Source organism: Streptomyces sp. ISL-11 (genome assembly GCF_018614525.1).
Taxonomy (GTDB): domain Bacteria; phylum Actinomycetota; class Actinomycetes; order Streptomycetales; family Streptomycetaceae; genus Streptomyces.
Map to the genome: position 1 here is coordinate 1 of NZ_JAGGOL010000016.1, position 115343 is coordinate 115343.

Consider the following 115343-nt stretch of genomic DNA (forward strand, 5'->3'; position numbering starts at 1 on the left):
CGCCTCCGTCCACAGGTCCTGCTCGGCGCGATCCGCCTGGATCTGGCGGTACACGAGGAGCCCGCCGATGGCGGCCAGTGCGACCAGGAGGAGCTTCTTCACCGCGCGACCTCGTCTTTCCTTGACGTAAGGGGACCTCTGGTGGCCGATGATACACACCGGCCGATACCGATCGGTGACCTGGCGGGCGCCCACTTCCCGCGCCTCCGCCCGCCCAACTCCCCGAAGAACTCCCCGAGGAGGAAAAACAGATCGGCCCGGATGGAGAATTCTCCATCCGGGCCGATCCGGCGGTGGGGCTAACAGGACTTGAACCTGTGGCCTCTTCCTTATCAGGGAAGCGCTCTAACCGTCTGAGCTATAGCCCCGCGCGACACCGAAAGATTAGCGCACTTGGGGCCCAGTCCCAAAATCGTCCGGGCCCCGGTGCCCGAGGACCGTTATTCGTCCTCGGCGAGCGTCAGCTCGACGCCGCCCACGAAGCCGGCGGAGAGGTTGTAGACGAAGGCCCCCAGCGTCGCCAGCGCGGTCGCCAGCACCACGTCGATCACCGCGATGATCGACGTGATCAGCAGGACGTTCGGCAGCGACAGGAACGACTCCAGGTCGAAGCCGCCGCCCTCGCTGGAACCCGTGGCGTCGCTGACCGTGCCGCCGACGGCCGAGAAGACGCCCATGGCGTCCATGACCGTCCACAGCACCGCGGCCGCCACGATCGTGCACACGCCGAGCGCGATGGACAGCAGGAAGCTGACCTTCATCACCGACCACGGATCGGCCTTGGCCACCCGCAGCCGCGCCTTGCGGGTCCGCGGTGCCGGGCGGGCCGCGGCGGGGGCCGACGGCGGCACCTGGCGCTCCTCGGACCGCCGGGCGGCCGGCAGGCCCGCCGTGGTGCCCTGAGGGGCCCCAGTGACCTCTGTGGCCGCCTTGGCGGGCTTGGTGACCATGCCGACCCGGGGATCCGCCGTCTTCGCGCTCCCGGCCTTACCGGCCTTCTCCGCCTTGGCGGCCTTCTCCGGCTTCTCGGCCTGCTCGCTCTTCCCGGCGGTCTCGGTCTTCTCTCCGGAAGCCTTCGGCGCCGCCTCGGCGGCCTTCGGGCTCTTGGATTCTGTGGAACCGGAACCCGAAGCGGAACCCTCCGCCGGCGGCACGTACGCCTGCGGCGGGTGGTAGGGCTTCGGGTCTCGGGTGTCCGTCACGGTCCCCCCCTGGGAGTCTGCGCCGTCGGCGGCAGAGCCACGGGTACCGGCCTTATCGGTGGCAGGGCCCGCGGTGCTGCGCCGCTTGGCACCCGCACCGCTTGCCGCGGCGCCCGTGGCTCGACTCACGACTTACTCCTCGGTGTCCTCGGCCGGGGGCGCTGCGCCCTCGGCCGCCTGAGACTCGTCTCCCGCTGCTGCGTCGGCCAACTCCTCGACCTCCTCAGCCTCGCGACCGGCCTCGGCATTCCTCGCGATGCCCACGACGGCATCGCGCTTGCCCAAGTTGATCAGCTGGACGCCCATGGTGTCACGGCCCGTCTCCCTGACCTCGTTGACCCGGGTACGGATCACTCCGCCGCCCAGCGTGATGGCGAGGATCTCATCCGTCTCCTCGACCACCAGCGCGCCGACCAGCGAGCCACGATCCTCCACGATCTTCGCCGCCTTGATACCGAGGCCGCCGCGACCCTGGACGCGGTACTCGGTGACGTTGGTGCGCTTGGCGTACCCGCCGTCGGTGGCGGTGAAGACGAACGTACCCTCCCGGACCACGTTCATCGAGAGCAGTTCGTCGCCCTCGCGGAAGCTCATGCCCTTGACGCCGGAGGTGGCGCGGCCCATGGGGCGCAGTGCCTCGTCCGTCGCGGTGAAGCGGATCGACTGCGCCTTCTTGCTGACCAGCAGCAGGTCATCCTCGGCGGAGACCAGCTCGGCGCCGATCAGCTCGTCCTCGGCGCCGCTCTCCGTCTCCCGGAGGTTGATCGCGATGACACCGCCGGAGCGCGGCGAGTCGTAATCCTTCAGCGAGGTCTTCTTCACCAGGCCCGACTTGGTGGCGAGCACCAGGTACGGCGCCGCTTCGTAGTCGCGGACGGCGAGGATCTGGGCGATCTTCTCGTCCGGCTGGAAGGCCAGCAGGTTGGCCACGTGCTGGCCGCGGGCGTCCCGGCCGGCGTCCGGCAGCTCGTACGCCTTGGCCCGGTAGACCCGGCCCTTGTTGGTGAAGAAGAGCAGCCAGTGGTGGGTGGTGGAGACGAAGAAGTGGTCGACGATGTCGTCCTGCTTGAGCTTCGTGCCCCGGACGCCCTTGCCGCCGCGCTTCTGCGAGCGGTAGTCCTCGGTCTTGGTGCGCTTGACGTAGCCACCGTTGGTGATGGTGACGACGATGTCCTCCTCGGCGATCAGGTCCTCGATGGACATGTCACCGTCGAAGGGGATCAGCTTGGAACGCCGGTCGTCGCCGAACTTCTCGACGATCGCGGTCAGTTCCTCGCTGATGATCATCCGCTGCCGCTCGGGCGAGGCGAGGATCGCGTTGTACTGGTTGATCTTCGCCTGGAGCTCGTCGTGCTCGGCGGTGATCTTCTGGTGCTCCAGGGCCGCCAGCCGGCGGAGCTGCATCTCCAGGATCGCGTTGGCCTGGATCTCGTCGATCTCCAGGAGGCCCATCAGGCCCTCGCGCGCGATCTCGACCGTGTCGCTGCGCCGGATCAGCGCGATGACCTCGTCGATGGCGTTGAGCGCCTTGAGCAGGCCGCGCAGAATGTGCGCGCGCTCCTCGGCCTTGCGCAGCCGGAAGCGGGTGCGCCGGACGATGACCTCGATCTGGTGGGTGACCCAGTTGCGGATGAAGGCGTCGATCGACAGGGTGCGCGGCACCCCGTCGACGAGCGCCAGCATGTTCGCGCCGAAGTTCGTCTGGAGGTCGGTGTGCTTGTAGAGGTTGTTGAGCACGACCTTGGCGACCGCGTCGCGCTTGAGCACGACGACCAGGCGCTGGCCCGTACGGGAGGAGGTCTCGTCGCGGACGTCGGCGATGCCGCCGACCTTGCCGTCCTTCACCAGGTCGGCGATCTTCTGCGCGAGGTTGTCCGGGTTGACCTGGTAGGGCAGCTCGGTGACCACCAGGCACTGGCGGCCCTGGATCTCCTCGACCTCGACCACGGCACGCATGGTGATCGAGCCACGGCCGGTGCGGTACGCCTCCTCGATGCCCTTGCGGCCCACCACGAGCGCGCCGGTCGGGAAGTCGGGGCCCTTGATCCGCTCGATGAGCGCCTCGAGCAGCTCCTCCGAGGTCGCCTCGGGGTTCGCCAGGAACCACTGGGCTCCCTCGGCAACCTCGCGCAGGTTGTGCGGCGGGATGTTGGTGGCCATGCCGACCGCGATGCCCGCCGAGCCGTTGATCAGCAGGTTCGGGAAGCGGGCCGGCAGGACCGTCGGCTCCTGGTTGCGGCCGTCGTAGTTGTCCTGGAAGTCGACGGTCTCCTCGTCGATGTCCCGGAGCATCTCCATCGACAGCGGCATCATCTTGCACTCGGTGTACCGCATGGCGGCGGCCGGGTCGTTGCCCGGGGAACCGAAGTTGCCGTTGGAGTCGACGAGCGGCATGCGCATCGACCAGTGCTGCGCGAGGCGCACCAGCGCGTCGTAGATCGAGGAGTCGCCGTGCGGGTGGTACGTACCCATGACGTCACCGACGACGCGGGCGCACTTGTAGAAGCCCTTCTCGGGCCGGTAGCCACCGTCGTACATCGCGTAGAGCACGCGGCGGTGCACGGGCTTGAGCCCGTCCCGCACGTCGGGCAGCGCGCGAGAGACGATGACGCTCATCGCGTAGTCGAGGTACGAGCGCTGCATCTCCGTCTCGAGCCCCACGGGCTCGACGCGCATGCCGACGCCCTCCAGGGGCGCGGGAGCGCCCTCGGGCGTCACCTCGGGGATCGGGGCGGTGGGAGTCTCGGGAGTCTCGTCGGCCATTGCTGTTCAAAGTCCTTTCGCGCTGCGGCTGTTTCTCGTGGGCCGACAGGCTCAGATGTCGAGGAAGCGGACGTCCTTGGCGTTGCGCTGGATGAAGGAGCGCCGTGCCTCGACGTCCTCGCCCATGAGCACCGAGAACAGGTCGTCCGCCTGCGCGGCGTCGTCCAGGGTGACCTGGCCGAGCACACGGTGGTCGACGTCCATGGTGGTGATGCGCAGCTCCTCGGCGTTCATCTCGCCGAGACCCTTGAAGCGCTGGACCGAGTCGTCCCTGGTCCGCTTGCCGTTCTCCCGGCCGAGGGTGATCAGCGCGTCGCGCTCGCGGTCGGAGTAGGCGTACTCGAAGTCGTCCCGGCCCCACTTGATCTTGTACAGCGGGGGGCGGGAGAGGTAGACGTGCCCGGCCTCGACCAGCGGCCGCATAAAGCGGAAGAGGAAGGTGAGCAGCAGGGTGTTGATGTGCTGGCCGTCAACGTCGGCGTCCGCCATCAGGATGATCTTGTGATAGCGGAGCTTCGCGATGTCGAAGTCCTCGTGCACACCGGTGCCGAAGGCGGAGATCAGCGCCTGGACCTCGGTGTTCTGCAGAATCTTGTCGATCCGCGCCTTCTCGACGTTGAGGATCTTGCCTCGGATCGGGAGGATCGCCTGGTACTGCGGGTTGCGGCCGGACTTGGCCGAGCCGCCGGCGGAGTCACCCTCGACGATGAAGATCTCGCACTTCGTCGGGTCGTTGGACTGGCAGTCGCTGAGCTTGCCCGGCAGCGACGCCGACTCCAGCAGGCCCTTGCGGCGGGTCAGGTCGCGGGCCTTGCGGGCCGCCACGCGGGCCGTCGCCGCCTGGATGGACTTGCGGATGATGTCCGCGGCCTCGTTGGGGTTGCGGTCCAGCCAGTCCGTGAGGTGCTCGTGGACCACCTTCTGGACGAAGGTCTTGGCCTCGGTGTTGCCGAGCTTGGTCTTCGTCTGGCCCTCGAACTGCGGCTCGCCGAGCTTGATCGAGATGATCGCGGTCAGACCCTCGCGGATGTCCTCACCCGCGAGGTTGTCGTCCTTCTCGCGGAGCAGCTTCTTGTCGCGGGCGTAACGGTTGATCAGACCGGTCAGCGCGGCGCGGAAGCCCTCTTCGTGCGTACCGCCCTCGTGGGTGTGGATGGTGTTCGCGAAGCTGTACACACCCTCGCTGTACTGGCTGTTCCACTGCATCGCGATCTCGACCGAGAGCATGCGCTCCTTGTCCTCGGCCTCGACGTCGATGACGGTCGGGTGGATCAGCTCGCCCTTGCGGGAGTTGAGGTACTTCACGAAGTCGACGATGCCGCCCTCGTAGTGGTACTCCACCGCCAGCGGCTTGCCCTCCTCGTCGACGTGGTCGGCGCGGAGGTCCGTCAGCGAGATGCGCAGGCCCTTGTTGAGGAAGGCCATCTCCTGGAAGCGCCGCGAGAGCGTCTCGAAGGAGTACTCGGTGGTCTCGAAGATGTCGCCGTCGGCCCAGAACGTGACGGAGGTGCCCGACTCGTCGGTCGCCTCGTTCTTCTGGAGCGGGGCGGTCGGGACACCGAGCTTGTAGTCCTGCGTCCAGCGGTAGCCGTCGGTCTTGACCTCGACGGCGACGCGCGTCGACAGGGCGTTGACGACGGAGACGCCGACGCCGTGCAGACCACCGGAGACCGCGTAGCCGCCGCCGCCGAACTTGCCGCCCGCGTGCAGCACGGTCAGCACGACCTCGACGGCCGGCTTCCCCTCGGAGGGGACGATGCCCACCGGGATGCCGCGGCCGTTGTCGATGACGCGGACGCCGCCGTCGGGGAGGATCGTCACGTCGATGGTGTCGGCGTGGCCGGCCATGGCCTCGTCGACGGAGTTGTCGACGACCTCTTGCACGAGGTGGTGCAGACCACGCTCACCGGTCGAGCCGATGTACATACCGGGCCGCTTGCGGACCGCGTCCAGCCCCTCCAGGACGGTGATCGCGTTGGCGTCGTACGACGTCTCACCTGCGGAGGAGCCGGTGGCGGTCACCTCCTTCTCGGAGGGGTCGTTCTTCTCGTTGGGGTTGCCGGAATCGGCCACGAAGCGCCCTTTCTGGCACAGCACAGGCCCTCCCCTGCCTACGGCGGGGAGACCCCACCCGGGGCAGGCAGGAGCGGCTGCGTCGTTCTGCGTTGGTCGGCGTGTCCCGCAAGCCGGCGGGATTGTCACCAGTCTACCGGTAGCACTGACATGAATGGGGGTTTGCCGGTGCCTGAGTCCCCACGTGCCGCCCTGAACCGGCATCAGCCGACTCCCTATATGTGGACCCGGGCTCCAGGAGGCTCACAGCGGCACTCAGCGCTTCTGGCTGTCAACGGCCCGCTACCGCGAGCGGACTACCGCGCCGGTGACGTCACCGTCCCGCGCACGCCCCGGGCGCGCCGCCCCGGCGCGCGTGCTTCCCCGAGGGGCGCCGGCGCCCCTCGGCCGGTCCGCCGGGTGGGGTGATCCGCTCACCGGTCCCTCACGGATTCTTCGCGTCCGTTACGAGACCTTCGCGACCTTTGCAGGGGTACGGTGCGGCCCGCTCGGGGCGCCGCGTCACCCGTACGTGTCGCCGGGGCCCGTGCTGCCGGGGGCGCGCAGCGGCCCGTACCGCCGGGCGGGCCCGCCGGGGCCCAGCACCTTGATCAGCTTGACCGTGCCCTGGCCGAGGTCGGCGTTCAGCCGGGCCACCAGCTGGGGTGCCAGCAGCCGCAGCTGCGTCGCCCAGGCCGTCGAGTCGCACTGCACGGTCAGCACGCGCGCGTCCTCGTCGTACTTCTGCGGCTCGCAGTGCAGGGCGACCTCCGGACCCACCATCTGCGGCCAGCGGCCCATCACGCCGCCCACCGCCGCGGGCGTCTCCCAGCCGCGCTCGGTGATCAGCCGGTTGATCGCGGCGCCCAGCGGCAGGGGGTCGCGCCCGTCCGCCCGCGCGCCGGAGCGCAGGCCGCCGCGGCGCGCCTGCTTCTTCTGCTGCGCGGCGTTGCCCCGCGCCCGCGCCTGCTCCTTCGCGGCGCGCAGCGCCACCCTCGCCAGGTCCACTCCGGAGGGCTCCGGCGCCGCGGGCTTCTCGGGTACGTCGCTCATACGCGTTCCACCACGCCTTCCGAGACCGCGTACCGCGTTCCGGCCAGCACGCCCGGCACATCGTCGTCGACCGCGGCCGTCACCAGCACCTGCTCGCCCGGCGCGACCAGCTCCGCCAGCCGCTCCCGGCGCCGGGTGTCCAGCTCGGCGAAGACGTCGTCGAGCACGAGGACCGGCTCATTGCCCTCCGAGCGCAGCAGGTCGTAGGAGGCCAGGCGCAGCGCCAGGGCATACGACCAGGACTCGCCGTGACTCGCGTAGCCCTTGGCGGGCAGCCGGCCGAGCTTCAGCAGCAGCTCGTCGCGGTGCGGGCCGACCAGGGTCACACCGCGCTCGATCTCCTGCTTGCGCGCCTCCGCGAGCGCCGTGAGCAGCGCCTCGTACAGCTCTTCCCTGGTGTGGGCGCCCTCGATGGCGTCCGGGCCGCGGTAGTCGAACGCGATCGGGCCGCCGCCGGGTGCCAGCTGCTCGTACGCCTTGTCGGCCAGCGGCAGCAGGACGGCTATCAGGTCGAGGCGCTGTGCCAGCAGCTCCGCGCCGGCGCGGGCCAGGTGCTGGTCCCAGATGTCGAGGGTGGACAGATCCAGGCCGCGGCCGCCGTGGCGGCGGGCCATGGCCGCGCTCTTGAGGAGGGTGTTGCGCTGCTTGAGCACCCGGTCGTAGTCGGAGCGCACGCCCGCCATGCGCGGCGAGCGCGCGGTGATCAGCTCGTCCAGGAAGCGGCGGCGCTCGCCGGGGTCACCCTTGACCAGGGCGAGGTCCTCGGGCGCGAACAGGACCGTACGGACGATGCCGAGCACGTCACGCGGTCTGACCTGCGAGGAACGGTTGATGCGGGCGCGATTGGCCTTGCCGGGGTTGAGCTCCAGCTCTATCAGCTGCCGGCGCTCGCCCTGGACGACGGACGCCCGGATGATCGCCCGGTCCGCGCCCATGCGCACCAGCGGGGCGTCGGAGGAGACCCGGTGGCTGCCGAGCGTCGCCAGATAGCCGACCGCCTCGACGAGGTTGGTCTTGCCCTGGCCGTTGGGTCCGACGAAGGCCGTGACGCCCGGGTCGAGCGGAACCTCGACCCGGGCGTACGAGCGGAAGTCGGCCAGCGACAGATGCGATACGTGCATGGGGGCGCGCCGACCTCTCCCGGCTGATGACTACGGGTGGTTACTTCTTGTTCTCGACCGCGTGGCCGCCGAACTGGTTGCGCAGCGCGGCGATCATCTTCATCTGCGGCGAGTCCTCCTGGCGGGAGGCGAAGCGGGCGAAGAGCGACGCGGTGATCGCGGGCAGCGGCACGGCGTTGTCGATCGCGGCCTCGACGGTCCAGCGGCCCTCGCCGGAGTCGGCCGCGTAGCCGCGCAGCTTGTCGAGGTGCTCGTCGTCGTCCAGGGCGTTGACGGCCAGGTCCAGCAGCCAGGAACGGATGACCGTGCCCTCCTGCCAGCTGCGGAAGACCTCGCGCACGTCGGTGACGGAGTCGACCTTCTCCAGGAGCTCCCAGCCCTCGGCGTACGCCTGCATCATGGCGTACTCGATGCCGTTGTGGACCATCTTGGCGAAGTGGCCCGCGCCGACCTTGCCCGCGTGGACGGAGCCGAAGTCGCCCTCGGGCTTGAGCGCGTCGAAGACCGGCTGGACCTTCGCGACGTTCTCGGCCGCGCCGCCGTACATCAGGGCGTAGCCGTTCTCCAGGCCCCAGACGCCGCCGGAGACACCGCAGTCGACGAAGCCGATGCCCTTGGCCGCCAGCTCCTCGGCGTGCTTCTCGTCGTCCGTCCAGCGGGAGTTTCCGCCGTCGACGACGACATCGCCGGGGGAGAGCAGCTCGCCGAGCTCGTCGATCGTGGACTGGGTGGCGGCGCCGGCCGGGACCATGACCCAGACGACGCGCGGACCCTCAAGGGAATCCACAAGCTCCTGGAGGCTGTGGACATCCGCGAGGTCCGCATTGCGGTCGTATCCGATGACGGTGTGGCCTGCGCGGCGGATGCGCTCGCGCATGTTGCCGCCCATCTTGCCGAGACCGACGAGACCGAGCTCCATGGGTGATCCTCTATGCCTTGATTGCGTTCATGCCTGGGTCCGAGCCTACGCCCGGAGGGCCGCGCACAGCTGTGGGCTCAGCCGCTCACAGGTGAAGGGGCCGGCTGTGGACAGCCGGCCCATTTCACGGTGGTCCCGTCGGCGTCAGCCGGAAAGCCGCACCGGCATGCTGCGGCTTTGCGAGGGGCGACCCTCGCGCTCCCGGCCGGTGAGCCGCCCAGGGGACAGCTTCACCGGAACGTCAGCCGGAAAGCCGCACCGGCATGCTGCGGCTTTGCGAGGGGCGACCCTCGCGCTCCCGGCCGGTGAGCCGCCCAGGGGACAGCTTCACCGGAACGTCAGCCGGAAAGCCGCACCGGCATGATCAGGTACTTGTACGCGTCGTCCGCCTCCGCGTCCACGGCCGGCTTGCCGCTGAGCAGCGCCGGCTTGGTGGACGTGGTGAAGGACAGCTGCGCGACCGGCGAGTCGATCGCGGAGAGGCCCTCCAGCAGGAAGCCCGGGTTGAACGCGATGGAGATGTCGTCGCCGTCCAGCTGGGCGTCGACCCTTTCCACAGCCTGTGCGTCGTCGCTGGAGCCGGCCTCCAGGATCAGCACGCCCTGCTCGAAGCTGAGCCGCACCGGGGTGTTCCGCTCGGCGACGAGCGCGACGCGCTTGACGGCCTCGACGAACGGGGCGGTCTCGATCACGGCGATGGAGTTGAACTCGGTCGGGAAGAGCGTGCGGTACTTCGGCAGGTCGCCTTCGAGCAGCCGCGTGGTCGTCCGGCGGCCGGCGCCCTCGAAGCCGATGAGGCCCTCGCCCGCTCCGGAGCCGGAGAGCGCGATCGAGACCGTGTCGCCGCCGCTGAGGGACTTGGCGGTGTCCAGCAGGGTCTTGGCGGGCACCAGGGCGACCGCGGAGATGTCCGGGGTCTCGGGCTTCCACATGAACTCGCGGACCGCGAAGCGGTAGCGGTCGGTGGAGGCCAGGGTGACGGTGTCGCCCTCGATCTCGATGCGGACACCCGTGAGCACCGGCAGCGTGTCGTCGCGGCCGGCGGCGATGGCGACCTGGGCGGCGGCAGCGGCGAAGACCTCACCGGGGACGGTGCCCGTGGCGGTCGGCATCTGCGGCAGCGCCGGGTACTCCTCCACAGGAAGGGTGTGGAGTGTGAATCGCGAGGAGCCGCAGACGACGGTGACCCGCACTCCGTCCGTGGAGATCTCCACAGGTCGGTTGGGAAGCGCGCGGCAGATGTCGGCGAGGAGCCGGCCGGAGACGAGGACGGTGCCGTCCTCCTCGACGTCCGCCTCGACCGAGACCCGGGCCGAGACCTCGTAGTCGAAGCCGGAGAGGCTCAGGGAGCCGTCCTCCGCCTTCAGCAGCAGGCCCGCGAGGACGGGCACCGGCGGACGGGCCGGGAGGCTGCGGGCCGCCCAGGCCACTGCCTCCGCGAGTACATCGCGCTCCACCCGGATCTTCACCGGAACCGCCTCCTGCTTGTTGCTGGCTCGCCCTGCTGGCTACGTCGTCGGCTGAGTTGCCGGAGACCAGTCTGACGCACGCCGCTGACAGTCGGTGCGTCTCGGGGTCAAGTCGGGTCGGAGGGCGTGGCGCGGTCCGCGGCCGAGTTGTGCACAGGCCCCACTTCGAAGCGAGTTTCCCGCTACATCTCTGTGGTCGTAGTAGTAGGGCCTGTGGAAACGGTGGAAAACCGTCTTTGCCCAGGTCAGCCCGGTTTTTTTGTCCACCGGGCCTGTGGGCGGCGGCGGTGGAAAAGCGGGGGGTTCTGTGGACCGAGGAAAGTTCTGCACACCCGGTGCACAGGCAGGGCGCACTTCTCCCCAGCGCTGTCCCCAGTTTTACCCAGGTTCCCCACAGCCCAACCCGGCAACCTTGTGTGACGCCTTTCACTCGGGGCGGTGAGAGGGGGCGTTTCGTTACCGAACAGTGGACAGGGATGTGGAAACACTGTGCACAACATCCACTTCCCTGTGGGCGGTCGGTGGACAACATCGACTCGTCCTTGTGGGTGATCCCTTCGTCCACAGGCTGTGGACTTCCGTCGACCACAAATCCACACCCCGTTGACCTCCCTTGATGGCGTATCAACAGCCTCGGCTGTGGACAGGATCTGGACAACTTCGCGGTCCCCAGGGTGTGGACAGCCGGGCGGCCGGAAATCTGTGGAGAACCGGTGGCGGGGCGCCCGTATTCGAACAGAGCAGCTCTTCGACCGGCGGTCGGCCGGCGTCGGGGGATGCCTTCGACGGGCCTCGGGAGCCCTCAAGAGCCTCCCCCGACCGTCTCGGGAGCCGTCCGGGAGCCGGTCTGGTTCCTCCACGACGACGTCCACGGAACGACGTCCACGGAACCTCTCCGGACGGCGAAGGGCGCCTCGGGAAGCTCCCGAAGCGCCCTGGCGGTGCTTCCGCGGCCGGTCTCAGCCGTTCTTGATGCGGTTGGTCAGCTCGGTCACCTGGTTGTAGATGGAGCGCCGCTCGGCCATCAGCGCGCGGATCTTGCGGTCCGCGTGCATCACCGTCGTGTGGTCCCGGCCGCCGAACTGCGCGCCGATCTTCGGCAGCGACAGGTCCGTCAGCTCGCGGCAGAGGTACATCGCGATCTGCCGCGCCGTCACCAGCACGCGGCTGCGCGAGGCACCGCACAGGTCCTCGACCGTGTGGCCGAAGTAGTCGGCGGTCGCGGCCATGATGGCCGGCGCGGTGATCTCCGGCGAGGCGTCCTCGCCACCGGGGATCAGGTCCTTGAGGACGATCTCGGTGAGCCCGAGGTCGACCGGCTGCCGGTTGAGGCTCGCGAAGGCCGTGACCCGGATCAGCGCGCCCTCCAGCTCACGGATGTTGCGCGAGATCCGCGAGGCGATGAACTCCAGGACCTCCGGCGGCGCGTTGAGCTGCTCCTGGACCGCCTTCTTGCGCAGGATCGCGATGCGCGTCTCCAGCTCCGGCGGCTGGACGTCCGTGATCAGGCCCCACTCGAAGCGGTTGCGCAGCCGGTCCTCCAGGGTCACCAGCTGCTTGGGCGGCCGGTCCGAGGACAGCACGATCTGCTTGTTGGCGTTGTGGAGCGTGTTGAAGGTGTGGAAGAACTCCTCCTGCGTCGACTCCTTGCTCGCCAGGAACTGGATGTCGTCGACCAACAGGATGTCCATGTCGCGGTAGCGCTTGCGGAACGCGTCCGCCTTGCCGTCGCGGATGGAGTTGATGAACTCGTTGGTGAACTCCTCGGAGCTCACGTAGCGCACGCGCGTGCCCGGGTAGAGGCTGCGCGCGTAGTGCCCGATGGCGTGCAGCAGGTGGGTCTTGCCCAGCCCCGACTCGCCGTAGATGAAGAGGGGGTTGTACGCCTTGGCCGGCGCCTCGGCCACGGCCACCGCGGCCGCGTGCGCGAAGCGGTTGGACGCGCCGATGACGAAGGTGTCGAAGAGGTACTTGGGGTTCAGACGGGCCGTCGGCTCGCCGGGGCCCGTCGCCGGCGCGGGCTGCGCGGCCAGCGGCCCGGGGGCGCCGCTGGACTTGGGCAGGCCGCCCTGTCCGCCGCGGGAATGGCTGTCGGGCAGCTCACGGCGCTGCTGCTGCTCGTAGGGCAGGCGCTCGGGCGGCTGGGAGCGGTAGTCCGGCTGCGTCGGCTCGTACGGCTGCTGCTCGTAGGAAGAGGAGCCGTGCTGCTGGCCGTGCTGCGTGGCGTACGGGTCGCGCTCGGCGTCCTGGAAGCCGCCGAGGCGCGGCTGCTGCCAGCCGTAGTCGCCCCGGTCGCCCCGATCGCCCCGATCGGGCGCGGGCGGGCCGGAGTGGCGCGGCCAGGCGCCCGGCTCGGGGCGGGGCTGCTGGTAGTCCGGGTAGGCGGGCCGTACGGACGGCAGGTCGTCGGCCGGGGCCTGGCGGCCGTAGTTCTCCCGGCCGTCGTAGCCGCCGTGGCCGTCGTAGCTCTCGTAGGTGTCGCGTGCGTCACGCTGGTCGTACGTGTCGCGGCCCTGGCCTCCCGCGTGGGGGCCGGGCGCGTCCTCGTAGCGGGACTGCCGGTCGGCTTGGGGCCGCTCGGCGGGCGGCTCGCCGGCGGAGTCGTCGACGGTGATCGCGATCCGGATCGGGCGGCCGCACTCCCGGCTGAGCGTCTCGCTGACGATGGGGGCCAGCCGGCCCTCCAGGACGCCCTTGGCGAATTCATTGGGCACGGCGAGCAGCGCGGTGTCGGCCACCAGCGCGAGCGGCTGGCACCGCTTGATCCAGTGCTCGTCCTTGCTCTCGACGCCCGGGCCGCCCTGTCCTCGGCCCTCGCCCAGGAGCTGCTCGAGCACGCGCGGCCACACTGCGGCAAGATCGGCAGGCAGGTCAGCCACAGGGCACGCTCTCTCAGTCACTGGGGGGAGCCCCGTGAGTCCCACGAATGTGTGGTTCTCGGGACGGGCGGGAAGGATTCGGAGTTCAGCCACGGTAGTCAGGCCGAGGTGCGTGGTTCAAGTCGTTGTCCACAGGGTGTGTACAAATGTGCCATGAGGCGGGGGGTGTCGGCCCACCGGCCCGCAGGACGCTACGGTGTACCCCTGGTGCACTGCCGGTTTGACCGAATGGCGTAGCCGCGCGTACCGTGACCAGGTCGAGTTGTCGATGGCTGCTGCCGCCTGCCTCCGATGGGCAACGGCCCCGTCCCCTTCAAGGGACGAGGTCATGAAGCGGTGCACTCGGGCGTATTGCGAGCTTCTCGTGGGCGCACGGTGACAGCCAGGCGATGTCCCGCCATCACACGATTCATTTCTGGAGCCCCCGAGTGAGCAAGCGCACCTTCCAGCCGAACAACCGCCGTCGCGCGAAGACCCACGGCTTCCGCCTGCGCATGCGCACCCGTGCCGGCCGCGCGATCCTCGCGTCCCGCCGTGGCAAGGGTCGCGCAAGCCTGTCGGCCTGACCAGCCCTGACGTCAAGGCCCTGACGTGCTGCCTTCCAAGTCTCGACTGAGGCGGCGCGAGGACTTTGCGACTGCGGTTCGCCGAGGACGCCGGGCCGGCCGCCCGCTCCTCGTCGTCCACCTACGCACCGGTACAACGGACCCGCACACGCCGGGGGAGACTGCTCCCCCGGCGCGTGCGGGTTTCGTCGTGAGCAAGGCCGTCGGCGTCGCCGTGGTCCGCAATCTGGTGAAGCGACGACTGCGCCACCTCATGCGTGACCGGCTGGATCAGCTGCCCGCCGGTAGCCTGGTGGTGGTACGGGCCCTGCCCGGCGCCGGCGAGGCGGACCACGATCAGCTGGCCCGTGATCTCGACACCGCACTGCAGCGGCTGCTGGGAGGGGCGCCGCGCTGTTCCGGTCCCCCGGGGGACGCCCCCCGGAACCCCGGCCGAGGCCCGGGAGGGAGCGCACAGTGAAGTACCCGCTGCTGTGGTTGATCAAGCTCTACCAGTGGACCATCAGCCCGCTCCTGGGCCCGGTCTGCAAGTACTACCCGTCGTGCTCGCACTACGGCTATACGGCCATTGATGTGCACGGCGCGGTCAAAGGAACAGCGCTGACGGCCTGGCGCATCCTGCGCTGCAACCCGTGGTCGCTCGGTGGCGTCGACCACGTCCCTCCCCGGAAGCGTCCGGTCTGGCACCAGCGGCTGAGGAGCCGACTGGGTGGGCATCCCGCCGTAGGGTCCCCCGCACAGCCCGAGACTCAGCCCAACGCCCAAGGAGCCTGATTCGTGGACACGATCCTCGGTCCTCTCTATTACGCAGTTTCCTGGATCATCGTCCAGTTCCACTCGCTGTACAGCCTTGTCTTCGACGAGAACAGCGGCTGGGCGTGGGGTCTGTCCATCGTCTCGCTGGTGGTCCTGATCCGTATCTGCCTGATCCCGCTCTTCGTGAAGCAGATCAAGGCGACACGGAACATGCAGGCGCTCCAGCCGAAGATGAAGGCGATCCAGGAGCGCTACAAGAGCGACAAGCAGCGCCAGTCCGAAGAGATGATGAAGCTCTACAAGGAGACGGGCACCAACCCGCTCTCGAGCTGTCTCCCGATCCTGGCCCAGTCGCCCTTCTTCATCTCGCTGTACCAGGTCCTGAACCACATCGCGCAGGGCAAGACGGTCGGCGTCATCAACAAGGACCTGCTGGACAGCGCCCGGCAGGCGCACGTCTTCGGTGCGCCGCTGTCGGTGAAGTTCATGGACTCCGCGGCCAAGGTCGAGAAGCTGGGCGCCACGCTGACCGATGTCCGCGTCGTCACGGTCATCATGATCGTCCTGATGTCGCTGTCGCAGTTCTACACGCAGCGCCAGCTGATGACGAAGAACGTCGACCTCACGGTGAAGACGCCGTTCATGCAGCAGCAGAAGATGCTGATGTATGTCTTCCCGATCATGTTCGCCGTCTTCGGCATCAACTTCCCCGTCGGTGTCCTCGTCTACTGGCTGACCACCAACGTGTGGACCCTGGGTCAGCAGATGTTCGTCATCCGCCGCAACCCGACCCCCGGCAGCATCGCCTTCACCCAGCGCCAGGAGCGGCTGCGGGCCAAGGGCAAGCTCAAGGAGGACCCGGCGGAGGTCGAGGCGAAGAAGGCGGTCGAGGCCGCTCGCGCCCGGCGCCAGCAGCCCAAGCGCCAGCCCAAGGCCAAGCGCCAGCTCGCGGGCACGGCTCAGCAGCCGGACGCCGGTGGTGAGAAGACCTCGCTGGAGAAGCAGCAGCCCGAGGACACCGAGCCCAAGCCCAAGCAGGCCGGTGGCGGCTCTTCCCGCAACGCCAAGTCCGGGCAGCGCAAGGGCGGCCCCCAGCGGCCCAAGCACCCGACCAAGAAGTAATGAAGGAGTCCACCGTGACGGACACGCAGCGTCAGACCGGTGCCGCCGCCGAGGGCACCGACACCCTGTCCCGCCTGGAGCAGGAAGGCGAGATCGCGGCCGACTACCTCGAGGGTCTGCTGGACATCGCCGACCTCGACGGTGACATCGACATGGATGTCGAGGCCGACCGCGCCGCGGTGTCGATCATCAGCGACTCGACCAGCCGTGACCTGCAGAAGCTCGTCGGCCGTGACGGTGAGGTGCTGGAGGCGCTCCAGGAGCTCACCCGGCTCGCCGTGAACCGCGAGACCGGTGACCGCAGCCGCCTGATGCTGGACATCGCGGGCTTCCGTGCCCGTAGGCGCGAGGAGCTGGCGCAGGTCGGTGCCAAGGCCGCCGAGGAGGCCAAGAGCACCGGCGAGGCGGTCAGGCTGGACCCGATGACCCCCTTCGAGCGCAAGGTCGTCCACGACGCGGTGGCCGCCGCCGGTCTGCGCAGCGAGTCCGAGGGCGAGGAGCCGCAGCGCCGCGTGGTCGTACTTCCGGCCTGATCGCTGCCTTCCCGATCCCACTTCTAGGTGTGTCCGGCCCCGTCTGCTCGCAGGCGGGGCCGATCCTTGTCAGCCTGATATTCAGACTCTGACCTTCAGAGAGAACGTCGTACGGAAGGACGGTTCCCCGTGGATGAGGCAGCGGAGCTCCCCCCGGCGCCACCGGAGGCGCAGGCGGTATTCGGCGACCGCTTGCCAGAGGCCGTCCGGTACGCGGAACTGCTCGCGGACGCGGGCGTACGCCGCGGCCTGATCGGTCCCCGTGAGGTGCCGCGGCTGTGGGAGCGGCACCTGCTGAACTGCGCGGTGCTCTCCGAGGCCGTGCCGGACGGCGTCTCGGTGTGCGATGTGGGCTCCGGGGCCGGGCTGCCCGGTATCCCGCTGGCCCTGGTGCGGCCCGACCTCCAGATCACGCTGCTGGAGCCGCTGCTCCGCCGCACGACCTTCCTGCAGGAGGTCGTCGAGCTGCTGGGCCTGGACCATGTCACCGTGGTCCGCGGCCGCGCCGAGGAGATGCTCGGCAAGGTGGAGCCGGTGCACGTGGTGACGGCACGGGCGGTCGCCCCGCTGGACCGCCTGGCCGGCTGGGGAGTGCCGCTGCTGCGCCCGTACGGGGAGATGCTGGCGCTCAAGGGCGACACGGCCGAAGAGGAGCTCAAGAGCGCTCGCGCGGCGCTGAGCAAGCTCGGCGTCGTACGGACGTCGGTGCTCCACGTCGGCGAGGGCATCGTCGACCCGATGTCCACCGTGGTGCGTGTCGAGGTCGGGGAGAGCCCCGGCGGTGTGCGCTTCGCGGCCAAGCGGGCGAAGGCCGCCGGCCGGTCGCGCCGTCGGCGCTGATCACTTCCTGAGTCTCACCCCTGGGGAAGGGGCGGCTGCTCTTCAGGTCTTCGGGTCGTCGAAGAGCCAGTCGCCCACAACCGGACAATGCTCCATACAAGCTGTCAAACCTATGCATAACGGAGTGTCGTGGCCGAGTAGCGGAGCGTCCGGTGCATCGTGTTTCACGTGAAACGTCGCTCCTTGCTCAAGGGAATCATCGGCCGCGGTCGCCTGGATGCCGGTCCCCGCGACCGTCGCATGGCCCGGGACCCGCGTTCATCCACAGGCGAGGTGGATTCATCCACAGGAGAACATGCCTCGCTGGTTCACGACCCCGAAAGCATGGCAGGCTCTGTCCACTGCGAGCCTGATGTCGAGGAGAGTGAATCCTTGCGGTCCGACGCCAATATCGCGGGGCCGATGGCCGACCCGGTCCCCGGTCCCCGTCCCGCCGACCCCGAGCTGGGTGCCGAACACGGTTCCCTGGCTGCCGGGGACCTCGTTTCACGTGAAACGCCGTCCACTCCGATGCCCAGGCCCGACCAGACCCGCGTGATGGTGGTCGCCAACCAGAAGGGTGGTGTGGGCAAGACCACGACCACCGTGAATCTGGCGGCGTCGCTGGCCCTGCACGGCAACCGCGTGCTGGTCATCGACCTGGATCCGCAGGGCAACGCCTCCACGGCTCTGGGCATTGATCACCACGCCGATGTGCCATCGATCTATGACGTCCTCGTGGACAGCAGGCAGCTCTCCGACGTCGTTCAGCCAGTACGGGACGTGGAGGGGCTCTTCTGCGCCCCGGCCACCATCGATCTGGCAGGTGCCGAGATCGAGCTTGTCTCGCTCGTGGCCCGCGAGAGCCGGCTGGACCGTGCGATCAAGGCGTACGAGCAGCCCCTGGACTACATCCTCATCGACTGCCCGCCCTCGCTCGGCCTGCTGACCGTCAACGCCCTGGTCGCCGGCGCCGAGGTGCTGATCCCCATCCAGTGCGAGTACTACGCGCTGGAGGGGCTGGGTCAGCTGCTGCGCAATGTGGAGCTGGTGCGGGGCCACCTGAACCCCACGCTCCATGTGTCGACGATTCTGCTGACGATGTACGACGGGCGGACCCGGCTGGCCTCGCAGGTGGCCGACGAGGTCCGGACCCACTTCGGCCATGAGGTGCTGAGGACCAGCATCCCCCGGTCGGTGCGTATCTCGGAGGCGCCCAGCTACGGGCAGACCGTTCTTACCTACGACCCAGGCTCCAGCGGCGCACTGTCCTACCTGGAGGCCGCCCGGGAGATCGCGCTGCGGGGGATCGGCGTGCATTACGACGGCAGTAACGCCCACACGTTGGGCCATCAACAACAGCAAGACCAGCACAGCATGTCGGAGGGGCTGCAGTGAGCGAGCGACGTAGAGGACTGGGCCGTGGGCTCGGTGCGCTGATTCCGGCGGCACCCAAGACATCGGACAACGCGGGACCCGCCATGGGCCCTGGTGCGACGTCTCCCACGGCGGTCCCGGTGCTCACCGTGGAGCGTGGCGTGGCCGCGGCCAAGGTCGCCACTCTCACCGTGAACGAGGTCCCCGTTTCACGTGAAACAGAGACCGTGCCGTCCGCGGCACCGGAGCCGGACGACCTGGACGCGGTGGCGGGAGCGCACTTCGCCGAGCTGCCGCTGGACTCCATCACCCCCAACCCTCGCCAGCCTCGCGAGGTGTTCGACGAGGACGCGCTCGCCGAACTGGTGACCTCGATCCGTGAGGTCGGCCTGCTGCAACCGGTCGTCGTTCGGCAGCTGGCCCCGGAGCGCTACGAGCTCATCATGGGCGAGCGGCGCTGGCGCGCCTGCCGTGAGGCCGGCCTGGAGAAGATTCCGTCCATCATCAGGGCGACCGACGACGAGAAGTTGCTCCTCGACGCGCTGCTGGAGAACCTGCACCGGGCCGAGCTGAACCCCCTTGAGGAAGCCGCTGCCTACGACCAGCTGCTCAAGGACTTCAACTGCACGCACGAAGAGCTGGCGGACCGCATCGGCCGGTCGCGGCCGCAGATCTCCAACACGCTCCGGCTGCTGAAGCTTTCACCTGAAGTGCAGCGGCGGGTGGCGTCGGGTGTGCTGTCCGCCGGGCACGCCCGGGCGCTGCTCTCGGTCGACGACTCCGAGGAGCAGGATGCGCTTGCCAAGCGCATCGTGGCCGAGGGGCTGTCGGTGCGGACGGTGGAAGAGATCGTCAAGGTGATGGGCCGGGGACAGCGCGGCTCGGCGAAGACCAAGGGGCCGCGTGCCGGGGCGCGGGTCTCGCCTGCGCTCAACCACCTCGCCACGCGCCTGTCGGACCGCTTCGAGACCCGGGTGAAGGTGGACCTGGGCCAGAAGAAGGGCAAGATCGTCGTCGAGTTCGCCTCGATGGAGGATCTGGAGAGGATCCTCGGCACGCTGGCCCCGGGCGAGGGGCGCGTGCTGGAGCAGAAGCTCGCGAGTGACGGCGAGGCCGACGCGGAGTAGAGCCTGGCCTGCACCGACCGCTGAGGGCGGGTTGTGTTTCACGTGGAACACAACCCGCCCTTTGCCTTACTCCGCTTTCCGCTCAATGGGCGCCCGGATACGATGCGTTGAGGTATGGCGCATCCACGTTGGACTCAGTTCGCGGAGGGGGCGGGGCCATGCGAGCGGTGAGCCGGACCGGATTGGTGGCGACAGGCTTTGGCCTGGGAGCGGTCGGCGGATTCGTCGGCAGTCTCCTCAGGGAGCGGAGCGCGCTGAGCGCCGCCCGGGGTGAGACACGCGACGGAAGTGAGGAATGGGCTCGATGGGGCGTCGGCTTGTACCGCTCACGCTGGACAACCTCCCGGATCTTCCCCAGCGCTGCCGTTCCTGCGTCTTCTGGGAGCTCGACCCCGTCAGCGGAGAGGCCGCGCTGAAGGCAGGTCGTCCGGAGCTGGAGAAGGAGGCCTGGATCTCGGCCGTTCTCCTGGAATGGGGATCGTGTGGCCGGGTCGTCTATGTGGACGAGATCCCGGTGGGCTTCGTGCTGTACGCCCCGCCGGCCTATGTGCCGCGTTCGGCCGCGTTCTCCACGAGCCCTGTGGCGGCGGACGCCGTGCAGCTGATGACGGCCTGGCTGGCCCCCGGTTACCAGGGACAGGGACTGGGGCGGACGATGGTGCAGACCGTCGCCAAGGACGTCCTTCGCCGCGGGTTCAAGGCGATCGAGGCATTCGGTGACGCACGCTGGAAGGAGCCCGCGTGTGTCCTGCCGGCCGATTATCTCCTGGCGGTGGGCTTCAAGACCGTGCGGCCGCACCCTCGCTTTCCGCGGCTGCGGCTGGAGCTTCGGACGGCGCTGTCCTGGAAAGAGGACGTCGAGCTTGCCCTGGACCGCCTGCTGGGCGCCGTGCAGAAGGAGCCGGTTCTCAGACCGCTGTAGCCGGCGGGGACGCACCGCCCTGGAACGAGAACAGGCCCACCCGGTCCGGGTGGGCCTGTTTCACGTGAAACAGCGATGGGCTGTCTCCGTCTGTGCGTCTCGCTCTACTTCGCGCTCAGGAAGGGATCCAGGTCGCGCTCGAGGGCGGCCTTGGGCTTCGCACCGACGATCGTCTGGACGACCTCACCGCCCTGGTAGACGTTCAGGGTCGGGATCGACATGACGCCGTACTTCGCGGCAGTAGCCGGGTTCTGGTCGATGTTCAGCTTGACGATCTCGATCTTGTCGCCGTGCTCGGCGGCGATCGCCTCCAGGGAGGGTGCGATCTGGCGGCACGGACCGCACCACTCGGCCCAGAAGTCCACCAGGACGGGCTTGTCGCTCTTCAGGACGTCCTCGTCGAAGGAAGCGTCGGTCACGGTCTTGAGAGCCACGGAGGTCTCCTTAAGTCTTCTCTGCGTGGGGGTGGGGGGTGGGGTGGATCAGGGGGTCTGCTCGGGCTCGCGCACGTGCTCGCTGTGGGAGAGGGAAGCGAGGAAGCGCTCGGCGTCGAGGGCGGCGGAGCAGCCCGTACCGGCGGCGGTGATTGCCTGGCGGTAGGTGTGGTCCACCACATCACCGGCGGCGAACACGCCGGTCAGGTTGGTGCGCGTCGAGGGGGCGTCGACCTTGAGGTAGCCCTCGTCGTCGAGGTTCAGCTGGCCCTTGAACAGCTCGGTGCGCGGGTCATGGCCGATCGCGATGAACAGGCCGGTCACCGGGAGCTCGGAGGTCTCGTCGGTCTTGAGGTTGCGCAGCGTCAGCCCGGACAGCTTGTTCTCGCCGTGGATCTCGGCGATCTCGCTGTCCCAGACGAAGGAGATCTTCGGGTCGGCGAAGGCACGCTCCTGCATCGCCTTGCTGGCGCGCAGGGTGTCGCGACGGTGGACGACGGTGACGGACTTGGCGAAGCGGGAGAGGAAGGTGGCTTCCTCCATCGCCGTGTCGCCGCCGCCGATGACGGCGATGTCCTGGTCCTTGAAGAAGAACCCGTCACAGGTGGCGCACCAGGAGACACCGCGGCCGGAGAGCTCGTCCTCGCGGGGCAGGCCCAGCTTGCGGTGCTGGGAACCGGTGGTGACGATCACGGCCTTGGCACGGTGAACGGTGCCGGCGGAGTCCGTGACGGTCTTGATCTCCTCGCTGAGGTCCACCGCGATGACATCGTCGGGGATCAGCTCGGCGCCGAAGCGCTCGGCCTGCGCCCGCATGTTGTCCATCAGGTCCGGACCCATGATCCCTTCGCGGAAACCGGGGAAGTTCTCCACGTCGGTGGTGTTCATCAACGCGCCACCGGCGGTCACGGCACCCTCGAAGACCAGCGGCTTCAGCGAAGCGCGGGCGGTGTAGAGAGCGGCCGTGTAGCCAGCGGGCCCGGAACCGATGATGATCACGTTGCGGACGTCGCTCACGGGAGTCTTCCTTGTCTGCCGACTGCTGTCTCGGGACCTTGCGGGGTGTTCATCCCACCCAACGGATCCTACGGGGCGCGCATTCCCGAAGGGCGACAGCTCGGGCCGACAGACTCAGGACCGTGGCAGCGTCTGCTTGACCAGGACCTTCCCCGGAGACGAGGGAGAAGCGGTGACACAGCTCGACGCGACGACGTAGGCGTCGACCAATGTGGTGTCACCGTGATGAGGGAGTACGACTAGGTAGACGTCCTGGCCCTGGTAGGTGTCCGGCTCCGCCACCAGGGTGGACGACACGTCCGACAGGCCGATGCCTTCCTGCACGCACGACGGGGCCGTCGCGACGCCGGAGCCGCTCAGTGTCTTGTTCGTGTGAGGCGAGGAGTTCTCCGAGGGCTTGCCCTGCTTCCCCGTGTACGTGAGCGAGTTCCCCAGCAGGCTGTGCACCCGTGTATCCAGCGAGCCGGATCCCAGCATGACCGAGGCCGACTGGTTGTCCCGGCTCTTGTCGGGCCCTGCCTGGTTCACGTCTCCGGTCTGAAGGAGGAAGCTGCCCATCCCGATCACTGCGGCAGCGCAGGCCGCGCCCAGGAGCGCCCTGGGCCAGCGGCGGACGCGAGCTGTCCTGCTCTTGCTCCTGCCCGGGCCGGGTGTCTGCCGGCCGGGCCCACCGGAGCCCCGCGAGTGTCCGGCGGGGCGATCGGCTGTTTCACGTGAAACGGGCACGGCGGTGATCGATACCGTTTCACGTGGAACCTGTTCGGCCGCCGGGTCCACCGTCGGCTCCACGGTTTCACGTGAAACGGGAACGGAGTCGTCGGCGTCAGGCGCGGGGGTGGTCGAGTCGAGGAGCGCCTCGGCGGCGAGTGCGGCTTCGATGCGGCCGGCGACGTCCGCCGGCATCCGGGGCGGGCCGGGAAGCGTGCCCAGGAGTCCTCGGATCTCGTCCAGCGAGCTCCGCACGTCCTCGCACAGCTCACAGGCGGACAGGTGCTGCCGTACATCCGCGGTGCGTGACGGGGAGAGCACGCCTTCGGTGAGCGCGGAGATCTCCGCGACCTCCGGGTGCTCATCCGTGCCGGTCGTAGAAGTCACGCTCGCCCACCTCCACCCTTCACTGGATCTGCGTCGCTCTGTCCTGCCGGTGGTGGGACGGACGCCCCTTGCGACCGGTTCCTTCCCCCACCGAGCCCCGGGCTACCCCCGCCATCTGGGCGCAGATGGGTGAGCATGGGAAGGAGCCGTGCCCGTCCTCGCGCACATCTGCTTTTCACCGTGCCGACGGGGATGCCCAGAACCTTGGCCGCTTCGGCGACGGGGTAGCCCTGCATGTCGACGAGGACGAGGGCGGCGCGCTGGTCCACCGGCAGGGTGGCCAGTGCCTGAAGCAGCTCCCGGTGGAGATCTCCGCGCTCGGCGGGTGCGGCGGCGGATTCGTGGGGTTCGAGGAGCTGTTCCAGCCGCTCGGTCTCGGCGAGCGGCGCGGTGCGCCGGGAGGCGGCTTTGCGCGCGCGGTCCAGGCAGGCGTTGACGGTGATGCGGTGCAGCCAGGTGGTGACGGCGGACTGTCCTCGGAAGGTGTGGGCGGCGCGGTAGGCGGAGACCAGTGCGTCCTGCACGGCGTCCGCGGCCTCTTCCCGGTCGCCGAGCGTACGGAGTGCCACCGCCCAGAGCCGGTCGCGGTGGCGCCGCACTATCTCGCCGAAGGCGTCGGGATCGCCGTCGACATGCCTCGCGAGGAGGTCGGCGTCGCTCACGTCGCCACGGGTGACGTCGTCCAACGTTCGGGTCCCCTCCCCCTTGAGCAACCCTGACGACTAGCTGGTCACCTTGATCTCGATGACCCTGCCACGGTACTCACCCTCCACCTGCGGCAACTTCGTCAGCCACACGAGAACGTACCGCGCCTTCACGTCCTTCTTGGGCCGGAGAGAGACATCTTCGCCGGCCCCTGAGGCGACCGACTTGAAATCGTCCAAGGACGTGGGCATTTCCGAGGAGTCGGTCGAGGCAGCCCTCAACTGCACAGAGGTCTTGCCGCGGAAGGTCACCTGCACTTGGCCGAAGTGCTGCTTCTTGCCGAGGTCCAGGATGAGACCGACGCCGCCCTTCAGGCTCCCGAAGTTGGCATTGGTGTAGGAGTCGGTCTGCCAGTGCGTACTGGAGTCGTTGTCGATGGCCTTGCCGACCAGTGCGGGCTTCTCCTGGCCGTCGCCGTTCGGATCGAAGTCCTTGATGCCCTGGACCGCGATCGGCACATTCTTCTTCGAAGAGCCGTCGTTCGTCGATTCGGAGCGCGGAGGGTGGTCAGGCTCCCCGTCCTTCAGCAGTGTGTCCGCCAGCTGCCAGCTGCCCAGCCCCAGGGCGGCGATCAGCAGCGCCGACACGCTCCACTTCAGTGCCCTGCCCGTGCGGCTCTGGAGCGGCGGAGGCGGTGGCACCGGCGCCGGCTGGACCGGCACTCCGTTGCGCGACGGCGGCTGCCCGTACACGCCCTGCTGGTAGGTCGTGCGCTGGTAGCCGCCGGGCGGAGTGGCGAAGGACGACTCCGGTGGCCGGATCCTCGGCATCGCGGCGACAGCCTTCGCCAGCTCCTCCGGAGTGGCGCACGGCTGTTCCTGCCGGGAGGCGGTCGCCCCGTCGTTGACGAGCGCGCGCATCGCCAGTTCCGACAGGCCCCGGTGGACCCCGGCCCGTACCTGGTCGGGGGCGATCAGGCCCACTCCCTTGGGCAGGCCGGGGAGCCCGTAGGCGTTGTTCTCGTACGGCCAGCGCTGCGTCAGCGCGGCGTACAGGAGGGCGCCGATGGCCTCGGTGTCGGTGCGCTGGGGGTGCTCGGAGGTCATGCCGCGCAGCGCGGCCATGACGGCGAGTCCGCGGATGCGGTACTGGCCGGACGAGGTGCGCAGCACCGAGCCGGGGGTGAGGCGGAGGTGCGCGAGGCCCTCGCGGTGGGCGGCTGCCATGGCCTGGGACACCTGGCTGACGAGCTGAAAGGCGTCGTGCGGCTCCATGGGGCCGGCGGAGAGGACGGAGCTCAGTTCGGTGGCGTCGGGCAGCCATTCGTGGACGACATAGACGAGCTCGTTCTCCTCGACGGCGTCGAGGACCTGGACGAAGCGGGGGTCGCCGAGCAGGGCGGCCGAGCGGGCCGCGGCGAGCACCGGGCGGGCGCGCGGGTGGTCCGCGGGCAGCAGGTGGACGCCCACGGCGCGGCGGAGCTTCTCGTCGACCGCGCGCCAGCTGCTGAATCCCTCCAGACGGGTGACGCACTCCTCCAGGCGGTACCGCCTGGCGAGCTTGTGGCCGCTGTGGAGTTCGGGAGTTTGTGCGTCGCGCGCGGTGCTCTCGCTCTCCGCGCGCTCGGTGTCCTTGTGCGTGCCGGCCTTGATCGCGGCCTCCGCCCCGTCGGCCGTGGCCTTGCCCGCCTTGGCGGTCAGCGGCTTTCCGCCGCTGTTGCCTGCCACGTCGACGGCAGCTGTGCTCCGTTCCGCCACCGTCGTTCCTGCCTCCCCATCCGTTGCACGCTGTCCACAGCCAAGACAATTGTGCCCACAGTCAGTCGCTATGCACGACACACGGCAGCGGGCGATGGTTGTGCTCCCATCAGCGTCCGAGCCGTCCGCGGACCATACCGACCATGGCGGTCAGCTCCTCGACGCGCATCCGCTTCGCGGCGATGTAGAAGACGGCGATCAGGATCAGACCACCACTGATCAAAGCGGCGAGTGATCCGACCACACCATGGCCAAGAACCTGACCGATCCCGTACGAGACGGCTCCGCCGATCAGTGCGGCGGGGATGCACGCGCCGGCGAGGCGGGCGTAGGTACGGATGACGTGCGAGCCGTCCAGGTCGCCGCCCAGGCGGGTACGCAGGCGGCGCCACGCGACGCCGACGCCGACGGCGTAGGCCAGCCCGTAGGAGGCGGCCATGCCGGCCACGGCGTATCGCGCGGGCAGGACGACGAAGCTGAGGGCGGAGCCGGCGGCGTTCACACCGGCGACGATCACCGTGTTGTAGAAGGGGGTGCGGGTGTCCTCGTACGCGTAGAAGCCGCGCAGGATGACGTACTGCGCCGAGTACGGGATCAGGCCGAGGCCGAAGGCCATCAGGATGACGCCGATGTTCACGGCGCTGCTGTCGCCGGCGCTGGAGAACATCAGCGTGGCCATCGGAATGCCGAGCGCGAGGAAGGCGAAGGCGCAGGGCACGATCGCGACGGCCGAGGTGCGCAGTCCGTGGGAGAGGTCGTCGCGCACGGCCGAGACGTCTCCGTCGTGGGCGGCACGGGAGATCCGGGGGAGGACCGCGGTCATCACCGAGACGGTGATGATGGCCTGCGGCATCTGCCAGAGCTGGAGCGCGAAGTTGTAGGCGGTGATGCCGGTGCCGGAGTGGTGCGCCTTCTCGGCGATCGCGCCCGCCCGGGTGGCGAGCTGGGTGACGACGACCATGCCGAGCTGGTTGGCGAGGACGAAGAACAGGGTCCACTTGGCCAGACCCGCCGCCTTGCCGAGCCCGTGGCCACGCCAGTCGAACCGCAGGCGGAGCCGGAAGCCGGTCTCGCGGAGGTACGGGAGCATCGCGAGCGCCTGGACCGTGAGGCCGAGCAGGGTGCCGATGCCGAGCAGCCGGATGCCCTCGGGGGTGATGGTCGCGGGGGTGATGCCGCTGGCGGTGAAGCCGCCGAAGACCCAGATGAAGGCGCCGAAGGTGGCGATGATGATGATGTTGTTGAGGACCGGGGTCCACATCATCGCGCCGAACTTCCCGCGCGCGTTGAGGATCTGTCCGAGCACGACGTGCACGCCCATGAAGAACATGGTGGGCAGGCAGTAGCGGGCGAACGCCACGGCGACGTCCATCTGGGCCGGGTCCGAGGCGTTGTCCGGCATCATCATCCGGACCAGGAGCGGGGCTCCCAGGACACAGGCGGTCGTGACGCCGGCCATCAGGACGACGACCAGGGTGAGGAGCCGGTTGGCGTACGCCTCACCGCCGTCCTCGTCGTTCTTCATCGCGCGGACGAGCTGCGGGATGAAGACGGCGTTGAGCGCGCCGCCGCCGACCAGGATGTAGATCATCGTCGGCAGGGTGTTGGCGACCTGGTAGCCGTCGTTGAGCGTGCCGACGCCGATCGCCGCCGCCATGATCAGGTTGCGGCCGAAGCCCAGGATGCGGGAGACGAAGCTGCCCGCGGCCATGACCGCGCTCGACTTGAGTAGGCTCGCCGCCTTGCCGCCCTTCGCCGCCGCGGGGGCCTCAGGGACGACGGCGGGTTCCGGTTCGGGTCCGGGCTCGGCCGAGGAGCCCTGCGGGGGCTGGGCGGCGTACTGGCCCGGGGAGGGGATCGGCTGGCCGGCCGGGCGCTGCGGCTCGTACGGCTGCTGCTGGTCCCGGTAGAGGTGCGCGAAGGCGTCCCGCTCGGGCCGCTCCTGCGACGCCTGACCGACCGGACCGCCCACTCCGGCGAACTGCGTCGTCGGCTCGTCACCGAAGGGGTGTGCGGGCACCTCGGGCTGCTGGTTCGGCGCCCACAGCCGGGGATCGGGCCCCTGCTGGGGCCCGGACGGCTGCTGGTGCAGCGGATAAGTGTTCTGGTACGTGCCGGCCGGCGGCGGGGGATGGGCGGCGCGGTCGTACAGCGCGTCGCTCACCGGGTCCTGCGCGGCCGGGTCGTGCCCGGGGTACGGCTCGGAGGCGTACGCGTCCCGGAGGTAGGGGTCCTGGGCGTACGGGCCCGGCCGGGACTCCTGGCCGGGCGGGGGCGGCGGGTAGTGACCTCGCTGCTCACCGCCCGTGCCCTGCCCGCGGTCACCCTCGTACGGCGCGTTCATCGCTACCCCACCTCATCGTCCGCGGCCGGCCGGCCCCACTACGCGTCAACGTTCCACTTTCTCACCTGAGCCGGACGGGCCGGCGCTTTCCGATCCGGTGTCCGGGGCGGGGTCACTCGGCCGCTCGGGCCTGTCGTCATCGGGGCCGCTGTCGCCCGAGTCTCCCCCGTTCTCGTCCGGCTGCCCGCCATCCGACGTCCCACGGGCGGCGGAGCGCTTGCGCTGGATGTAGATGCGGAGCCCGGCGAGGATCAGAAGGAGTACGCCACCGGCGATGACCAGCAGCACCATAGGGGTGATCGACGTGACATGCACAGTGAAGGTCATCGGCTCGCCGTACGGCTGGCCGTCGTCCGTGTAGAGCTGGGCCGTCACCTGGACGGGACCGTTGGCGTTGGCCCGCGTCTCGAACTTCACCGACTGACTGTGCCCGCCGTCGACCTTCACGGGCTGGGAGGCGTCGACCTTGAGGCGGTTCGGCTGGCTGGACTCCAGGACCAGCCGGAGGCCGTCGATCTCCTGCAGCAGGCTGTTCTGCACCGTCACGGGGATCGTCGCGCTGCGTCCGGAGAGCGTGGCGTCGGACTTCTTGATCAGCTGCACCTGGCGGGTGAGCTTGAACAGGTACGACTGCACGGCCTCGCGGAATTCCGCGGCACCGCGGCGGTCGCCGCGCCAGGACGTGGACATCTCCCGCATGATCGCGCTGCCGAACGGGGTGACCACCCGGTCCTGGGAGGTCAGGATGACCTTGAAGCCGTCCAGCGTGCCCTGCGTCTTCTGGATCTCCTCGAACGCCTCGGTGGTCAGTTCCCGCTCACGCAGCGAGGAGGGATACGAGCCGCTGCCCGGCACCTGCTGGTTGGCGTTCGCGTCCGGCTTGGCCTTGGCGGCGTCGCCCAGGTCGAGGGGCTGGGTCCAGCGGCCGTCCGACAGCCCGTTGATCGCCGCCGCCATGGCCTGCGCCTGGCTGGTGGTGGGCATCCGCTGGGGCGCCACGACGATGCTGCGCTCGTCGTCCGGGGCCTGCCGGTTCACCAGGAGGCTCTGGGCGAGGAAGCGCTGCACGGCGAGCGAGGAGTCGCCCGCGCGGATCAGGTCGCCCTGGAAGGTGGTGGACATCCGGGCGTCCGCGACGACCGCGGTGTTGCCGCCGCCGATCTGACGCGCCGCGGTGGGGGTGTACGAGGCGCGCGGCTCGCGGAGGCTGTCGCTGCGGGCGATGACGTTGTGGGCGCCCGCGGACGTGGCGACGTCGATGATCGAGGAGTCGACCGCCCCGTCGACCGGCCAGGCGAAGTCCGTGCGCGGCTTCACACCGAGGATGGTGTCGACGGTGGTCGAGGCGAGCTCCGTCGCGGACTGGACGTGGCTCAGGGCACCGGAGACGTCCTTGCCGCGGTGGGCGAGCGAGGCGAGGTCGGGATCGCCGAAGGGCAGGGCCACCACCTGGTGGCCGCCGACGGCGTTCTGGAGCTGGCTGAGCCACTGCTTCGCGACCGCCTGGCCCTTGCCCGGGACGCTCTTCCCGTCGGGCCCGTCGATCCGGTAGCTCTTCGTCATGGCCTCGACCGTGGCGAGCAGGTCGGGATCGATCACCCAGGTGATCTTCAGGTTCTTGCCCAGGACCACGAGCTGGTTCAGCCGTCCGCCGGGCGCCAGCTCGGCGGCCAGGTCGTCATTGGGGAAGATCGGCGTCTGCTGCTGGTCGGACTCGGTGCGGGCGGTCAGGTGGGTGGCGGAGATCAGCGGCCACAGGAACGTCAGCTGCGTCTTCTTGCCCTCCACAGCGGACGGCTGCCAGGGCAGCAGCGTGCGCTGTATGCCCAGCACCTGCTCGTACGGCTGATCGGCGGACTGCCCGGAGAGGGAGACGCCGAGCTGGTAGACACCGTCGTGGCCGAGGTCGAGGTCCTTCGCCGGAAGGGAGAGGCTGAAGTCCCGGCTGACGCCCGGAGGCAGCTTGTCGATCTTCTGGGTGTGCTTGCCGACCTCGGATCCGTCGGTGCCCGGCGAGAAGCCGGTCCGCTGGCCGATGTCGTCGATGTCGCTGCGGCCGCTGACCTGCGGGCCCACCCGCAGCCCCACGTGGGCGCCGGTGACCGTCGAGCCGCCGTTGTTGGTCACGGTTCCCGAGACGGTGATCGTGTCGTTCTGCGTCGGCGCGACGGGCGTCAGCGAGTCGATCGAGACGTCGACCGTGCGGGAGCCGCGGGACTCGGCGTGCGCGGCGGGCGCCGCCGGCAGCTGCGTCAGGCCCGCCAGTAGCAGCACCCCGAGGAGCAGCACCACGGTGTGCCGGGCCCACCGGCAGGCAGGAGCGGAGGTCGTCCCCTGGAACTCTGCCGCCTCGGCCACGCGCTCGCCCGTCCCTCGTCGTCGTCAGTGGTCGTCGGATGTGCGTCCACGAATGGTAACGAGGCCCGCTGCGGCGAAGTGCCGCGGACCGTTCCGCAAGATCACCGCAGTGGCTCGTTGTCCGGGCTGCGCCCGCTTTGTGTGGGCTGTCGCTATGCACCCATAACGAGGAGGCCGCCGGGCGTGCGGCCACGTACCCTCTTCTGTTGTGCCGAATGCCAACAATGACAGCCTCACCCAGTCGTCGACGAACGAGCTCAGCACCGTGCAGCGCCGTGCTGTGAGCGAGCTTTTGAGGGTCTCCCCCGTCGCCGACGATCTTGCCCGCCGCTTTCAGGAGGCCGGGTTCACGCTTGCCCTGGTCGGCGGGTCGGTGCGGGATGCGCTGCTCGGCCGGCTCGGTAACGATCTGGACTTCACGACGGACGCCCGCCCCGAGGACGTACTGAAGATCGTGCGGCCGTGGGCCGACGCCGTCTGGGAGGTCGGCATCGCCTTCGGGACCGTGGGCTGCCGCAAGTCCGACTTCGACATCGAGGTCACCACGTATCGGTCGGAAGCGTACGACCGGACCTCGCGCAAGCCGGAGGTCTCCTACGGCGAGTCCATCGAGGACGACCTGGTCCGCCGGGACTTCACCGTCAACGCGATGGCCGTCGCGCTGCCGGAGAAGGAGTTCATCGACCCGCACAACGGCCTGGAGGACCTGGCCGCACGGGTCCTGCGCACCCCCGGCACCCCGGAGGAATCCTTCTCCGACGACCCGCTGCGCATGATGCGGGCCGCGCGCTTCGCCGCGCAGCTGGACTTCGAGGTCGCTCCCGAGGTCGTCACCGCGATGACGGAGATGTCCGGCCGGCTGGAGATCGTCTCGGCCGAGCGGGTGCGGGACGAGCTCAACAAGCTGATCCTCTCCGACCACCCCCGCGAGGGCCTGAGGCTCCTGGTCGACACCGGGCTCGCCGATCTCGTCCTGCCCGAGCTCCCGGCCCTGCGCCTGGAGCGCGACGAGCACCACCGGCACAAGGACGTCTACGAGCACACGCTCATCGTCCTGGAGCAGGCCATCGACCTCGAAGAGAACGGCCCCGACCTGGTGCTGCGCCTGGCGGCGCTGCTGCACGACATCGGCAAGCCGAAGACCCGCCGCTTCGAGAAGGACGGCCGGGTCTCCTTCCACCACCACGAGGTGGTGGGCGCCAAGATGACCAAGGCGCGGATGGCCAAGCTCAAGTACTCCAACGAGCTGGTGAAGGACGTCTCGAAGCTGGTCGAGCTCCACCTGCGCTTCCACGGGTACGGCACGGGCGAGTGGACCGACTCGGCCGTACGCCGGTACGTACGTGACGCCGGCCCGCTGCTGGAGCGGCTGCACAAGCTGACGCGGTCCGACTGCACAACGCGGAACAAGCGCAAGGCGAACGCGCTCTCCCGGGCTTACGACGGCCTGGAGGAGCGCATCGCCCGGCTCCAGGAGCAGGAGGAGCTGGACTCGATCCGGCCCGACCTGGACGGCAACGAGATCATGGAGATCCTCGGCGTCGGCCCCGGCCCGCAGATCGGCAAGGCGTACAAGCACATGCTGGAGCTGCGGCTGGAGAACGGTCCGATGGAGCGCGACGCCGCCATCGCCGCGCTCAAGGAGTGGTGGGCGACGCAGGGCTGATGCGCCGTGCCGGTGCTTCCCGTGGTTTCACGTGAAACATCAGCGCATGGGTAGCCGAGGGGCGGTGTTTCACGTGAAACACCGCCCCTCGGCATCTCTGGGGGCACGTCGCCCGGCCGCTCACCGGCGGCGGAACCCGGCGAGGGCGGCAGCGGTCGCCGCGTAGATCATGGCGACGGTCACCACCAGGAGGGCCGACCGGCCGTCGGGCGGCACCATCACGGCGGCCACGGCGGCCGCGCCCACGAAGGCCGCATTGAACAGGACGTCGTAGAGGGAGAAGATCCGGCCGCGGAAGGCGTCATCGACCGCCGACTGGACGACCGTGTCCGTGGTGATCTTGGCGCCCTGGGTGACGAGGCCCAGAACGAAGGCGGCGATCAGCATGGGCACGCGGGCGAAGGGCAGGCCGAGCGCGGGTTCCAGTACCGCCGCCAGTGCGGCACAGACCATCATCCAGCCCCGCCGCCCCAGCCGGGCGACCGCCCACGGCGAGACCACCGCCGCCGCGAAGAAGCCGGCCCCCGAGACAGCGACGGCGAGCCCGAGCAGAGCGAGCCCGTCGGACTCCGTGGTGGTCCAGGCGTACCGGCAGAGCATCAGCAGGGTGATGGTCAGCGCGCCGTAGCAGAAGCGCATCAGGGTCATGGCGGCCAGGGCGCGGGCGGCGACGCGGCGCTGGGCGAGATGGCGCAGCCCGGCGACCAAGCCGCTCACGGTGGCGGCGAGCGTGGCGGGCAGGGGCGCCCTGGCGACGGAGACGTCGGGGCCCAGGAGGCCGGCGGGCATCGTCAGTGAGGAGATGGCGGCGCAGAGGTAGAGGACCGCTCCCAGCAGGACGACCAGGGCGTCGGCGCCGCCACCTGTGGGAATGACGACGCGGACGGCAAAGGCGAGACCGCCGCCCGCCGTGGCCGCGAGGGTGCCCGCTGTCGGGGAGAGGGAATTCGCCATGACCAGACGCTCACGGGAATCGACCACCCTGGGCAGAGAGGCGGAGAGGCCGGCGAGCACGAAGCGGTTGATCGCGGTGACGGACAGGGCGGAGACGTAGAAGAGCCAGTCCGGGACGCGGGCGAGGATGAGCAGAGCGGTGACGGTGGCCAGTGCCGTACGCAGCAGATTGCCGTGGAGCAGCACCTGGCGGCGGCGCCAGCGGTCCAGGAACACGCCGGCGAACGGGCCCAGCAGCGAGTACGGCAGCAGCAGGACGGCCATGGCGGAGGCGATGGCCGCGGGGGAAGCCTGTTTCTCGGGGGAGAAGACCACATACGCGGCGAGCGCGACCTGGTAGACGCCGTCGGCCGCCTGGGAGAGCAGACGGACGGCGAGCAGGCGGCGGAAATCGCGCAGCCGGAGCAGGATGCGGAGATCGCGCACGACGGGCATGCGGATCAGCCTCACACAACGCGAGGGCCCCCGGGCGGACAACCCGGGGGCCCAAGGTCAAGCCGTTGTCAGCGCGCTCAGCGCTCGACCTCGCCCTTGATGAACTTCTCGACGTTCTCACGGGCCTCGTCGTCGAAGTACTGCACCGGCGGCGACTTCATGAAGTACGAGGAAGCGGAGAGGATCGGGCCACCGATGCCGCGGTCCTTCGCGATCTTCGCGGCGCGCACGGCGTCGATGATGACACCGGCGGAGTTCGGGGAGTCCCACACCTCGAGCTTGTACTCCAGGTTCAGCGGGACGTCACCGAAGGCGCGGCCCTCGAGGCGCACGTAGGCCCACTTGCGGTCGTCCAGCCAGGCCACGTAGTCCGACGGGCCGATGTGGACGTTGTCCTCGCCCAGCTCGCGGTCGCGGATCTGGGAGGTGACGGCCTGCGTCTTGGAGATCTTCTTGGACTCCAGGCGCTCACGCTCGAGCATGTTCTTGAAGTCCATGTTGCCGCCGACGTTCAGCTGCATCGTGCGGTCCAGGATGACGCCGCGGTCCTCGAACAGCTTGGCCATCACGCGGTGCGTGATCGTGGCGCCGACCTGCGACTTGATGTCGTCGCCGACGATCGGCACGCCCGCCTCGGTGAACTTGTCCGCCCACTCCTTGGTACCGGCGATGAAGACCGGCAGAGCGTTGACGAACGCGACCTTGGCGTCGATGGCGCACTGCGCGTAGAACTTCGCGGCGGCCTCGGAGCCCACGGGCAGGTAGCAGACCAGGACGTCGACCTGCTTGTCCTTGAGGGTCTGGACGATGTCGACCGGAGCCTCGGCGGACTCCTCGATGGTCTGGCGGTAGTACTTGCCCAGGCCGTCGAGGGTGTGGCCGCGCTGGACGGTGACGCCCGACGACGGCACGTCGCAGATCTTGATGGTGTTGTTCTCGCTGGCGCCGATGGCGTCGGCCAGGTCGAGACCGACCTTCTTGGCGTCGACGTCGAAGGCGGCAACGAACTCCACATCACGCACGTGGTAGTCGCCGAACTGCACGTGCATCAGACCCGGCACGCGGCCGTTCGGGTCGGCGTCCTTGTAGAACTCGACGCCCTGCACCAGCGAGGCGGCGCAGTTGCCCACGCCGACGATGGCTACGCGAACCGAACCCATTCCGGTTGCTCCCTGTTTGTACTCGAAGAAGCCCTGCGGAGTGCAGAGCTCACTTGGCGGTGTCGTCGGACGGATCCGTCCGGGAACTACCCCGGTCCCGGGGTGTGCCGCCCGTTTCTCCTGATGTGTCCTGCGGTGCGGAGGCGTTGCGCATGTCGCGCCCGGTCCGCTCGCTCTCGATCAGCTCGTTCAGCCAGCGGACCTCGCGCTCCACCGACTCCATGCCATGGCGCTGCAGCTCGAGCGTGTAGTCGTCCAGCCGCTCGCGGGTACGGGCCAGGGAGGCACGCATCTTCTCCAGACGCTCCTCCAGCCGGCTGCGGCGGCCTTCCAGCACCCGCATCCGTACGTCCCGCGAGGTCTGCCCGAAGAACGCGAAGCGGGCGGCGAAGTGCTCGTCCTCCCACGCGTCCGGGCCGGTGTGGGCGAGCAGCTCCTCGAAGTGCTCCTTGCCTTCCGCGGTCAGGCGGTAGACGATCTTCGCCCGTCGCCCGGCCAGGGATGCCGCGCGGGCATCCTCCGGAGCGCTGCCGGGTTCCTCGATCAACCATCCGCTGGCGACCAGGGTCTTCAGGCAGGGGTAGAGGGTGCCATAGCTGAACGCGCGGAACACCCCGAGTGAGGTGTTGAGGCGTTTCCGCAGCTCATAGCCGTGCATCGGGGACTCGCGGAGCAGGCCGAGGACAGCGAACTCGAGGATGCCGGAGCGTCTGCTCATGTCTCGCCTCCTTGGTCCTTTAGGTCCCTTATGCCGAGCTGATGTATCGACTCGATACATCCAGACGATAGAACGGCGGCCCGGATGCGACAAGAGGGGGCACGGTGAACGAGGTCACATCACCGATTCGTGGGACACAACCTGCCTGAATTGGAGTGAAGATCCCCAGTGGTCGCGATTTGGCCGTGCGTAGTCTGTGCGCCATGCAGACCACCGGGAACCGTGTGACGTCGTCAGACGTCCTCGTCCTGGATGCAGTGCGCCCGGTTGCTCAGGGGGCCGGCCGGACAGCGCATCGGGGGGAACGCAAGCCACTCTGCCGCTTCCAGGCGATAGCGCCTGCCCGAGGAGTAGTCGTTCGATGAGCGAGCACCGCCGCAAGCCTCCGCAGCCCGAGGGCAGCGGACGCGCCGCGGCCAGGCGCGCGGCACAGCAGCCGACGCCCGGCCGCCGTGCGGCATCAGCCAGCAGTTCCGCCACGCCGGATTCCGGCCGGGGCGGTCAGTACGGAAGCCGGTCCGACGCCCGGCGCTCCACGCAGCACGGCCCGGCCGGCGGGCGCAGACGCCCGGGTGAGCCGGGCTCCGGAGGAGGGCGGGGGCGTCGTGACGGCGGGCGCCCGGCGAAGAAGCGGTTCATCGACTACCCCCGCGCGGGCAAGGACGGCGTCAAGCGCTGGCTGCCCTCGTGGAAGCTGGTCCTCGGAGCGTGCTTCACCTTCATAGGACTGATCCTCGGCACCGTGGGCGTCGCGCTGGCCGTGGTGCAGGTGCCGGACGAGCAGAAGGCCGCCGCGGTCCAGAAGAACGTCTATTACTGGTCCGACGGCAAGCAGATGGTCGTCGCCGGTGGTGGCTCACTCAACCGGCAGATCGTGCCGATCGCCAAGATCCCCATGTCGATGCAGCAAGCGGTGATCTCGGCCGAGAACGCCAGCTTCTACGACGACTGGGGCGTGGACCCGATGGGTATCGCGCGCGCCGTCGTGAAAATGGCGCAGGGCGGTGAGACCCAGAGTGGTTCGACCATCACCCAGCAGTTCGTGAAGAACACCTACCTCAGCCAGGAGCAGACGCTCAAGCGCAAGGCGACCGAGCTGCTCATCTCCATAAAGGTCGGTGCCACCAAGGACAAGGACGAGATCCTCGCGGGTTATCTGAACACCGCCTATTACGGGCGTGGGGCGTACGGCATCCAGGCGGCCGCGCGGGCGTACTACGACAAGGACTGCACACAGCTGACGGCCAGTGAGAGTGCTTACCTGGCCGCCACGTTGAACGGTCCCAATCTCTACGATCCCTATGGCGGGCAGGGCCCGGCGGCCACTCCGGAGAAGAACCTGAAGCGGTCCATGGACCGCTGGAAGTGGACCCTGGACCGAGAGGTCGAGGTCGGCCACCTGCCGGCGGCGGAGCGCGACAAGTGGGTCTCCAAGGGCTTCCCGAAGCCACAGAAGCCCAAGCCGGCGACCAATCGCGCGGGTCAGATCGGCTATCTCACCGACCTCGCCGACAACTACATCGTCGCCCATTCCACGATCGGCAAGAGCCAGCTGGACCGCGGCGGATATCAGATCCACACGACATTCGACCGCGACAAGGTCAACGCCCTTTCGAAGGCGGTCGAGGACGTTCGCAAGGCGAACATCAAGCCGGACGTGCGCGAACGCGACAAGTTCGTGCAGTTCGGCGGGGCCTCCGTGGAGCCGAAGTCAGGAAAGATCGTCGCCATTTACGGCGGTGAGAACGCCCTGGAGCACTACACCAACAACGCCGACTACACCGGTGTGCAGGTGGGCTCGACCTTCAAGCCGTTCGTTCTCGCGGCCGCCATGACGCACGGCAAGCGCGACCCCTCCCTCGGCAGGTCCCAGGGCGACAGCCAGCGCACGCTCGTCTCGCCGGAGAGCATCTACGACGGCAACAACAAGCTGACGCTGCGGGAGTACAACGGGTCCGTCTGGCACGACCAGAACGGCGGCGAGTGGCACCAGGCGAACGACGGTGACGAGGAGAGGGGTCCCATCACCCTCCGTACCGCCATGCAGTTCTCGGTGAACACTCCCTACATCCAGCTCGGCATGGACGTGGGCACCGACCTGGTCAAGGAGGCGGCGCTGAAGGCGGGTCTGGACAAGGACCAGCTCGCGTCGATCACCCCCACCTTCTCCCTCGGCACCTCGGCCCCCAGCGCGATCCGCCTGGCGGGCTCGTACGCGACCTTCGCGGCCTCCGGCAAGCAGATCGACCCGTACTCGGTCGAGAAGGTGGAGAAGGACGGCAAGCCGGCCTACAGCCACGAGCTGGAGAGCAAGCTGGCCTTCTCCCCGAAGGTCGCCAACAACGTCACCGACGTGCTGAAGACCGTGGTCGAGGCGGGTACGGGCACGCACGCCAAGCTCGGCGACCGCCCGGTGGCGGGCAAGACCGGTACGACGGACGGCAACCGTTCGGCCTGGTTCGCGGGCTACACCCCGCAGCTGTCGACCGCGATCGGGATGTACCGCGTCGACCCCAACGCCAAGAAGCAGGAGTTCCTCTCCCTGCGCGGCGTCGGCGGCCAGGCGACCATTCACGGTGCCTCGTACCCGTCCGACATCTTCGCCGACTACATGGGCGCGGCGCTCAAGGGCCAGCCGGTGGAGCAGTTCGACCCGGCGGAGCCGCTCGGCGAGAAGGTCTACGGAGGCGGCGCGAGTCCCTCCCCCAGCGCGGTGCCCTCCACGACGCCGTCGGCGACCCCCTCCACGACGCCGTCGGCGACCCCGTCCAAGCCCGCCTCGCCGAGCCCCTCGGCGAGCAGGTCCTGCCACCCGCTGGACCGCCGGTGCCAGCAGCAAGGGGCCGGTGGGACCACGAACGGCGGCGGCACGGGCGGACCGGGCGGTATCGGAGGCACGGGTGACCCGGGCACGTCCCCGTCGCCCGATCCGAGCCGGGGGCGCCCCGGCGGCGGCGGGCTGTTCGGCGGGCCGAGCGGCTGACCTGCTGAGACAACCGGCCGGGCCATCAGCCTGAGCCATTCGATCCGAGGGCCGTCCCGCGTTCGCGTGAGGCGGCCCTCGAGGTTATCCACAGGCCCCGACGGCGCACAGGCCAGTACGGCAGGATGGGCGCCATGAGGAGCGCGCGGGACGAACAGGTTGTACGGCCCACCGTCGAGGACGAGGTGGCCGCCGCCGGCAGCGAGCTCATCGGCGGGCCGGCGGGACGGCGTGCGCTGCCCGCCCGTGGTTGGTGGACGCCCGTGCGGGTGATCGCGCTCGTCGCGATCGGGATGTTCGCGCTCGGGATGGTGCAGAAGCTCCCCTGCTACAACTACGGCTGGTTCTTCGGCGCCACCACCCAGTACACGCACGCCTGCTACTCCGACATCCCACACCTCTACAGCGGGCGCGGGTTCGACGCGGGCCTGATCCCGTACTTCGACCGGATCCCGCAGTCGCTGTCGGGCGGCATGGACTATCTGGAGTACCCGGTCCTCACGGGCCTGTTCATGGAGATCGCCGCCCGGCTCACGCTGGGCGGCGGGACGCTCCAGCATCGCGAGCAGCTCAACTGGCTGGTCAACGCGGGGATGCTGATGGCCTGCGCCGCGGTCATCGCGGTCTGCGCGGCGCGTACGCACCGTCGCCGCCCGTGGGACGGCCTGCTGGTCGCCCTGGCCCCCGCCTTCGCCCTGACGGCCACCGTCAACTGGGACCTGTTCGCGGTCGCCCTGACCGCTGCCGCGATGCTCATGTGGTCGCGCGGCCGCCCCGTGCCGGCGGGTGCCCTGATCGGGCTCGCGGCCGCCGCGAAGCTCTATCCCGTGCTGTTGCTGGGGCCGTTGCTCATCCTGTGCTGGCGGGCCGGTCGCCTGCGGGCGTTCGGCAGCGCCGCCGTGGCGGCCACCGTGGCCTGGCTGGTGGTGAATCTGCCGGTCATGATCAAGCACGACGGCTCGGGATTCCACATCCGCGAGGGCTGGGCGAAGTTCTACACCTTCAGCCAGGAGCGCCCGATCGACTTCGGGTCGGTATGGCTGCTGATCTCCCAGCGCACGGGCAGTCCCCTGGGGAACGCCAATACGTATGTGACGGTGCTGATGATCGTCGGCTGCCTGGCCATAGGGGCCCTCGGCCTGTACGCGCCCAGGCGACCGCGCTTCGCCCAGCTGGCCTTCCTGGTGGTGGCGCTGTTCATCCTCACCAACAAGGTCTACTCACCGCAGTACGTGCTGTGGCTCGTCCCGCTCGCGGTGCTGGCCCGGCCGAAGTGGCGCGACTTCCTCATCTGGCAGGCGGGCGAGGTGCTGTACTTCCTCGGCATCTGGTCCTACCTGGCCTACACCGGCAGCGGCGACAAGCACCAGGGGCTGCCCACGGAGGGCTATCAGCTGGCGATCGTGCTGCATCTGCTGGGGACGTTGTATCTCTGCGCGGTCGTCGTCCGCGACATCCTCATGTCCGAGCGGGACATCGTCCGCCGGGACGGCTCGGACGACCCCTCAGGCGGCGTCCTGGACGGGGCTCCGGACATATTCGCCCTCGGCTCCGCGCGCCCGGTGCGGCACGCGGAGCAGACCGACGGTCCGAGTGTCCGATGGGGGACCGAGAGCCGCCCGCTGTCGTAGCGGCTCTCCGGCCCCGTACTCAAGGGGGTGGGTCAGTGGTCGAGAAGACGGTCGAACTGGGTGGTGGTGTTGCGCAGGTGCGCCACCAGCTCGTCGCCGACCTGGGGCGGCGCGACGTCGCCCGGGATGAAGAGGATCGAGACCTGCATGTGCGGGGGCTCCGCGAACCAGCGCTGCTTGCCGGCCCAGACGAACGGCGAGAGGTTGCGGTTCATGGTCGCCAGGCCCGCGCGGGCCACGCCCTTGGCGCGCGGCATCATGCCGTGCAGCGCCTTGGGCGCCTCCAGGCCGACGCCGTGCGAGGTGCCGCCGGCCACCACGACGAGGTAGCCGTCACCGGCGGTCTTCTGCTGGCGGTAGCCGAAGCGGTCGCCCTTGGCGACCTGGGTGACGTCCAGGACCGCGCCGCGGTACTGGGTGGCGTCGGGGTCGCCGAGCCACAGCCGCGTGCCGATGCGGGCGCGGAAGTGGGTGTGCGGGTACTGCTGCTGGAGGCGGGCGAGTTCGTCCGACCGCAGGTGGCTGACGAACATGGTGTGCAGCGGCAGGTGGGCGTTGCACAGCCGCTCCATCCAGGCGCCGACCTCCTGGACGGCGTCGGAGCCGTCGGTGCGGTCCAGCGGGAGGTGGATCGCGAAGCCCTCCAGGCGCACGTCCTCGATGGCGGCGTGCAGCTTGGGCAGGTCCTCCTCGCTGATGCCGTGCCGCTTCATGCTGCTCATGACCTCGACCACGACGCGGGCGCCGACCAGGCCGCGCACGCCCTCGATCGAGGAGACGGACCGGATGGCCCGGTCGGGCAGCGGCACCGGCTCCTCGCCCAGCCGGAAGGGGGTGAGGACCAGCAGGTCGCCGCTGAAGAAGTCCTTGATCCGGGCCGCTTCGTAGGTCGTGCCGACGGCGAGGATGTCCGAGCCGAAGCGCGCAGCCTCGTCGGACAGCCGCTCGTGGCCGAAGCCGTAGCCGTTGCCCTTGCAGACCGGGACTATGCCCGGGAACTGCTGGAGGATGTTCTGCTGGTGTGCCCGCCAACGCGCGGTGTCGACGTACAGCGTGAGCGCCATGGCCGGTCCCGGAACCTTTCCCTGTGCCTGCTGGGTGATGTGGTCGTCTGCCTGACGGCAGTGGAGCGTGGGTGTACCGAAGCGCTAGCGGCGCGACATGTACATGTCCAGGGCCTTGTGGAGCAGCTTGTTGAGCGGGAAGTCCCACTCACCGAGGTACTCCGCCGCCTGCCCGCCCGTGCCGACCTTGAACTGGATGAGGCCGAAGAGGTGGTCGCTCTCGTCGAGGGAGTCGCCGATGCCGCGCAGGTCGTAGACGCTGGCGCCCAGGGCGTAGGCGTCGCGCAGCATCCGCCACTGCATCGCGTTCGACGGGCGGACCTCGCGCTTGTGGTTGGCGGAGGCACCGTAGGAGTACCAGACGTGCCCGCCGACGATCAGCATGGTCGCGGCGGCGACGGCCTCGCCCTCGTGCACGGCGAAGTACAGCCGCATGCGGTTGGGGTCCTCGGTGTTGAGGGCCGACCACATGCGCTGGAAGTAGCTCAGCGGGCGCGGGCGGAACTTGTCGCGCTCGGCGGTGATCTCGTAGAGGTGCTGCCAGGTGGGCAGGTCCTCGTAGCCGCCCTGGACGACCTCGACGCCGGCCTTCTCGGCCTTCTTGATGTTGCGGCGCCAGAGCTGGTTGAAGCCCTTGTGGACGTCCTCCAGGGAGCGGTTCGACAGCGGCACCTGGAAGACGTAGCGCGGCTGGACGTCACCGAAGCCGGCACCGCCGTCCTCGCCCTGCTGCCAGCCCATCCGGCGCAGCTGGTCGGCGACCTCGAAGGCGCGCGGCTCGATGTGGGTGGCCTCGATGTCGCGCAGCCGCTTGACGTCCGGATCGGCGATGCCGCCCTTGATGGCGTTGGCGTCCCAGCGCCGGATCACCACGGGCGGGCCCATCTTCACGGAGAAGGCGCCCTGCTGCTTGAGATGGGCCAGCATGGGCCGCATCCAGTCGTCGAGGTTCGGCGAGAACCAGTTGATGACCGGGCCCTCGGGCAGGTAGGCCAGGTAGCGCTTGATCTTGGGCAGCTGGCGGTAGAGCACCAGGCCCGCGCCGACGAGCTGGCCGTTCTTGTCGAACCAGCCCAAATTCTCCGAGCGCCACTCGGCCTTCACATCCGCCCACGCCGGCACCTGCATGTGACTGGCCGCGGGCAGGCTCTGGATGTACGCCAGATGCTGCTCTCGGCTGATTGTCCTCAGGGTCAGGGTCATGCGGGGCGCTCCTCGGCAGGTGTGTCCCCAGGGTCGGGGCTCCGGCTCTCGCGCCGAAGCCTAATGCCAAGGGGGAGCGGCCCGACTGGGCGTACTGCCGTACGGCCTCGCGCGGCCGGGTCGAAACCCGGCCGGGAGGTCCGGCGGAGTGCGCCGGTGAGCACCGGCGCGGACCGATGGCGGCGCGGGGAAGGCGGCCCTGGGGCTATCCGACCAGCCCCCCGAAGAGTCCGCCGTGCGCCATGCCGAGGAAGAAACCCAGGGCCGAGGCGCCGAGCCCGATGATCAGAAGGAACCGCTCGCCCGTCGTGGCCGAGATGAACTGGCCCCAGGCCCCGGTGAGGATCCCCACCAGGCCGCTCCAGGAGCTGAGCAGGTGGAGGCCGGTCCAGAGCGAGGAGATGGCGGCGAGCGCGCCCAGGACGACCGTGAGGACGACGAGGGTGTTTTCGACGGGATGGGCCTTGCCGTCGCTGTTGAGCACCGCGTCGACGAGCGCGCGCGGTCCGTGGGGCTGTGCGGGCCGTCCCTGGGGCCGGCGGACTGCCTGTGTCATGGGGCTACCTCCTGAAGGCAGGTGGCGCACTGTAGCGCCGGTCACACTCCATCGGTCCAGACTGAGTGCCCGGACCGCTGGATTTCAACCGGAAGCCCGAGTGCGGGTACTGTGTACGGTCTGCACCGGTGTCTGCCCAGACCAGCTTCGGTCCTCAGGGGCAACCCAGGGACTTTCCGCTGATTGTCAGTGTCGGCCGATACCGTTGTTCACGCATCACGACCCTCCTGCCACGGAACGACCGTGGCCGCTGAGTCCAAAGGAGGTGGGTTCCACATGCGTCACTACGAGGTGATGGTCATCCTCGACCCCGATCTCGAGGAGCGCGCTGTCTCCCCGTTGATCGAGAACTTCCTCTCCGTCGTCCGTGAGGGCAACGGAAAGGTTGAGAAGGTCGACACCTGGGGCCGTCGTCGTCTCTCGTACGAGATCAAGAAGAAGCCCGAGGGCATCTACTCGGTCATCGACCTGCAGGCCACGCCTGCGGTCGTCAAGGAGCTCGACCGACAGATGAACCTGAACGAGTCGGTCCTCCGGACCAAGGTCCTCCGTCCCGAGAACCACTGAACCCCAGCGGTTCAGAGGTAATCGGGCTGCATCGCAACGAGTAGCAAGCAGCCAGCAGCACACCCGCCGAGAGGTTCACCCATGGCAGGCGAGACCGTCATCACGGTCGTCGGCAATCTCGTCGACGACCCCGAGCTGCGCTTCACCCCGTCCGGTGCGGCGGTCGCGAAGTTCCGCGTCGCGTCCACTCCCCGCACCTTCGACCGCCAGACCAACGAGTGGAAGGACGGCGAAAGCCTCTTCCTCACGTGCTCGGTGTGGCGGCAGGCGGCGGAGAACGTCGCCGAGTCGCTTCAGCGCGGCATGCGCGTCATCGTGCAGGGCCGGCTCAAGCAGCGGTCCTACGAGGACCGCGAGGGCGTCAAGCGCACGGTCTACGAGCTCGACGTCGAAGAGGTCGGCGCCAGCCTGAAGAACGCCACGGCGAAGGTCACCAAGACCGCGGGTCGCGGTGGCCAGGGTGGCTACGGCGGCGGCAGCGGTGGCGCCCCGCAGCAGGGCGGCGGCTGGGGCAATGCCCCCGCCGGCGGCCAGCAGGGTGGCGGCGGGGCTCCCGCCGACGACCCGTGGGCGACCAGCGCTCCGTCCGGCGGCCAGCAGGGCGGCGGCGGCGGTGGCTGGGGCGGCGGCTCCGGCAACTCCGGCGGCGGCTACTCGGACGAGCCGCCCTTCTAGGCCCTTCGCGGGCCCGGGCCCCACAAGGCCCGAGGGCGAAGCACCAAAAACTTCTTGATCACACAGGAGAGAGACAATGGCGAAGCCGCCTCCGCGCAAGCCTAAGAAGAAGGTCTGCGCGTTCTGCAAGGACAAGACCGCTTACGTGGACTACAAGGACACGAACATGCTGCGGAAGTTCATTTCCGACCGCGGCAAGATCCGTGCCCGTCGCGTGACCGGCAACTGCACTCAGCACCAGCGTGACGTCGCCACGGCCGTGAAGAACAGCCGTGAGATGGCGCTGCTGCCCTACACCTCGTCCGCGCGATAAGGGAAGGGTGACCGAAAAATGAAGATCATCCTCACCCACGAGGTCTCTGGCCTCGGCACCGCCGGTGACGTCGTCGACGTCAAGGACGGCTACGCCCGCAACTACCTGGTCCCGCGTGGTTTCGCGATCCGCTGGACCAAGGGTGGCGAGCAGGACGTGGCGCAGATCCGCCGCGGCCGCAAGATCCGCGAGATCGCCACGATCGAGCAGGCCAACGAGGTCAAGGGCAAGCTCGAGGGCACCAAGGTGCGCCTGAGCACCCGTGCCGGCGACGCCGGCCGCCTCTTCGGCTCCGTCACCCCCGCCGACATCGCTTCGGCGATCGAGGCTTCGGGTGGCCCGAAGGTCGACAAGCGTCGCGTCGAGGTGGGTTCGCCCATCAAGACCCTGGGCTCGCACCAGGTCAGCGTGCGCCTGCACGCCGAGGTCGTTGCCAAGCTCGGCATCGAGGTCGTCGCTGCCTGATCGCCCAGCGATCGGTGAGCGTGTGAAGGGCCGCACCCCTGTGGGGGTGCGGCCCTTCCGCCGTTCCGGGGGTGCGCCGGGGGCGTACTGCCTCGGACCTGTACTGCCTCGGACCTGTACTGCCTCAGACTTGCACTGCCTGAGGCCCGTACTGCCTCTACCTCAGGCCCTTACAGCCCCCGTGACAATCCAGCGACCCGAGCGGGTCCGGAGCCACAGGGTGACCATTCGTACCGCCATCATCAGCGTCATCGCCCACCACAGGGCCGTGAGCCCGCCTCCGAAGGTGGGGACGAGCAGCGCGACGGGGGCGAAGACGGCGAGGACCAGCAGCATGGCCCAGGCGAGGTAGGGGCCGTCGCCCGCGCCCATCAGCACGCCGTCCAGGATGAAGACGACGCCGGCGACGGGCTGGGACAGTGCCACGACCAGGAGGGCGGGCAGCAGGGTGTCCCGTACGGCCGCGTCGGACGTGAACAGCGGGATGAACAGTGGCCGGGCGGCCACGACCAGCACGCCCAGCACCACGCCGGAGACGATGCCCCACTGGACCATGCGGCGGCAGGCGGCGCGGGCGCCGGCGGCGTCGTCCGCGCCCAGGTAGCGGCCGATGATCGCCTGGCCGGCGATGGCGATGGCGTCCAGGGCGAAGGCGAGCAGACTCCACAGGGAGAGAACGACCTGGTGGGCGGCGATGGCGGTGTCGCCCAGCCGGGCCGCGACCGCCGTGGCGATCATGAGTACGGCGCGCAGCGAGAGCGTACGGACGAGCAGCGGCACCCCGGCGTGGGCGCAGGCACGGATCCCGGCGGCGTCGGGCCGCAGCGAGGCGCCGTGCCGTCCGGCCCCCCGGACGACGACGGTGAGGTAGACGGCGGCCATGGCGCACTGGGCGATGACGGTGCCCCAGGCGGAGCCCGCGATGCCGAGGCCGGCGCCGTAGACGAGAGCGGCGTTGAGGCCGGCGTTGAGGGCGAAGCCGCCGACGGCGACGTAGAGCGGGGTCCGGGTGTCCTGGAGGCCGCGCAGCACGCCCGTGGCGGCGAGGACGACGAGCATGGCGGGGATGCCGAGCGTGCTGACGCGCAGGTAGGTGACGGCGTACGGCGCGGCGGTGGGGGAGGCGCCGAAGAGTTCGACGAGCGCGGGCGCGGTGGGCAGGACGGCGGCTATGACGGCGGCGCCGATGAGGGCGGCCAGCCAGATGCCGTCCATGCCCTGGCGGATGGCGGCCGAGAGGTCGCCCGCGCCGACGCGGCGGGCGACGGCGGCGGTGGTGGCGTAGGCGAGGAAGACGAAGACGCCGACGGCGGTCGTCAGCAGGGCGGCGGCGACGCCGAGGCCGGCGAGCTGCGGGGTGCCGAGGTGGCCGACGATGGCGCTGTCGGCCATCAGGAAGAGGGGTTCCGCGACGAGCGCGCCGAAGGCCGGGAGGGCGAGCGAGATGATCTCGCGGTCGTGTCGGCGGGCGCTGTGCGGGTCTCGCGCGGGGGCCTGGGTCATACGCTCAACCTAATCTTCCACAGGTAACTGTCGCAACTGATCTACGACCCTTACATCCGGCAGGCGTGCGAGATCTTCTCTGCGACGTTTGTCGCGATCTTCGGCTGACCGGGAAAGTTTTTCTCCTCAACAGCCGGTGGACTGTGTTCTTGCACGTCAGAGGCTTGTGGTGGGAGTGATTGTGTGTTTGTCCACAGCGCTTTCCCCCGCCCCGTGCACAGGTTCCCCGGACTTCTCCACAGGATGCGGCCCTTCGTCCACACGCCCTGTGGATAACCAGATTGGCTGACGGTGCCCGCGGGCCTACCGTGGACCGGCGCCCGCCGCCTGTTCCGGCCTCGAAGACCTTACGAGATCGACACGAACTCAACGCGTCGGAACCGGAGTCGGGCGTCCTAATTGTCAGAGCCGTGCCGTAAGAAAGAACAGCACGGCGAGGTCCGCGTCGCGGACGGGAGGAGGTGGCGGGATGAGCATCCCCGAGCCCATGGACGACCCCTGGGCGGATGCCGGTCCCAGCGATCGACTCCCCGTCTCCCGCCCTCGCCGGGGCGACGGCTCCTCCCGCGGCGAGCGGCACGACCGCGGTGGCGACGACGGCGGTTCCTGGTCCCAGGGAGGCTCGGGCGCGCAGGGTCCGGCCGGCGGCTTCGAGCGCGTACCGCCGCAGGACGTCGACGCCGAGCAGTCCGTCCTCGGCGGCATGCTGCTGTCCAAGGACGCCATCGCCGACGTCGTCGAGGTCATCAAGGGCAACGACTTCTACCGCCCGGCGCACGAGACGATCTTCCAGGCCATCCTCGACCTCTACGCCAAGGGCGAGCCGGCCGACCCGATCACGGTCGCGGCGGAGCTGACCAAGCGTGGTGAGATCACGCGGGTCGGCGGTGCGCCGTATCTGCACACCCTCGTCCAGACCGTCCCCACCGCGGCCAACGCCGAGTACTACGCAGAGATCGTCCACGAGCGCGCCGTGCTGCGCCGCCTGGTCGAGGCCGGTACGCGGATCACGCAGATGGGATACGCGGCCGACGGCGATGTCGACGACATCGTGAACAAGGCCCAGGCCGAGGTCTACGCCGTCACCGAGCAGCGCACCAGCGAGGACTTCCTCCCGCTCGGCGACATCATGGAGGGCGCGCTCGACGAGATCGAGGCCATCGGCTCGCGCAGCGGCCAGATGTCCGGCGTCCCCACCGGTTTCACCGACCTCGACTCGCTGACGAACGGCCTCCACCCCGGCCAGATGATCGTCATCGCGGCCCGTCCCGCCATGGGTAAGTCGACCCTCGCGCTGGACTTCGCCCGCGCGTGCTCGATCAAGCACAACCTGCCGAGCGTGATCTTCTCGCTCGAAATGGGCCGTAACGAGATCGCGATGCGCCTGCTCTCCGCGGAGGCCCGCGTCGCCCTGCACCACATGCGTTCCGGCTCCATGACGGACGAGGACTGGACGCGCCTCGCCCGGCGCATGCCGGACGTCTCGGCCGCGCCGCTCTACATCGACGACTCCCCCAACCTGTCGATGATGGAGATCCGCGCCAAGTGCCGCCGCCTCAAGCAGCGCGCCGACATCAAGCTCGTGATCATCGACTATCTGCAGCTGATGCAGGCCGGCGGTTCCAAGCGGGCCGAGAGCCGTCAGCAGGAGGTCTCGGACATGTCCCGAAACCTCAAGCTGCTGGCGAAGGAGCTGGAACTGCCGGTCATCGCGCTGTCCCAGCTGAACCGTGGTCCCGAGCAGCGCACGGACAAGAAGCCGATGGTCTCCGACCTCCGTGAGTCCGGCTCCATCGAGCAGGACGCGGACATGGTCATCCTCCTGCACCGCGAGGACGCCTACGAGAAGGAGTCGCCCCGCGCGGGCGAGGCCGACATCATCGTCGGCAAGCACCGAAACGGCCCGACGGCCACGATCACGGTCGCCTTCCAGGGCCACTACTCCCGCTTCGTGGACATGGCGGGGGCCTGACGCCCGGCTCCGAGCCGGCTGTCTATCCGCGATCCGGACTTGGTGTGGCAGTGCCGCCCGAGGTCGTTTCGGGTTTCGTGTAGAGGACCTCGCGGGCCTGCTCCGCGGCGCGGACGATGCTCTCGCCGACGAAGTCGACGAAGCGGGCGATGTTCTCCAGGCGAGTGGCGGCCGGAGTGTCGGGGCCGAGGACGTTGACGCCCTGCCGTGCGGTCTCGGCGAGCTGGACGTGGGTCCGGGCGCTGGCGATCATCCCCTGGTACCAGACGTCGTTGTCGACGACGTAGCGCTCGCGGCGGCGTTCGTCGCGTTCCCGGCGGATGAGGCCGTGGCCTTCGAGGGACGTGATCGCTTTGGAGATGGACGCCGGGCTGACCTGGAGGCGCTGGACGAGTTCGGACGCGGTGAGGCTGCCCTCGTCGGTGGTGTAGAGGGAGGCCAGCACCCGGGACGTCATCTTGGGCAGGCCCGATTGCATGAAGACGGTGGCGAACGTCTCCTCGTACTCGCGCACGGCCTCGGCGTCGCGTCCGTGGGCCTGCGGGGGCGCCCCCGCAGGCCGGGGCGCGGCCTGCCTGCGCCGGTGGGCGCGGCGTTCGGTGGCGCGGTGGGCCAGGTCGGCGCGGTAGGCGGTGGGGCCGCCGTTGCGCATCACCTCGCGCGTGATCGTCGAGGTGGGGCGGTCGAGGCGTCTGGCGATCTCCGCGTAGGCGAGGCCGTCGGCCAGTCCCAGCCCGATCTGTTGGCGTTCCTGCTGGGTGAGTCTGCCTCCCGGCATCGCGGTCTCCTTCGTGGTCCTTGGTCTCTCCAGCATAGCGTTCACTTCCCATCCATTGCAACGAACAGGTGGCTGTTGTTGCATTAGAATCACAGCTATTGCAACGACTTCCTAGCTCACACCTGCACTGATGCGGATTTAGCGCAACGATTCTGTTGCCGGATCTGTGAATGCAACGTAGCTTTTCCCAAGTCAGAAACAACACGGCGCAGGAGAGCATGATGCTGAAGTTCGACACCCCCACCCCGATTTCCGCCGTCCTCGACATCCCCGCAGGACGCATCCGGTTCATCGCCGCCGACCGGGCCGACACCACGGTCGAGGTCCTGCCCGCGGACGCCTCGAAGGGCCGCGACGTGAAGGCGGCGGAGCAGACCACGGTCGAATACGGCGACGGCGTCCTGCGGATCGGGGCCTCACCGGCGAAGAACCGGATCCTCGGCAGCTCCGGATCCGTCGAGGTGACCATCCAGCTGCCCGTCGGCTCCCGCGTCGAGGCGACGGCGGCCAGCGCCGAGTTCCGGGGCGTCGGACGGCTCGGCGACGTCGTCTTCGAGGGCGCGCAGGGCTCGGTCAAGCTCGACGAGGCCGCGAGCGCCCGCCTCGTCCTCCTCGCCGGTGACGTCTCCGTCGGCCGCCTGGGCGGCCCCGCGGTGATCAGCACCCAAAAGGGCCACATCCGGATCGCCGAGGCCGTGCGCGGCACGGTCGAACTGCGCACCGAGGCCGGCGACGTGTCGGTCGGCGCCGCCCGCGGAGTCTCCGCCTCCCTGGACGCCGGCACCAGCTACGGCCGGATTCACAACGCGCTCAAGAACACCGAAGGCGCCGCCGCCGGCCTGAACATCCACGCGACCACCGCCTACGGCGACATCACCGCCCGCAGCCTCTGAGGAGCACCCCCATGACCAACTTGGCCATCGCGGCGAACGGGCTGCGCAAGTCCTACGGCGACAAGGTCGTGCTCGACGGCGTCGACCTGGCCGTACCCGAAGGAACGATCTTCTCCCTGCTCGGCCCGAACGGCGCCGGCAAGACCACCGCCGTGAAGATCCTCTCCACCCTCGTCTCCGCCGACCCGGGCAGCGGCGACATCCGCATCGGCGGCCACAACCTGGCCACCCACCCCCAGGCGGTACGCGCGGCGATCGGTGTCACCGGCCAGTTCTCCGCCGTCGACGGCCTGATCACCGGCGAGGAGAACCTGCTCCTCATGGCGGACCTGCACCACCTGTCCAAGCACGAGGGACGGCGGGTCACCGCCGAGCTGCTGGAGCGGTTCGACCTGGTCGCGGCCGCGAAGAAGCCCGCCTCCACCTACTCCGGCGGCATGAAGCGCCGCCTGGACATCGCCATGACACTCGTCGGCAACCCGCGGATCATCTTCCTCGACGAGCCGACCACCGGCCTCGACCCACGCTCCCGGCACACCATGTGGCAGATCATCCGCGAGCTGGTCTCCGACGGCGTCACCGTCTTCCTCACCACCCAGTACCTGGACGAGGCCGACGAACTCGCCGACCGCATCGCCGTGCTCAACGACGGCAAGATCGCCGCCCAGGGCACCGCCGAGGAGCTGAAGCGGCTGATTCCCGGCGGACACGTGCGGCTGCGCTTCGCCGACCCGGCCGCGTACCGGAGCGCCGCCCTCGCCCTGCGCGAGGTCAGCAGGGATGACGAGGCACTGGCGCTGCAGCTCCCCAGTGACGGCAGCCAGCGCGAGCTGCGCTCCATCCTCGACCGGCTGGACTCGGCCGGCATCGAGGCGGACGAACTGACCGTGCACACCCCCGACCTCGACGACGTGTTCTTCGCCCTGACCGGGGGCACCGACGTGCCCAACCAGCCCAAGGAGGCAGTCCGATGAGCTCCCTCTCCCTCGCCGTACGCGACTCGAAGACGATGCTGCGCCGCAACCTCCTGCACGCGCGGCGCTATCCGTCCCTCACCCTGAACCTGCTGCTCACCCCGATCATGCTGCTGTTGCTCTTCGTCTACATCTTCGGCGACGCGATGAGCTCGGGCATCGGCGGCGGCGCTCCGGACCGCTCCGCATACATCGCGTATGTCGTCCCGGGCCTGCTGCTGATGACGATCGGCAGCACCGTGGTCGGAACCGCGGTGTCCGTCTCCAACGACATGACCGAGGGCATCATCGCCCGCTTCCGCACGATGGCGATCCACCGCTCTTCGGTGCTCGTCGGGCACGTCGTCGGCAGCGTGTTGCAGGCGATCACGAGCGTGGTCCTCGTGGGCGCCGTCGCCGTGGCCATCGGCTTCCGGTCCACGAACGCAACCGCCCTGGAGTGGCTGGCGGCGTTCGGGCTGCTCGTGCTCTTCGCCACGGCGCTCACCTGGATCGCGGTCGGCATGGGCCTGGTCAGCCCGAACGCCGAGGCCGCCGGCAACAACGCGATGCCGCTGATCCTGCTGCCGCTCCTCTCCAGCGCCTTCACCCCGGTCGGCTCCATGCCCGGCTGGTTCCAGCCGATCGCCGAGTACCAGCCGTTCACGCCCGCCATCGAAACCCTGCGGGGCCTGCTGCTCGGCAGCGAGATCGGCGACAACGGGTGGCTCGCGGTCGTCTGGTGCCTGGGGCTCGCGGTGCTCGGCTACTTCTGGTCGACCTCGAAGTTCGACCGCGACCCGAAGTAACCGCCATGACGGCGCGGGCCGCTTCCCCATCCTTGCGAAGGGGAGCCCACAGCGCTCACCTCGCCGGGGGCGTGGGTTGTGCGCGGGGGCGTCTCGGTTGGATACAGGTGTGATTGCGCCACCGTCACGATTGCGACGGAGGCAAGATATGTCGATCTTTTGGCCGGTACAGGACATAAGTTGGGGCCCCCTCGTACGACGTTTCCGCGAGCGCACTGATGGAGTAACCACTGAAGCGTGACCACCGATGTGTGGTCGCCGGTGAGTGAACCGAGGCGCGGGAAGGCGTCGTTCACCGCTCCAGAGAAAGTCCTGTTCCATGCGCCGCAGCACCGTCCGCCGTACCGCCGTCGCCGCGTCGGCGATCTCCCTGGCCCTCCTCGTGAGCGCCTGTGGCTCGGAAGAGCCCGCCGCGAAGGACGAGCCGAAGGACAAGCCTTCGTCGGGCGCCCCCGCCGCCCCGGGTGGGAACACGAAGGCCCTCTCGCAGGCCGAGCTGGAGAAGCTCGTGCTGACCGAGAGCGACCTCAAGGACCACAAGATCGAGAAGCCGAGCGCGGTGGACGTCGCCGCGGCCAAGACCGTCAGCGGTGACAAGGCCGAGTGCAAGCCGTTGGTCGACATCATGGCGCTGCGTGCCCCCGGCGGCGCCGGTGCGTCCGTCTCGCGCAAGATCGCTGCGATAGCCAAGCCGCTGCCCGCGGACGCCTCGGCCGAGGACAAGATGAAGGCCGGAATGGGTGCCCTCGGCGTGACCGTCACGGTCGACACACTGGCCTCGTACGAGGGCAAGGGCGCGGCGGACGCCGTGGCGGCGCTGAAGAAGGCGGGCGCGGACTGCGCCGGCGGCTTCACGCTGAACGCCGGTGACGACAAGACGAAGATCACCAAGGTCGAGGGCGCCTCGTACACGGCGGGCGACGAGTCGGTCGCCTTCACCATCACCGTCGACATGGAGGGCATGCCCGGCACGGGGCACCTGGTGTCGGTCCGCAAGGGCTCCACGGTCGCCACGTTCTACTCCCAGAGCCTGACGGGGAAGGCGGAGCAGCCGAAGGCCGTCATCGAGGCGCAGGTGAAGAAGCTCGGCTGACGTCCGGCGCGGCACCCAGGGGCGCTGCCCCTGGGTGGACCTCCGCACCGCCCCTCCGCGCGTCCCCGAAGACAACTTGATCGAGTCGCAGGGGTTCTGACGGTGCCTCAGGCAGCGGCCGGGCCGGCAGAGTGGCGGTATGGATTACCTCCCTCACTTTCAGCGCGAGGTGTCGGCTTTCGAGGCCGTGGCGCGGCAGGTGGCCGGTGACGGCGCGGCAGCGCCCATGGTGCCGTCCTGTCCCGAGTGGTCGGTGACCGATCTCGTCGGGCACCTCGGGTGGGTGCAGCGGTTCGTCGCGCATATCGTCCGGGAGCGCCTCGCGGCGCCCCCGGATCGCGCGGACACCACCTATCTGGGTCTTCCCGCGGATCTCCGGGGCTGGCCGTCTCCCGAGCGTTCGCCGCATCATGGGCCGGTGCCCGCAGGGCTGGTCGACTGGTTCGCGGAGGGAGCCCGCGCGCTGGAGGCGGTGTTCAGGGAGCACGATCCGGCCGAGCCGGTGTGGACCTGGTCGGAGGAGCGGACCACCGGCTTCTGGTTGCGGATGCAGACCATCGAGGCGGCCGTGCACCGCTGGGACGCCGAGAACGCCCGCGGGGTTCCGCAGCCGGTCGATGCCGAGCTCGCGGCGGCCGCCATCGGCCATGACTTCGCGGTCATGGCGCCGACCCGGCGGGCACGTGGTGAGGCCCGGCCCGGTTCGGGCGAGAGCTTCCGGTTCCGGCGGACCGACGGCGCGGGCCGGTGGACGGTCCGCTTCGAGGGCGGCGGCATGCGGGCCGGCGATAGGGGTGACGAGGCGGCTGCGGGACCTTGCGATGTCGAGATCGCCGGTACGGCCTCCGACCTGATGCTGTTCCTCTGGCACCGGCTCCCCGCCGGCCGGCTCGGCGAGGTGAAGGGTGACCCGGAGGTACTCGACCGGTGGTTCGTGCTCGTCCCTCCGCTGTGAGCGGCGCGAGCCGGGTCGAGGTGTTCAGCGGGGTGCGATCCAGGGGAGTTCGCCGGCGAGGTCCTGGCGGAGGCGGCGTTCGGGGCGGGCGCCGACCACGGCCTTGACCGGCTCGCCGGCCCGGAAGAGGACGAGCGTGGGCATGGAGAGGACGCCGTAGGCCGCCTGGGTTTCCGGGTTGTCGTCCACGTCCAGCTGAACGACCTTCAGCCGGCCGGCTTCCGCACGCGCCACCTCCGCGAGTACGGGCGCGATGGCGCGGCAGGGCGGGCACCACGTGGCGGTGAAGTCGACGAGTACGGGCAGGTCCGAGGCCAGTACCTCGGCCGCGAAGGTGGCGTCCGTGACGTGCGCGACGGTGGGGAGGGCGTGGCTGCTGTGCTCGTGGTCATGGTGTGTGGGTCTCCTGGTCGAGAGCGGTGTCGTGGCCGGTGCCCGTCTCCGGCGGGGTGAAGGCGCAGCGCGGGGGCGGCCCGCCGGGCACGTCGGCGGTGGCCTCCAGTTCGGCGCGGGCGAGTTGGGCGCCCACGACCGCCCGTACGTGCTGGAGGCGCTCGATGCAGTCGTCGAGCTCCGCCAGCTTGCGGCGGTAGACCTCCAGGGAGGCCGGGCACGCGTCGCCGGCCGGGTGGCCCGCCCGTAGGCAGTCCACGAACGGGCGGGTCTCCTCCAGGACGAAGCCGAAGTCCTGGAGCGTGCGGATCTGGCGGAGCAGCCGCACGTCCTCCTCGTCGTAGGTGCGGTAGCCGTTGCCGGCCCGGCGGGCGGGCAGGAGCCCGAGGGCCTCGTAGTGCCGCAGGGTGCGGGTGGTGGTGCCCGCCGCTTGGGCCAGTTCCCCGATGCGCATGCCACGACGGTAGACCTTGACGTCGACGTCAAAGCCAGCCGTGACGCCGGGCCGGGCGCCCCCCCCACAAAGCCGGAGGCGACACCGGCGTGTGGTGGCTAGGGTGCGGAACATGATCGATGCCTACAAAGCGACTGAAGCGACTGAAGCAGCCGAAGCAGCCGAAGCAGCCGAAGCGGCCCAGGAAGAGGAGCGGGAGGAGCGGTTCACGCAGCTCCTGCCCGACACCCGCCGCGCTCTGCTGCGCAGGCTCGCCCTCGGCCAGTCGGGCGGCCGTACCCCCTCCATGGTGGGAGCGGTGATACGCGAGGGGCGCATGGTCTGGTCCGCCGGGCGGGGCGCGGTGGACGGCGAGGCCGTCGGCTCCGACACGCAGTACCGCATCGGTTCGATCACCAAGACCTTCGTCGCCGTCCTGATCATGCGGCTGCGGGACGAGGGGCTGCTCGACCTCGACGCGCCGCTCCGTACGTACCTCGACACCCCGGAGGCCGGTGACGCGACCATCGCGCAGCTGCTGGCACACCGTTCGGGGCTCGCGGCGGAGGCGCGCGGCCCGTGGTGGGAGCGCACGGAGGGCGAACTGCGCCCGGCGCTCGCCGATATCTTCGGGGAGCCCGCCCAGCCGCACAGCGCGGGACGCGTGCACCACTACTCCAACCCGGGTTACGCGCTGCTCGGCGCCGTCGTGGAGCGGCTGCGCGGGGAGCCGTGGGACGCGGTGCTGCACCGTGAGGTGCTGACGCCGCTGGGTATGGACCGTACGACGCTCCTGCCGCAGGCGCCGCACGCCGAGGGCTGGGCCGTCCACCCTTGGGCCGACGTCCTGCTGCCCGAACCCGCCGTCGACACCGGGGTGATGGCGCCGGCCGGTCAGCTCTGGTCCACGGCCGCCGATCTGTGCCGCTTCGCGGCGTTCCTGCTGAACGGTGACGAGCGGGTGCTCGGTGCCGCCTCGGTGGCCGAGATGCGGGTGCCGGAGGCGGCGCCGGAGGCCGACTGGACGTCCGGGTACGGACTCGGCGTCCAGCTGGCGCGCCGCGACGGCCGGACCTTCGCGGGCCACTCCGGCTCGATGCCGGGCTTCGTGGCCGCGCTGTGGATGAGCCCGGCGGACGCGCTGGCCGGTGTCGTCCTGGCCAACTGCACGTCCTGCCCCGAGGCCACGCCCACCGCGCTGGGCCTGGTGACCACGGTCGCTTCGCGCGAGCCCCGGATCCCGGCGCCCTGGCGCCCGCTCGGTGACGCGGATCCCGCACTGCTGGAGCTGACCGGGCCCTGGTACTGGGGCGCGGTCGCCTTCGGGCTGCGGCTGCGGGCCGGCCGGGAGCTGGATCTGGCGCCGATCGAGGGCGCCGCGGGCCGCGGCTCGCGCTTCCGCCCGGAGGACGACGGCACCTGGACCGGGCTCGACGGCTACTACACGGGGGAGGTGCTGAAGGTCGTACGGACGGACGAGGGCGCGGTGAGCCACCTGGATCTCGGCACCTTCGTCTTCACCCGCGAGCCGTACGGGCCGGGCGGCGCGGTGCCGGGCGGGGTGGACGCGGACGGCTGGCGGTAGCGCGGTCCCCAGGGCGAGCGCGGTCCCTCACGGCGATCGGGCCCCACGGCGATCGGGGCCCCGGCGCGAGCGCGGTTCTCCCGGCGCGAGACGGGGCGAGAGGGGGCATGAGGAAGCGGATGGGGTCGCGTCGGCGGACGTAGGGTCGGGGAGAGATTGGCGGGCGCCGGTACGCGGCGCGATACCACCCTGGAAGGCCACCGTGACTGCGAAGACCGCACCGGTCCTGCTCGACCTCACGCCGCTCGGCGCCGCGCACTTCGCGCGGATCGAGGACAAGGTCGCCGCGCTGATGCGCACGCGCGAGAGCGTCGTCGCGATGCAGGGCGAGGCCCTGCTGCCCCTGGAGGCGTGCATCCGCTCGGCCGTGCGCCCCGGCAGCACCGCGCTCAACATCATCACCGGCCCGTACGGCGAGACGTTCGGCGGCTGGCTGCGCTCCTGCGGCGCCGAGGTGGTCACGGTGACGGCGCCGTTCAACGGCGCGGTCGGCCCCGAGCAGGTCGCGGACGCGCTGCGCGCGCACCCGGAGATCGACTTCGTGAGCCTGGTGCACGCCGAGGCGGCCACCGGCAACACCAACCCGGTCGCCGAGATCGGTGCCGTCGTCCGCGAGCACGGCGCGCTGCTGATGCTCGACGCGGTCGCGTCCGTGGCGGCGGAACCGCTGCTCATCGACGCGTGGGGCGTCGACCTGTGCGTGATCGGCGGGCAGAAGGCGATGGCCGGGCCCGCGGGGGTGTCGGCCGTGTCGGTCAGCGCCCGCGCGTGGGAGCGTATCGCGGCCAATGAGCAGGCGCCGCGCCGCTCGTACCTCTCCCTCCTGGACTGGAAGGAGCGCTGGATCGACGGCGGCCGCGTCGCTCTGCCGCACGCCCCCGCGCAGCTGGAGATGCTCGCCCTGGAGCAGGCCGCCGACCGGATCGACGCGGTCGGCCTGGACGCCGTCATCGCACGTCACCGCCGTGCGGCCGCGGCCACACGCGCAGGAGTACGGGCACTGGGCGCCCTCACTCCGTACGTCGTCCGGGACGAGGACGCCGCCCCCGTCGCGACGACCCTGCGTGCCCCTGACGGCGTGGACGCCCGCGAGGTCGTGGCGGCGGCGCTGGCGGCGGACGCCACCGTGCCCGTACAGGCGGCGGGCGGGGAGCTCGCCAAGGAGATGATCCGCGTCAACCACTACGGGCTCGCCGCCGACCGCGATGTCGTGCTGGCGTCGCTCGCGGCGCTCGGCGCGGGGCTGCGGGCGCTCGGGGTGCCGGTCCCGGACGGCGACGAGGTGTCCTCGGCGGCGGGCGCGGCGTGGGACGCGGTGATCACGGGCTGAGCTTCTTCGGCCTTCGGTTCGGGCCGTCGTCGGTGCTTCACGCACCGACGGCGGCCTTTTTGCTGCCCTTTTCGTATCTTCGCCATTTCTGTGCCTTATGTCGCCCAGCACATCTCGTTCACACTCGCGGATAAAATCGGAGCGCCCGCCCCGCTTCGTTCTCACGCCCCACGGAGGTCCAGCGCATGCCGCAGCGAAGGAAGACGGCACCGCTGTCACCTGCCTCCGCGTCGCTGCGAGCCGATGCGCGGCGTAACAGGGCGCTGGTGCTGGAAGCGGCCCGATCGGCCTTCGCCGAGGGCGGATTGGCCGTGCCGCTCGGCGAGATCGCACGGCGTGCCGGGGTCGGGCCCGGCACCGTCTACCGCCATTTCCCTTCCAAAGAAGCCCTGTTCAGGGCGACAGTGGTGGACAGGGTCCGGCTTTTCACCGATACGGCAAGGGAGTTGGCGGGCGCCGAGGACCCGGGTGCGGTGTTCTTCCGCTACCTGAACGCCGTCGTGCGGCTGTCGGCGCGCAACAAGGGCCTGCGGGACGCCCTGGAGGCGAGCGGCGAGGGCGCTTTCCAGCCCTCACCGGGCGTCGAGAGCGCCTTCCGCGAGGCCCTGGCCGTACTGCTGACGCGAGCTCAGGAGGCGGGCGCGGTAAGGAAGGACGTGGGCATCGAGGATGTGATGTCGCTGCTCATCGGCTGTCTGTCGATGGAACGCCGGCGGGGCCCCGACGAGGCGCCCGGCCGGATGACGGCCCTGATGTGCGACAGCCTCCGCCCGGGGCGGCATGTGACGAAACTGCCCCCTGCCCGACCGGCTCCGCGTAACGAAACAGGATGCGCGGTCTGTGGCGGACGTGTGCCGTCCGCCCATACGGGCCGGCCCGCGCGGTACTGCGGTGGTGCCTGTCGGCAGAAGGCCCACCGCGAGCGGGCTCGGGCGCGTAACGCGTAAGGCGCGTAGCGCGGTGGGGCTGGGCCGTCAGCGCGGAGTCCCGGAGCGACGCGACCCGGTTACGCCGCCGGAGCGAGTGACTCCACCGCCGCGACCAGCGGCGCCAGCTCCGGGCGCTTCGACGCCTCCTGAAGGGCCTCGCGCAGCGCGGCGTCGTTCGTCGGCCGTGCCTGCTCCAGGAGGGCCAGGCCCGCTTCCGTCACGTCGGTGTAGATGCCGCGGCGGTCGGTGAGGCAGAGGTAGCGGGTCAGCAGGCCGCGGTCCTCCAGGCGGTTGACCAGGCGCGTCGTCGCGCTCTGGCTGAGGAGGACGGAGTCGGCGACCTGGTTCATGCGCAGGTGGCCGCCCTCGCCGCTGTGCTGGCGGCTGAGCACGTCGAGGACCGAGAACTCGCGCACGCTCAGGTCGTGGCGCGACTGGAGCGCGCGCTCGATGTGGACCTCGATCCGGCCGTGCAGCGCGGAGAGCGCGCACCAGCCCTGGGCGAGGCCGAGCAGTGCGGGGTCCGGGGCGCAAGACATGGGGCCCTCCTTCGTTCGTGACCGTACGGACAGGATAACGCTTCGCTGCAATAGCCCGCGCTTGCAAGTAACCCGCGTCTGCAACTATTGTGGACGCACATAAGGCCCGCTCGCAATGAATCTGTGAGTGCGTCCGTCCCGCCCCCTCCCTCGCTGAAGGACCCCGTCATGCCCCTCGCACTGCTGGCGCTCGCCATCGGCGCCTTCGGGATCGGCACCACCGAATTCGTGACCTCGGGACTGCTCCCCGAGGTGGCGGAGGAGTTCGGCGTCTCCATCCCCACCGCCGGCCTCCTGACCACCGGCTACGCCCTCGGCGTCGTCGTGGGGGCCCCAATGCTCGCCATCGTCGGCAGCCGCGTGCCGCGCAAGCGGATGCTGATGGCCCTCATGGGGCTGTTCGTCGCGGGCAACGCGCTCTCCGCCGTCGCCCCCATCTTCGGTGTGATGCTCGCCGGGCGGATCGTCGCCTCGCTCGCGCACGGCGCGTTCTTCGGCATCGGCGCGATCGTCGCCGCCGGGCTCGTCGCCCCGCACAAGAAGGCGGGCGCCATAGCCATGATGTTCACCGGCCTGACCGTGGCCAATGTGGTCGGTGTCCCGCTGGGCACTCTGGTCGGCCAGAACCTCGGCTGGCGCGTCACCTTCTTCATCATCGCCGGCCTCGGCGTCCTCGCCATCCTCGGCATCACCGCCCTCGTGCCCCCGCAGCCCCTCCCCGAGCGCTCCCCGATCCGTGGTGAGCTGGCCGCCTTCCGCAACCCCCAGGTGCTGCTCGCCATGGGGATGACGGTCCTCGGCTTCGGCGGTGTCTTCACCATGAGCACCTACGTGACGCCGATGATGACCGAGGTCACCGGCTTCGCGCCGTCCTCCGTCACCTGGCTGCTCGTCCTCTTCGGCCTCGGCATGGTGGCCGGCAACCTCGTCGGCGGCCGGTACGCGGACCGCGCGCTCATGCCCATGCTCTACGTCTCCCTGAGCGCCCTCGCCATCGTTCTGGCCCTGCTGCCGCTCACCGCGCACAACAAGATCGCGGCGGCCGTCACGATTCCCCTCATCGGCGCCTTCGGCTTCGCGTCCGTCCCGCCGCTCCAGAAGCGCGTCCTGGACCAGACCGCCGACGCGCCGACCCTCGCCTCCGCCGTCAACATCGGCGCCTTCAACCTCGGCAACGCCATGGCCGCCTGGCTCGGCGGCCTCGTCATCTCCGCCGGCTTCAGCTACACCGCCCCCAACTGGGTCGGCGCCCTGATGGCGGCCTCCGCCCTCGTCCTGGCCCTGGTGTCCGCGTCGCTGGAGCGGCGTACGAACCGTGACGGCGGGCGGATCGTCGCCGGCTCGCCGGCGGCGGCGATGACGGCGACCGCGTCCGCGAGTCGCTGAGAGCCGCCCCTTTCCCTTCCGAGATCTCCCACACCGCGAAACCTCAGTCAGGAGCCCCACCGTCATGACCTCCACCACCGGAACTGCCGTCCTCCCGCTCACCACGCTCGAAGCGGAGGCCCTCGTCGCCGCCGCCCGTCGCGCCGCGGAGGAGCAGGGCGTACGAGCCGCCGTCAGCGTCCTCGACGCGGGCGGGCACCTGCTGGCCTTCCGCCGGGACGACCGCGCCGTCCTGATCGCGGGGGAGACCAGCACCCGCAAGGCGTCCACCGCGCTCCAGCTGGACACGCCGACGGCGGACGTGGTCGACGCCGTCCAGCCGGGCGGGCTCTTCCACACCCTGCCCACGGCGCTCGACCGGCCGCTGCTCTTCATCGCCGGTGGTGTTCCCCTGCACCGCGACGGGCGGCTGATCGGGGCGATCGGGGTGGGCGGCGGCGCGCCGGAGCAGGACCACGCGATCGCCGGCGTGGCGATCACCGAGGTGCTGGGCGGCTGACGGAGGGGACGTCCTCGTCCTCGAACTTTCTCGACCGCCGGACGGGCTCGATCGTGTGGCCCGTCCGGCGGTCGAGGACGTCCGGCGTGTCCGCGCGCGGCGGCCGCGAGCCGTCAGCCCCCACGGTTTGAGGACCGAGATCACCGTCATGAAGACATACAGGCTCAGCGACACGCTCGGTGCGGCCACCAGGCTCTGCGCCGGTGCGCCGACCTCATGGCCGGCCGCCACGGCGGCGGCCGCGGCGTCGAGCGAGGACCGCAGGGCGAAGGCGGAGGCCGCCGTCGCGGCCAGGGTGATCCAGAACTTGATGTACACCCAGCGGTGACGGGCCAGCCCCCACGGCGTGCCGAGGGCCAGCACCACCCCACTGACCAGGGACGACAGGCTGATAGGGATGATCAGCCAGTCGCCGAAGATCTTCATCGCGCGATAGCACGCGGCCGCCGTGCCCGGCGAGGCCGTGGCCGCGCCGGTGAGCCCCAGCGCCAGCAGCCCGAGCGTGAGCCCGAGCCAGCCGACCGAGGTGACGACATGGACGGCGAGGAGTGCCCTGCGGGCGGGGCGGGCCAGCTGCTGCATGGTTCCACCGTGGCGCGGGCCGCGCGCGGTGGCGTCCGACGGCGGGAGTATTCCCGCGTACTCACCGGCGAGTACGCCTACCCTCGGGGCTGTGACCAGACTGCACCTGTTCGATATGGACGGAACCCTCATGCATGGTTCCGCGGCGGCGATCGAGATATCCCGGCAGCTCGGGCTGGAACGCGAGATCGCCGAACTGGAACGGGCATTCGCCGCCCGGCAGCTCACACCGGCCCGTTTCGCGGCGCTGGCCGTCGAACTGTGGCAGGAACTCACCGAGAAACAGGTCACCGCCGCGTTCGACGGCGCTCCCTGGATGGACGGCATCCGCGACGTATGGGCGGAGATCAGGGCCCGGGGCGAGCGGTGCGCGGTGATCTCGCTGTCTCCGGGCTTCTTCGTGGAACGCCTGCTGACCTGGGGCGCCGACGCCGCGCACGGGTCGCGCTGGCCCGCGGTGCCGTTCCGGGATCCGGTGGACCCGGCGGGCATTCTCGACGCGGACGCGAAGGTACGGATCGCCGACGAAATGTGCGCGGAGTTCGGGCTCACCCGTGCCGATTGCGTCGCCTACGGGGATTCCATGTCGGACGCCCGGTTGTTCGCCGTCGTGCCGGTCTCGGTGGCGGTGAACGCGGACCATCACGTACGCGATATCGCCGCGCACGCCTATGCGGGGCGGGATCTGCGGGAGGCCTACGAATTGGTCGGTGACGGGCGGTAATTGGCGATGTCGGTCCAATGAGCCTGATTCGATCAGGCCCTCGCCGAGGCGGGTTGTGAATTCCCGCGCTCCCGGTATGGTCAACCCCGGTTCGTCGGGCAGCGCTTGGTGTCTGCTGATCGCTTCGTGTGCCTTGCCTTCGGGCGTGCGAAAGCGGCTCAGCCTAGCCTCAACCGGCCTTGCGGCGCCCGCGCTTCCGGTGAATTGTTCGGGAGCCGCGCGGATGATGGCATGCTGCGCGGACGGGAACAGCGCCCCCTGAGCAGAGCGGGGAATTCCGGCACATTCCGGCGCGGCCGGGTGTGCGAGGACCGACCGAGAGACGTTCGAGGCGAGACGATGAAGGACGCTCCGACCACGAGGCCGGCCGACGGCGGCGACGACGGCGCCGGGGGTGAACGGGGCGGGGACCGGGGCTGGTTCACCCCCCGAGAGGGCGGCGGACGCCATGCGGCCCCCGAGGGCGGTGCGGGTGCGGGGCGCCCGGCGGCCGAGCGGCGGGGCAAGTGGGTGGCCGTAGGGATGGTCGACCCGCCCCGCGCGCAGGAGGCCGGGCCTCCACGGGGGCCCGCGTCCGCGGGGGAGAGCGCGACGCCGGGCGAGGCCACACCGGGGCCCGCGTCCGCGTGGGAGGGCATGACTCAGCCAGGGCCTGTGCGGCCCGAGGCCGCGACCACGCCGGTGTGGGGTGACGGCTTGCAGTACGAGCCGTTGCGGCATGAGTCCGCGCGGGAGACCGCGACACCGCCGGGCCCACCGGAGCCTCCACCGCGCCAGGCCCCCGCCCAGCCCGCGCCCCCGCCTTCGGTCTACGGACCAGCAGCCGACGCGCCTTGGGAGCGCGTCACACCCCCGGCCCCACCGGGGCCTCCACCTGGCCAGGCCGCGGCGGATCTCGCGTCCGCGTGGGAGCGGGCGACATCGCACGTACCGCCCGCGCCGCCGTCTTCCGTGGCCGGATCAGCCCGCGCCGCCGCGTGGGAGCGCGCGACGCCACCAGCCCCGCCAGGGCCCCGACCCGGCGAGGCCGGGCCGGCGCCGGCGTCCGCGTGGGAGGTCGTGACACCGCAGGTATCACCCGAGCCCCCGTCTTCCGCGTCAGCTTCAGCAGGCGCCCCCGCGTGGGAGCGCGCCACGCCCCCAGCCCCACCGGGACCTCCGCCAGGCCAGGCCGCACCGGCGCCAGCGTCCGCGTGGGAGGGCGTGACACCGCACGTACCGCCCGAGCCCCCGTCTTCCGCGGCCACTTCGGCAGCCGGCCCCGCGTGGGAGCGCGCCACGCCACCACCCCCGCCCGGGCCTCCGCCCGGCCAGGGCGCGCCGGGTCCCGCTGTCCCGTGGGTACGCGCGACGCCGCACGTACCGCCCGGCCCCCCGCCCCCTTCCGCTGCCTCAATCGCCCCCGCCCCCGCTTGGGAGCATGCGGCAACTCCCCAGCCCCCAGCGCCGCAGGTCAAGCCCGCGCCCGCCGCCTGGGAGCGCGTCTCACCTCCCGGTTCCCCGTTCTCCCCGGCCGGTCATGGGTCCGCTCCCGCCCGGGAGGGCGCCGCGTTCCCCGACGCCCGGGCCGCCGCTTCCGCCCGCGAGCGTCAACCCGGCTCCCCGAATTCCCCCGAGCATCAACGGCTCACCGAGCCGCCTGCGGACAGGCGTACGCGCCCCACCGCTCTCCCCTTCGCGCAGACTTCCCCCTCCCCCGACGCCGTGCTCATCCGGCGGACCATGGCCGAGCTCGGGCCCGTCGCCGACAAGGCGACCTCGTACTTCTACGCGCTCCTGTTCGTACGCCACCCCGATCTGCGCGAACTCTTCCCCGCCGCCATGGACACGCAGCGCGACCGCCTCTTCAAGGCGTTGCTCGCCGCCGCCCAGCACGTGGACGACACCGCCACGCTCACCGAGTACCTCTCCCGGCTCGGTCGCGGGCACCGCAAATACGGCACGCTGCCCGCGCACTACCCCGCCGTCGGCGAGTGCCTGCTCGCCGCGCTCAGCCGCTACGCCTCCGTCACCTGGAGCGAGGCCACCGAGGCCGCCTGGGCCCGCGTCTACACGGCGGTCTCCCAGATCATGATCGACGCCGCCGCCGAGGACGAGGTCCGTGCCCCCGCCTGGTGGCAGGCCGAGATCGTCGGCCACGAGCGGCGCACGCGCGACATCGCCGTCGTGACCGTACGGCCCGACCAGCCGTACCCCTTCCTCGCCGGGCAGTACACCAGCCTGGAAACCCCCTGGTGGCCGCGTGTCTGGCGGCACTACTCCTTCTCCGCCGCGCCCCGCCCGGACGGGCTGCTCTCCTTCCACGTGAAGGCCGTGCCGGCCGGCTGGGTGTCCAATGCCCTCGTCCATCGCGCCCGCCCGGGCGATGTCCTCCGTCTCGGTCCCCCCACCGGTTCCATGATTGTGGACCACAGCACTGACAACGGGCTGTTGTGCCTCGGCGGCGGCACCGGCATCGCCCCCATCAAGGCCCTGGTGGAGGACGTCGCCGAACACGGCCGACGCCGCCCCGTGGAGGTCTTCTACGGCGCCCGCCACGACGACGACCTCTACGACATCGACACCCTGCTGAGCCTCCAGCGCTCGCACCCCTGGATCTCGGTCCGCCCGGTCGTCTCCGACGGCCCGACGCGCTGCCTCAGCGGCGAACTCCCGCACATCGTGCGCCAGTACGGCCCCTGGAACGCCTACGACGCCTATCTCTCCGGCCCGCCCGGCATGATCCGCAGCGGCGTGGACACCCTGGTCGGTATCGGTATCCCGCCCCACCGAATACGCCACGATTCGATCGACGAGCTGCCGGAGTTCACGAGCTGACGGAGTCCACGGGTCGAGAAGAGGATGAGGGGAGGAGGGGAGGAGGGAAGGTCAGCCGAGGTCGTCGGCCAGCAGGGCCCGTACGCCCTCGATGTTCGCGTCGAGATACGCGCGCAGCGACGGCGGCACGAGCTCCACCGAGGCGATGCCCTCCCGCGTGAACGGGATGCGCACCACCTCGTACGTCCCGCAGGGCTCGTCCACCTCGGGCCCGTGGCGGAGCGAGAGGTCCATGGAGTCGAGCCGGCAGACGAAGAAGTGCTGCACTTTCACGCCGTGCGCGGCGTGATGCATGGAGTGGGAGACGGTGTCGACGAAGGCCGGCACGACGTCGATCACTTTCGCTCCGAGCTCCTCGTCGACCTCGCGGTGCAGCGCGGCGACGACGGTGGCGTCCTCGGGCTCCATGCCGCCGCCGGGCGTGATCCAGTACGGAGCCTCGCCGGGCTTCGTCCGCTTGATCACGATCATTTCGAGGGCGGGACGGGGGCCGGCGGCGCCCGCCGCGTCGGGGGCGTTGTCGAGCAGGATGGCACGTGCCGTGCGCTTGACCACTGGACGTTCGGTCATAGGGGACATCTGCCGCGTGGAGCACCCGGCGAAACCCTTCGGTGACCCTCTTTCTCACCAGGACACGGCGGCGCGCAGTAGCCACTCGTGTGCGCGGGCGATGTGCGGGTGCGCGAGCGTTCCCGTCCGTACGACCAGGAAGTATGTGCGCAGTGGCGGCACGGGAGGATCCAGGAGGGCGACCAGCTCCCCGGTGTCGAGCGCGTCGGAGCACAGGTAGCGCGGCAGCACGCCGAGGCCCGCGCCCGCCACGACGCAGGTCAGGACGGCCCGCAGGTCCGGTGTGATCACGCTGCCGGAGGCGATGGGCTTGCTGTCGAAGACGGTCGCCCAGTAGCGGGAGACGAGGGGGAGGCTCTCGTGGACCTCCACCACGGGCAGGTTCTCCAGCGCGCGTACGCCCTTGTCCCGTACAACGGCGGCTCCGCCGAGCCGGGCCGCCCAGCGCGGCGCCGCCACGAGCACGTGCTCCTCGTCGCAGAGCGGGGTCGCGCTGAGCAGCCGGCCGCGGGGGCGCGTTGTGGTGATCGCGAGATCGTGGTGACCCGCCGCGAGCCCCTCGAAGAGCTCCTCCGCGACGCCGTGCGCCGCCCGTACGGTCAGTCCCTGCCCGATCAGCGGTGTCAGCGCGGGCAGTGCGCGCAGGGCCGTGAACTCGGGCGGCCCGGCGAGGTGCAGCGTCCGGTCCTCGTTGCGGTCGTCGAGACCGGCCTCGGTGATCTCCAGGAGCGCGTCGACGTGCGGTGCGATCTTGTGCGCGAGTTCGTCGCCGATGGAGGTGGGGGTGACCCCACGCGCCTGCCGCAGGAAGAGCGGTCGCCCCAGCTGTTTCTCCAGCGTCCGGATCTGGCCGGTGACGGCGGGCTGCGACAGCCCCAGGAGCGCGGCGGCCCGGGTGAACGACCCGGCCCTGTACACCGTGACAAACGTGCGCAACAGGGCCAGATCCATGCTGTCTCCCTGACTCGGCGTCCCCCGGTCGTAGCCGAACTATAAATAAGTCGATAGGGATGTGTCGCCGGCGTGATTGGACACTGACGCAGAGTCAACTAGCCTTGTTCGCGCGGTTCCGGTGCCCATCCTCGGGGCGGAGCAGGGGCCTGAAACCGCGACGGCTCAAAGCCATGAGGGGGGAGGCTTTGAGCCGTCCCCATCCGCCTGGGCGGGGTCAGTCGTGCGCCCGCAGCACCGCGACGAGTTCGCGGCCCTCCGGCGCGCCCCGCCGCAGCAACAGCGCTGCCGCCCGGTGCAGTTCGTTCCACGCGTGCGGGCGGCCGATCGCCGCCGCGTCGGGGACGGCTTCCAGTGCCACCGCGAGAGCTTGGGCCGCCTCCCCCGATCCGGCGAGCGCGTGCGTGAGGCAGGCGCGGTACCAGGTCTTGTCGCGCCGGTAGTCGTCCGGCAGGGCGGCGAGGCCCTTGCCGAGCAGTTCGACGGCCGTCGGCCAGGCGCGCAAGTGGATCTCTGCCATGCCGCGTTGCAGGGAGAACCACGTCTCGTCGTAGAAATACATCCACGGCGGCTCGTCCTCGGGGTGTTCGGCGGCCCGGCCGATGAGGTCCTGGGCCTCGTCCAGCAGGCGGTGGGTATGGTCGGCGTCGCCGGTCAGCGCGTGACCGCGGGCCTCCATCTGCGCGGCCATGCCGCGCACCCCGAGGGAGGCGCCCGGTGTGGACCACCGCGCGGCCTCGGCCAGCTGCACGCACCGCGTGCCGCGCCCGCCGGACCAGGCCATGTGGGCTTTCATGCTGAGCGTGGTGGCGGCCATGTCCGCGTCACCGGCTTCCAGCGCCCACTCGTGGGCGCGGTCGTACCAACCCAGCGCCGCCGCGCTCGCGGCCTGGTCCTGCGCCATCCACGCGAGGAACTGCGCGTGCTCGGCGGCCAGCCGGACCACGCGCCGCGCGAGCTCGCCCCGCGCGCCGGAGTGGAGTTCCACGACGGTGTTCAGCTGCCGCCGCATCACGTCGACCAGCGGCCGCGAGCCGATCACGTCCTCGGCCCGCCGGTGCTCGGCCAGCAGCCGGTCGAGCCAGTCCAGCGTGGCGCTGTCGACCCGCGCGGCGTCGCCGACGGCGCCCGTCACGCGCTCCAGGAGGTCGTGATCCGGCGCGAGCCCCGCGAGTGCCAGGCCGGGGACGGGCACCGCACCGGACCGTTGTCCCACTGCGGCCAGCAGCTCGGAAGGAATGCCGAGGCCGGTGACCACACGCTGCCGCACCTCCACGGAGGTCACCCGTCGGCGGCCCCGCTCGATCGCGGAGACGTCGGGCTGTACGAGCCCGACCAGCTCGCCGAGCTTCGTCTGGCTGACCCCCGTGAGCTGCCGGTACGTGCGGAAGAGCGCGGCCCAGTCCTCACTCGCGACCGCGGCCGCCAGCCCGGGATGAGCCCACAGGGTCACCACTTGATCCCCCACAGGTCGAATATAGGGCGCCCCATAGGGCCTTGGGATGGGCCCGCCGGGCGCCGCCGCGCGAAGGTGCCCGCATGAGCGATCAGCGGCAGGACGAAGCGGAGCGGCAGGACGACATGAAGCAGCCGTGCGAAGCGCAGCCGTGCGAAGTGCGGCCGTACGACGTGATGACGTACCGGGAAGGTGCGTACGTCGTCGACCAGCGGAACGGGGCGCTCGTGCAGGTCATGGGGCTGGTCGGGCCCCGCGTGCAGGTGCGGCGGCCGGGCGGTGGGCGGGAGTGGGAGGTGCCGCCGGGTGCTTTGCGGTTGGCCACCCGGGACGAGTGTGTCGTCGCGGGCGTGCGCATGCCCCGGTGCGACGCGTGCGAGGGGATCAAGGCCGAGCGGCGGGCCGCCGAGGCGTTGGGCGACCGGGAGCGGATGGCCGCCGCCACCGTCCTCATGGGCAGGCATCAGCGGCAAGCGCACCCGTGCCGCCCAGGGCCGTCCTGATCGCGGTCATGCCGCGCCTCGTCGCGGCGACGGCGCCCGAGACGTCATCCATCGCCGCACCGGCGGCGGCCTGGCGGCAGCCCTGGCAGTGGGTTTCTTCCTTCAGCGGGCGGAAAACGCGGCCGCAGTCCCCCTCGCAGGAGCGCAGCGGCCTCGGCGCCGGCGGGGGAGCGGCGAAGGCCGGGATCTCCGGCATCTTGCGGACCAAGCGGTTCCGGAGGAGTGCCACCGCGCAGTGGACGCGGTCGGGGAGCCCGGCGGTCAGTTCCTCGCGCAAGTACTTGGCGGAGGCGCCGCGCAGGAGCCATTCAGCGGCCAGCGGGGCGAGTTGCCCCACGCCGCCGCCGTTGAGCCGCAATCGGCGTTCGGAGTGGGAGATCGAGGCCATCAACCCCGCCGCCCGTTCGATCAGTGGTGGCGGTGCGGCCGTCTCGTACGGCGGAGGGGCTGGGGAGGGAGGGTTGGATCTCTTCTCCACCGTGTTCCTTTGGGAACGGGCGGCGGACCGGCTCTCCGGTCGACCGGCGGCCGGATGCGCGTCCGCCGGTGGCGAGCAGGGCTCGCCGGCTCGTAAGGCGCGGGCCTCGGCGAGCGTCAGCGGTGCGTTGGAGATCATCTGCTCCGTCGCCCAGAGCCCGCCGCGGCCCTGCCGACGCCACTCGTGGAAGTAACCCTCGGCGTTGAGCTGTGCCTTCGCGCGGGTGAGGCCCGTCTTCTTGATGCCCGCCCGCTTCGCCGTCTTCGACAGCGGCTCGTCCGCGCCGGGCGGGAGCGACAACTGCCAGACCAGCAGGCGTACGGCGTCCGACGACAGGCGCGGGTGGCGGATGATGTCGTTGGGGACTTGGGAGAAGAATCGCGCAGGGGCGATAGCATGACGGAACATCGCAGGAGCTCATCCCTTCCTTGGCGGTGTAGACCCCCTTCGCCGGTTGCCGCCAGCGTTGGGGGTCGCTTCGTGTGCAGCACGAAGCGACCGATTAACGGATACCGTACCGTAGTCCGACAGGCCCCTGGCGCCATCAACTCGCTTTGTGGTAAGCCGCGTTCAGTGCCGTCAACACGTCGTTGACCACGTTCTCCGTGTCCTCCACCCCCACCGAGAACCGGATGAAACCTTCCGGCACCGCGTCCCCTCCCCACCGGCCCCGCCGCTCGGCGGCCGACCGTACGCCGCCGAAACTCGTCGCTTCGTCGACAAGGCGCAACGACGACAGGAAGCGTTCGGCGTGCGCGCGGTCCGGCAGGACGAACGAGACCACGCAGCCGAACCGCCCGCCGCGCATCTGCCGCACCGCGACCTCGTGCGCCGGGTCGGCCGGCAGACCGGGGTGGCGCAGGCCCGTGAGCTCGGGGCGGGTGCTCAGGGCCTCCGCCAGGGCGAGGGCCGTGGACGCCTGGCGGTCCACGCGCAGCTGGAGCGTGGCGAGTGAACGGTGCGCCAGCCACGCCTCCATCGGCCCGGGGATGGCCCCGGCGACCTTGCGCCAGGACCGTACGACCGCCGCGAGTCCGGGGTCGGAAGTGGCCACGTAACCCAGGAGTACGTCACCGTGTCCCGTGAGGGCCTTGGTGCCGCTGGCGACCGAGAAGTCGGCGCCCAGTTCCAGGGGGCGCTGGCCGAGCGGCGTGGCCAGGGTGTTGTCGACGGCCACGAGCGCGCCCCGGTGGTGCGCCTCCTCGGCGAGGCGGCGGATGTCGCAGACGTCGAGGCCCGGGTTGGACGGCGACTCGATCCACAGCAGCCGCGCACCGTCCAGCACGGCGAGCTGCGCGTCACCGGCGGTCGGCGCGGTCCGTACGGTCACACCGAACCCTTCGAGGCGCTCACGCAGGGTGGGCAGCAGCTGATAGCCGTCGTCCGGCAGGACCGCGGTGTCGCCGGGGCGCAGGAAGGACAGGAGCACGGCGGAGATCGCGGCCATCCCCGAAGGGAAGACGACGGTCTCGGCGCCGGGCCCGCCGTCGGGGGACTCCAGCTCGCCGAGGGCACGCTCCAGGGCGGTCCAGGTCGGATTGGCCTCGCGGCCGTAGGTGTACGGGCCGGAGACCTCGCCCGGCAGGTGGTAGTGGGCGGCGAAGGCCGGGCCGGGGAGCGCCGGCTCGTTCGCCCGCGGCTCCGGCAGCCCTGCCCGTACGACACGCGTGCCGTCGCCGTCCTTCATGTGAGCTTCCTTCCTCGCGCGGTCCTCGCGGTCCTCGCGATCGTGGTCCTCGCGCGTTCTTCGGCTTCGGTCTTCGGCCTTCGGGGGGCGCTTCTCAGTCCTTCTCGTCCGGCAGGATCACGTGCATCGCCCAGGCCACGATCGCGATGATCACGCCGCCCACCAACGCGTTCCAGAACCCGTCGACGTGGAAGGCCAGGTCGAGCCTGCCCGCGACCCAGGACGTCAGCAACAGCATCAACGCGTTGATCACCAAGGTGATCAGCCCGAGCGTGAGGATGAACAACGGGAACGACAACAGCTTGACGACCGGCTTGACGAGGAAGTTCACCACGCCGAAGACGAGCGCGACGAGCAACAGCGTGAGCACTTTGCGCGCGGTGTTCTCGCCGGACAGGGTGATGCCCTTGAGCAGCCAGATGGCGACCGCCAGGGCCGCCGCGTTGGCGATCGTCTTGACTACGAAATTCTTCATGGTGAGATCGTTGCAGACGGGATCGGCCGACGCGGATCGGCTCAGGAAGGGCGGGCGAGGGTGGACGGGAGTGGACGGGCGATGAAGGCGTTCCGACTGGACGAGCTGGAGGCCGAGCGGGCCGCCAACGACGGCGCGTACCTGCGCTTCCTGCACGAGCGGAACATGTCCGTCGGGCTGTACGCCCTGGACGCCGGCGACTCCGACCCGCAGACCCCGCACGCCCAGGACGAGGTCTACCTCGTGGTGAGCGGGCGCGCGTCGATCACCGTGGGCACGGAGACGACGGAGGTGGCGCGGGGGAGCGTCGTCTACGTACCGGCCGGGGTGACGCACCGCTTCCACCACATCAGCGAGGACCTGAGGGTCCTGGTCGTCTTCTCTCCGCCTGAGAGCTGACCCGCCCCCCTGGGTACCCGTAGGGGGACGCTCAGGGGAGGACGGGGGCTGTGAGGCCCCCGCGAGCCCGTCCGCCCGTCCTAGCATCGAGAACAAGGCCGGAGCAGTCACGCTCCGGGACCACGAAAGCGAAAGCAGGGACGAACGACATGGCTGAGAAGGGGATTTTCGAAGGACTCCCGTGGTGGGTGAAGTGGATCGCCGTGCCGGTCCTCGTCCTCGCGGTCTTCGGCGGGCTGATCATGAGCGTGCTCGGCTTCGTCGTCACGCTGATCTTCAAGGCGCTGTTGCTGGTCGCGCTCATCGGCGGGCTGATCTTCGTCGTCAAGAAGTTCACGTCGTCGTCCTCGTCGTCGAAGGGCGACTGGTAGACCGTCTCCGGCCCGGCGGCCGCTTCGGCCGAGGGGTCCAACCGATGTACGGAGGACAGCCGTACGTCACCCAGCGCGACGCCAGCACAGCCTTACTGACCTACGCCCGGGGTCGATGTTGACGGCTTATGGCGATTTCTCTGCCTTGAATCCCGCGGAACGACTCCGCCCCGTAGTCGAGTCGCTACGCTCCAGAGTCATAGAGCTCGTAAGCTCACTCTCGATCTCTATTGGTATCTGAAAAATCACTCCCCGTGATCCACAGATGCTGTCGCACGACAGCGTATATGGGCATAGGGAGCCAATCCCGGCTACAACGACGAATCGGGGCATTGGGCGATGCGTGAAACGGTTCAGGCAGAAGTGATCATGACCTTCCTCGTCTCCGAGGAGCTGTCCTTCCGGATTCCGGTGGGGCTGGACTACGACAGCAGCGACCCCTACGCGGTGAAGTTCACCTTCCACCTGCCCGGGGACGCCCCGGTGACCTGGGCGTTCGCGCGCGAGTTGCTGCTGGACGGGCTCAGCCAGCCGTCCGGCGAGGGAGATGTGCATATCTCCCCCGCCTCCACGGAGCACCTCTCGGACGTGTTCATCCGGCTGCAAGTGGGTGCCGAAGGGGCCCTGTTCCGGGCCGGGGCGGCGCCACTGGTCGCCTTCCTCGACCGCACCGACCGGATCGCCCCGCTCGGCGAGGAGCGCTCGGTCGCGGACTTCGAGTACGACCTCGCCGCGGCGCTGGACAACATCCTCGCGGGCAACCCGGAGGGTCAGAACGCGGGTTAGCGGTGTCCCCTCCCGGAGGGGTGCGCACGGGGTGCACTGGCCGTGCGGGGTGCACTGGTCGTGCGGGACGCACTGGTCGTGCAGGACCTGCCTGCCGGACCTGCCGGACCTGCCGGACGTGGCGGAATGTGCCGGAACGGGCTGGCCCACGGGTGCCGGCGTGTCGCCGGCGGGCTTGCCGTTGCCGCTTCCGTCGCCGGACGCGGGTTCCGTCGCCGGACGCGGACACCGGATGCGGTCACCGGACGCGGGCGTGGTTGGCGTTCCCGTCGCCGGGAGGCCGGACGTGGACACGGGACGTCGTGCCCGTCGCCGGAGAGCCAGTCGCCGTCCCACTGCCGGGGAGCCGGCCGCCGTTCCTGGTCGCCGTCGCCGTTCCTGGACGCCCTCGTCGTGCCGGGCGCTGTCTCCGTTCCCGTTGTCGTTCCCGGGCGCTGTCCCCGTTCTCGCCGTCGTTGCCGAGCAGCGTCCCCGTTCCCGGCCACCGCCCCCGCTTCTCTCTACGTTCCCCGGCGCCGCCCCGACCGTTCCCTGCCGGCGGCAGAGCCACCCGGGCCGGCTGCTACCCGCGCACCTTGAGGTCGCTCGCTCGCGTCCCTCCCGTCGCCGTCGCCGCTTCCTCTGCCGGCCTTTCCGACCCCTCCGACCCTGACTCCCCTGTCGTCCCCGTCGTCCCTGTCGACTTCGATGTCCCCGCGCCGTTCGCCGGGCTCATGCCCGCGAGCAGTTGCCGGGCCAGTCCCAGGCCCGTACCGCCCATCGTCAGTGCCTTCGCGAACAGGTCGGACATGCCGTCCGCGCCGTTCAGCAGCACCATGTGGTCGACGTTCCCGAACGCCTCCGCTCCGGCCCGTACGATCTCCGGCCAGTTTTCGGCCAGTTGTTGCGCCACCACCGCTTCCTGGTTCTCGGCCAGGGCCATCGCCCTGGCCTTGATCGCCTCCGCCTCGGCCAGTCCCTGCGCCTTCGCCGCCTCGGCCTCACCCGTCGCACGCGTCGCCGCCGCGTCGGCCGCACCACGCGCCTTCGTGGCCTCGGCCTCCGCGCCCGCCTCGGTCGTCACCCGCGTCGCCTCCGCGGCCGCCGCGAGCTCCGTCTCCCTGGCCTGCGCCTGGGCGGCGGAGATACGGGCGTCGCGCTCCGCTTCCGCCGGCGTCCGCGTCTCGTACGCGGCCGCGTACGCCGGCTTCCGTACGTCGGCCTGGAGCTGCTGCTCACGCCGGTGCGCCGCGAGCTCGGCCACCCGCGTCTCCTGGACCACGACCTCCTGCTGGGCCGCCGCCTCGGCCAGCGGTCCGGCCTGCCGGGCCTTGGCGGCCGCGCTGTCCCGCTCGGCCTGGTAGCCGGCCTGGAGGATCTCGCTGTCGCGGGTCGCCTCCGACATCCGCGCCGCCGCCTGCTGCTCGGCCTCGGTGGCGAGCCGTCCGCCTCGGCCTGGGCGCGTTTTCTTGGCGGATCACGGGGGCGGGCATGGTGGGCGATGGTGGAGCGCCTCAGCCGTACGCGGCCGCCACGTAGACGGTGCGGGGCGGCTGGTATTCCACGATCACCACCACCGTGCCCCGCTCTATTCGCTCGCCCGGCACCACCGCGTACGCGAGGAACGCCTCGGCGCCGCCCCGGACCCGCACCATCACCTCGCCGACCAGCCCCGGGCCGACGGCGCCCGTCACCCTGCCCTGCTCACCGACCACCGATTCCCCCCGGTTCATCGATCCCCCCGTGATCGTTCGCCGATCGCCCTGCCGCCCCCGCCGATTACCTCGCCCGGCGGCGCTTGCCGCCCCGCGCGCCGCCGCCGCGAACCCCCCGGCCCCGACGGTCCTTCCCCGTACTCGCATTGTGCCGGTCGGCACTGACAACGAGCGCCGCCAGCGCGGTCGTCACCGGGACCGAGGCGACCAACCCGATGCTGCCGACGAGCGTCCGGACGATCTCCTCCGCGACGAGCTCGCTCGTCGCGACCGTCCCCATCCCGCTGTCGGCGATGGAGAAGAGCAGCAGCAGCGGCAGGGACGCGCCCGCGTAGGCCAGTACCAGCGTGTTCACCACCGAGGCGATGTGGTCCCGGCCGATGCGCATCGCCGCCCCGTACAGCTTCCGCCAACTCGCCGCCGGGTCGGCCTCCTTCAGCTCCCAGACCGCGGAGGTCTGCGTCACGGTGACGTCGTCGAGCACGCCCAGCGAGCCGATGATGATGCCGGCGAGCAGCAGGCCCCGGATCTCGATCTCGGGGTACAGGCCGTGCACCAGGCCGGTCTGGTCGTCGGTGTCGCCGGTCAGGTGTGCCCACGAGGTGAAGAGGGTGCCGAGCGCGCCGATGACGACCAGGGAGGTGAGGGTGCCGACCACCGCCACCGATGTACGGGCGTTGAGTCCGTGGCACATGTAGAGCGCGATCAGCATGATCGCGCTGCCGCCGACCACGGCCACCAGCAGCGGGTCCGAACCGTGGAGGATGGCCGGGAGGATGAACAGCGTCAGCACCCCGAAGCTGATCACCAGCGCGATCAGCGCGAAGAGGCCGCGCAGTCGGCCGACGACCACGACGGCCAGGGCGAACAGCCCGGCGAGGACCGCCATGGGCAGGGTGCGGTCGACGTCCGTGACCGAGTACTGGAGGTTCTTCGGCGCCTTGGGCGCGTAGGCGAGGACGACCTCCTGGCCCACCGAGTAGCGGCGTGAGGCGTTCGGCTGCACGGTCTCGATGAAGGTGCGGCCCTTGTCGGGGCCCGACGTCACCTCGATCTCGGTCTTCTCGCAGGGCCCCTGCGGCCGGGCCGGGGCGCCGGGCTCCGCGGGTTGCGGCTGCTGCGGCTGGGCGCCGGCCCTGGCGCAGTCCTGCTCCTCGATCTTCACCACGCGCCCCGAGCGGGTCTGCTGGTCGAGGCCGAGGCCGGAGTGCTGGTGCGGGGGCGGCCCGCCGGGCCACAGGACGACCAGGCCCGCGAGCACCGCGACGGCGAAGGGGATGAGGACGGCGGCGATCACCTTCCGCAGGTGCGCGGAGACGGGCGAGGGCGGGCCGTGGCTGTGCGCGTGGCTGTGGCCATGACTGTGCGGGTGGGCCGAGTGCTGGGGGCCGTGCTGAGGATCCGTGGGGGTCACGCCCGCATCATCGCAAGCCCCTCTGGCCCTCCGGACGGGGGAACCGCTAGCGTTGTGTCCACCTTTGCAATCGCGGGAGCTCGGAGCACCGGGCTGAGAGGGCGCTGACCTCCGTACGGATCGTACGTACGGAAGCCGCTGCGTCGACCGCCGAACCTGTTACCGGGTAATGCCGGCGTAGGGAGTTCTGGTCTCATGACCTCGCAGGATGCACGCACGTCCGAAACCGGTCAGCCGATCGGCTGGCACAAGGACTACGTGACCGGCTCGCGGCCGGACCTCAGGGTCCCGGTCCGGCGGGTGCATCTCACCAACGGGCAGGACGTACGGCTGTACGACACCTCCGGCCCATACACCGACCCGGCCGTCGACACCGACGTCCGGCGCGGCCTCCAGCCGTTGCGGGAAAACTGGATCATCGGCCGCGGCGACACCGAGGAGTACGCCGGGCGGCCGTTGCGCCCTGAGGACGACGGCCTCAAGCACACCTCTCCGCGCGGGGGCCTGAGGAACCTCGACGCGGTCTTCCCGGGCCGCCCGCGCCTGCCCCGCCGGGGCCGCGACGGCGCCGTGACCCAGCTCGCGTACGCCCGCCGCGGTGAGATCACCGAGGAGATGGAGTACGTGGCGCTGCGGGAGAACGTTTCTCCCGAGGTCGTCCGCGAGGAGATCGCGGCCGGCCGGGCGGTGCTCCCGGCGAATGTGAACCACCCGGAGATCGAGCCGATGATCATCGGCAAGAGGTTCCTGGTCAAGGTCAACGCCAACATCGGCAACTCCGCCGTCACGTCCTCCATCGAGGAGGAGGTCGAGAAGATGACCTGGGCGACCCGCTGGGGCGCCGACACGGTCATGGACCTGTCCACCGGCCGCAACATCCACACCACCCGCGAGTGGGTGCTGCGCAACTCCCCCGTGCCCATCGGCACCGTGCCGCTCTACCAGGCCCTGGAGAAGGTCGACGGCAAGGCCGAGGAGCTGACCTGGGAGATCTACAAGGACACGGTCATCGAGCAGGCCGAGCAGGGCGTGGACTACATGACCGTCCACGCGGGCGTGCTGCTGCGCTACGTCCCGCTGACCGCCCGCCGCAAGACCGGCATCGTCTCGCGCGGTGGTTCGATCATGGCCGCGTGGTGCCTCGCTCACCACAAGGAGTCGTTCCTCTACGAGAACTTCGAGGAGCTCTGCGAGATCCTCGCCTCCTACGACGTCACGTACTCCCTCGGCGACGGTCTGCGCCCCGGCTCGATCGCGGACGCCAACGACGAGGCGCAGTTCGCCGAGCTCAAGACGCTGGGCGAGCTGAACACGATCGCCAAGCGGCACAACGTCCAGACGATGATCGAGGGCCCGGGCCATGTCCCGATGCACAAGATCAAGGAGAACATCGACCTCCAGCAGGAGATCTGCGAGGAGGCGCCGTTCTACACGCTCGGCCCGCTGACGACCGATGTGGCGCCCGCCTACGACCACATCACCTCGGGGATCGGCGCGGCGATGATCGCCTGGTGGGGCACCGCGATGCTCTGCTACGTCACGCCGAAGGAGCACCTGGGTCTGCCGGACCGCGACGACGTCAAGACCGGCGTGATCACGTACAAGATCGCCGCGCACGCCGCGGACCTCGCCAAGGGGCACGAGGGCGCGCAGGAGTGGGACGACGCGCTGTCGGACGCGCGGTTCGAGTTCCGCTGGGAGGACCAGTTCAACCTGGCGCTCGACCCGGACACGGCGCGGGCGTTCCACGACGAGACGCTGCCGGCGGAGCCCGCGAAGACGGCGCACTTCTGCTCGATGTGCGGGCCGAAGTTCTGCAGCATGAAAATTAGCAGAAGCATCACAGAGCAGTTCGCCCCTGACCTGGTCGCTTCGGCCAGCGACGAGGAGGTGAAGGCCGGGATGCTCCAGAAGTCGCAGGAGTTCGCGGCGGCGGGCAACCGGGTCTACCTGCCGCTGGCGGAATAGGCCGATCGCGGAGTAGGCCGATCGCGGAGTAACCGGAGCACCGCTTCAGGAGAGGCCCCGGCCGGTGCCGGGGCCTCATGCGGTGTCCGGCCGGGCGGCCCGGGTCAGTCCGGGCGGTGGTCGGGGCCGCCGTAGTCGGGGCTCGTGAAGTCCGGGCTGGTGTAGCTCGGGCGGGTGCTGGGGGAGGACTCGCTGTCGGGGCTGGAGAAGCCCGGGCGGGAGTACCCCAGCTGAGGGGTACGGCTCGGGGCATCGGGTCGTCTCGGCACGAACGAGGGCCGCGGCTCGGCCGGGGCGTCGGCGAGCGCCTCGCGGAGGAAGGGCAGCACACCGCGGTGCAGCAGCGCCTGCCGCCACGCCTCCCGGGCCCGCTCGGTCTCCTCGCTCAGACCCACCCCTCGCGCATCGCTCCCCTCGCCGACGCCGTTGCGCAGGGCGGTCAGCACCATGCCGACCATGGCCACGAACGCACCGGCGGCGGTCAGACCGGCGAACCACCAGCCGATGGTGACCATCGGATCGGCGACGTCCGGGTCCGTCTCCAGCGTGCGCAGCGCGTATCCGACGGTGAGGAAGAGCAGGGCGGCGACCCCGGCGAGCACCGGTGCGAGCACGGCGAGGACCGCGCCCGCGCCGGCGCCCGCGGAATCCTCGGGCCCGTCGTCGGCGGTGGCTGGTTCGGCCGTGTTCTCGGGGGCGCCTTCGTTACTCTGCGCGCCCCCGGCGCTCACGGGCTGGGAGCGCGCGGCGGCGGAGAGCGCGCGCAGAGCACCGCGCGCCCTTACGTAGTTCTGGTATTCGGTGCCGGCGCATGACGAGATGGCGGTCGTGGCGTTCAGCGCCATAGTGCGCAACTGTTCTGTATTGAGCCGCTGTCCTATCGCGGCGGCCAGTTCCGGGTCATGGTCCGCGGTACGCAACGCCTGGTCGAGAACCCGCTCGAATTCCGGGCGGTCCTCGGCCAGCAGGTGCGGAGCGCTGTTCATGTGCATCCCCCGATGCTCCGTAGGGCCTTCTTGCCGGCTTGCACCGGGCAGTGGGCGGAAACGGAGGAGAGCCTGCTACGGATAAGCCCGATGGTAGAGCCGTACCGGCGTGAGGTGACAGCGTGTTTCGCGAATTACCCCCGCGGCGGTGGAACTCCGTACCTGCCCGGACGCCTACCCACTGAACCCTCAGCCACCCAGCGGAAGTTGTACCACCAGCAGTTTTCCGGCCATGGTGACCCCTCCGTCCATGGCGAGGGCGAGCCCGTCGGCGTACAGATGCGGGCCGTCGACGACCGGCGTGCCGCCCTCCTCACCGTCCGCGTCCTCGGTGCCCACCTCGCCGAGCAGGTAGGGGATCGGGCTGTGCCCGTGCACCAGGCGACCGCCGCCGTAGGTCTCCAGCAGCTCCCGGGCGGCGAGCGAGCCGGCCTCGTCGCGGAAGGCGAAGCGCTTGGTGAACTTGCGGAACAGGTCCCAGACCTCGTCGGGGTCGTTGCGCTGGAGGGCCTCGGTGACGGCGTCGTTGACGTCCTCGATGGAGTCGCCGAAATCGAGGTAGGCGGTGGTGTCGGAGTGCACCAGCAGGTGGCCGTCCTCCTGCGCCATCGCGTCGAGCCGCGACATCCACTGCAGATGGTGGTCCTGGAGGCGCTCCATGTCGGTGCGCTGGCCGCCGTTGAGCAGCCAGGCGGCCTGGAAGGAGGCGGTGCCGGCACCGGAGTTGACCGGCGTGTCGGCGAACCGCTTGGCGCCGATGAGCAGCAGCTCGTGGTTGCCCATGAGGGCCTTGCAGTAGCCGCCGGCGGCCGCGGCCTCGGCGGACAGCCGCATGACCAGGTCGATCACGCCCACGCCGTCCGGACCGCGGTCGGTGAAGTCCCCGAGGAACCACAGGCGGGTGTTGCCCGCGCACCAGCTGCCGTTCGCGTCGATGAGCCCCTGGGCGGCGAGTGCCGCGAGCAGCTCGTCCAGATAGCCGTGGACGTCGCCGACGACGTAGAGCGGGCCGGGGCCGGGCGGCGGCGCCGGGGAGCGGTGCTCGGGCAGGGGCGTCAGGGCGACCGTCGGGATGTCGTCCGGGACGGCCTGGCCGATGACCGGCAGGTCGCGCGCGGTGGGCGTATAGCCCTCCGGAGCGTCCATGGGCGGCTGAACGGGAGGCGCCGACTGCGCGTACGGAGGCATGGGCGGAGGAGCGGCGTACCCGGGGAAGGGCGGGGTCGCCGCCGTGTGCCGTGCCGCGGGTCCTTGACCGGCCCCCTGAGTCATCGACCCCTCCACCATCGCGCCGCCCTGCACCTTGTGGACCTTGCCTGGTCGACGGTGGTCCACGGTGTCGTGCGCCCATCATAGGAATGACCGTCGCGGCTTGTGACGCACCAGGGGCCGTGAATCGGGGCGGGCGGGCGCGCGCGACAGCTATATCTCCCCAATTGAGTCATTCGCCCCCTGCTGCTCGCGCCCCGTGCGCCCTCCCTCCGGCCGGGTGAAGTCGTGGCGGTGGGGAACGGCACGTTGACCCGGGGCGGAGCCGGGCGTCCGTTTCCTCGGTGTCCTCAGCCCGTCGGGCCCCGGGGCGGGCTGACCGTGGTGCGGGGCTGACGACGCTGCGAGGAGGTCCGGACGATGAGTTCGGTCGGTATGACCTGCTCGACGGGGCGCCCGGTGTCGAGCCCCTCGATGGCGTCGATGAGGAGCTGGACGACCGCGGTGCCGATGCGCCGCGGTTTGAGGGAGAGGGTCGTGACGGGCGGCTCGGTGGTCGCGTAGACCGTGGACTCGCTGCAGCACACGAGCAGCAGGTCGTCCGGCACCCGCAGGCCGTAGCGGCGGGCCGCGGCGAGCAGATCCGTGCCGTTGGGGTCGAAGAGCCCGTACACGGCGTCGGGCCGGTCGGGCCGGGCGAGCAGCCGGTCGGCGGCCACGGCGCCCGCGCAGGGGTCGTGGGCCGGGTACTTCTCGTAGACCGGTTCCTGCCCCACCCGCTCGCACCACCGCAGGTAGGCGTGGGTGGAGAGCCGGGTGTACGTGTCGGTGGTGTTGCCGGTGAGCAGGCCGATGCGTCGGGCGCCGGCCGCGGCGAGGTGGTCGAGGATGCCGAGCACGGCGGCCTCGTGGTCGTTGTCCACCCAGGCGGTCACCGGCAGGGTGCCGGCAGGGCGGCCGTCGGAGACGACCGGGATGCCCTGGCGGACCAGGTCGGAGACGACCGGGTCGTGATCGGAGGGGTCGACGACGACGGTGCCGTCGAGGGCGACGTTGGACCACACGTCGTGACGTGAGGTGGCGGGCAGGATGACGAGGGCGTAGCCCCGGGCCAGCGCGGCCGACGTGGCGGCCCTGGCCATCTCGGCGAAGTAGGCGAATTCGGTGAAGGTGAAAGGTTCATCCCCGTACGTGGTCACGGTCAGGCCGATGAGGCCGGACTTGCCCGTGCGGAGCGTGCGGGCCGCGGCCGACGGGCGGTAACCCAGTCGGTCGGCGACCTCGCGGACATGGCGGCGGGTCGCGTCCGGTAGCCGGCCCTTGCCGTTGAGCGCGTCGGAGACGGTCGTGATCGAAACCCCGGCGGCGGCGGCCACGTCCCGGATGCCCGCCCGTCCCAGCCGGCGGCCGGTCGACCGGCTCACCTGGTGCTTCCCTGCTGCTGTCATGGCGAGCCGATAGTAGGGCTCGGGTGGTCCGATGGCGGGGGGCCACATTTGGCTGTTGACAGGCACGTTTCTGCATGCGCAATTCCACCCAATGACCATGGAATCAAAGCGACTTGCTGGGGTTGACGGTTAAGTGTGGGTCTCTGGCATATCCACCCGTCGTGAATGGTCCAGGTCTCGAACAGGTCTCAACTCACCTTCATGGGGGATGCGCGCCACGGCGCCCGCCACCGGCGCGCGCCATCCGAAAGAGCGCTCCCCCCGCTCTGGACGCCGCCCGGGGCAATCCTCTTAAGGTGTGCAGTATTCATGTCCGCTATTTCGTTGCGGTGTGTCCGTGCGGTCCTGAGCGCACGGGATGTCGAGGAGGACCTGCGGTGACCGAGAAGACCCCGAAGCTGCGCCCCGCCCTGGAAGGCGTGCCGTCCTACAAGCCGGGCAAGCCGGCCGCCGCCGGGAGCCCCGTGGCGTACAAGCTGTCCTCCAACGAGAACCCCTATCCGCCGCTGCCGGGCGTGTTGGAGAAGGCGGTCACGGCGGCCGGCTCCATCAACCGTTACCCGGACATGGCGTGCACCGGCCTGATGACGGAGCTGGCGGAGCGTTTCTCCGTGCCCGTCTCGCACCTCGCCACCGGCACCGGCTCGGTGGGCGTGGCGCAGCAGTTGGTCCAGGCCACCTCGGGCCCCGGCGACGAGGTGATCTACGCCTGGCGCTCCTTCGAGGCGTACCCGATCATCACCCAGGTCTCCGGCGCGACGCCGGTGCAGGTCCCGCTGACGGCGGACGAGGTCCACGACCTGGACGCGATGCTGGCGGCGATCACCGAGCGGACCCGGCTGATCTTCGTCTGCAACCCCAACAACCCCACGGGCACCGTGGTGCGCCGGGCGGAGCTGGAGTCCTTCCTGGACCGGGTGCCCTCCGACGTGCTGGTGGTGCTCGATGAGGCGTACATCGAGTTCGTCCGGGACGCCGAGGTGCCCGACGGGCTGGACCTCTACCGCGACCGGCCGAACGTCTGTGTGCTGCGCACCTTCTCCAAGGCGTACGGGCTGGCCGGGCTGCGCGTCGGCTTCGCCGTGGCCCATGAGCCGGTCGCGGCGGCGCTGCGCAAGACCGCCGTGCCCTTCGGTGTCAGCCACATCGCCCAGGAGGCGGCGGTGGCCTCGCTGCGCAGCGAGGACGCGCTGCGGGAGCGGGTGGCGGCGCTGGTGGAGGAGCGGGCGCGAGTGGTCGAGGCGCTGACCGGCCAGGGCTGGACGGTGCCGGAGACGCAGGCCAACTTCGTCTGGCTGCGGCTGGGGGAGCGGACGGCCGACTTCGCGGCGGCGTGCGAGCGCGCGGGCGTGGTCGTACGGCCGTTCCCGGGCGAGGGCATCCGCGCCACGATCGGCGAGACGGCGGGCAACGACCTCTTCCTGCAGGTGGCGGAGGCGTTCCGCAAGGAGATGTGACGCTTCGGGCCCCATCGCGCCCAGGACGCCGTGCACCCCCGCCGGGGGCGCACGGCGTTCGTGCGTCCGCGGCCCCACGTCTACGTCCCGGGGCGGCTCGCGGCCGATCCGCTAGGGCCGAAGGGGGTACCCCCGTGGACTTGTCCGAAAGGGTGTGCGCCATAATGGCTTGTGAATGTGAACGCGTTCACAAGCGCTCCTTTATGCCCCGCTTTACCTGGGGCATACACGGGCAAAGCTCCGGTGGCCTGTGCCGCCGGTGACGCGAGAGGCAAGGAGAGACCGAGTGAATCTGGCTTTGGCTCCGGAGACGCTGGCCCGCTGGCAGTTCGGCATCACCACCGTCTACCACTTTCTCTTCGTCCCCCTCACGATCAGCCTCGCGGCGATCACGGCCGGCCTGGAGACCGCCTGGGTCCGCACCGGCAAGGACAAGTACTTCCACGCGACCAAGTTCTGGGGAAAGCTCTTCCTCATCAACATCGCGATGGGCGTGGTCACCGGCATCGTGCAGGAGTTCCAGTTCGGTATGAACTGGTCGGACTACTCCCGGTTCGTCGGTGACGTGTTCGGGGCCCCGCTCGCGATGGAGGCCCTGCTGGCCTTCTTCTTCGAGTCGACCTTCATCGGCCTGTGGATCTTCGGCTGGGACAAGCTCCCCAAGAAGATCCACTGCGCGTGCATCTGGATCGTCTCCGTGGGCACCGTGCTCTCCTCGTACTTCATCCTGGCCGCGAACTCCTGGATGCAGCACCCGGTCGGCTACGCCATCGACCAGGCGACCGGCAAGGCCCGGCTCACCGACATCTGGGCCGTCATGACCCAGAACACCACGCTCGTCGTCGTCTTCCACACCCTCACCGCGGCCTTCCTCACCGGTGGCGCGTTCATCGTGGGCATCGCCTCCTTCCACCTCTGGCGCGCCAAGCGCAAGCAACTGCGCGGCGAGGAGCTGGACGAGAAGCGGCGCACGCAGATCGGCGCGATGCGCACCTCGCTCCGCGTCGGCCTGGTCGTCGCCGTCGTCGCCGGCCTGGGCACCGCCATCAGCGGCGACAGCCTCGGCAAGGTGATGTTCGAGCAGCAGCCCATGAAGATGGCCGCCGCTGAGGCGCTCTGGGAGACCAAGGCGCCGGCGCCCTTCTCGGTCTTCGCCGTCGGCGACGTCTCCAAGGGCCACAACAGCGTGGAGATAGAGGTCCCCGGCGTCCTTTCCTTCCTCGCCCACAGCAACTTCACCGAGGCCGTCCCCGGCATCAACGACGTCGCGGCGCGCGAGGCCGCGCAGTACGGCGGCGAGCCGGAGGACTACATCCCCAGCATCTTCATGACCTTCTGGGGCTTCCGGCTCATGATCGGCTTCGGGATGACGTCCTTCGTCGCCGCGCTCATCGGGCTGTGGACCACCCGCAAGAAGTTCTGGCTCGCCCCGGCCTTCCGCACCGGTGATCACGAGGTGCCGCGGCTGATGCTGACGCGCACCCGCGAGATGAGCCCCTTCTTCACCGCCTGGTCCTGGCGGATCGGCGTCCTCACCATGGGCTTCCCGCTGATAGCCAACTCCTTCGGCTGGATCTTCACCGAGATGGGCCGCCAGCCCTGGGCCGTCTACGGGCTGATGAAGACCGGCAGCGCGGTGTCGCCCGGCGTCGGCCAGGCCGAGGTCCTCACCTCCATGGGCGTCTTCACCCTCCTCTACGGGGTGCTCGCCGTGGTCGAGGTCAAGCTGCTGGTGAAGTACGCCAAGGCCGGGCCGGACACCGACGAGAAGCCGCCCGCGAAGGACCCGAGGCTGCGGCTGCCCAAGGGCGGTGCCGGTGAGCACCCCGAGGACGCCGACAAGCCGCTGACCTTCGCGTACTGACGCGGCGGAACGGAGAGACGACCATGGCCCTGCACGACTTCTGGTTCCTGCTGATCGCCGTCCTGTGGACCGGCTACTTCTTCCTGGAGGGCTTCGACTTCGGCATCGGCGTCCTGACCAAGGTCCTCGCCAAGGACCGCACCGAACGGCGCGTGCTGATCAACACGATCGGCCCCGTCTGGGACGGCAACGAGGTCTGGCTGATCACCGCCGCCGGAGCGACCTTCGCCGCCTTCCCCGACTGGTACGCGACCCTCTTCAGCGGCTTCTACCTGCCCTTCCTCGCCATCCTGGTCTGCCTGATCGTGCGCGGCGTCGCCTTCGAGTACCGCCACAAGCGCGCGGGGGAGCGCTGGCAGCGCAACTGGGAGCACGCCATCTTCTGGTGCTCCCTGCTGCCCGCCGTCCTCTGGGGCGTCGCCTTCGCCAACATCGTGCGGGGCGTGCCGATCGGCCCGGACAAGAACTTCAGCGGCGACGTCCTGGACCTCTTCAGCCCCTACGCCCTCCTCGGCGGCCTCCTCACGCTCGTCCTCTTCACCTTCCACGGGGCGGTCTTCGCCGCCCTGAAGACGGCCGGTGACATCCGCCACCGGGCGCGGTCGTACGCCACCGTCCTCGGCATGACCTCGGGCGTCCTCGCTGCGGCCTTCCTCGGCTGGACCCAGGCCGAGTCGGGCAACGGACGCAGCCTGGTCGCGCTGATCGTCGCGGTCGCCGCGCTTGCGGCGGCGCTGGTCATGAACCACTACGGGCGCGAGGGCTGGACCTTCGGCCTGTCCGGGGTGACCATCGTGGCCGCCTTCGCGCTGCTGTTCCTCGCGCTGTTCCCGGACGTCATGCCCTCCTCGGTGAACCCGGCGTGGAGCCTGACCGTCGCCGAATCGGCCTCCAGCCCCTACACGTTGAAGATCATGACGTGGGTCGCGGTCCCGATGACGCCCCTGATCGTCGCCTACCAGGCGTGGACCTACTGGGTGTTCCGCAAGCGGATCGGCACCCACCACATCCCGGCACCCGCCGGCCACTGAGGACGGAAGCGCGCATGAAGCCCGTCGACCCCCGCCTGCTCCGGTACGCCTCCGCGACACGCTTCTTCCTGGTCGCCTCCGTCGTGCTCGGGCTGGCGGGGGCCGGCCTGGTCATCGCCCAGGCGATGCTGATCGCCGAGGTGGTGACCGGCGCCTTCCAGCACGGCCGCACCGCCGGTGACCTCGGCCCGCAGCTGGCGCTGCTGGCCGCCGTCGCCGCCGGCCGGGCGGCGGTCTCCTGGCTCACCGAACTCGCCGCCCACCGCGCGAGCGCGGCCGTGAAGTCCGAACTGCGCGACCGGCTGCTGACGCGCGCCACCCTGCTCGGCCCCGCCTGGCTCGACTCCCGCCGGACCGGCGAGCTCACCACCCTCGCCACGCGCGGAATCGACGCGCTGGACGACTACTTCGCCCGCTACCTGCCCCAGCTGGGCCTCGCGGTCGTGGTGCCCGTGGCCGTCCTGGCCCGTATCCTCACCGCGGACTGGATCTCCGCGCTCGTCATCGTCCTCACGCTGCCGCTCATCCCCCTCTTCATGGTCCTCATCGGCTGGGCCACCCAGTCCCGGATGGACCAGCAGTGGCGGCTGCTGTCCCGGCTCTCTGGGCACTTCCTCGACGTCGTCGCCGGGCTGCCCACGCTCAAGGTCTTCGGACGCGCCAAGGCACAGGCCGAGTCGATCCGCGCGATCACCGCCGACTACCGGCGGGCCACGCTGCGGACCCTGCGCCTGGCCTTCCTCTCCTCCTTCGCGCTGGAACTGCTGGCCACGCTCTCGGTGGCCCTGGTCGCCGTCGGCATCGGCATGCGGCTCGTCCACGGCGAACTCGACCTCCGCACGGGCCTGATGGTGCTGGTCCTCGCGCCAGAGGCGTATCTGCCGCTGCGGCAGGTCGGCGCGCAGTACCACGCGGCGGCCGAAGGGCTGGCGGCCGCCGACGAGGTCTTCACGGTCCTGGAGACGGAGCCCGCGCCCGCCGGGGCGCGGCCCGCGCCCGACGCCCGGAGCGCGGCCCTGACCGTCGACCGGCTGGTGGTGCGGCACGCGGGCCGGGCCGAACCCTCCCTTCCGCAGACCTCGTTCGAGGTGCGGCCCGGGGAGACGGTCGCGCTCGTGGGGCCCAGCGGCGCCGGCAAGTCGACGCTTCTGGATGTGCTGCTCGGCTTCGCGCGCCCCGCGGGCGGGCGGGTGTTCGTAGGCGGTACGGATCTGTCATCGCTCTCCCCCGAAAGCTGGCGGGACCAGGTGGCCTGGGTCCCGCAACGACCCCGTCTGCTCGCCGGGACGGTCGCCGAGAACGTACGACTGGCCCGGCCGGACGCCACGGACGCGCAGGTGCGGGAAGCACTGCGGGCGGCCGGTGCGCTCGACTTCGTCTCCATGCTGCACCACGGCACTGACACCCGCCTCGGCGAGGACGGCGCCGGGCTCTCCGCCGGCCAGCGCCAACGCCTCGCACTGGCCCGCGCGTTCCTGGCCGACCGGCCCGTGCTGCTCCTGGACGAGCCGACCGCGAACCTCGACGGCGAGACCGAGGCGGCGGTGGTGGAGGCGGTGCGGCGACTCGCCGAGGGCCGCACCGTACTGCTCGTCGTACACCGGCCCGCGCTGCTGGCGGTAGCGGACCGGGTGGTGCGGTTGCCGGGGGCGGCGGGGGGTGGGGGTGGCGCGGTCGCTTCGCCGGCGCCGGTCGCTGCCGTGGCGTCGGACGCTTCCGGTTTCGCTCCGGCTGGCTCCGCCGCGCTCGGTGCTCCGGAGGAGTCCGACGCGCCCGCAGCGCTCGACACCGCCCCTGACGCGGCACGGCGAAAGCCGCCGCGCTCCAGCGCGTTGGCCCGCGTGCGCGCCGAAGGGCGCCCCTGGCGCTTCGCGCTCGCGCTGTTGCTCGGGAGCCTGGCGCTCGGCAGTGCCGTAGGGCTGCTCGCCGTCTCCGGCTGGCTCATCTCGCGCGCGTCGCAGCAGCCTCCGGTGCTCTATCTGATGGTCGCCGTCACCGCGACCCGCGCGTTCGGCATCGGGCGCGCCGTCTTCCGCTACGCCGAGCGCCTCGTCTCCCACGACGCGGCGCTGCGCACCCTGGCCGGTCTGCGGGTGGCGGTCTACCGGCGGCTGGAACGGCTGGCACCGGCCGGTCTGCGGGACACCCGCCGGGGCGACCTGCTCTCCCGGCTCGTCGCGGACGTGGACGCCCTGCAGGACTACTTCCTGCGCTGGCTGCTGCCGGTCGGCTCGGCCGTCGTCGTGGGCGCCGCCTCGGTCGGTTTCACGGCGTGGCTGCTGCCCGAGGCGGGTCTGGTGACGGCTCTGGGGCTGCTGGTCGCCGGAGTGGCCGTGCCCGCGCTCTCCGGCGCGGTCGCCCGGCGGGCGGAACGGCGGTTGGCGCCGGCGCGCGGAGAGGTGTCGGCGCAGGTGGTCGATCTGCTGGGCGGCACCGCGGAGCTGACCGTGGCGGGCGCCCTGCCGTCCCGGCTGCAGCGCGTGCGCCGCGCCGACGGCGCGCTCACCGGCATCGCGCGCCGGGGCTCGGCCGCCACCGCGCTCGGCTCGGGCCTGAGTGCCCTCGCCTGTGGTCTGACCGTGGCGGCCGCCGCCTGGGCCGGGGTGGCCGCCGTGCGCGACGGCCGCCTCGACGGGCTGTGGCTCGCGGTCGTCGTGCTGACGCCGCTGGCCGCCTTCGAGGCCGTGGCCGGGCTGCCCCTCGCGGTGCAGTACCGGCAGCGCGTACGCCGCTCCGCGGAGCGGGTGTACGAGGTGCTGGACGCGCCCGTACCCGTGACCGAGGGCACGGCGGCCGCGCCCGCGTCACCGTTCCCGGTGCGCCTGGACGGCGTGACGGCGCGCTACCCGGGCCGGCGCGAAGCGGCCCTGGAGGACTTCACCCTGGAGCTGGCCGCCGGCCGCCGGGTGGCGGTGGTGGGGCAGTCCGGGGCCGGCAAGACGACGCTGGCGCAGGTGCTGCTGCGCTTCCTGGACGCCGCGTCCGGTACGTACACGCTCGCGGGCGAGGACACCGCCTCCATGGCGGGCGACGCGGTGCGGCGGCTGGTGGGGCTGTGCGCGCAGGACGCGCACCTCTTCGACAGCTCCGTGCGCGAGAACCTCAGGCTCGCCCGCCCGGGCGCGAGCGACGCCGAACTGCGGGCCGCACTGCGCTCCGCGCGCCTGCTGGAGTGGGTGGAAGGGCTGCCGGACGGGCTCGGGACGCTCGTGGGCGAGCACGGGGCGCGGATGTCCGGCGGACAGCGGCAGCGGCTCGCGCTCGCCCGCGCGCTGCTCGCCGACTTCCCCGTCCTGGTGCTGGACGAGCCCGCCGAGCACCTCGACCTGCCGACCGCCGACGCGCTGACCGCCGATCTGCTGGCGGCCACCGAGGGCCGCACGACCGTACTGATCACCCACCGCCTGGCCGGGCTGGAGGCGGTGGACGAGGTGATCGTGCTGGAGCGGGGGCGGGCGGTCCAGCGGGGCGCGTACGGCGCGCTGGCGGCGGCCGAGGGACCGTTCCGGCGGATGCTGGAGCGCGAAGAGGCGGCAGGAACCACGGACAGCCGTCTTTCCCTGACAAATGGTGCTTATTAGTCTCGGAGGTATGGCAGCCACGGCAGAACCCTCCGACCGGCGGGGCGCGCGGGACCCGGGGGACGGGCAGGGCCTGATGGACCCGCTCGCCATCGCCACGGAGGCGACCCGCAGCCTCCAGGGCATGTCCACGGAGCTGACCGCGCGCGTGCCGCAGCTCCTGGAGGCCATGCGGTCGGTGGGCACCGGCCTCGAACTCCACACCACCCTGGAACGGATCGCCCGGACCGCCGCCGAGCTCGCCGACGCCCGCTACGCCGCCATCGGCGTCATCGACTCCACCGGCGAGGGGCTGGCCGACTTCATCACCCACGGCGTCACCAAGGAGGAGCACGAGCGCATCGGCGCGCTGCCGGACGGCCACCACGGGCTGCTCGGCGCGCTCATCCACCAGCCGGCCCCGGTGATGCTCGCCGACCTGACGTCGGACCCGCGCTCGTGCGGCTTCCCTGCCCACCACCCGCCGATGCGCAACTTCCTGGGCGTCCCCATCCGGGTGGACGGCGAGGTCTTCGGCAACCTCTACCTCACCGACAAGCGCGGCGGCACCGAGTTCAACATCGCCGACCTGCACATGGTGAAGATCCTGGCCGCCGAGGCGGGCATCGCGATCGGCAACGCGCGCGTGCACGAGGAGGGCCGCCAGCGCATGCGCTGGATCGACGGCTCCGTGGCCGTCACGACCGCCCTGCTGTCGGGGAGCGACGCCGAGGACGCGCTCGCCGTCGTGGCCGAACAGGCGCGCCGCCTCGCCGACTCCGCCGCCGGCATCGTGCTGCTGCCGGACAACGACGGAGGGCTGGAGATGGTGGCCGTCTCCGCCGACGACCCCACGGACCTGCTGGGCACGGTGATACCACCGCACAGCCCGGTCGTCTCCCACCTGCTCGCCGGTGAACCGGTGTTCATCGACGACTCGGCCACCGACCCCCGCATGATCACCGAAGTGGCGCCCCGCTTCGGCCCGAGCATGCTGCTGCCCCTCAAGAGCGGCGACCGCGTCCTGGGCACCCTCGCGACGCCACGCGCGCGTGGGGCGCGCAAGTACACCGCCGCCGAACGCACGCTGGCCGCGCAGTTCGCCGCACAGGCCGCGCTGGCGCTCGTCCTGGCCGAGGCACAGCGCGACCGGGAACGGCTGGCCGTCTACGAGGACCGCGACCGGATCGCCCGCGATCTGCACGACCTGGTCATCCAGCGGTTGTTCGCCACCGGCCTGATGCTGGAGAGCGCGCAGCGCAACGCCGAGGCGCCGGACGTGGGGACGAAGATCGGCCAGGCCGTGGACGAGCTGGACGTGACCATCCAGGAGATCCGTACGGCCATCTTCGCGCTGCAGCAGGGACCCGCCGAGGCGCCCGCCGGACTGCGCACGCGCGTCCTGCGGGAGCTCGGCACGGCGGCCGTACCGCTGGGCTTTCAGCCCTCGGCGACCTTCCTCGGACCGGTCGACGCCAAGGTCGGCGAGCTCACCGGCAAGAACCTCATCGCCGCCCTGCGCGAGGCCCTCTCCAACGCCTTCCGGCACGCGCGCGCGTCCCGGATGGAGGTCGTCGTCGACGCGACGGCCACGCTGCCCGACGGCAGGGACGCGGTGCGGCTGACCGTCGCCGACGACGGGGTCGGCATCCCCGAGGGCGGGCGGCGCAGCGGGCTGAGGAACCTCGCCAAGCGGGCGGAGTCGCTCGGCGGCTCCAGTTCGTACGGGCCCGGGCTCGGCGAGGACGGGGGCGGCACACGGGTGGTCTGGGAGGCGCCCCTGTAGCCCGTCCGGCCCGGTGCCCACCCTGGTGGACGCATCCCTTTCCGCCGAACGGGCCTCAGCGGGCGCGCTCCGCCGGAACCAGGTACACCATCGCCTTCATGCGACGCCCGTACCGTCCGTATCGCGGACCGCGCCGACTGCGGCGCACCAGTGGTGTGGTTCTGTGCGCGCTCTGCGCCGTGGTCGCCCCGCCGCTCGCCTCCGAGCCGTCGGCCGCCGTCAGGGCCCCGGAGAGAATGCCGAAAGTCACCTCCGAGGTGTTCCGGCTGGCGGAGGAGGAGGGGCGCACCCGGCAGCGCTACGAGCGGGTGCTGCGCGCGGCGAAGGAGCAGCGGGCGCGGGCCGAGGTGCTCGAAGAGCTGCTGCGCGGCCGCGACGTGGTCACCGCGACGTTGCTCGAGGACGCCGGGACCGCCGCCCGCGCGCAGTACCGCACCGGCGGCTTCACCGCCCGCGGCAGCGCCGAGGTGGCCGACGACCCGCTGGAGCTGCTGGCCGTTCAGGCGCCCGCCGTGCACCGCCGGGCGCGGCTCGGACGGATGCTCGACCAGAACGGCCGTACGAGCCGGAGGCTGGCCGTCGAGTCCCGGTCGCTGGCCGCCTCGCGGCCCGCGCTCGACAAGGAGCGGGCGCGGCTGCGCGCGGCCGAGCGCTCCGTCGAGAGGCGGCTGGAGGAGGCGCGCGAGGAGCTCGACGCGATGGCCGAGGCGGCCATCGGGAGCGGGCACTGCGCGCCGGTGGAGCCACCACCCGTTACCGAGCCGGCGCCCACCGCGGAGAACGACGCGCGGGCGCCGCTGGAGTGGGTGCGCCCGGTGACGTCATACCAGCTCAGCGCGGGTTTCGGCGGCACCGGCACGAGCTGGGCCAACGGGCATACCGGACAGGATTTCGCCGTGCCCATCGGCACTCCGGTGCGCGCGGTCGGGGCCGGGACCGTGGTCTCGGTGGGGTGCGGCGGGCCCTTCGGGATCAGCCTGGTGGTCCAGCACGAGGGCGGCTGGTACTCGCAGTACGCGCACCTGTCGGCGCTGCTGGCCGCGCCGGGCACGCAGGTACGGGCGGGCCAGTGGATCGGGCTGTCCGGGACCACCGGGAACTCCACCGGCCCGCATCTGCATTTCGAGATCCGCACCAGACCCGAGTACGGGTCGGCCGTCGATCCGGTGGCCTGGCTGAAGGCGCGCGGCGTGCGGCTGTAGGCCATGTCGTGCGCACCACCGCTGCGCGGCGGTGTCCTCAATCGCCGGACGGGCTTGATTCGGCTGAGCTCAGCCGAATCAAGCCCGTTGGGGGCACCCCCAGCGGTAGCTGGGGGAGATTGAGGACGCGCCCGCAGGGCGCCCGCCGCCGCAGGCGGCAAGACGGCCCGCAGCCGAAGACCCGCCGGACACGGCCTGGACCGCTGCCGGGCGAGGGCCATCAGGCACGCGCGGCGTGCAGGATCCCCTCGATGACGGCCGCGACGCCGTCCTCGTTGTTGCCGGCGGTGTGGTGCGCGGTGACGGCCAGCACCTCGGGGTGGGCGTTGGCCATCGCGTAGGCGGTGCCGGCCCAGTCGAGCATGTCCAGGTCGTTGGGCATGTCGCCGAAGGCCACGACCTCCTCCGGTGCGATACCGCGCTCGGCGCAGCACTCGGCCAGAGTGCTGGCCTTGCTGACGCCCAGGCCGCTGATCTCCAGCAGGGCGGTCGGGCTGGACCGGGTGAACGAGCCGTGCGCGCCGCCGGCCTCCCGCGCCAGGGCGAGGAACTCGTCCGGCCCGAGGACGGGGTGGTGGGCGAGCAGCTTGATGATCGGCTCGTCGTAGCCGGAGTCCTCCGCCAGCAGCTTCTCGGCGGGGGCGATCACCGCGCCCGGGTCGACGTAGAAGGGCGGGTACGCCTCCTCGTAGTGGAACGCCGTCGTGTGCTCGACGGCGAACGAGGCCCCCGGCGCGGCCGCGCGCACCGCCCGGACGATGGCGAGTGCCTCGGCGCGCGGCAGCGGCCGGACCTTGACCAGGCGGCCGCCGTCGTGGAGGTCGACGACGGCGGCACCGTTGGCGCAGATCGCCAGGCCGTGGCCGTGCACGTGGCTGCTGACGACGTCCATCCAGCGGGCCGGGCGCCCGGTGACGAAGAAGACCTCGATGCCGGCGGCCTCGGCCCCGGCGAGAGCGGCGACGGTGCGGTCGGAGACCGTCTTGTCGTCGCGCAGGAGAGTGCCGTCGAGATCGGTGGCGATCAGCCGGGTGGTGGCGGCTGGGCGGCGGACGGCCGGGGTCTCGGGCTGCTCGATAGCTGAAGTCACGGGTCCCATTCTCGTCGACGGGGCATCCGGGGCGCACAGGCGTACGCCCGGGTACGCGCCTGAGCCCGGGGTGCCACCCCGCTCCGCGCGTGCGACCTGTGTCATACCCCGTGCATAGGCTGATGTCATACCCAGCGTCTACGCTCGGTCCCATGCGACTGAGCACCGTGATCCTTCCTGACCGCCGCTGGGCCGAGGGCGGCCGCGCGACTTGGCAGCGAGCCGAGGAGCTCGGCTTCCACACGGCCTACACCTACGACCACCTGTCCTGGCGCACCTTCCGGGACGGCCCGTGGTTCGGCGCGATACCGACGCTGACGGCGGCGGCCGGCGTGACCTCCCGGATGCGGCTCGGCACGCTCGTCACCTCCCCCAACTTCCGCCACCCCGTCACGCTCGCCAAGGAGCTCATCTCCCTGGACGACATCTCGGGCGGGCGCGTCACCCTCGGCATCGGCGCGGGCGGTTCCGGCTTCGACGCCACGGCGCTGCTCAAGGACGGCCAGGAGCCGTGGACCCCGCGTGAACGGGCCGACCGCTTCGGAGAGTTCGTCCCCCTGCTCGACCGGCTGCTCACCGAAGACGTCGTCTCCCACGAGGGCGAGCACTACTCGGCGTCCGAGGTGCGCAACATCCCCGGCTGCGTGCAGCGCCCCCGGCTGCCGTTCGCGGTGGCCGCGACCGGCCCGCGCGGACTCGGCCTCGCCGCCCGTCACGGGCAGGCGTGGGTGACCACCGGTGACCCGAAGCTGTTCGAGATGGGCACGCCGGAGCAGTCCCGGGCGGCCATCGCCGGGCAGATCGACCGGCTGGGCGTGGCCTGCGCGAAGATCGACCGGGACCCGGCCGAGCTGGACAAGATCCTGCTGACGGGCTTCGCCCCGGAGCGGCCGCTGGACTCCTTCGACGCCTTCGTCGACTTCGCGGGCACCTACGCGGAGCTGGGTATCGACGAGATCGTGGTGCACTGGCCGATAGCCGACTCGTTCTTCGCGGCCGATCCTGCGGTCTTCGAGAAGATCGCCACGGATGGACTCGCGCAGCTGGCCTGAGGGGGCTCAGAGACGCTGTAAGGACTCGAAGCGACTTGGGGGCCCGGACCGGGCTCCCAGGGCCCCTGACGGGATTCCTGGCGTTCTTTGCGCCGCGAGCCCCGCGGACGGCCGGTGAAGAGGGAGAATCGGGGCAGAGGCACGTACTGGGGGCATGGTTCCGCAGAGCCTTGGAGGTACCCCATGCACCGTTCGTCGAGCACCCGATTCGCTCCCGACCGGGGGCTGACCACCCGCATGGTGGGCACGATGTTCTTCATCGGGCTGCTCTATGTGGTCTTCGTGGGTGTGCTGGTGGCGCTGCTGCGCGGGGGCTGGCCGATCATCCTGCTCCTCGCCGGCGGCATGTTCATCGCCCAGTTCTGGTTCAGCGACCGGATCGCGGCCTTCAGCATGGGCGCCCGCGAGGTCACCCCGGAACAGGCGCCCGAGCTGCACGGCGCCGTCGACCGGCTGTGCGCGCTCGCGGACATGCCCAAGCCGCGGGTGGCCATCGCCGACAGCGACGTGCCCAATGCCTTCGCCACCGGTCGCAACCGGAAGAACGCCCTGGTGTGCGCGACGACCGGCCTGATGCGCCGGCTGGAGCCCGAGGAACTGGAGGGCGTCCTCGCGCACGAGCTGTCCCACGTGGCCCACCGCGATGTCGCGGTCATGACCATTGCCTCGTTCCTCGGCGTGCTGGCCGGCATCATCACCCGCGTCGGGCTGTGGGGCGGCTTCCGCCGGGTGGGCGACCGCGACAGCAGCGCCGCGCTTCTGGTGGTGCTGATCCCGCTGATCAGCGCCGTCGTCTACGCCATCAGCTTCCTGCTCACCCGGCTGCTGTCCCGCTACCGCGAGCTGTCCGCCGACCGCGCCGGCGCGCTGCTGACGGGCCGGCCCTCGGCGCTGGCATCGGCGCTCACCAAGGTCACCGGCCAGATGGCCCGCATACCCACCCGGGACCTGCGGCAGGCCGAACCGTTCAACGCCTTCTACTTCGCCCCGGCGTTCACCAAGAACAGCATGAGCCGGCTGCTGTCCTCCCACCCGACCCTGGAGCAGCGGCTGGACCAGCTCGGCCGCATCTCCGCACAGCTCGGCCGGGCCTGACCCCTCCCGCGAAGGAGCGTGTCCTGTGGGCTTCCTCGACGCCATCCTCGGCCGCAGCAAGCCGGTGCGCCCCGATCTGGACCAGCTCTTCGCCCTGCCGTCGGCCGCGGTCACCCTCCAGGCGGGCGCCGGGTTCACCCCCACCGGGCAGGGCTCCGTGTGCTTCGCCAGCGTGGAGGGCGGCGCCTTCACCCGCCTCCAGCAGGACGTACGGGAGCTGCTGGACGCCGACACCGGGCGCGGTGGCGAGCCCGTGGAGTTCAGCCAGGACGCGTACGGCTACACCTGGCTGCTGGCCCGCCAGCCGGCCGACCAGGAGGGCACGGTCGCGCTCGTCAACGACCTGCACGCCGTCAACACCCTGCTCCAGGACGGCGGTTTCGGACCGCAGCTGCTCTGCTCCCTGCTGGGCTTCCGCGACGCCGGACAGCGCTCGCTGGCCCTCGTCTACCTCTACAAGCGCGGCACGTTCTACCCCTTCGCGCCGGTGGCGGGCGGGGGAGACCGGCGGGACAGCGGGCTGGAGCTCCAGGTGCGGGCGCTGCTCGGCGACGATCTGCGGATCGAGGAGGACCTGGGCCGCTGGTTCCCGGTGTGGGGAGCCCCCGGGCTGTGAGCTGCCGGCGGCGGGACGCCCCGGTTGCCGTCAGCCCGGAACGCGCAGGTATTCGGCCGGTACGCGCTCGACGAGCCAGACACCGTTCTCGCTGACGTGGAAGGTGTGGCCGGCCCGGTGCATGGCCCCCGCGTCGACGGTGAGCACGACCGCCTTGCCCCGGCGGGCGCCCACGCGGGTCGCGGTCTCGCGGTCGGCCGACAGATGCACCGCGTGACGGGCCATGGGCCGTAGGCCCTCGGTGCGGATGGCCGCGAGGGACCGGGCCACCGTGCCGTGGAAGAGCCACGGCGGCGGCTCGGCGACCGGCAGACCCAGGTCCACGGGCACGGAGTGGCCCTGGTTGGCGCGGATGCGGTCGCCCTCGATGGCGTAGCGCCGCTTGTCGCTGGCGGCGACGACCTCTTCCAGCTCGGCCCGGCTGAAGGAGAAGCCGTGGGCCGCGCTCGCGGTGAGCAGGCCGTCGACGGGCGTCCACCCGTGCGCGTCGAGCGTGATGCCGATCCGCTCGGGCTCATGGCGCAGGTGCTTGGCCAGGAACTTCGATATGCGGGTGGCCCGCTGGGTGTCCATGACCGGCTCCTCACCGCGCTGATCCCCTCGGCCGCGGTCACGGTCCGGGCCGGGCCCTTTCGATCCTATTCAGCCGGGCTGGGCGGCGCCTCCGCGTTTTCGCCGGGGGCGGCCGATGGCTGGGGTGGGGGCGGGGTCCCGGGCGGAGTCAACGCTTCAGGGGGCTGGCCCGGTGTCCCGGGCGCCTCTGCCGTACCTGCGGTACCTGCCGTACCCAGCGTCCCTGCGGTCCCCGCCGTACCCGCCGTCCCCGCCGTCCCTGTCGTCCGCGCCGCGCCCGGCTGGATCAGCGCGTCCATCGTGCGGGCCTGGACCTCGCGTTCGGCGGCGGCCGCGATGAACGCCTCCGTGCTGTCCGGGCCCACCAGCGCGCGGACCGCCCGGACGGTCCGTACGGGCAGCCGGACGTCCTCGCGGGCGGTGTCGGCGTCCGGGGCGGCGCCGGGGCCGTCCGCGCGCCGTTCGGCAGCCGCGGGAGGCAGCACGTCGACTCCGGCCGCCGCTCCCAGATGCCGGTGCAGATAGCGGGTGGCCAAGGTCCGCATCGCGCGGGCGAGTTCGGCGTCGACGGTCTGCTGGGCCAGGGGGCGCAGGCGGCGCACCAGGGCGGCGGCCTCGGTGGCCTCCTCGTCCGTCGGCGGGTGGTCGAAGTAGGGCTGGAAGACATGCTCGGTCGTGAAGTCGAGGAAGCGCCCGGCGATGTGCTCGACCTGGGTGCGCAGCTCACGCAGATGCCCGGAGATGGCGAGCAGCGGCACCCCGGCCAGGTGCAGCTCGGCGGCGACGGACAGCTCGCGCGGGCTCGGCACGAGGAACTCGTCCGGTGCGCCCGGCACACGGACGAGCACACCGAGCTCCACCGCGTCGTCGACGGCGTCGTCGTCCCGTACGCCGCCGAACCGCTGATCCAGCTCCGCGCGGGTGACCCGTTCGGCCGTCTCGTCGGTCCACGGTCCGTCGACCTCGGCGACCAGCCCGAGGACGCCGCCGAGGCCGCGGCCGGTGTCCCAGGCGTCCAGGAGCTCCTTGATGCTGGCCAGGGTGTAGCCGCGGTCGAGGAGCCCCGAGATCTGACGCAGCCGGGCCAGGTGCGGGTCCCCGTACACGTTGGCCCGGCCGCGCCGCTCCGGCTTGGGCAGCAGCCCGCGGTCCTGGTAGGCCCGGATCGTGCGGACCGTGGCGCCGCTGTGGTGGGCCAGATCCTCGATGCGGTACTCGGCCGCCGGCCGCTCGGGATGTTCGGACCGCTGGTTCACGGCAGCTCCTTACGACAGGGCGGCGCGGCCGATCGCGCCCGCCGCGGCCCGTGCCGCCGGAGAGGTCGCGAGATAGTCGACGGCCCGGCGCAGCGACCCTTCCTGCGTGGGGTGGTAGGACCGCCGCAGATAGCGGGGCACGGCCGCGCCCAGCTGCCGCGAGCTGGGCAACAGCCCCTTGCGCACCGCCTTGTTGTGCTCGCGCAGCGAATACCGCAGCCGTCCCGCGAGCTGCGGGTCGTGCCGTATCAGATAGGCCGAGCCCCACATCCACAGATAGGTCAGCACGGGCGCCGTGATCAGCATGCCCACCACCCGGCGGGCGTACCGGCCCGGGTCCTCGCCGCCGCAGTGCTCGTACATGTCGAAGGCCACGGACCGGTGTTCGACCTCCTCGGCGCCGTGCCAGCGCAGCAGGTCGAGCATCACCGGGTCCGGCCCGGCCCGGTCCAGGTCGTCCGCGTGGAGCACCCAGTTGCCCAGCACGGCCGTGAACTGCTCGACCGCCGCTATCACCGAGAGCCGGAAGCGCAGCCACTCCCGGCCGGAGAGCGGCAGGCCGAGCGGCGGCCTCTCACCCAGCAGCGCGTCGAAGAGGAAGTCGACGCGCCGGGTGTACGCCGTGGTGTCCAGGCCCTGGTGGGCGAGGTGTTCGAGCACGTAGGCGTGCTGCACGCTGTGGGTGGCCTCCTGCCCCATGAAGCCCTTGACGTCCTTGAGCAGCTCCTTGTCGTCGACGAGCGGGAGGGCCTCCTTGAACACCTTGACGAACCACCGCTCCCCGGCGGGCAGCAGCAGGTGCAGGACGTTGATGACGTGGGTGGCGGTGGGCTCGTCCGGGATCCAGTGCAGTGGCGTCGCGTCCCAGTCGAACGAGACACGACGCGGGGTTATCGCGTGGCCGCTCCGGTACCTGTGCTTCATTTCTGCTCCTTGGCGGGCGTGCCGCGGGTGCGCCGGCTACAGCGGGAGGTCGATTCGCGCGAGGGCGCGCAGCAACCGCGGTGTGAAACGGGACATGAAGCGCAGGCCGTGCGCCTCGGGTGTCACGGGAACGACGGCCTGGTTGCGGAGCACGGCCCGCAGGACCGCGTCGGCCACCTTCTCCGGCGGGTAGTTGCGGCGGCCGTACATCCGGCTCGCCTTGTCGCGGCGCCGCTGTTGCTCCTCGTCGCTGACGCCCGTGAAGCGCGCGCCCGCCGTGATCCCGGTGTTGACGATGCCGGGGCAGATCGCGGTGACCCCGATGCCCTGCCCGGCCAGCTCGGCGCGCAGGCACTCGCTGAGCATCAGCACGGCGGCCTTGGACGCGCAGTAGGCCGCGAGGTCCTTCGCGGGCTGGAACGCCGCGGCCGAGGCGGTGTTGACGATGTGGCCGCCCTGGCCGCGCTCCGCCATCTGCTTGCCGAAGGTCCGGCAGCCATGGATGACGCCCCACAGATTGACGTCGAGGACCTTCCGCCAGTCCTCGGCCGAGGTGGACATGAAGCTGCCGGCCATGCCGATGCCGGCGTTGTTGACCAGCACGTCCACCACCCCGTACTCGGCGGCGACCTTGGCGGCCAGCTTCTCCATCACCTGTTCGTCCGAGACGTCGGCGGTCTCGGCCCACGCCTCCGGCGCACCGATCAGCCGTGCCATCTCCGCCGTACGGGCCGCGCCCTCGGCGTCCCGGTCGACCGCGACGACCCTGGCCCCCGCCTCCGCGAAGGCGAACGCCGTGGCCCGGCCGATGCCGCCGGCCGCACCGGTGACCAGCACGAGCCGCCCGCCGAACGCCTGGGCGTACGCGGTGCCGGGCGCGCCGCCCGCCGCGGCGGGGCCCGCGGTGCCGGACGACTCCTGGGACGTCACGAACTCGGCGATCCAGGCGGACAGCTGGTCGGGCCGGGTGCGCGGCACCCAATGCTTGGCGGCCAGGGTGTGCCGCACCAGGCCGGGCGCCCACTTCTCCAGGCCGTCGTAGAGCCGTTCGGACAGGAAGACGTCCCCGGTCGGAGTGATCAGCTGCACGGGCGCATGGGCGTACGCGTCCGTGCGCGGCCGGCGCAGCCGGGACCGGATGTTGTCGCGGTACAGCCAGGCGCCGTGTGCCGCGTCCGTGGGCAGCGAGGCCGTCGGGTAGGAGCCGGCGGGCAGCTTCTCCATCCGCGCGAGGATCTTCGGCCACTGCCTCATCAGCGGTCCGCGCATCAGCGCCTCCGGCACGGCCGGGGTGTGCAGCGCGTACACATACCAGGACCGTGCGCCCTGCCCGAGGAACTGGGCGGCCCGGCGCGGGGTCGGCCGGGTCACGCGCTCCTTGAGCCACAGGGCCATGTGGTCGAGCGACGGTCCGGAGATCGAGGTGAAGGAGGCGATCCGGCCCTCGGTGCGGGCCGCGGTGGCGAACTCCCAGCCCTGCACCGAACCCCAGTCGTGCCCCACGAGATGCACCGGCGCGCCGGGGCTCACCGCGTCCGCGACCGCCAGGAAGTCGTCCGTGAGCTTCTCCAGCGTGAAGCCGCCCCGCAGCGGCTTCGGGGCCGTGGAGCGCCCGCAGCCGCGCACGTCGTACAGCACCACGTGGAAGCGGTCCCGCAGCCGCTCGGCGACCTCGGACCACACCTCCTTGCTGTCCGGATAGCCGTGCAGCAGCACCACCGTGGGGCGCGAGGCGTCCCCCAGTTCCCTGACGCACAGCTCGACGCCGCCCGTGCGGACCCACCGCTCCCGCGCGCCGTCCCCGGACGTCCCGGACCTCTCCTCGCCCGTCCCGCCGGTCGTTTCCCCGGTCATGCGGCCTTCTCCTCCCGCCGGCGCCGCACATGCGGCAGATCGTCGTCGAGCCAGAACGCGCTTTCCTGAGGGTCGCGGGAATCCGTGACCACCAGGAGCTCCTCGAACTTCGCGCCCGTCCCCCGGAAGCCGAGGTGCGGCTCCACCGCCCACAGCCCCGGCCGGGGCGGGTGGTCGGACATGCGGTGCGGGCTCCACAGCGGGGACCAGCCCTCCCGGTGGCCGTGCAGGGCGTCGGAGGCCAGGCCCTTGAGCGCCTGGGTGCCGAACCCGAACACATGCGGCGACCAGCGCCGCTCGCGCACCCGGCCCACCTTGTGCGCGATCACCCCGAAGGGATAGGCGCGGTGGCGGTTGGTGTAGCCCTGGCGGGCCATGAGCCGGTCCACGTCCTCGTATATCTCCCGCAGCGGCCGCCGCTCGCGGACCTCGCGCAGGATCAGCTCCCGGTGCGTCCGCAGGTCGTCCATCAGCCGGTCGTGCAGGGGATCGGGTCCGAGGCAGCCCGCGTATCCGATGTCGGCCGTGAAGCCCCGGTGCACCGGGGCCATGTCGAGGATGAACGCCATCCCCGGCTCCAGCCTCCGGTCCGTCGGGAAGAACTGGAGCGGCACCCGGAACTCCACGAAAGCCGTGCGGTCCCCGAACCAGGCGAAGGGCAGGTGGAACCAGTCCCGCACCCCGCGCTCCCGCAGCCACTCGCGCTGCATCCGGGCCGCGTCGCGCTCGGTCACGCCCGGCCCGAGCTGCGCGGCGACCGCTTCGGCGCACGCGTAGGCGAGGCGCTGCACTTCCTTGAACCCCCGTAATTCCGCCGAGAGTTCACGAGCCACTGCTGAGGTCATCGCCACCCGCCGTCCCCTGTGGATCACACGTCGGTCCAGTCCCGCAACTTGACACTGATGAATGTGACAATGCCCGGCGGCTGCGTCAAGGGTTGTGCACGACCTGTGGATAACTTTCGGTAACCCCTGGCCCCGACCTGACGCCGACCTGGCCCCGACCCGGCCCTCCGACGGGTGGGACACCCCCTACGGGATCGTCAGACCCGAGGACTACGCACAACCAGCCGTCTGGGCTGACGACCGCGGTCGTACCCGCCACTACCGTCGATGACGTGACTGTGATCGCTACCGAAAGCCTCAGCAAGCGGTTCCCCCGGGTGACCGCTCTCGACCGGTTGTCCGTCGACATCACGCCGGGCGTGACCGGCCTGGTGGGTGCCAACGGAGCCGGCAAGTCCACGCTGATCAAGATCCTGCTCGGCCTCTCCCCGGCCACCGAGGGCCGCGCCAGCGTGCTGGGCCTCGACGTCGCCACCCAGGGCGGCGCCATCCGGGAACGGGTCGGCTATATGCCCGAGCACGACTGCCTGCCGCCCGACGTCTCCGCGACGGAGTTCGTCGTCCACATGGCGCGCATGTCCGGCCTGCCCGCCACCGCCGCACGCGAGCGCACCGCGGACACCCTGCGCCACGTGGGCCTCTACGAGGAGCGCTACCGCCCCATCGGTGGCTACTCGACCGGCATGAAGCAGCGGGTCAAGCTCGCCCAGGCGCTCGTCCACGACCCGCAGCTGGTCCTGCTGGACGAGCCCACCAACGGCCTCGACCCGGTCGGCCGCGACGAGATGCTCGGCCTGATCCGGCGGGTCCACACCGACTTCGGCATCTCGGTCCTGGTCACCTCACACCTGCTCGGCGAGCTGGAGCGCACCTGCGACCACGTCGTCGTCATCGACGGCGGCAAGCTCCTGCGCTCCTCCTCCACGGACGAGTTCACCCAGACCACCGGCTCCCTCGCCGTGGAGGTCACGGACTCCGACGCCCGCCCGGACGGCACGGCCGCCCTGCTCACGGCCCTCGCCGCCGCCGGCCTGACCGTCCAGCCGGCCGGTCGCTCGGCCGACGGAGCGCCCGCGTCCGGCCGCGTGCTGCTGGTGGACGTGGCCGACGACAGCACGTACGACACGGTCCGCGACGCCGTCGCCGACCTCGGCCTGGGGCTGGTCCGCATGGAGCAGCGCCGCCACCGGATCGCGGAGGTCTTCCGGGACGAGGAAGCACCGGCCGCACCCCCCGCGTCCCCGGCCCGGGGCGCCGACCGGCGGAAGCGCGACGAGCAGAACGGAGGCGCGCCCGATGCCGCCTGAGACCAGTACGGCGCCCGCCCAGGACGTCATCCACAACATCGGCTACCGCAACTACACCGGCGCCCGCCTCGGCCGCGCCTACGCCCGCCGCTCGCTCTTCTCGCAGAGCCTGCGCGGCGCGTACGGCCTCGGGCGCTCGGCGAAGTCCAAGGTCCTGCCGATGATCCTCTTCGGCGTCATGTGCGTGCCGGCCGCCATCATGGTGGCGGTCACCGTGACCACCAAGATGAACGACCTGCCGGTGGAGTACACCCGCTACGCGATCAACCTTCAGGCGGTCATCGGCCTCTACCTGGCGGCACAGGCACCCCAGTCCGTCTCGCGGGACCTGCGCTTCAAGTCGATACCGCTGTACTTCTCCCGGCCGATCGAACGGTCCGACTACGTCCTGGCCAAGTTCGCGGCGATGACGTCCGCGCTGTTCATCCTCACCGGCGTGCCGCTGCTGATCCTCTACGTGGGCGCCCTGCTCGCCAAGCTGGACTTCGCCGATCAGACGACGGGCTTCGCGCAAGGACTGGTCTCCGTGGCACTGCTCTCGCTCCTCTTCGCCGGCCTCGGCCTCGTCGTGGCGGCCCTCACCCCGCGCCGCGGCTTCGGCGTCGCCGCCGTCATCGCCGTGCTGACGATCTCCTACGGCGCCGTCTCCACCATCCAGGGCATCTCCATGGCCCAGGACAACACCGGCGCCATCAGCTGGCTCGGCCTCTTCTCGCCGATCACTCTGGTCGACGGCGTCCAGACGGCGTTCCTCTCCGCCACCTCCGCCTTCCCCGGCGGCCACGGTCCCGGCGCCGGCACCGGCGTCGTCTACGTCCTCGTACTGCTCGCCCTGATCGCCGGTTCCTACGGGCTGCTGATGCGCCGCTACCGAAAGGTCGGGCTGTGACGACCATCCGTATCGACAATGTCTCGCGCTGGTTCGGCAATGTGGTCGCCGTCAACGACGTCTCCATGGTCGTGGGCCCCGGCGTCACCGGCCTCCTCGGCCCCAACGGCGCCGGGAAGTCCACGCTCATCAACATGATGGGCGGCTTCCTCGCCCCCTCCACGGGCACGGTCACCCTCGACGGGGAGACCATCTGGCGCAACGAGACGATCTACCGCCACATCGGCATCGTCCCCGAGCGCGAGTCGATGTACGACTTCCTCACCGGCAAGGAGTTCGTCCGCGCCAACGCCGAACTCCACGGCCTGGGCGCCAAGGAGGCCCAGCACGCGCTCGCCACGGTCGAGATGGAGTACGCGCAGGACCGCAAGATCTCCACGTACAGCAAGGGCATGCGCCAGCGCGTGAAGATGGCCTCCGCGCTCGTCCACGAACCGTCGGTGCTCCTCCTGGACGAGCCCTTCAACGGCATGGACCCCCGGCAGCGCATGCAGCTGATGGACCTCCTGCGGCGGATGGGCGCGGAGGGCCGGACGGTGCTGTTCTCCTCGCACATCCTGGAGGAGGTCGAGCAGCTCGCCGCCCACATCGAGGTCGTCGTCGCGGGCCGGCACGCCGCTTCCGGCGACTTCCGCAAGATCCGCCGACTGATGACGGACCGCCCGCACCGCTACGTCGTCCGCTCCAGTGACGACCGGGCCCTGGCCGCCGCGCTCATCGCCGACCCGTCCACGGCCGGCATCGAGGTGGACGTCCAGGAGGGCGCCCTGCGCATCCAGGCCGTCGACTTCGGCCGCTTCACCGCCCTCCTGCCGCGGGTCGCCCGCGCGCAGGGCATCCGGCTCCTGACGGTCTCGCCCTCCGACGAGTCGCTCGAATCGGTCTTCTCCTACCTCGTCGCGGCCTGAAAGGAGCCCTGAGCGCCATGTTCAACCCCACCGTCGCCCGGCTCACCTACCGGGGGCTCCTCGGCCGCCGACGCGCCTTCATCCTCTTCGCGCTGCCTGCCCTGCTGATCGTCATCTCCGTCGTCATCCGCGTGCTCACCGGCGCCGACGACGACACCGCGAGCACGGTCCTGGGCGGCTTCGCACTCGCCACGATGGTCCCGCTCATCGGCGTCGTCGCCGGTACGGGCGCGATCGGCCCGGAGATCGACGACGGCTCGGTCGTCTATCTCCTGTCCAAGCCGGTGAAGCGCCCCACGATCATCTTCACCAAGCTGGTCGTCGCCATCGGCGTGACGGCCGCCTTCTCGGCCGTTCCCACCCTGATCGCGGGCTTCGTGCTCAACGGCAACAGCCAGCAGATCGCCGTCGCCTACGCCGTCGCCGCGGCCGTCGCCTCGATCGCCTACAGCGCGATCTTCCTCCTCCTGGGCACCGTCACCCGGCACGCCGTCGTGGTCGGCCTCGTCTACGCCCTGGTGTGGGAGTCCCTCTTCGGCAATCTCATCGCCGGCGCCCGCACGCTGAGCGTCCAGCAGTGGTCGCTCGCCCTCGCCGAGAAGATCGGTGCGGACGGAGCCATCACGGCGGACGTCGGTCTGCCCGTCGCGCTCGTCCTGCTCATCGGCGTCACGGGCCTCGCGACCTGGTTCGCGGGCCAGAAGCTGCGCGGCCTGACCCTCGCCGGGGAGGAGTGACGGGGCGGTACGAAGAGCCGCAGGGCCGGCGCGCCGTGGCTCGTACAGCTGGCGCGCTCGTACAGCCGACACGCTCGTACCACTGACGTGTAAGGGGCGGTCTCCACGGAGACCGCCCCTTACACGTGCCGTCACCCGCGGCGCCTCACACGCGGGCCGCCAGCGCGCCGGCGATCGCCATCTGTTCGGGCGCCAGGGTGATGTCCTCGCCCTCCTCGGCATCCTCTATCTCCCACAGGGCGTTCTGCAGGACCCGTCCGAGCGTCCAGCGCGCCGCGCGGCGCCGCTCCAGGCCCAGCACCTCGGTCATCAGGTCGAAGCGGCGCAGCACCGCACGCTCGACGTCCCCGGTCGCCACGACGTCGTCCCACCGGTCGTGCAGCGCGGGCAGCAGCTCGAACCCGGCGTCGCCCACCAGCGGCTTGGGGTCGATGGCCAGCCACGGCTCCCGTTCCGCGCCGGGCAGCGGGGCCAGCACGTTCTCGTAGTGCAGGTCCCAGTGCAGCAGCCGGTCACCGGCCTCGCCGGCCACCTCCCGTACGGCCGCGGCGCAGCCCGCCACCAGCCGGCGCTCGTCCGGATCGGCCAGGGCCGGCACCGCCTCCGGCGCGTCGTGGAGCATCGCGCCCGCGATGTCCCCGAGCGACCGCAGCCCGGCCGGCGCGGGCACCGCGAGCAGCCGCGCGAGGAGCTCCGAGAGCGTCCGCAGCGCCGCCTCGCCATCCGGTACGGACATCAGCGAGCGCCCGGCGTCCAGCCGCTCCAGCAGCATCGAGCCGGACGCGGCGTCGTGGTCGAGGAGGCCGACCGCGCCGTCACCGCTCCAGGCGAGCAGCGCGTCCGGCTCGCCCGCGCTCTCGTCGGTGACCGGCTGGAGCTTGAGTGCGGCGGGGGTGCCGTCCTCGCGCAGGACGGGCAGGACGAGGGCCACGTAACCGTGCCAGGAGGGGCCGTCGAGCCGCAGCCGCCAGCGGTCCATGAACTCCGCGGCCAGGTCCGGCAGGGCGGCGACCCAGCTGCGGCCCGCCTCCCCGTCGAACTCGTCGTGGTAGCCGGCGAGCGCGGCGGGGACGGTGATGCGGGAAGGCACGTGCATGACGGACGGACTCCTCACGACGGGTGGGGAGGCCCCGTGGGAGCCTCCTGCCACTCCAACGTCTCAGATCTTGCGATCGCGCCCGGCCCCAAGTCCCAGAAAGACCAGTCCCGCGCAGGCGACGAGCAGCAGTGCGACCGGCAGCGTCCAGCCGCCCGTCGCCTGGTGGACCGCGCCGATGGCGAACGGGCCGACGGACGCCAGGAGATAGCCCCAGGTCTGCGCCATGCCCGACAGCCGCGCCGCCGTGTGGGCGTCGCGCGAGCGCAGCACCATCATCGTCAGGGCGAGCCCCAGCGTGCCGCCCTGGGCGACGCCCATCATCGTCGCCCAGACCCAGGCGCCCGCCACGGGGGCGAGCAGCAGACCGGTCGTGCCCGCCGCCATGAGCAGCACGACCCCGACGGCCAGCGGCCGCTGGTCGCGCATCCGCCCGGCCAGGAGCGGCACCACGAACGAGCCCGCCATCTGCACCAGCGTGTAGAAGGCGTAGACCATGCCGGCCTCGCTCTTGCTCATGCCGTTGTCGGTGAAGACCGTCGGCATCCAGGCGATGCACACATAGGCGATCAGCGACTGCATGCCCATGAACAGGGTCACCTGCCAGGCCAGCGGCGTGCGCAGCAGCGCGCGCCCCTCGCCGGACGCGGTGGGCCGGGCGGTGGCGGCCGGCAGGCCGTGCGCGGTGCCCCGGCGTGCGATGGCCGCCTGGGGGAGCCAGGCGGCCGCGGCGACGGCCGCCAGCAGCGCCCAGGAGACGAGGGAGCCCTGCCAGCCGCCGAGGGCCTCCTCCAGCGGCACGGCGGAGGCCGCGGAGACGGTGGCGCCGAGGATCATCGCGGTGGAGTAGAGCGCGGTCATGCTCGCGGCCCGCTCAGGGAAGTCCCGCTTGATCAGGCCGGGCATCAGGACGTTCAGCAGGGCTATCGCCGTGCCGACGAGCGCGCAGCCGACGAACAGGGCGACGACCGGCGGCGCGACGCGCAGCAGGATGCCGCCGCACAGCAGGACGAGCGCGCCGCACAGCACCGCCTCGGTGCCCCACCGGCGGGCCAGCTTCGGCGCGACGATCGAGCCGAGGCCCATGAAGACCAGCGGAATGGTCGTCACCAGGCTGCTCGCGGTGGCGGCCAGGTGGAAGTGGTCACCGATCTCGCCGAGCAGCGGCGACACCCCGGCCAGCGCGGCCCGCATATTGAGCGAGGCCAGGACGATGCCGAGCATCACGAGCGCGGGATGGGCGCGCAGCCGCCGGCGCGCGGCGACGACCGGTGGCGCGGGGGCCAGATCCTCCTCCGCGTCGATCAGTGGTGCGCCGGGCTTCGTCTCGGGCATGGGGCGGTTCTCCAAGGGCAGGTGCGATGGCGAGCGGGAACGGAAGAGGGGGTCAGCTCTCGGGGAGCAGGGACTCGACGGCCTGTTTCGGTCGTTCGAGCAGCAGCCGGCAGGCGTGCGCGGCCTCGTCGGGGTCGCCGGAGGCGATGGCGTTCAGCAGGTCGTCGTGGTCGCCGTGGTCGATGCGCGGCATCTCCCGGTCGCCGAGCGCGGTGAGCAGCGCCTCCCGCACCGAGCTGCTGAACCAGCCGTACGTCGCGGTCAGCGCGCTGTTGTGCGCGGCCTCCACGACCGCCTTGTGGAACTCGACGTCGTGATCGGCGTACAGCTCCAGGTTGCCGGAGTCGGGCTGGCCCTCGGAGTCCTCGAAGGCCGTCTGCGCCTTGAGCGCGGCCCGCATCCGGTCCAGGTCGCCGGGCTCGTGCCGCAGCGCGGCGAGGCGCGCGGCCTCCACCTCCAGCGCGATCCGCAGCTCCAGGACGTCCCGCACCCCCGCGCGCTGCACGCCGCGCATGATCTCGGCCGGGTCCGACATGGAGAGGACGAACGTGCCCTCGCCCTGCCGCGAGCGCAGCATTCCGGCGTGCACGAGGACCCGTACGGCCTCGCGGACGGTGTTCCGCCCGACCTGGAGCTGCTCGGCGAGGGCGTGTTCGGTCGGGATGCGCTCGCCGACCCGCCACTCGCCCGCGGCGACCTGCGCGCGCAACTGATCCACGACGGTGTCCACCAGGGACTGCCGTCCCGCTGCCCGCAGTGCCATGCCGCCGTTCCTCCGAAGCTCGTGATCTACAAATCCATCCGGTTGCCCAGTCATCCTACAACTGAATACTCGCCGATCGTGCCCCCATGAGGCCATCCGGGCTACCGTCGAACCGTGAAGGCCGACGTATCCCTCCTGGGGCCCGGCATACGCTCCTGGGTCCGCACCTCGCCCGGCACCCACATCTGGCTGCTGATCATCGGAGTCACCAGCCTGGTCATCGCCGCGGCCAGCCAGGACCTGGAGACCTTCCTCCTCCACCGCACCAGCAGCAACATCCATCAGCTGAACAAACACCCGCTGCAGTCGCTGCTGATCAGCGGCTTCTGGATCGAGAACCCGTCGTCCTTCGTCCTCTACGCCTGTCTCTTCGAGCTCGTCCACGCCAATGTCGAACGCTGGATCGGCACCGCGCGCTGGCTGTTCACCGTCGCCGTCGCCCATGTCGCGGCCACGCTCATCAGCCAGCAGGTCGTCCTGATGTCCATAGAGGACCACTCGCTGCCGCGCTCGATGAAGCACGTTGTCGACATAGGCGTCTCGTACGGGCTCGCCGCGGCCGCCGGCATCCTCGCCTATCGGGTGCCCCGGCCTTGGCGGTGGCTCTACCTGGTCGGCCTGGTGCTGTTCTTCGCCGTTCCCCTGTGCACCGGCGGTACGTACACCGACATCGGCCACGCGATCTCCGTCGCGATCGGCCTCGCCTGCTGGCCGCTCACGAACGGCAGGCCGCCGTGGGACTTCACCCGTCCGGCGGTGGCCAGGGTAAGAGTTCCCGCGACGGCCGGCGGCGGCCCGGCGGATGGCTCGGGAGGCCCGGCGGACACCCCGGAAGGCCCGACGACGGCCTCAGGAGACACGACAGCCGCCGTCGGGGACCCGACGGCGGCTGGGGGAGAACCAACTGCTCTCAGGCGAACAGACGCTCCAGGACCGTCGCGATCCCGTCGTCCTCGTTCGAGTCGGTGATCTCGTCCGCCACCGCCTTCAGCTCGGCATGGGCGTTGGCCATGGCCACGCCGTGGGCCGCCCAGCCGAACATCGGGACGTCATTGGGCATGTCACCGAAGGCGATCGTGTCGGCGGCCTTCATGCCCAGCCGGCGCGCGGCCAGCGACAGGCCCGTGGCCTTGCTGAGGCCCAGGGGCAGCAGCTCGACGATGCCGGGGCCCGCCATCGTCACGCCGACCAGGTCGCCGGCGACGGCCCGGGCCACCTCGGCCAGACCGTCGTCGCCGAGGTCGGGGTGCTGGAGGTAGAGCTTGTTCAGGGGCGCGGCCCACAGCTCACCGGGGTCGGTGATCGGGACGGCCGGCAGCGGGCCTTCCTGGATGCGGTAGCCGGGGCCGACCAGCACCTCGCCGTCCATGCCGTCGCGGCTGGCGGCCAGGAACAGCGGGCCGACCTCCGCCTCGACCTTGGCGAGGGCCAGTGCGGCGAGCTTCCGGTCCAGCGTGACCGACGTCAGCAGTCTGTGCTCGCCGGCGTGGTAAACCTGCGCGCCCTGGCCGCATACCGCGAGACCGCGGTAGTCCAGCGCGTCCAGGATGTGCTTCGTCCACGGCACCGACCGGCCCGTGACGATGATGTGCGAGGCACCCGCCGCCGTGACCCGGCCGAGCGCGGCGCGGGTGCGCTCCGAGACGGTGTCGTCGGAGCGCAGCAGCGTGCCGTCGAGGTCCGTCGCGATCAGCCGGTACGGCAGCGTGCTCGGACCCGTCGAACTCGTCGGACTCACTTGGCGAGGGGCTCCAGGATCTCCCGGCCGCCCAGGTACGGACGGAGGACCTCGGGGACGCGGACCGTGCCGTCGGCCTGCTGGTGGTTCTCCAGGATGGCCACGATCGTGCGCGGGACCGCGCACAGCGTGCCGTTGAGCGTCGCCACCGGGCGGACGTTCTTGCCGTCGCGCATCCGCACGGACAGGCGGCGGGCCTGGAACTCGTTGCAGTTCGAGGTGGAGGTCAGCTCGCGGTACTTGCCCTGGGTGGGGATCCACGCCTCGCAGTCGAACTTCCGCGAGGCCGAGGAGCCGAGGTCACCGGTGGCGGTGTCGATCACCTGGAACGGCAGCTCCAGGCTCGTCAGCCACTGCTTCTCCCACTCCAGCAGGCGCGCGTGCTCGGCGTCGGCGTCCTCGGGTGCGATGTACGAGAACATCTCGACCTTGTCGAACTGGTGCACGCGGAAGATGCCGCGGGTGTCCTTGCCGTACGTGCCGGCCTCGCGGCGGAAGCACGGCGAGAAGCCGGCGTAGCGCATCGGGAGCTGGGCGGCGTCGAGAATTTCGTCCATGTGGTACGCCGCGAGCGGCACCTCGGACGTGCCGACCAGGTACAGGTCGTCGTTGTCCAGGTGGTAGACGTCCTGCGCGGCCTGGCCGAGGAAGCCGGTGCCCTCCATGGCGCGCGGCTTGACCAGCGCGGGGGTGAGCATCGGCGTGAAGCCGGCGGCGGTGGCCTGGGCGATCGCGGCGTTGACGAGGGCGAGCTCCAGCAGCGCGCCGATGCCCGTCAGGTAGTAGAAGCGCGAGCCGGAGACCTTCGCGCCGCGCTCGACGTCGATCGCGCCGAGCGCCTGGCCGAGCTCCAGGTGGTCCTTGGGCTCGAAGCCCTCGGCGGAGAAGTCGCGCCGCGTGCCCACGGTCTCCAGGACGACGAAGTCGTCCTCGCCGCCGACCGGCACGTCCGGGTGGACGAGGTTGCCGATCTGCAGGAGCAGGCGCTGCGCCTCGGCGGCGGCCTCGTCCTGCTCGGCGTCGGCGGCCTTGACGGCGGCGGACAGCTCGCCGGCCTTCTTCAGCAGCGCGGTCTTCTCGTCACCGGTGGCCTTGGGGATGAGCTTGCCGAGCGACTTCTGCTCGGAGCGGAGTTCATCGAAGCGGACGCTGGACGACCTGCGCCGTTCGTCGGCGGAGAGCAGTGCGTCGACGACGTCGACGTCCTCTCCACGGGCGCGCTGAGAGGCGCGCACACGGTCGGGGTCCTCACGAAGCAGGCGAAGGTCAATCACCCCACCAGGCTACCTTCGCGGGCGCGATCACTCGACGCGATATTCCTTTTCGTTGCGTTTGCCCCATTTTGGGGAGACTGGAAAGGCGAGGAATAACGGGCCGGACCGGCTGTCGGGAAATTCGCGCGCAATTGATGAAATAGGGCATAGGGGCACGGTGTAGCGTCGTCCCGCCTTGCGGCGGGCGGCAGTTGGTGAGCCTGTTGTCCACAGGTGTCGGGGGCTCCGTTTCTTTGTCCACAGGCTGTGCGTGAAATCTGTGGACGCCGGAATCGAACATTCCGCCCGGTTCTGTCTTTATGTCGAAGATTCCTTGGGCAAACGTCGCTCTGCCACTCATTCGGGTGGTAATGGCATGCGCTAAAGGGTTGTTCGATGGCATTCGACTGACAGTGGGGTGGCGCGAGGGCCTCGCGCGGCCACCTAGGTGCTGTGGATGACAGCCCTGTAGTTAGAGAGATTTGTCGACCTTGACCGATTCGGGGGCGGCCTGGACGCCCTCGATCTGTCGACTTATCCCCAGACCGGGAAAAGCCTGTGGATAACTTTGTGGGGCGCGAGCGCCCCGAGGCCGTCCGCGCGGCCGCCGAAGCGATCACGCCCGCCCGTCCTGGCACCTGGCCAGCCAGTCCGCCGCCGCCACGAAGGCGCTGTCCGACATCCCGGGCGCCGTGTCCGCCACATCGGCCGGGTCGACCCCCGCGCGCGGGTACGAACCGAGGAACCGCACCTTCGGACAGATCCGCTTCAACCCCATCAGGGCCTCGCTCACCCGGCGATCGGTGATGTGCCCCTCCGCGTCGATCGCGAAGCAGTAGTTGCCGATGCCCTCGCCGGTCGGGCGCGACTGGATGAGCATCAGGTTCACACCGCGCGTCGCGAACTCCTGGAGCAACTCCAGCAGTGCGCCCGGGTGATCGTCGCGCAGCCACACCACCACGGACGTCTTGTCCGCACCCGTACGCGCCGCCGGCCGCGCCGGCCGCCCGGCGAGTACGAACCGGGTCTGCGCGTTCTCCGCGTCGTGGATGTCGGTGACCAGCGGCACCAGCCCGTACGTCGCCGCCGCGAACTCCCCCGCGAAGGCGGCGTCGTAGCGCCCCTCCTGCACCAGCCGCGCACCGTCCGCGTTCGACGCCGAGGACTCCCAGCGGGCGTCCGGCAGGTTCGCGGCCAGCCAGTTGCGCACCTGCGGCTGGGCGACGGGGTGGCCGGTCACCGTCTTGATGTCGGAGAGGGCGGTTCCGGGACGTACGAGCAGGGCGAACGCGATCTGGAGCAGCACCTCGCGGTAGATCATCAGCGGGGTGCCGGTGGCCAGTTCGTCGAGGGTCGCGGTGACCCCGCCCTCGACGGAGTTCTCGATCGGTACGAGCGCGGCGGCAGCCTCACCGTGGCGCACGGCGTCCAGGGCGGCCGGTACGGACACCATGGGGACCAGCTCGCGGGTCGCCGCCTCCGGCAGGGTGCGGAGGGCGGCCTCGGTGAAGGTGCCTTCTGGGCCGAGATAGGTATAGCGGCTGGCCGACATCACGCGGGTTTTCCTCCGGAACGGTCCGCTGGTGGGGCTTGCCACGTTACCGCTGCGGCGGTGGATCTTTCCGGGAACGGGGTTCCTCCGAGGACGGCTCGCGGCCGTGCCCTCAAGCGCCGGACGGGCTGTGGGGACGAATCCGTCCGGGTCCCCGGTGCCTGCTCCGCGCTGACGCGCGGTGTCCTCGAATGCCGGACGGGCCGGAGGGGGTGGGCGTCGGCCCAGGTCGCGCGAGTTCCTCGGTCCCTGATGGGCAGGCTGGACGGGCTGGAGGGTAGGTCCAGGTTCCTCGTGCCTGTTCCGCGCTGACGCGCGTCGTCCTCAAACACCGGACGGGCTGGATGGGTGGGCGCTTGTGTCGCCTGTTCAGCCCGGCTCGGTGTTCTCCCGGCGGCCGCGTCCGGCCCGGAGCCCGGCCCGGACGCCCGCACCCGGCGGCCATCCCGGGCCCACGACCCGGCCCACGACCCGGCCCACGACCCGGCCCCCGGCCCGTCCCGGCACCCGTATCTCCAGGCACCGGGCCGCCCGTGCCGCACCTCGATCAGCCACCCCGGCAAGATCCAGCCCGTCCGACGATTGAGGACACCGCGCGTCAGCGCGTACGCGCCGGCCGCGGAAGACGGCCGGCGGCCCCGAAGGGCCCTCACCCCTCCAGCAACCGCTGCCCCACGTACTCCCCCTCCGCACACCCACCCGGCACCGCGAAGAGCCCGCTCGACTCGTGACGGAGGAAGCGGGAGAGGCCGTCGCCGCGGTCGAGCTTGCGCTGGACGGGGACGAACCCGCGGCGCGGATCCGCCTGCCAGGCGATGAACAGCAGGCCCGCGTCCGGCGCCCCGTCGTCGCGGAAGCCGTCGTGGTACGAGAAGGCCCGCCGCAGCATCGCCGCGCCCCGGTTCGACTCCGGTGCCGCCACGCGGATGTGTGCGTCGCCCGCGATCGCCAGCGCGCCGTTCCCGTCGATCTTGTTCAGGTCGACCGGCGTCGTCTCCGTACCGCCCGACAGCGGCGCCCCGTCGGACTTGCGCCGGCCGATCACCCGCTCCTGGCGCTCCAGCGACAGGTGGTCCCAGCTGTCGAGCAGCATCCGGATGCGCCGTACGACCGCGTACGAGCCGCCGGCCATCCAGTCGCCGGAGTCGTCCGGCACGAAGACCCGCTCGGCGAAGTCGGGGTCCGACGGCTTCGGATTGTTCGTACCGTCGATCTGGCCCATCAGATTGCGGCCGGTCTTCGGCTCGGCGGTCGCACCCGGGGCCCGGTTGAAGCCGTTCATCTGCCAGCGCGGCCGCGCCGCGTCCCCGGCCTGCTTCTGGAGCAGTCGCAGCGCGTGGAAGGCGACGAGCGGGTCGTCGGCGCCGATCTGCACCCACAGGTCGCCCTCGCCGCGCCCGGCGTCCAGCGCGTCGCCGGTGAAGGCGGGCAGCGGCTCCAGCGCGGCGGGCCGCTTCGCGGCCAGCCCGGTGCGGTCGAAGAAGGTGCGGCCGAAACCGAAGGTGACGGTCAGGGACGACGGCCCCGCGTCGAGCGCGATGCCGGTGGCATCGTCCTTCGGCGTCCCGCCCGCCATCAGCTCCGCCGCCGTCGCCGACCAGCGCCGCAGCAGTGCCGCCGCGGCCTTGCGGTCGGCGCCCGGCGCCAGGTCGAAGGCGAGCAGGTGGCCGCACGCCTGCGCCGGTTCGGCGATGCCCGGCTGATGTTTCCCGTGAAACAACACGGACGCCGAGCCGACCCCGGCCAGCGCCGCCGGCTCCTTCCGTACGGCATGCGCCGCGAACGCGCCGCCTCCGCCTCCGACGACGAGCCCCGCCGCGCCGACCGCCCCGGCTGTGCCGAGGAGCCGCCGCCGGCTCATCGCGTCCGTACCGTCTCGCTTCACTTCCGCAACCCGTTCAGCCATTAGTTGATCTTCACGTTCCTGATCTCCGTGATCTGGTCGATCTCGGAGGTCCGTACGGTCAGGGTCAGCTGCCACTCGCCGGCCATGGGCAGCTGGAAACCGGTCGCCTGCCAGCGGCCCGCGGAGACGTGCCGGAGCGAGGCCCGCAGCGGCCCGATGTTCTTCCGCGTCTCGGTGAAGGAGACATCGAGCTGCGGCACGTCGACCGGCCGCCCGGCCGGATCGGTCACCGTCACGCCGAGGGTGTTGTCGCCCGAGCGCGCCGGGTCGATCCGTACGACGGCCGTACCGCGGCCGTTCGTGCCACCGGTGTCGTACGGGATTCTCACCTCGGCCGGCCCGGCGGCGGTGGCCGCCGCGCGGGCG

The 115343-nt window shown here is 70.8% G+C and carries 98 protein-coding genes, 1 tRNA gene, 4 pseudogenes and 1 riboswitch (1 of these 104 running past the window's edge); of the genes and pseudogenes, 49 read left to right on the top strand and 54 right to left on the bottom strand.

What is annotated here, in order from left to right:
• The 10 genes from J7E86_RS03935 to dnaA form a co-directional block, all read right to left on the bottom strand.
• A partial coding sequence (locus tag J7E86_RS03935; protein ID WP_215079959.1) for a DLW-39 family protein occupies window positions 1-102 on the bottom strand: 102 nt, incomplete at its 3' end.
• A 192-nt stretch (window positions 103-294) separates the two neighbouring features.
• A tRNA-Ile gene (locus J7E86_RS03940) sits at window positions 295-368 on the bottom strand.
• Window positions 369-440: 72 nt separating this feature from the next.
• Window positions 441-1331, bottom strand: a complete 891-nt coding sequence (locus J7E86_RS31755; RefSeq protein ID WP_215079764.1) for a DUF3566 domain-containing protein — start codon at window positions 1329-1331, stop codon at window positions 441-443.
• Window positions 1332-1334: 3 nt separating this feature from the next.
• A complete protein-coding gene (gyrA, locus tag J7E86_RS03950; protein ID WP_215079766.1) occupies window positions 1335-3965 on the bottom strand; it encodes a DNA gyrase subunit A in 2631 nt (876 codons plus the stop codon).
• A 51-nt stretch (window positions 3966-4016) separates the two neighbouring features.
• On the bottom strand, window positions 4017-6062 hold the full coding sequence (gyrB, locus tag J7E86_RS03955) for a DNA topoisomerase (ATP-hydrolyzing) subunit B (RefSeq protein WP_308312458.1): 2046 nt from the start codon (window positions 6060-6062) through the stop codon (window positions 4017-4019).
• A gap of 477 nt (window positions 6063-6539) precedes the next feature.
• Entirely contained in the window at window positions 6540-7070 is a 531-nt protein-coding gene (locus J7E86_RS03960) for a DUF721 domain-containing protein (RefSeq protein ID WP_215079768.1), read from the bottom strand.
• Entirely contained in the window at window positions 7067-8191 is a 1125-nt protein-coding gene (gene recF, locus J7E86_RS03965) for a DNA replication/repair protein RecF (RefSeq protein WP_215079770.1), read from the bottom strand. Before recF ends, J7E86_RS03960 begins: the two co-directional genes overlap by 4 nt.
• 40 nt (window positions 8192-8231) lie before the next feature.
• Window positions 8232-9110: a phosphogluconate dehydrogenase (NAD(+)-dependent, decarboxylating) gene (gene gnd, locus J7E86_RS03970; RefSeq protein ID WP_215079772.1), complete on the bottom strand. Its 879-nt coding sequence runs from the start codon at window positions 9108-9110 to the stop codon at window positions 8232-8234.
• A 338-nt stretch (window positions 9111-9448) separates the two neighbouring features.
• Window positions 9449-10579 carry a DNA polymerase III subunit beta gene (gene dnaN, locus J7E86_RS03975; protein WP_215079774.1) on the bottom strand — a complete coding sequence of 377 codons (1131 nt, stop codon included), beginning with the start codon at window positions 10577-10579 and terminating at the stop codon, window positions 9449-9451.
• A 959-nt stretch (window positions 10580-11538) separates the two neighbouring features.
• Window positions 11539-13458: a chromosomal replication initiator protein DnaA gene (gene dnaA, locus J7E86_RS03980; protein ID WP_215079776.1), complete on the bottom strand. Its 1920-nt coding sequence runs from the start codon at window positions 13456-13458 to the stop codon at window positions 11539-11541.
• A 428-nt stretch (window positions 13459-13886) separates the two neighbouring features.
• Here dnaA and rpmH point away from each other — a divergent pair, with 428 nt between their 5' ends.
• The 9 genes and pseudogenes from rpmH (at window position 13887) to J7E86_RS04025 (ending at window position 20680) form a co-directional block, all read left to right on the top strand.
• Entirely contained in the window at window positions 13887-14024 is a 138-nt protein-coding gene (gene rpmH, locus J7E86_RS03985; protein ID WP_010985740.1) for a 50S ribosomal protein L34, read from the top strand.
• A 25-nt stretch (window positions 14025-14049) separates the two neighbouring features.
• Window positions 14050-14418, top strand: a pseudogene (rnpA, locus tag J7E86_RS03990) (ribonuclease P protein component); the annotation flags it as partial.
• Window positions 14419-14480: 62 nt separating this feature from the next.
• Window positions 14481-14798, top strand: coding sequence for a membrane protein insertion efficiency factor YidD (yidD, locus tag J7E86_RS03995; protein ID WP_215079780.1), 318 nt, complete (start codon window positions 14481-14483; stop codon window positions 14796-14798).
• 3 nt (window positions 14799-14801) lie between these two features.
• Window positions 14802-15902: a membrane protein insertase YidC gene (yidC, locus tag J7E86_RS04000; protein WP_215079781.1), complete on the top strand. Its 1101-nt coding sequence runs from the start codon at window positions 14802-14804 to the stop codon at window positions 15900-15902.
• Between the two features lie 14 nt (window positions 15903-15916).
• Window positions 15917-16435, top strand: coding sequence for a R3H domain-containing nucleic acid-binding protein (locus J7E86_RS04005; protein WP_308312459.1), 519 nt, complete (start codon window positions 15917-15919; stop codon window positions 16433-16435).
• 129 nt (window positions 16436-16564) lie between these two features.
• The gene (rsmG, locus tag J7E86_RS04010; protein ID WP_215079784.1) at window positions 16565-17275 is read left to right on the top strand and encodes a 16S rRNA (guanine(527)-N(7))-methyltransferase RsmG; all 711 of its coding nucleotides are present in this window, start codon (window positions 16565-16567) and stop codon (window positions 17273-17275) included.
• A 324-nt stretch (window positions 17276-17599) separates the two neighbouring features.
• A complete protein-coding gene (locus J7E86_RS04015; RefSeq protein WP_215079786.1) occupies window positions 17600-18652 on the top strand; it encodes a ParA family protein in 1053 nt (350 codons plus the stop codon).
• A complete protein-coding gene (locus tag J7E86_RS04020; protein ID WP_215079788.1) occupies window positions 18649-19758 on the top strand; it encodes a ParB/RepB/Spo0J family partition protein in 1110 nt (369 codons plus the stop codon). The genes J7E86_RS04015 and J7E86_RS04020 overlap by 4 nt, the downstream gene beginning before the upstream one ends.
• Before the next feature lie 304 nt (window positions 19759-20062).
• Window positions 20063-20680, top strand: coding sequence for a GNAT family N-acetyltransferase (locus J7E86_RS04025; RefSeq protein WP_215079790.1), 618 nt, complete (start codon window positions 20063-20065; stop codon window positions 20678-20680).
• A gap of 104 nt (window positions 20681-20784) precedes the next feature.
• On the opposite strand, the gene trxA (J7E86_RS04030) is transcribed toward J7E86_RS04025, so the two are convergent.
• From trxA (J7E86_RS04030) to J7E86_RS04060, 7 genes are all read right to left on the bottom strand, one after another.
• Complete coding sequence (trxA, locus tag J7E86_RS04030) at window positions 20785-21114, bottom strand: thioredoxin (protein WP_215079792.1); 330 nt, start codon at window positions 21112-21114, stop codon at window positions 20785-20787.
• Window positions 21115-21162: 48 nt separating this feature from the next.
• Window positions 21163-22131, bottom strand: a complete 969-nt coding sequence (gene trxB, locus J7E86_RS04035) for a thioredoxin-disulfide reductase (protein ID WP_215079794.1) — start codon at window positions 22129-22131, stop codon at window positions 21163-21165.
• A gap of 114 nt (window positions 22132-22245) precedes the next feature.
• Window positions 22246-23226, bottom strand: a complete 981-nt coding sequence (locus tag J7E86_RS04040) for a hypothetical protein (RefSeq protein WP_215079795.1) — start codon at window positions 23224-23226, stop codon at window positions 22246-22248.
• A complete protein-coding gene (gene sigM / locus J7E86_RS04045) occupies window positions 23223-23912 on the bottom strand; it encodes an RNA polymerase sigma factor SigM (RefSeq protein WP_215079797.1) in 690 nt (229 codons plus the stop codon). The genes J7E86_RS04040 and sigM overlap by 4 nt, the downstream gene beginning before the upstream one ends.
• A gap of 36 nt (window positions 23913-23948) precedes the next feature.
• On the bottom strand, window positions 23949-25628 hold the full coding sequence (locus J7E86_RS04050; RefSeq protein ID WP_215079799.1) for a protein kinase family protein: 1680 nt from the start codon (window positions 25626-25628) through the stop codon (window positions 23949-23951).
• A gap of 109 nt (window positions 25629-25737) precedes the next feature.
• Window positions 25738-27972, bottom strand: coding sequence for a murein biosynthesis integral membrane protein MurJ (gene murJ / locus J7E86_RS04055; protein ID WP_215079801.1), 2235 nt, complete (start codon window positions 27970-27972; stop codon window positions 25738-25740).
• Between the two features lie 45 nt (window positions 27973-28017).
• Entirely contained in the window at window positions 28018-30330 is a 2313-nt protein-coding gene (locus J7E86_RS04060) for a DUF6049 family protein (protein ID WP_215079803.1), read from the bottom strand.
• A gap of 208 nt (window positions 30331-30538) precedes the next feature.
• Here J7E86_RS04060 and J7E86_RS04065 point away from each other — a divergent pair, with 208 nt between their 5' ends.
• Window positions 30539-31996: a CCA tRNA nucleotidyltransferase gene (locus J7E86_RS04065; RefSeq protein WP_215079805.1), complete on the top strand. Its 1458-nt coding sequence runs from the start codon at window positions 30539-30541 to the stop codon at window positions 31994-31996.
• 120 nt (window positions 31997-32116) lie between these two features.
• Here J7E86_RS04065 and J7E86_RS04070 read toward each other — a convergent pair whose 3' ends face one another.
• From J7E86_RS04070 to J7E86_RS04080, 3 genes are all read right to left on the bottom strand, one after another.
• The gene (locus J7E86_RS04070) at window positions 32117-33385 is read right to left on the bottom strand and encodes an MFS transporter (protein ID WP_215079807.1); all 1269 of its coding nucleotides are present in this window, start codon (window positions 33383-33385) and stop codon (window positions 32117-32119) included.
• A 77-nt stretch (window positions 33386-33462) separates the two neighbouring features.
• The gene (locus J7E86_RS04075) at window positions 33463-34545 is read right to left on the bottom strand and encodes an inositol-3-phosphate synthase (protein WP_215079809.1); all 1083 of its coding nucleotides are present in this window, start codon (window positions 34543-34545) and stop codon (window positions 33463-33465) included.
• 49 nt (window positions 34546-34594) lie between these two features.
• On the bottom strand, window positions 34595-35263 hold the full coding sequence (locus tag J7E86_RS04080; protein WP_215079811.1) for a PadR family transcriptional regulator: 669 nt from the start codon (window positions 35261-35263) through the stop codon (window positions 34595-34597).
• Window positions 35264-35624: 361 nt separating this feature from the next.
• Here J7E86_RS04080 and J7E86_RS04085 point away from each other — a divergent pair, with 361 nt between their 5' ends.
• Entirely contained in the window at window positions 35625-38246 is a 2622-nt protein-coding gene (locus J7E86_RS04085) for a transglycosylase domain-containing protein (RefSeq protein WP_215079812.1), read from the top strand.
• 134 nt (window positions 38247-38380) lie between these two features.
• The gene (locus tag J7E86_RS04090) at window positions 38381-39877 is read left to right on the top strand and encodes a glycosyltransferase family 87 protein (RefSeq protein WP_215079814.1); all 1497 of its coding nucleotides are present in this window, start codon (window positions 38381-38383) and stop codon (window positions 39875-39877) included.
• A gap of 32 nt (window positions 39878-39909) precedes the next feature.
• On the opposite strand, the gene J7E86_RS04095 is transcribed toward J7E86_RS04090, so the two are convergent.
• The 3 genes from J7E86_RS04095 to J7E86_RS04105 form a co-directional block, all read right to left on the bottom strand.
• Window positions 39910-40941 carry an alanine racemase gene (locus J7E86_RS04095; protein WP_215079816.1) on the bottom strand — a complete coding sequence of 344 codons (1032 nt, stop codon included), beginning with the start codon at window positions 40939-40941 and terminating at the stop codon, window positions 39910-39912.
• 84 nt (window positions 40942-41025) lie between these two features.
• Complete coding sequence (locus tag J7E86_RS04100; protein WP_215079817.1) at window positions 41026-42144, bottom strand: peptidoglycan bridge formation glycyltransferase FemA/FemB family protein; 1119 nt, start codon at window positions 42142-42144, stop codon at window positions 41026-41028.
• A gap of 205 nt (window positions 42145-42349) precedes the next feature.
• A complete protein-coding gene (locus J7E86_RS04105) occupies window positions 42350-42700 on the bottom strand; it encodes a hypothetical protein (RefSeq protein ID WP_251018633.1) in 351 nt (116 codons plus the stop codon).
• 276 nt (window positions 42701-42976) lie between these two features.
• Between J7E86_RS04105 and rpsF the strand changes: the two genes are divergently transcribed.
• From rpsF to rplI, 4 genes are all read left to right on the top strand, one after another.
• Window positions 42977-43267 (top strand): 30S ribosomal protein S6, encoded by a 291-nt coding sequence (gene rpsF, locus J7E86_RS04110; RefSeq protein WP_215079819.1) that lies wholly within the window; start codon window positions 42977-42979, stop codon window positions 43265-43267.
• An 81-nt stretch (window positions 43268-43348) separates the two neighbouring features.
• On the top strand, window positions 43349-43942 hold the full coding sequence (locus tag J7E86_RS04115) for a single-stranded DNA-binding protein (protein ID WP_215079821.1): 594 nt from the start codon (window positions 43349-43351) through the stop codon (window positions 43940-43942).
• A gap of 76 nt (window positions 43943-44018) precedes the next feature.
• Complete coding sequence (gene rpsR / locus J7E86_RS04120) at window positions 44019-44255, top strand: 30S ribosomal protein S18 (protein WP_004950692.1); 237 nt, start codon at window positions 44019-44021, stop codon at window positions 44253-44255.
• 18 nt (window positions 44256-44273) lie between these two features.
• Window positions 44274-44720, top strand: coding sequence for a 50S ribosomal protein L9 (rplI, locus tag J7E86_RS04125; RefSeq protein WP_215079823.1), 447 nt, complete (start codon window positions 44274-44276; stop codon window positions 44718-44720).
• Between the two features lie 162 nt (window positions 44721-44882).
• On the opposite strand, the gene J7E86_RS04130 is transcribed toward rplI, so the two are convergent.
• A complete protein-coding gene (locus tag J7E86_RS04130) occupies window positions 44883-46223 on the bottom strand; it encodes an MATE family efflux transporter (RefSeq protein WP_215079825.1) in 1341 nt (446 codons plus the stop codon).
• Window positions 46224-46692: 469 nt separating this feature from the next.
• Here J7E86_RS04130 and dnaB point away from each other — a divergent pair, with 469 nt between their 5' ends.
• A complete protein-coding gene (gene dnaB, locus J7E86_RS04135) occupies window positions 46693-48195 on the top strand; it encodes a replicative DNA helicase (protein ID WP_215079827.1) in 1503 nt (500 codons plus the stop codon).
• A gap of 22 nt (window positions 48196-48217) precedes the next feature.
• Here dnaB and J7E86_RS31980 read toward each other — a convergent pair whose 3' ends face one another.
• Window positions 48218-48973, bottom strand: a complete 756-nt coding sequence (locus J7E86_RS31980) for a helix-turn-helix domain-containing protein (protein ID WP_215079829.1) — start codon at window positions 48971-48973, stop codon at window positions 48218-48220.
• Between the two features lie 221 nt (window positions 48974-49194).
• Here J7E86_RS31980 and J7E86_RS04145 point away from each other — a divergent pair, with 221 nt between their 5' ends.
• The 5 genes from J7E86_RS04145 to J7E86_RS04165 all read left to right on the top strand — a co-directional run bounded on the left by J7E86_RS04145 (window position 49195) and on the right by J7E86_RS04165 (window position 53676).
• Window positions 49195-49866, top strand: a complete 672-nt coding sequence (locus tag J7E86_RS04145) for a DUF4097 family beta strand repeat-containing protein (RefSeq protein ID WP_215079831.1) — start codon at window positions 49195-49197, stop codon at window positions 49864-49866.
• An 11-nt stretch (window positions 49867-49877) separates the two neighbouring features.
• A complete protein-coding gene (locus J7E86_RS04150) occupies window positions 49878-50840 on the top strand; it encodes an ATP-binding cassette domain-containing protein (RefSeq protein WP_215079833.1) in 963 nt (320 codons plus the stop codon).
• Window positions 50837-51628, top strand: coding sequence for an ABC transporter permease (locus J7E86_RS04155; RefSeq protein WP_215079835.1), 792 nt, complete (start codon window positions 50837-50839; stop codon window positions 51626-51628). Before J7E86_RS04150 ends, J7E86_RS04155 begins: the two co-directional genes overlap by 4 nt.
• Before the next feature lie 319 nt (window positions 51629-51947).
• A complete protein-coding gene (locus J7E86_RS04160) occupies window positions 51948-52721 on the top strand; it encodes a hypothetical protein (protein WP_215079836.1) in 774 nt (257 codons plus the stop codon).
• A gap of 139 nt (window positions 52722-52860) precedes the next feature.
• Window positions 52861-53676: a maleylpyruvate isomerase family mycothiol-dependent enzyme gene (locus J7E86_RS04165; RefSeq protein ID WP_215079838.1), complete on the top strand. Its 816-nt coding sequence runs from the start codon at window positions 52861-52863 to the stop codon at window positions 53674-53676.
• A gap of 24 nt (window positions 53677-53700) precedes the next feature.
• Here the strand turns inward: J7E86_RS04165 and trxA (J7E86_RS04170) are convergent.
• Both trxA (J7E86_RS04170) and J7E86_RS04175 read right to left on the bottom strand, forming a co-directional pair.
• Window positions 53701-54033: pseudogene (gene trxA, locus J7E86_RS04170) on the bottom strand (thioredoxin); the annotation flags it as partial.
• Between the two features lie 31 nt (window positions 54034-54064).
• Window positions 54065-54523 (bottom strand): MerR family transcriptional regulator, encoded by a 459-nt coding sequence (locus J7E86_RS04175; RefSeq protein ID WP_215079840.1) that lies wholly within the window; start codon window positions 54521-54523, stop codon window positions 54065-54067.
• Between the two features lie 112 nt (window positions 54524-54635).
• On the opposite strand from J7E86_RS04175, the gene J7E86_RS04180 reads away from it, so the two are divergent.
• From J7E86_RS04180 to J7E86_RS04190, 3 genes are all read left to right on the top strand, one after another.
• Window positions 54636-56087, top strand: a complete 1452-nt coding sequence (locus tag J7E86_RS04180; protein ID WP_215079842.1) for a serine hydrolase — start codon at window positions 54636-54638, stop codon at window positions 56085-56087.
• A 202-nt stretch (window positions 56088-56289) separates the two neighbouring features.
• A complete protein-coding gene (locus J7E86_RS04185) occupies window positions 56290-57417 on the top strand; it encodes an aminotransferase class V-fold PLP-dependent enzyme (protein ID WP_215079844.1) in 1128 nt (375 codons plus the stop codon).
• A gap of 266 nt (window positions 57418-57683) precedes the next feature.
• A complete protein-coding gene (locus J7E86_RS04190) occupies window positions 57684-58364 on the top strand; it encodes a helix-turn-helix domain-containing protein (protein WP_308312460.1) in 681 nt (226 codons plus the stop codon).
• A 59-nt stretch (window positions 58365-58423) separates the two neighbouring features.
• Here J7E86_RS04190 and J7E86_RS04195 read toward each other — a convergent pair whose 3' ends face one another.
• A complete protein-coding gene (locus J7E86_RS04195) occupies window positions 58424-58885 on the bottom strand; it encodes a MarR family winged helix-turn-helix transcriptional regulator (RefSeq protein WP_215079848.1) in 462 nt (153 codons plus the stop codon).
• A gap of 168 nt (window positions 58886-59053) precedes the next feature.
• Here J7E86_RS04195 and J7E86_RS04200 point away from each other — a divergent pair, with 168 nt between their 5' ends.
• The 5 genes from J7E86_RS04200 (at window position 59054) to J7E86_RS04220 (ending at window position 64893) form a co-directional block, all read left to right on the top strand.
• Window positions 59054-60271, top strand: coding sequence for an MFS transporter (locus tag J7E86_RS04200; RefSeq protein WP_215079850.1), 1218 nt, complete (start codon window positions 59054-59056; stop codon window positions 60269-60271).
• Window positions 60272-60335: 64 nt separating this feature from the next.
• Window positions 60336-60770, top strand: a complete 435-nt coding sequence (locus J7E86_RS04205; RefSeq protein ID WP_215079852.1) for a heme-binding protein — start codon at window positions 60336-60338, stop codon at window positions 60768-60770.
• A 148-nt stretch (window positions 60771-60918) separates the two neighbouring features.
• Window positions 60919-61098: a hypothetical protein gene (locus J7E86_RS31760; RefSeq protein ID WP_215079854.1), complete on the top strand. Its 180-nt coding sequence runs from the start codon at window positions 60919-60921 to the stop codon at window positions 61096-61098.
• A 345-nt stretch (window positions 61099-61443) separates the two neighbouring features.
• Window positions 61444-62076: an HAD family phosphatase gene (locus J7E86_RS04215; protein ID WP_215079856.1), complete on the top strand. Its 633-nt coding sequence runs from the start codon at window positions 61444-61446 to the stop codon at window positions 62074-62076.
• Window positions 62077-63279: 1203 nt separating this feature from the next.
• On the top strand, window positions 63280-64893 hold the full coding sequence (locus J7E86_RS04220; RefSeq protein ID WP_374223763.1) for a globin domain-containing protein: 1614 nt from the start codon (window positions 63280-63282) through the stop codon (window positions 64891-64893).
• Between the two features lie 51 nt (window positions 64894-64944).
• Here the strand turns inward: J7E86_RS04220 and J7E86_RS04225 are convergent, their stop codons facing one another.
• The 3 genes from J7E86_RS04225 to J7E86_RS04235 form a co-directional block, all read right to left on the bottom strand.
• Window positions 64945-65463, bottom strand: a complete 519-nt coding sequence (locus J7E86_RS04225) for an NUDIX domain-containing protein (protein WP_215079857.1) — start codon at window positions 65461-65463, stop codon at window positions 64945-64947.
• 54 nt (window positions 65464-65517) lie between these two features.
• Complete coding sequence (locus tag J7E86_RS04230; protein WP_215079859.1) at window positions 65518-66414, bottom strand: LysR family transcriptional regulator; 897 nt, start codon at window positions 66412-66414, stop codon at window positions 65518-65520.
• A gap of 217 nt (window positions 66415-66631) precedes the next feature.
• The gene (locus J7E86_RS04235) at window positions 66632-67882 is read right to left on the bottom strand and encodes a helix-turn-helix transcriptional regulator (protein ID WP_308312461.1); all 1251 of its coding nucleotides are present in this window, start codon (window positions 67880-67882) and stop codon (window positions 66632-66634) included.
• Window positions 67883-67953: 71 nt separating this feature from the next.
• Here J7E86_RS04235 and J7E86_RS04240 point away from each other — a divergent pair, with 71 nt between their 5' ends.
• A complete protein-coding gene (locus J7E86_RS04240; protein ID WP_215079861.1) occupies window positions 67954-68373 on the top strand; it encodes a hypothetical protein in 420 nt (139 codons plus the stop codon).
• Here the strand turns inward: J7E86_RS04240 and J7E86_RS04245 are convergent.
• The 3 genes from J7E86_RS04245 to J7E86_RS04255 form a co-directional block, all read right to left on the bottom strand.
• The gene (locus J7E86_RS04245) at window positions 68321-69259 is read right to left on the bottom strand and encodes a hypothetical protein (protein ID WP_215079863.1); all 939 of its coding nucleotides are present in this window, start codon (window positions 69257-69259) and stop codon (window positions 68321-68323) included. The two genes, J7E86_RS04240 and J7E86_RS04245, sit on opposite strands and share 53 nt — an antisense overlap.
• A 136-nt stretch (window positions 69260-69395) precedes the next feature.
• Window positions 69396-70538: a cystathionine gamma-lyase gene (locus tag J7E86_RS04250; protein WP_215079865.1), complete on the bottom strand. Its 1143-nt coding sequence runs from the start codon at window positions 70536-70538 to the stop codon at window positions 69396-69398.
• A 94-nt stretch (window positions 70539-70632) separates the two neighbouring features.
• Entirely contained in the window at window positions 70633-71013 is a 381-nt protein-coding gene (locus J7E86_RS04255; protein WP_215079867.1) for a phage holin family protein, read from the bottom strand.
• An 81-nt stretch (window positions 71014-71094) separates the two neighbouring features.
• Here J7E86_RS04255 and J7E86_RS04260 point away from each other — a divergent pair, with 81 nt between their 5' ends.
• The 3 genes from J7E86_RS04260 to J7E86_RS04270 all read left to right on the top strand — a co-directional run bounded on the left by J7E86_RS04260 (window position 71095) and on the right by J7E86_RS04270 (window position 72569).
• Window positions 71095-71412, top strand: a complete 318-nt coding sequence (locus J7E86_RS04260; protein ID WP_215079869.1) for a cupin domain-containing protein — start codon at window positions 71095-71097, stop codon at window positions 71410-71412.
• A 149-nt stretch (window positions 71413-71561) separates the two neighbouring features.
• Window positions 71562-71783, top strand: a complete 222-nt coding sequence (locus J7E86_RS04265) for a DUF5326 family protein (protein WP_215079871.1) — start codon at window positions 71562-71564, stop codon at window positions 71781-71783.
• Between the two features lie 339 nt (window positions 71784-72122).
• Window positions 72123-72569, top strand: a complete 447-nt coding sequence (locus J7E86_RS04270; RefSeq protein ID WP_215079873.1) for an SsgA family sporulation/cell division regulator — start codon at window positions 72123-72125, stop codon at window positions 72567-72569.
• 562 nt (window positions 72570-73131) lie between these two features.
• Here the strand turns inward: J7E86_RS04270 and J7E86_RS04275 are convergent.
• The 3 genes and pseudogenes from J7E86_RS04275 to J7E86_RS04285 all read right to left on the bottom strand — a co-directional run.
• Window positions 73132-74012: pseudogene (locus tag J7E86_RS04275) on the bottom strand (flotillin domain-containing protein); the annotation flags it as partial.
• A 50-nt stretch (window positions 74013-74062) separates the two neighbouring features.
• A complete protein-coding gene (locus tag J7E86_RS04280) occupies window positions 74063-74281 on the bottom strand; it encodes a hypothetical protein (protein ID WP_215079875.1) in 219 nt (72 codons plus the stop codon).
• 46 nt (window positions 74282-74327) lie between these two features.
• Window positions 74328-75677, bottom strand: a complete 1350-nt coding sequence (locus tag J7E86_RS04285; RefSeq protein WP_215079877.1) for a YibE/F family protein — start codon at window positions 75675-75677, stop codon at window positions 74328-74330.
• A gap of 62 nt (window positions 75678-75739) precedes the next feature.
• Window positions 75740-75879, top strand: a riboswitch (TPP riboswitch).
• On the opposite strand from J7E86_RS04285, the gene thiC reads away from it, so the two are divergent.
• The gene (thiC, locus tag J7E86_RS04290; protein ID WP_215079878.1) at window positions 75873-77645 is read left to right on the top strand and encodes a phosphomethylpyrimidine synthase ThiC; all 1773 of its coding nucleotides are present in this window, start codon (window positions 75873-75875) and stop codon (window positions 77643-77645) included. (Overlaps the previous riboswitch by 7 nt.)
• A 104-nt stretch (window positions 77646-77749) precedes the next feature.
• Here thiC and J7E86_RS04295 read toward each other — a convergent pair whose 3' ends face one another.
• The 3 genes from J7E86_RS04295 to J7E86_RS04305 all read right to left on the bottom strand — a co-directional run bounded on the left by J7E86_RS04295 (window position 77750) and on the right by J7E86_RS04305 (window position 81288).
• Window positions 77750-78631, bottom strand: coding sequence for a hypothetical protein (locus tag J7E86_RS04295; RefSeq protein WP_308312462.1), 882 nt, complete (start codon window positions 78629-78631; stop codon window positions 77750-77752).
• 189 nt (window positions 78632-78820) lie between these two features.
• Window positions 78821-79918, bottom strand: a complete 1098-nt coding sequence (locus J7E86_RS04300) for a metallophosphoesterase (protein ID WP_215079969.1) — start codon at window positions 79916-79918, stop codon at window positions 78821-78823.
• A 272-nt stretch (window positions 79919-80190) separates the two neighbouring features.
• Window positions 80191-81288, bottom strand: a complete 1098-nt coding sequence (locus tag J7E86_RS04305) for a LacI family DNA-binding transcriptional regulator (protein WP_215079882.1) — start codon at window positions 81286-81288, stop codon at window positions 80191-80193.
• 377 nt (window positions 81289-81665) lie between these two features.
• On the opposite strand from J7E86_RS04305, the gene hisC reads away from it, so the two are divergent.
• The 6 genes from hisC to J7E86_RS04335 all read left to right on the top strand — a co-directional run bounded on the left by hisC (window position 81666) and on the right by J7E86_RS04335 (window position 92188).
• Window positions 81666-82745, top strand: coding sequence for a histidinol-phosphate transaminase (hisC, locus tag J7E86_RS04310; RefSeq protein ID WP_215079884.1), 1080 nt, complete (start codon window positions 81666-81668; stop codon window positions 82743-82745).
• Between the two features lie 286 nt (window positions 82746-83031).
• Window positions 83032-84609, top strand: coding sequence for a cytochrome ubiquinol oxidase subunit I (locus J7E86_RS04315; protein ID WP_215079886.1), 1578 nt, complete (start codon window positions 83032-83034; stop codon window positions 84607-84609).
• Window positions 84610-84632: 23 nt separating this feature from the next.
• On the top strand, window positions 84633-85640 hold the full coding sequence (gene cydB, locus J7E86_RS04320) for a cytochrome d ubiquinol oxidase subunit II (protein ID WP_215079888.1): 1008 nt from the start codon (window positions 84633-84635) through the stop codon (window positions 85638-85640).
• A gap of 14 nt (window positions 85641-85654) precedes the next feature.
• Complete coding sequence (gene cydD, locus J7E86_RS04325) at window positions 85655-89221, top strand: thiol reductant ABC exporter subunit CydD (protein WP_215079890.1); 3567 nt, start codon at window positions 85655-85657, stop codon at window positions 89219-89221.
• Between the two features lie 76 nt (window positions 89222-89297).
• Window positions 89298-90986 (top strand): GAF domain-containing sensor histidine kinase, encoded by a 1689-nt coding sequence (locus tag J7E86_RS04330; protein ID WP_215079971.1) that lies wholly within the window; start codon window positions 89298-89300, stop codon window positions 90984-90986.
• A 98-nt stretch (window positions 90987-91084) separates the two neighbouring features.
• Window positions 91085-92188 (top strand): M23 family metallopeptidase, encoded by a 1104-nt coding sequence (locus tag J7E86_RS04335; protein WP_215079892.1) that lies wholly within the window; start codon window positions 91085-91087, stop codon window positions 92186-92188.
• A 220-nt stretch (window positions 92189-92408) separates the two neighbouring features.
• Here J7E86_RS04335 and J7E86_RS04340 read toward each other — a convergent pair whose 3' ends face one another.
• Complete coding sequence (locus J7E86_RS04340) at window positions 92409-93287, bottom strand: Cof-type HAD-IIB family hydrolase (RefSeq protein WP_215079894.1); 879 nt, start codon at window positions 93285-93287, stop codon at window positions 92409-92411.
• Between the two features lie 143 nt (window positions 93288-93430).
• Between J7E86_RS04340 and J7E86_RS04345 the strand changes: the two genes are divergently transcribed.
• The 3 genes from J7E86_RS04345 (at window position 93431) to J7E86_RS04355 (ending at window position 96041) form a co-directional block, all read left to right on the top strand.
• Window positions 93431-94330: an LLM class flavin-dependent oxidoreductase gene (locus J7E86_RS04345; RefSeq protein WP_215079896.1), complete on the top strand. Its 900-nt coding sequence runs from the start codon at window positions 93431-93433 to the stop codon at window positions 94328-94330.
• Window positions 94331-94513: 183 nt separating this feature from the next.
• A complete protein-coding gene (gene htpX / locus J7E86_RS04350; protein WP_215079898.1) occupies window positions 94514-95425 on the top strand; it encodes a zinc metalloprotease HtpX in 912 nt (303 codons plus the stop codon).
• A gap of 25 nt (window positions 95426-95450) precedes the next feature.
• A complete protein-coding gene (locus J7E86_RS04355) occupies window positions 95451-96041 on the top strand; it encodes a hypothetical protein (protein ID WP_215079900.1) in 591 nt (196 codons plus the stop codon).
• Window positions 96042-96071: 30 nt separating this feature from the next.
• Here J7E86_RS04355 and J7E86_RS04360 read toward each other — a convergent pair whose 3' ends face one another.
• The 5 genes and pseudogenes from J7E86_RS04360 to J7E86_RS04380 all read right to left on the bottom strand — a co-directional run bounded on the left by J7E86_RS04360 (window position 96072) and on the right by J7E86_RS04380 (window position 101493).
• Window positions 96072-96614, bottom strand: a complete 543-nt coding sequence (locus J7E86_RS04360; RefSeq protein ID WP_215079902.1) for an RNA 2'-phosphotransferase — start codon at window positions 96612-96614, stop codon at window positions 96072-96074.
• A 287-nt stretch (window positions 96615-96901) separates the two neighbouring features.
• Window positions 96902-97870 (bottom strand): annotated as a pseudogene (locus tag J7E86_RS04365) (MerR family transcriptional regulator); the annotation flags it as partial.
• Between the two features lie 9 nt (window positions 97871-97879).
• Window positions 97880-98794: a metal-dependent hydrolase gene (locus J7E86_RS04370; RefSeq protein ID WP_215079906.1), complete on the bottom strand. Its 915-nt coding sequence runs from the start codon at window positions 98792-98794 to the stop codon at window positions 97880-97882.
• A gap of 36 nt (window positions 98795-98830) precedes the next feature.
• Complete coding sequence (locus J7E86_RS04375) at window positions 98831-100648, bottom strand: SDR family oxidoreductase (protein ID WP_215079908.1); 1818 nt, start codon at window positions 100646-100648, stop codon at window positions 98831-98833.
• Window positions 100645-101493, bottom strand: coding sequence for a M24 family metallopeptidase (locus tag J7E86_RS04380; protein ID WP_215079909.1), 849 nt, complete (start codon window positions 101491-101493; stop codon window positions 100645-100647). The genes J7E86_RS04375 and J7E86_RS04380 overlap by 4 nt, the downstream gene beginning before the upstream one ends.
• Window positions 101494-101765: 272 nt before the next feature.
• On the opposite strand from J7E86_RS04380, the gene J7E86_RS04385 reads away from it, so the two are divergent.
• From J7E86_RS04385 to J7E86_RS04400, 4 genes are read left to right on the top strand one after another with little or no spacing between them, the layout of a single operon-like run.
• On the top strand, window positions 101766-102800 hold the full coding sequence (locus J7E86_RS04385) for an ABC transporter ATP-binding protein (RefSeq protein WP_215079911.1): 1035 nt from the start codon (window positions 101766-101768) through the stop codon (window positions 102798-102800).
• On the top strand, window positions 102790-103689 hold the full coding sequence (locus J7E86_RS04390) for an ABC transporter permease subunit (RefSeq protein WP_215079913.1): 900 nt from the start codon (window positions 102790-102792) through the stop codon (window positions 103687-103689). Before J7E86_RS04385 ends, J7E86_RS04390 begins: the two co-directional genes overlap by 11 nt.
• Window positions 103686-104597, top strand: a complete 912-nt coding sequence (locus tag J7E86_RS04395; protein WP_215079915.1) for an ABC transporter ATP-binding protein — start codon at window positions 103686-103688, stop codon at window positions 104595-104597. The genes J7E86_RS04390 and J7E86_RS04395 overlap by 4 nt, the downstream gene beginning before the upstream one ends.
• Window positions 104598-104614: 17 nt before the next feature.
• A complete protein-coding gene (locus J7E86_RS04400; protein ID WP_215079917.1) occupies window positions 104615-105334 on the top strand; it encodes an ABC transporter permease subunit in 720 nt (239 codons plus the stop codon).
• A 145-nt stretch (window positions 105335-105479) separates the two neighbouring features.
• Here J7E86_RS04400 and J7E86_RS04405 read toward each other — a convergent pair whose 3' ends face one another.
• The 3 genes from J7E86_RS04405 to J7E86_RS04415 all read right to left on the bottom strand — a co-directional run bounded on the left by J7E86_RS04405 (window position 105480) and on the right by J7E86_RS04415 (window position 108528).
• The gene (locus J7E86_RS04405) at window positions 105480-106430 is read right to left on the bottom strand and encodes an aminoglycoside phosphotransferase family protein (protein ID WP_215079919.1); all 951 of its coding nucleotides are present in this window, start codon (window positions 106428-106430) and stop codon (window positions 105480-105482) included.
• Window positions 106431-106493: 63 nt separating this feature from the next.
• On the bottom strand, window positions 106494-107765 hold the full coding sequence (locus J7E86_RS04410) for an MFS transporter (RefSeq protein ID WP_215079920.1): 1272 nt from the start codon (window positions 107763-107765) through the stop codon (window positions 106494-106496).
• 52 nt (window positions 107766-107817) lie between these two features.
• On the bottom strand, window positions 107818-108528 hold the full coding sequence (locus J7E86_RS04415) for a FadR/GntR family transcriptional regulator (RefSeq protein ID WP_215079922.1): 711 nt from the start codon (window positions 108526-108528) through the stop codon (window positions 107818-107820).
• Window positions 108529-108642: 114 nt separating this feature from the next.
• Between J7E86_RS04415 and J7E86_RS04420 the strand changes: the two genes are divergently transcribed.
• Complete coding sequence (locus J7E86_RS04420) at window positions 108643-109497, top strand: rhomboid-like protein (protein WP_374223764.1); 855 nt, start codon at window positions 108643-108645, stop codon at window positions 109495-109497.
• On the opposite strand, the gene J7E86_RS04425 is transcribed toward J7E86_RS04420, so the two are convergent.
• From J7E86_RS04425 to J7E86_RS04445, 5 genes are all read right to left on the bottom strand, one after another.
• Window positions 109439-110266 carry an HAD family hydrolase gene (locus J7E86_RS04425; protein WP_215079924.1) on the bottom strand — a complete coding sequence of 276 codons (828 nt, stop codon included), beginning with the start codon at window positions 110264-110266 and terminating at the stop codon, window positions 109439-109441. The two genes, J7E86_RS04420 and J7E86_RS04425, sit on opposite strands and share 59 nt — an antisense overlap.
• Window positions 110263-111540 carry a serine--tRNA ligase gene (gene serS / locus J7E86_RS04430; protein WP_215079926.1) on the bottom strand — a complete coding sequence of 426 codons (1278 nt, stop codon included), beginning with the start codon at window positions 111538-111540 and terminating at the stop codon, window positions 110263-110265. The genes J7E86_RS04425 and serS overlap by 4 nt, the downstream gene beginning before the upstream one ends.
• 595 nt (window positions 111541-112135) lie before the next feature.
• On the bottom strand, window positions 112136-113071 hold the full coding sequence (gene pheA, locus J7E86_RS04435) for a prephenate dehydratase (RefSeq protein ID WP_215079973.1): 936 nt from the start codon (window positions 113069-113071) through the stop codon (window positions 112136-112138).
• Between the two features lie 649 nt (window positions 113072-113720).
• Window positions 113721-114977: an iron uptake transporter deferrochelatase/peroxidase subunit gene (efeB, locus tag J7E86_RS04440; protein WP_215079928.1), complete on the bottom strand. Its 1257-nt coding sequence runs from the start codon at window positions 114975-114977 to the stop codon at window positions 113721-113723.
• On the bottom strand, window positions 114977-115343 hold the 3' portion of the coding sequence (locus J7E86_RS04445; protein WP_215079930.1) for a copper resistance protein CopC. Its footprint extends 1505 nt past the window's final position; only the last 367 of its 1872 coding nucleotides appear in the window; the start codon falls outside the window, past its right edge — the gene reads right to left on this strand; the stop codon is at window positions 114977-114979. The genes efeB and J7E86_RS04445 overlap by 1 nt, the downstream gene beginning before the upstream one ends.

Bases quoted from the DNA above. Each gene is read 5' to 3' on its own strand.
- J7E86_RS04265 (WP_215079871.1), top strand. From the start codon at position 71,562: ATGGCTGAGAAGGGGATTTTCGAAGGACTCCCGTGGTGGGTGAAGTGG.
- J7E86_RS04025 (WP_215079790.1), top strand. From the start codon at position 20,063: ATGGGGCGTCGGCTTGTACCGCTCACGCTGGACAACCTCCCGGATCTT.
- J7E86_RS04380 (WP_215079909.1), bottom strand. From the start codon at position 101,493: ATGACCTCAGCAGTGGCTCGTGAACTCTCGGCGGAATTACGGGGGTTC.
- J7E86_RS04155 (WP_215079835.1), top strand. From the start codon at position 50,837: ATGAGCTCCCTCTCCCTCGCCGTACGCGACTCGAAGACGATGCTGCGC.
- J7E86_RS04070 (WP_215079807.1), bottom strand. From the start codon at position 33,385: ATGCCCGTCGTGCGCGATCTCCGCATCCTGCTCCGGCTGCGCGATTTC.
- J7E86_RS04245 (WP_215079863.1), bottom strand. From the start codon at position 69,259: ATGTTCCGTCATGCTATCGCCCCTGCGCGATTCTTCTCCCAAGTCCCC.
- J7E86_RS04270 (WP_215079873.1), top strand. From the start codon at position 72,123: ATGCGTGAAACGGTTCAGGCAGAAGTGATCATGACCTTCCTCGTCTCC.
- J7E86_RS04200 (WP_215079850.1), top strand. From the start codon at position 59,054: ATGCCCCTCGCACTGCTGGCGCTCGCCATCGGCGCCTTCGGGATCGGC.
- J7E86_RS31760 (WP_215079854.1), top strand. From the start codon at position 60,919: ATGAAGACATACAGGCTCAGCGACACGCTCGGTGCGGCCACCAGGCTC.
- J7E86_RS04370 (WP_215079906.1), bottom strand. From the start codon at position 98,794: ATGAAGCACAGGTACCGGAGCGGCCACGCGATAACCCCGCGTCGTGTC.
- cydD (WP_215079890.1), top strand. From the start codon at position 85,655: ATGAAGCCCGTCGACCCCCGCCTGCTCCGGTACGCCTCCGCGACACGC.
- J7E86_RS04255 (WP_215079867.1), bottom strand. From the start codon at position 71,013: ATGAAGAATTTCGTAGTCAAGACGATCGCCAACGCGGCGGCCCTGGCG.
- J7E86_RS04375 (WP_215079908.1), bottom strand. From the start codon at position 100,648: ATGACCGGGGAAACGACCGGCGGGACGGGCGAGGAGAGGTCCGGGACG.
- J7E86_RS04080 (WP_215079811.1), bottom strand. From the start codon at position 35,263: ATGAGCAGACGCTCCGGCATCCTCGAGTTCGCTGTCCTCGGCCTGCTC.
- J7E86_RS04090 (WP_215079814.1), top strand. From the start codon at position 38,381: ATGAGGAGCGCGCGGGACGAACAGGTTGTACGGCCCACCGTCGAGGAC.
- recF (WP_215079770.1), bottom strand. From the start codon at position 8,191: ATGCACGTATCGCATCTGTCGCTGGCCGACTTCCGCTCGTACGCCCGG.
- J7E86_RS04410 (WP_215079920.1), bottom strand. From the start codon at position 107,765: ATGCCCGAGACGAAGCCCGGCGCACCACTGATCGACGCGGAGGAGGAT.
- J7E86_RS04415 (WP_215079922.1), bottom strand. From the start codon at position 108,528: ATGGCACTGCGGGCAGCGGGACGGCAGTCCCTGGTGGACACCGTCGTG.
- J7E86_RS04160 (WP_215079836.1), top strand. From the start codon at position 51,948: ATGCGCCGCAGCACCGTCCGCCGTACCGCCGTCGCCGCGTCGGCGATC.
- cydB (WP_215079888.1), top strand. From the start codon at position 84,633: ATGGCCCTGCACGACTTCTGGTTCCTGCTGATCGCCGTCCTGTGGACC.
- J7E86_RS04295 (WP_308312462.1), bottom strand. From the start codon at position 78,631: ATGAACAGCGCTCCGCACCTGCTGGCCGAGGACCGCCCGGAATTCGAG.
- J7E86_RS04280 (WP_215079875.1), bottom strand. From the start codon at position 74,281: ATGAACCGGGGGGAATCGGTGGTCGGTGAGCAGGGCAGGGTGACGGGC.
- J7E86_RS04330 (WP_215079971.1), top strand. From the start codon at position 89,298: ATGGACCCGCTCGCCATCGCCACGGAGGCGACCCGCAGCCTCCAGGGC.
- J7E86_RS04250 (WP_215079865.1), bottom strand. From the start codon at position 70,538: ATGAAGGACGGCGACGGCACGCGTGTCGTACGGGCAGGGCTGCCGGAG.
- J7E86_RS04075 (WP_215079809.1), bottom strand. From the start codon at position 34,545: ATGGGTTCGGTTCGCGTAGCCATCGTCGGCGTGGGCAACTGCGCCGCC.
- J7E86_RS31980 (WP_215079829.1), bottom strand. From the start codon at position 48,973: ATGCCGGGAGGCAGACTCACCCAGCAGGAACGCCAACAGATCGGGCTG.
- gyrA (WP_215079766.1), bottom strand. From the start codon at position 3,965: ATGGCCGACGAGACTCCCGAGACTCCCACCGCCCCGATCCCCGAGGTG.
- gnd (WP_215079772.1), bottom strand. From the start codon at position 9,110: ATGGAGCTCGGTCTCGTCGGTCTCGGCAAGATGGGCGGCAACATGCGC.
- J7E86_RS03960 (WP_215079768.1), bottom strand. From the start codon at position 7,070: ATGAGCGACGTACCCGAGAAGCCCGCGGCGCCGGAGCCCTCCGGAGTG.
- J7E86_RS04230 (WP_215079859.1), bottom strand. From the start codon at position 66,414: ATGGATCTGGCCCTGTTGCGCACGTTTGTCACGGTGTACAGGGCCGGG.
- J7E86_RS04400 (WP_215079917.1), top strand. From the start codon at position 104,615: ATGTTCAACCCCACCGTCGCCCGGCTCACCTACCGGGGGCTCCTCGGC.
- J7E86_RS04300 (WP_215079969.1), bottom strand. From the start codon at position 79,918: ATGGTGGAGGGGTCGATGACTCAGGGGGCCGGTCAAGGACCCGCGGCA.
- dnaB (WP_215079827.1), top strand. From the start codon at position 46,693: ATGAGCATCCCCGAGCCCATGGACGACCCCTGGGCGGATGCCGGTCCC.
- rpsF (WP_215079819.1), top strand. From the start codon at position 42,977: ATGCGTCACTACGAGGTGATGGTCATCCTCGACCCCGATCTCGAGGAG.
- rplI (WP_215079823.1), top strand. From the start codon at position 44,274: ATGAAGATCATCCTCACCCACGAGGTCTCTGGCCTCGGCACCGCCGGT.
- J7E86_RS04240 (WP_215079861.1), top strand. From the start codon at position 67,954: ATGAGCGATCAGCGGCAGGACGAAGCGGAGCGGCAGGACGACATGAAG.
- J7E86_RS04085 (WP_215079812.1), top strand. From the start codon at position 35,625: ATGAGCGAGCACCGCCGCAAGCCTCCGCAGCCCGAGGGCAGCGGACGC.
- htpX (WP_215079898.1), top strand. From the start codon at position 94,514: ATGCACCGTTCGTCGAGCACCCGATTCGCTCCCGACCGGGGGCTGACC.
- rpsR (WP_004950692.1), top strand. From the start codon at position 44,019: ATGGCGAAGCCGCCTCCGCGCAAGCCTAAGAAGAAGGTCTGCGCGTTC.
- J7E86_RS04360 (WP_215079902.1), bottom strand. From the start codon at position 96,614: ATGGACACCCAGCGGGCCACCCGCATATCGAAGTTCCTGGCCAAGCAC.
- J7E86_RS04095 (WP_215079816.1), bottom strand. From the start codon at position 40,941: ATGGCGCTCACGCTGTACGTCGACACCGCGCGTTGGCGGGCACACCAG.
- J7E86_RS04150 (WP_215079833.1), top strand. From the start codon at position 49,878: ATGACCAACTTGGCCATCGCGGCGAACGGGCTGCGCAAGTCCTACGGC.
- J7E86_RS04165 (WP_215079838.1), top strand. From the start codon at position 52,861: ATGGATTACCTCCCTCACTTTCAGCGCGAGGTGTCGGCTTTCGAGGCC.
- J7E86_RS04015 (WP_215079786.1), top strand. From the start codon at position 17,600: ATGGCAGGCTCTGTCCACTGCGAGCCTGATGTCGAGGAGAGTGAATCC.
- J7E86_RS04195 (WP_215079848.1), bottom strand. From the start codon at position 58,885: ATGTCTTGCGCCCCGGACCCCGCACTGCTCGGCCTCGCCCAGGGCTGG.
- J7E86_RS04100 (WP_215079817.1), bottom strand. From the start codon at position 42,144: ATGACCCTGACCCTGAGGACAATCAGCCGAGAGCAGCATCTGGCGTAC.
- J7E86_RS04180 (WP_215079842.1), top strand. From the start codon at position 54,636: ATGATCGATGCCTACAAAGCGACTGAAGCGACTGAAGCAGCCGAAGCA.
- J7E86_RS04225 (WP_215079857.1), bottom strand. From the start codon at position 65,463: ATGACCGAACGTCCAGTGGTCAAGCGCACGGCACGTGCCATCCTGCTC.
- J7E86_RS04340 (WP_215079894.1), bottom strand. From the start codon at position 93,287: ATGGGACCCGTGACTTCAGCTATCGAGCAGCCCGAGACCCCGGCCGTC.
- J7E86_RS04345 (WP_215079896.1), top strand. From the start codon at position 93,431: ATGCGACTGAGCACCGTGATCCTTCCTGACCGCCGCTGGGCCGAGGGC.
- efeB (WP_215079928.1), bottom strand. From the start codon at position 114,977: ATGGCTGAACGGGTTGCGGAAGTGAAGCGAGACGGTACGGACGCGATG.
- J7E86_RS04205 (WP_215079852.1), top strand. From the start codon at position 60,336: ATGACCTCCACCACCGGAACTGCCGTCCTCCCGCTCACCACGCTCGAA.
- J7E86_RS04145 (WP_215079831.1), top strand. From the start codon at position 49,195: ATGCTGAAGTTCGACACCCCCACCCCGATTTCCGCCGTCCTCGACATC.
- J7E86_RS04175 (WP_215079840.1), bottom strand. From the start codon at position 54,523: ATGCGCATCGGGGAACTGGCCCAAGCGGCGGGCACCACCACCCGCACC.
- thiC (WP_215079878.1), top strand. From the start codon at position 75,873: ATGACCTCGCAGGATGCACGCACGTCCGAAACCGGTCAGCCGATCGGC.
- J7E86_RS04305 (WP_215079882.1), bottom strand. From the start codon at position 81,288: ATGACAGCAGCAGGGAAGCACCAGGTGAGCCGGTCGACCGGCCGCCGG.
- J7E86_RS04335 (WP_215079892.1), top strand. From the start codon at position 91,085: ATGCGACGCCCGTACCGTCCGTATCGCGGACCGCGCCGACTGCGGCGC.
- J7E86_RS04105 (WP_251018633.1), bottom strand. From the start codon at position 42,700: ATGACACAGGCAGTCCGCCGGCCCCAGGGACGGCCCGCACAGCCCCAC.
- J7E86_RS04260 (WP_215079869.1), top strand. From the start codon at position 71,095: ATGAAGGCGTTCCGACTGGACGAGCTGGAGGCCGAGCGGGCCGCCAAC.
- J7E86_RS04115 (WP_215079821.1), top strand. From the start codon at position 43,349: ATGGCAGGCGAGACCGTCATCACGGTCGTCGGCAATCTCGTCGACGAC.
- J7E86_RS04130 (WP_215079825.1), bottom strand. From the start codon at position 46,223: ATGACCCAGGCCCCCGCGCGAGACCCGCACAGCGCCCGCCGACACGAC.
- pheA (WP_215079973.1), bottom strand. From the start codon at position 113,071: ATGTCGGCCAGCCGCTATACCTATCTCGGCCCAGAAGGCACCTTCACC.
- J7E86_RS04405 (WP_215079919.1), bottom strand. From the start codon at position 106,430: ATGCACGTGCCTTCCCGCATCACCGTCCCCGCCGCGCTCGCCGGCTAC.
- J7E86_RS04390 (WP_215079913.1), top strand. From the start codon at position 102,790: ATGCCGCCTGAGACCAGTACGGCGCCCGCCCAGGACGTCATCCACAAC.
- murJ (WP_215079801.1), bottom strand. From the start codon at position 27,972: ATGAACGCGCCGTACGAGGGTGACCGCGGGCAGGGCACGGGCGGTGAG.